Consider the following 114,510-nt stretch of genomic DNA (forward strand, 5'->3'; position numbering starts at 1 on the left):
TGTTTCTGCAACTCGCGCCCGACCAGAAGGTTGAATTTCTGATCAGTCCCTCCCAGTTCGACATCCGCCTCGAGGGCAACAGAATCCCACCCCTGCACCAGGGGATAGAGGAACTCATGGATAGCGATCGGCTGCTGCCCCTGAAACCGCTTGTGGAAATCATCCCGCTCCAGCATGCGCGCGACAGTATGCCGCGCGGCCAGCTGAATCAGATCCGCGGCGGTCATCTTGCCCATCCACTCACTGTTGAAAACAAGCCGGGTTTTTTCCGGGTCAAGAATCTTGAATACCTGCTCCTGATAGGTGCGAGCGTTGTCCAGAACCTGCTCGCGGGTCAGCGCCTTGCGGGTTTCATTCTTTCCCGTGGGGTCGCCGATCATGGCGGTGAAATCACCGATCAGAAAACAGATCTGATGCCCAAGATCCTGAAACTGCTTGAGCTTCTGGATCAAAACCGTATGGCCGATATGCAGATCAGGGGCGGTGGGATCAAAACCCGCTTTGATGCGCAAAGGGCGACCGACCTCGATCGCCTCCCGGAGCTTTTCCTCAAGTTCTGACTCCACCAGGATCTCTACCGCGCCACGGCGGATCACATCCATTTGCTGTTTGACTGATAACATGGCAATCACCTTCAATGTCATCGCCCCGGTGAAGGGGCTCAGGATACTTCTTGAAAAATGCGCTCAATGGAACGCGCACATCCGTTATCTGCATCGACATCAAGCAGAACGGCACAAAGGACGGGATGCTTCTTGGCAACCTCAAAGCGCATGGGCACCTGCTTGAGGAATTTTTCAACAGCAATCTCTTTCTGGATGCCGATCACCGAGTCGAGACTCCCCGTCATCCCCACGTCGGTAATAAAGGCCGTGCCGCCACCGAGAATCCGCTCATCAGCGGTCTGAACATGGGTATGCGTTCCGACCACAGCGGACACACGGCCGGCGAGATAATGCCCAAAGGCGATCTTCTCGCTGGAGGCCTCGGCATGAAAATCCACCAGAATGACCTTGGCCCGATCGCGCAAACCTTCCAACAGCCGGTCGGCCGCGCGAAAAGGACAATCCAGGTTGTTCATAAAGACCCGGCCCTCAAGATTGACCACAGCGACCGGCGTGCCATCGGGCACAAAAAACACACCGCTCCCATAGCCCGCAAGCCCCGGCGGATAATTGGCAGGGCGCAGCACCCGAGACTCGCGCTCCAGCAGATCGAAGGCCTCTTTTTTGTCCCAGATATGATTGCCTGAGGTCAGTACATGAACGCCAAGGGCAAACAGTTCACGGGCGATCTCAGCGGTCAGGCCGAAGCCGCCGGCGGAATTCTCACCATTGGCCACCACCAGATCCACCTGGTGACGGTCAACCAGGTGATCAAGCCGGCGCTTGAGAGCCTGGCGACCCGGACGCCCGACAATATCTCCGACAAACAGAATTTTCAAAAAGCCCCCCCTTCACGCCGGATTGTAAACAGGCATGGCCCCAAACCTGTGATTCAGACAGGGGCCATGCCAAGTATCAGCGACGCACTGATCCGTTTTGGATATGAATGCTCAACCCTTACAAAATCTTGGAGAGAGCGCTACTTGGCGAACTCCACCGCGCGGGTCTCGCGGATGACGTTGACCTTGATTTGTCCGGGATAAGTCATTTCATCTTCGATCTTCTTTGCGATATCCTTTGCCAGCACAAAAGACTGGGCATCGGACACATTGTCGCTCGACACCATGACACGAATCTCACGGCCGGCCTGGATGGCGAAGCAGCTGCTCACCCCTTCAAACGAGGTACCGATGCGCTCCAGGTCCCCCAACCGCTTGACATAGGTCTCAAGAGTTTCCCGACGCGCCCCGGGGCGTGCGCCGGACAGGGCATCGGCGGCCTGAACCAGGATCGCCAGGACAGATTCGGGCTTTTCATCTTCATGATGCGCGGCCAGCGCATGCACGATTTTGGGGGTCTCACCGTATTTGCGCGCCAGGTCCGCACCGATTACCGCATGGCTGCCTTCGATTTCATGATCGACGGCTTTACCGATATCATGCAGCAATCCGGCCCGTTTAGCTTGTTTGACATTGATATTGAGTTCGGAGGCCATAATGCCGCACAGGAAAGCGACCTCAAGGGAGTGCTGCAGAACGTTCTGTCCATATGAAGTGCGGTATCTGAGGCGACCGATCAGCTTGATGATCTCAGGGTGGATGCCGTGCACACCGACGTCGAAGGTCGCTTGCTCCCCGGCATCACGGATGGCTGTTTCCACGTCTTCCTCCGATTTCTGCACCACCTCTTCGATACGTGCAGGATGAATGCGTCCGTCGGATATGAGCCGCTCGAGAGAAAGACGCGCCACCTCACGTCGCACGGGATTGAAGCCGCTGATAATGACGGCCTCCGGGGTATCATCAATAATCAGGTCGATCCCGGTCGCGGCCTCGATCGCGCGGATATTGCGTCCTTCGCGACCAATGATGCGTCCCTTCATTTCGTCGCTGGGAAGAGGCACGACACTGACTGTCTTTTCCGCTACGAAGTCCCCTGCATACCTCTGGATAGCCAGAGCAAGGATTTCCTTGGCCTTTTTGTCGGCTCGCTCCCTGGCCTCCTCTTCAATCTGCTTGACCATGCGGGCCGCATCATGGCGAGCCTCACTCTCCATAGTGTGGATCAGGTGCTGCTTGGCTTCCTGCGCGGTCATGCCGGCAATCAATTCAAGCTTCTCCCCCTGCTGGCGTACAAGCTCATCCAGTTCCCGGTCACGCGCCGCCAGCCGCTCTTCCTGTTGCGCAACGCCTCGCTCACGCTTGAGCAGTTCCTCTTCCCGCGCATCAACCTGGCCGACCTTCCGGTCCAGATGTTCTTCTTTCTGTAAAAGGCGTTTCTCCTGGACCTGAATTTCCCGGCGCAATTCCCGCGCCTCGTTCTCTGATTCCGTTTTAGCCTGCAGGATAGTATCCTTGGCCTGCAAACTTGCTTCTTTGCGAATATTGTCGGCGTCCTTGCGTGCTTCCTCGATTAATTGAGCCGCAGCTTTTTCAGCATCAGCCAGACGCCCTTCCGACAATTTGCGCCGCACGACATTGCTGCCGAAGGCGCCAGCGGCCACGGCAACCACAATCAACAGGATGGTCAGTTCTATACTCAAAGTCTTGATCCTCCTTGCCCTTTATAGATTAGCCCGGTCATTGCCGGGATTGCTCGCAATAGCGACAGCCCGCTTCCGTCACCACGGCATGCATGCGCACATCGTGAGCGTCGTAAGGCAGAGCCGTCATCCACTGAAAATCAAAACACAGGCCGGCCAGGCGGCAGGATTGAGGCGCCGCCCGCAAAGCCCGGTCGTAAAAGCCCTTGCCATAACCGAGCCTGTGGCCAACCCGATCAAAGGCGACCCCGGGGACCACCAGCAGGTCGATCTCACCAACATCAACCCGAGGCCCTTCGCCCGGCTCAAGCACACCGAAATAGCCATGCACTAAATCGCTCCGCGAGACAACCTCAACAAACTCAAGGTCGTCACCACACACGCGCGGATAGACAATGCGCTTTTTCTGCTGGCGTGCCTCGGCAAAAAGCGCTTCAGTGTAAACCTCATTCTGAACAGGGCTGTAAAGAGCCAGGGTGTCTGCCTCACGAAACAGGTCCAGAGCCATCAGATAGCTTTGGATCTCCAGGCTCAGTGACATGCATTGGTCAGCCGGCAAGCGACGGCGCTGACGAAGCAAGGTTTCACGAATCGTGGTTTTGGGCATGACGGCCCCCGGACAAACCCGGTGATCGCCGCAGGACGGATCGGACGGTAAAAGGTGGAAGAAACGGCAGGATCAGCCGAAAGCGAAGAGATTATCGAGGCAAGCGAAAAAATGTCATGCCGGCAATCATGTTAATAAAGCAGGATGATGACCCTTTTTAAGCTTTTAGTGGAAAGCAAGCATTAACAGGGACAACCTGAACGCCCTTTGGCATCCTCCGGAGAGAAAGCCTTTGCCACAACAATAGTCCCAATTCGCCTTCGGATTTATTCACCGGAGCAAATAAGCTCCCGGGAAAAACGGACCTGATGTCCGCATTAAATCTGCCGTTGGACCACTTTTGCCCGTACAACCTTCAAACAGAGATTACCGGCTTCAAAAGCGATGGAAAAGTTATCAACTCACAATTGCCTATACAATAGCACCCGACTTCGGGCAGAAAGCGCGCGAAGAACGGTTCTTTGTATATGATATATCTATCCTAACATTTCGTCAGAATTTGCGCTACCACCCGGCTGCTCGTTTAGAACCCGATCAATACGGTCGATGAGCTGCTCAACTTCCTGTATCTGCGCCTCATCAGCTCTTTTCATCCGCAGAAAAGAACCCGCGACATTGAGGAGAGCAAGAACCGCAGCATCCAGAGAATCTACCGCACGGTGACGGCCCGTAACCTCATCCAGAGATTGCCGCACAAAATCAACCACTTCACGCACCTGATCGCTCGTCGCATCGGTGCGCAGGGTATACTGCTGCCCAAGAATGGTCACCTGATGAGAGGTTTTCAGTGGCCCGACTCCTCCCGCTCTTCAAGCTTCGCAAGAATTCTGTCAAGCTCTCGACCAAACGTCTCGCGCTCTTCGAGAAGTTTCTCCTTCTCAGCCTGCAGTCTCTGACATTGAGCATCGAGACCGCGGACGCGTTCCAAAAGCTGATCGACCCGTTGTTCGAGGCGGTGTAAAACATCTATTTCCATATCAAATCCTATCTAGAGGTCAACCATCGATATTAAAAAAACACCACGGACAAGTCAAGCATTCTATCCAGCTCTGGATATTCGATAAACTCGCCCGCCCCTGGACTGGCTCAACCAGAGCGGCACACAAAATCCAAACTGGTTATTTACACGGCTCCAGGAATTTAGGCCGGAATAAGCGAAGCGTTTCCGGCAACCCGACCCAGCAGCAAACCTCGTAGCATGCCTGGGGCGGCTGACGCCTTATCCCGGTCTGCCTAATCCACGTTTGAGTAAGCGGACAACCAGAATCCAAAAAAAAAATCCAACACCGGGCCGGGAAGGGGCCATTTTTCGAAAATTTGCCTTCTTCGCCGCGCCCTTCAGGATTGCCCTTCTCGACCCCCGGGCTCCCCTGTAGGCCCTCCTGGATGCCTCGCACGATCCCCCTCGCGCGTTTCGCCCAAAAACCGCTCAGATCATGAATTTCGAAGCAGTTTTATCTTTTAAAAACAACCACTTACGCATGTTGCCGATTTGCTTTTCGCGCCATTTTCTGCTAGCGTTCCAACCATGAACCTACACGACCGTGCTTCCAGAAATATCGCCCGTCGACTCTCCTTTCAGACCGCCGCCAAAGACCAGGCCGGCATTGCCCTGGATCTGGCGGCGGGTAAGGACGTGCCGGAGGTTTATCACCTCAGTGACGCCGGCTTCTTCGACGAGTTCTTCTATTTCCTCGAAGAGATCGGGGTCATGCCTCGCCTGCTGGAGCTTGACCCGAAAGTCTCCAGCCGCCCGACGACCGTCCGCTTTCCTGCGGTCATCCTCATCTATCTGATGCGCATCGTCGCGGGCCTGGCGTTCTATTGGCACATCGAACCGGTGGTTCTGCACTCGCAGGCATTGATGCGCCTGGTGGGGTTCAACGGCCGGGAGATTCTGGAGGGGACGAGCCTGCGGGGGCGTAAAAAGCCCACCGCCGAGACCTCCCCGGAGGCTGCCGATAGCCCGGACGGCTCCGGACAGAGCGAGCCGGGCAGCCCGATCCGTGGCCCGGTCTGCGCCGATTCGATTGCCACCTACATCCAAGCGATTGCGGCTTCCGCGCTGGAGAGGCTCTTCAACACGGTGGTGGCGGTGCTGGCCGCTCGTTCGTTCTTTCCCAAGACCGTGCATGCGACACTCGATGCTTCGGAAATCCAGTCGACTCAGCGCTGTGAGGGCTGCGGCATGGTCTCCAAGGAGAAGCCGCCGACGCTGCGCCTGCGCAAGGGGCGCATCAAGAAGGTGCTGGAACGGGTCTTCGGGTTCAAGATCTGGGTGATCTGGGAGCCGGTCAGCGGCTTGCCGCTGGCCCTGCGCTTTGCCACCATCGAGACCGCCGATGTGACCCTGGCCCGGGAGGTGGTCGCCCAGGCTCTGAGCAATCTCGGCGGGCAGGCCACCTTGTCGTCGCTGGCCTTTGACCGGGGGTTTACCGATGGCGCCTTCTGGTGGTGGCTGCACCAGCAGGGGATCCACTTCTATGTCCCGGCCAAGAAGAACATGGCGGTCTATGCCGATGCCCTGGCCTGCGCTGCAAACGGGGTCCGCCAGAGCCGGCAGAAGACCCGCTCGGTCGGGCACGGCAAGAACAAGACCAGCGTGGTCGATCGCTGGGAGGCGGTCGGGATCGACGGACTCACCTCGGCCGGCTTCTATGGCGAGCACGGCAGCGGCTCCCACGAACATGCCGCAAACTTCTCGGCCAATCCGATCAACGCGGTGGTGGTCGTGGATGATCCCTACTGCCGAAACAACCCCGGTTGCGACACCATGGTGATTCTCACCAACGCTGCGGTCGCCAAGCCGCTTTGTGCCTACGATCGCTACGACCGCAGAAGCGAGATGGAGAACGCCCTGTTCCGGGAGGCGAAGCAGGCATGGTTCATCGAGCGGCCGGCAAAGAATACCGCCAGGGCGTTTCGGGCTCATGTCTACCTCACCCTGCTCACCATGGCGCTCTCCACGGCGTTTCGCACCTGGCTGGAGCAGCAGGACAAAAAAGAGCGCGCCGGGGAGCAAACCGGCATCCGCAAGTACCGGCAGCAGGTCCGTCAAGACAACGGCAACAAGGTCATTGTCTTCGACGAGGGGCGCTATGCCATCTTCGAGGTCTATGAGCTCGTCATTCTCTGCGGCAGAACGGTGGTCAGACCGCGAGGAGTGCCGGAGAGCATAACCACAACGGATATCCTGCGCAAGTACGGGGCGATTAAGGAATAGTCCCAATCCGCCAGCCACCCCACTTCCATCGCCCCATCCCTGCATTCCCTTTTTGGCTCGATCGTCTCAGTGCCCCCACGCAGACAGCCGCAAGGCGCCGCCCGTTGCATTTCGCAAGCCAGGCCAGCCGGCGCCTCCAAGCTCCCTCCGATATTCCGGATCGATACAACCCTACTTTGTCCGGGGTGTGCCCTGCTCAAGCCCACACAACGCTGTCAAATGGTGTGATTCGGGCCGTGGCTGTTCCGGCTCACTCGGTTTGTCGAATATCCAGTCCAGCTCAATCCCTGTCAAAAAGTGCGGCGGCAAACATCGCCGGATCGAAGGGGCGCAGATCCTCCACCCCCTCGCCGATGCCGATATATCTCACGGGGAGCTTGAGTTCATTGCTGATGGCCACAACAATTCCACCTTTGGCCGTGCCGTCGAGTTTGGTCAGGGCAATGCCGCTGACAGCGACCGCCTCGCTGAACAGCTTGGCCTGGTTCAGGGCATTCTGCCCGGTGGTGGCATCGAGAACAAGCAGGGTTTCATGAGGAGCGCCGGGGATTTCGCGATCCAGAACCCGCCGGATCTTCTTGAGCTCTTCCATCAGATTCGCCTTGGTGTGAAGCCTTCCAGCGGTATCAAGGATCAGAACATCCGCCTTACGCGCCACTGCCGCCTTGGCCGCATCGAACGCAACCGCGGCAGGGTCGGCGCCTTCGGAGTGGCGAATCACTTCAACACCGCTGCGCTCGCCCCAAATAGCCAACTGCTCGGAAGCCGCAGCACGGAAAGTGTCGCCGGCCCCCAATACAACACTGCGCCCTTCGTTTTTAAACTGTCGGGCCAGTTTGCCGATTGTCGTCGTCTTGCCCACCCCGTTGACGCCCACTACCATAAGCACGAAGGGTTTTGCCGCATCAAGGTCGAGGGGACCGCAGGCTTGCTCTTCAAGGCGACGGGTCAACTCTTCCTGCATGGCACTGCGTACGGCTTCGCCGTCAGCCAGTTCATTGCGATCCAGACGGTCTTCGAGAACCGCCACCAGGTCCTGAGTGGTTTTCATACCCAGATCCGCAGTAATCAGGATCTCCTCCAGATCTTCGATCAGATCGGCGTCGATCTCCTTTCGCCCACGCAGCAGGGTATCAATGCGACCGACCAGCGAAGCCTGGGTTTTGGACAGTCCCTGGCGCATCCGTTCAAAAAGACTGACCCTGGGCTCTTCAGGAATTCCTTCAACTTCCGGCGCCGCTTCCCGCTCCTCGGGAAGAACAACAGGCGCCTCCTCAGGCACAAGTTCCTCCTCCGCAACCGGTTCAGGCGCGACCTCTTCAGGGCGGACCTCTTCAACTTCAGCCTCTGCCTCGGCGGGAGGTTCAGCAGCCGGGGCTTTTCCCTCTTCAGGCTCCGCCCTGAGTTCCTCTTTGGGCGCAGGCGTCTCCTCCTCTTCTTCTGGGACTGGCGGCCTGAGAGCTTCTTCCGGCTCGAGCCCGGGTGGCGCTTCGCGCTTGAGCGCCTCACGCCGTTTGCGCCGTCTGCGCCGGAAAACAAGGAGGATAAAAAGAAGAACAACCAGAACGACCAGGAGATACAGCAACCCCAGTGCCACCAGGAAACGATATTCTTCAGGCACCCCATAGTGCCCCAGCATCAATGCGATATTGTCCAGAAGCTGCGCAAGCCAGACCATGGCATGCTGCAGAGCCTTATCTGCCCATTGACCCGCCTGGGTCAGGGTTTCGCTCAATTTTTGTTTAATCTCTTCCAACACGGCTCAATCTCTCCCTTATTTTTATGATGCACTCGCAAAAATTTTAAGGATGGCTAAGCAAAAATTTCGTCCTACAAGGCCTGGTGGTTTTTCAGGGGCGAAGGCATACATCAGGTATGTCGAGGTCCTGAAAAAACGCCGTAACGCCGTAGGACGGACTTTTTGCGACGCCATCATTTTATGACCGGAACACATGACCGGCCTGCATATCTGAGCTGCGGGTTTTGGCGACCTGCTTACCGTCAGGCAACCTCTTCATGAAGTTGTGGAGCATAGGCTTGCAGGACATGCCGTGCACGCGCCAACAGCCCCTCGCTCTCCAGCGTCAGGACAATAAAATACTCCTCAGTAACCGGCATGACAAGAATGAGACGGTTGTCGGCATGAATGGCGACCTCTTCCACTCCCGGCTCTCCAAGACGGGCAGCCGCCTGACGCAAAGAGTCAAGGATAATGCCGTGATGCGCTCCAAAAACTTTCAATTCGAAATCATCCATGCGGGCCGCATGGGCGACTGCTTCACCTTCCCAATCGGCAAGAACGACGCCCAGAGCGTCAGGAAGTTCGCCCAAAAGGTTCCGAAGAAGAGCATTTAAGGACATAATTTTTCGCTCCTGTCAATCTGAGGCACCGGGGACGTCGACAAAAATCGATGGACGAGAGAACCCACAATGAAGCGAGTCTCGATCATCCGCTGCCCGCTAATGAGACGGCAAGATTCGTGAGGGGGATATTAGCAATGGCTAAACCCCATGTAAAGGACAGTTTCGCATGCATCAGAGCTTGCCTACTCGCCGCTTTAGTGGGTACTATTAAAAATGATCTTCAGCATAAAGAAACAAAAGAGAATATCCGGCTTCACCCACACAGGATCTTACATTTTCAGGTAACGACTTCAATGCTTCGACGCCATCCACTGCTCGTCGCAGTCGGCCTTCTGCTCGTTGCGGCTGCGACAGCACTGGCCTTCGCCGTTGCGACCTTTGATTTAAATAATTATCGCAGCATGCTCGCTGACCGCCTCAGTCAGCAGTTGGGCCTCCCTGTGTCTATCGGTGAAGCGCGCTTTGCCCTGCACAAGGGGATCAATCTCGACTTCAGCAGCATACGCATCGGCGATGAAACCAGCGAATACGACCTCCGCGCCGAGCATCTGTTTCTGCGACTCAAATTGCGCCCCCTGCTGCAGCGCCAGATTTCTTTCACCGCTATCGAGATCATCTCCCCAACGGTCAGGATTCATTCATCATCTGCGACAAGAGCCGGTGAGGAGGACCCTGCCCCTCTTTCCATCCTTTCCTTGCTGCATGAAACAAAAGTAAAATTTCTAACGATCCGCGACGGCCGATTCCACTGGCAGCGGCAGAGCGACACACAGAAATCATGGGCAGCCTCATCCCTGCGACTCGCCAGTATCGACCTGACACTTGATGATATCGGGCCTGATGCAACGACCCGTGCCCAGTTCAAGGCCGACCTCCACCCGCAGGATTCCGAGCCTGTCCGCCTCAAAGCAGAGGTTGAGGTCCTCCCGGCAGACAATTGGGCCGACTGGAAGGGATGGCACGGGGAACTCGATCTACAGGTTCGCCACCTCGACCCGACTCCCTTTCTGAAAAGACACCTTCCTGCTTCAACTCTGGATGGCAGGGGAAATCTGACTGTTTCGGCCCAGGGTTCGGTGCGCGAAGGGCTTGATCTGAATGCTGTACTGGAAGGTTTGCACCTGTCCGCAGACGATGAAGCCCAATCCCTCCCCCTCCTGTTTGAATCCTCCGGCCGCGCTGAAGTCCGGGACGGCATCTGGAATCTGAGTTCGAGCACAGTCCGTCTCAATGACCTTAACCTGCAAGGTTCCCTTGTTCTTGAAGTCGAGCCCGAGCATCCTGAAAAAGCGCATCTGCAAGGAGAGCTTTCCAGCAACACGTTCTCCGCGGTAACCCTTCATCACATGCTTGCGGCCCTAGGCGCAGGCAATGCTCTCGACGCTCTTCAGGATACGGGTTCGCTGACCGTTGAAGCGCTGCGTTTCGATGGCCCGATTCGTGAGGCTTCCAATGCAGGCCTCGAATCAACGGAACTATTGAGGTATGCAGCCGTTCACGGTGAAAACCTGGCATGGGAAACGGCAGCAGGACCCGTCGAGAAGAACCGGCTGCAGCTGGTCTATGAGAACAGGCAACTTCGGATCACGCAAGGAAATTTCGTCTGGCAGGAGATTCCATGGTCGCTGAGTGGCCATATCGAGGAGCTTGCACCCGGGGCAACGCCACACCTGAACCTTAAAGGCGAAGCCCGAGCCGACATCAAGAAGCTGACACAGCTGCTTCCGAAACCAATTCCATCGGAACTGAACCTAAGTGGGCCGGCCGCAATCTCCCTGGAGGTCACAGAGAGTCCTTCCAGACCTAAATTAAATCTCGATCTCAACCTCTCCGAGGTTGCCGCACGCTGGGGAAAGGCAGTCCGCAAACCACCGGGCATGCCGACCACCCTTGGGCTGCAGGGCACCCATGAAGGAGAGAAACTCCAGATTCGCGGCGGGCATGTGGCTCTGGGAGGGCTTAAGGCGAATTTCGAGGGGGAGGTTGTCCTCAAAGGCGCCACCCCGTTTCGCTTTATCGTCCAGCTCTCCCAGTCCGACCTCGCAAAACTCGAACAACTGCTGCCGGCGGTTGAAGATTTCAGGCTGCAGGGCACGTTGAGCGGCGACCTTCTTTTGAGCGGCACCAGGGACCGTCTCGATCCACCTCAGGGCGAATTCACGCTCAAGGGGGGCGGAGCTCACTTTTTCAATGTCGTTGCCGACCTCAACCGCACCCAGGGAGAGATCTTCCTTTCCGGTCGGACAGTCAATGCCCCCAAGCTGAAAACCTACCTGGGGGAATCAGCCTTCGATGTCGCGGCACAGATCCCCGATTTGGCCGATTTTCGTCTGCTTATTGACCTGGAGGGGCAGAACCTCCGCCCGCAGGACCTGATCTTCAGAGGAGGCAAAACCAACCTGACCTCGGTTTACGGGCAGATGGCAATCGATACCAGAGGGATTTATTTCACTCCTGTCTACGCCCGCACCGGCGGCGGCACCCGCGCCGCTGTCAGCGGCGGAGTCCACGGCTACAGCAAGCCCAAGGTCGAGTTGTCCATCAACGCCGAATATGGCAATGTGGACGAGATTCTTGAATTCTTTTCAGGGCCGCCGCGCCAGGTGGGAAGCGACAAGAAGGAGACAGAACAAACTACGGTTGACATCAAAGTTAAGACAGAGGCGGGCACTTTTCATAAAATCGAATTCGCACAGGCCGAGGCGGACATTCATTATCGGGCGGGAATATTGCAGATCTACCCGCTTCACGCGGACCTCGCCCCCGGTTACTACGTAGGTCGGGTTGTCTGGGCCGAACCACCCGGCGCCGCTGCCCTGCTCAAAGTTTCAGGGCATCTGGAAGATGTCAATGCCGAAGAAGCCCAGAACATTCAAAGTGACGCCCCAGGGTTGATCACCGGCACGCTCCGCGGTGATTTCTACCTCGAAGGAGACAGTCATAATTTCATTGAAACCAGCCGCGGAGGGTTTTCTCTGGAGTCGCACAACGGGATCTTGAGGCGGTTCAATGTTCTGTCCAAGGTTTTCTCGCTGCTCAACGTGGCACAGATTTTTTCTTTTCAATTGCCGGATATGGCGCGCGAAGGGATGCCGTACCAGAGAATATCCGCCAATTTCAGCCTGCGCAACGGCATATTGACCAGTGAGGATCTTCTGGTGGACAGCAATGCCATCAATATGTCGATGGTCGGAGAGATTGATCTGGTGGATAACGAGATAGATGCCGTCCTCGGTGTCAAACCACTGCAAACGGTGGATTCCGTTATTTCAAAAATTCCCATTGCAGGCTGGATTCTCACGGGGGAGGATGAGTCACTGATTATGACTCATTTTCGTGTAAAGGGGGACCGCAGAAACCCCGAGGTCAAAGCGATCCCCGTCACATCGATTTCAGAGAAAGTTCGCGGCGTTTTTAAGCGGGTGCTGGGGTTTCCGGCAAAGGTTTTCTCCGATCTGGAAAAGGCAACTCAGTAGGACGCAGGGGGCAAGCATCACCTTCGATGCGGGAAAAGCCCCCTCAGGAACCGCGCTTTTCCCCTACATACACGCTTGCAATCCCGCCGGTCTGGTCAACATGACGGATATTGGCAAAACCGGCATCCGCCATCATCGCCTTGAATTCTTCCCGCGAGGGAAATTCCAGCACGGAATCGGGCAGATACTGATAAGCGCTGCGTTTGGAGAAAAGGCCGCCGATAAAAGGCAACAGGCGTAGAAAGTAAAAATAGTAGAGTTTTTTGAAAAGGGCATTTGTCGGGGCTGAAAATTCGAGAATCACCACCCGACCGCCAGGCTTGAGCACCCGCCACATCTCACGCAGCCCGGCGGCGCGGTCCACCACGTTGCGGATACCGAATGCGATGGTCACACCATCGAACACCCCAGCAGGGTGGGGAATCGTTTCACAGGGCGCGTTGACCAGAAAAATCCGCTCGGAGAAAGGGGACTGAGCGACCTTCTCGCGGCCACGCACCAACATTCCCTGAGTGAAATCCTCGCCGACAATCTTTACCGAATCAGGGGTTTGGCGGGCAATCTCCAGGGCCACGTCCCCGGTTCCGGTGGCGAGGTCCAGCACGCACCCGTTGTCCGGAATCTCCAGACAGCCAACGGCAAAAGTCCGCCAGCGGCGGTCGATTCCCAAAGACAACAGACGATTGAGCAGATCGTAACGGGGAGCAATCGCATCGAACATCTCGCGGATGCGGCGCCCCTTATCAGAAAGCTGAAACATGAATATCATCTCCTGGCGGTATTCTCGGTGCCTGTTTTGTATCACAAGCCGCGAAAGCGCGCCAGCCAATTTGCCGAAGACCTCTCACTATGCACGATTATGGTCAACAAGGAGAACATGCCATGCCGCCACTTCTGGTCACCGCCGCCATCATCCGGTGCGAGGATCGCATCCTGCTTACCCGGCGCCCTCCTCATGTGCGCCTCGGCGGATGGTGGGAATTCCCCGGGGGCAAACTTGATGCAGAAGAGTCGCCGCAAGAAGGCTTGAAGCGCGAGATTATCGAAGAATTAGGGATCGAAATCGAAGTCGGCCCCATCTTCGAGGTGGTATACTACCGTTACGAGCGAGGGCCGGTGCTGATCATGGCCTATGAATGCAGACAGTGCGACGACCGCCCGATTCGCAATATCGAAGTCTGTGACCACCGCTGGATCCTGCCGACGCAACTCGACCAGTTCGAGATACTGCCGGCGGATCAGCCCATTGTCGAAAAACTGCAAACCATCGGCATGACAGCCTCTGGAATACAGATCCCATAGCAAGCTTTTAAATTTGACAAAAATAAAACAGCGTATTAGTTTCGTGGCAGCTCAACCTGATTGGATATAACAACGGATCAGGCCAATTTATCAAACCAAGGAAGGAGAATTCAATTCATGGATTCACCCCCCCGGTTGGAAGTCAATTTTTTCCGGCCCAGCACGCCGAACATGCAGAACGAAGTCGGAGTTGCCCGCATTGTTCTGCTGTTCTGGTTTATTCTGAGCTGCGGCGTTCCCATGGCAATCTGGCTGGCAGGGCTGGGAGACCCCAGCGGCCTGGGCCGCTCTGTGCTGACCGAGACGCGCTTTCTTGGTTTTCCTCTGCACTACTGGCTGGTAGCGCAGGGATGCACCATCGGCTACGTGCTGCTGTGTAAATTGTATTGCATGCTGTGGGACAAAAAAGTCCGCAGGAGATAGTTCCCCCGCATCGCTGGAAGGTTTGATGCAATGAAAAGATTTTTCTTTTGGATGGCCCTGGGATTGTTTCTTTTCGCCGCCGCACCGCTGTGGGGCGCGGGCGAAGAAATTTTTCAGATCGAGAGAGGGTTCAAGCTGGTTCCAGCCCTGATCATGGTCGCCACTCTCTGCGTTTATATCGGGGTGGGTTTTCTATCCAAAGTTTCGACCACTTCCGGTTACTGGGTCGCGGGGCAGGGAATCGGCAAATACGGCAACGGCGCCGCCATCGCTTCCGACTGGATGTCTGCTGCTTCATTCATGGGAGTGGCCGGGCTGCTCTACCTCAAAGGCTGGTTCGGCCTGGGTTACATCATCGGCTGGACCGGCGGCTACGTCCTACTATTGGTCCTGCTGGCAGCACAGATCCGTCGCTTCGGCAAATATACGATTCCGGAATTTCTTGGTGACCGCTATGACTGCCACTCGGTGCGGTTAATCGCGGCCACCGTGACCGTCATCATCGCCATTACCTACTCCACGGCCCAGTTCAAAGGGATTGGCCTGATCTGCGGCTGGATCTTCGGTATGAGCTACACCGCCAGCGTCTTTTTCGCCGCCGGCGTGGTGTTGGCTTACCTGCTGATCAGCGGCATGTCGGGCGTCACGCGCAACCAGCAGATTCAGTACGTGGTGCTGATCTCGGCGTTTCTGATTCCGCTGTGGATTCTGATCAAAAAGGCGGGCGGAGCCGGCATCCTGCCCCAGCTTGAATATGGTGCAGTGCTTTCAGGGCTGATGGAAGGCCAGGTTGCTTCATCGGCGGGCGGTCAGCTTGCCGGCAATGAATTCGCCGAAGCGTCCCGGGCGTTTCTTCCCTGGGGCACGGGGGGCAATATTTATCATTTCCTGGCACTGGTCTTTACCCTGATGGTGGGCACGGCTGGCCTGCCTCATATCATGATCCGTTTTTACACGGTCAAAAATGAAGATATAGCGCGCAAATCGGTGCTCTGGGGATTGTTCTTCATCGGGCTGCTCTACTGGTCCTCTCCGGTTTATGCGGTGATGGGAAAATTCTGGAATCCCCTGGGCGGGCAGGCGGTCGCGGATGTTATCATCCTGAGCGCACCGGAGCGGGCAGGACTGGGTCCTGCCTTCCTCGGCTATCTCGCATCGGGAGCCCTTGCGGCTGGCATCTCTACCGTCGCGGGTTTGCTGGTGGCCGGCGCTTCCGCAGTCGCACACGACTGGTATGCCACCATTTTTCGCCCTGAGAGCACCGACCGACAGCAGCTTTTCGTCGGCCGTGTGATTACCGCGGCTCTGTGCGCAATCGTGGTATTGACAGCCCTCAACCCGCCAGCGCTGATTGCCCAGATTGTGGCCATGGCTTTCGCCATAGCGGGAAACACCATTTTCCCCGCCTGCGTGCTGGCGGTGTGGTATTCGCGTTCCAACAAATACGGCGCCCTGGCAGGAATGATTTTCGGACTGGCCATGACCCTGATCGCCATGGTCGGCTGGGTGATGCGGGTGCCGCTTTTCTCTGCCGACGGCCTACTGCCGGCGACCTCCTCGGCCCTGATCGTCTGTCCCCTGGCGTTTCTCATCAATATTGTGGTTTCCAACATCACGCATGAGCGCATCAGTGACGAATCGGCACAACGCAGTGACCGGGTGCTGCGAAAACTGCACAATGTCCCAATACCTGTCGCCGGCCCTGATCCCGATGAACATTCGTCACGCCGGCGCATCCATTAAGGCATCGCACTTTGAAGTTTTTCACTCGCAAGCGATGCTCCCTGCTGTTCGCCGGGGCAGGATTGGCCCTGATGGGGATCGATCTGATACTGACCCGTGATTTTTTTACACACATCGGTGAATTGATGGCGGCCAGCCTGCTGTGCTTCGCCGCGGCCATCTATCTCGACCGCTCTCCACGCGCCAAAGATCCCTCGCGCAGCCAGGATGCGCCACAGGAATCCCAAGACCCGGATTAAACGAAAAAAACATTGCCCTTTCCGGGCATGCTGCTAGTATTAAGATTGTTTACTTTCACTGCCCTCCGAGCATTCCGGGGGGTTTTTTAACGACGCCATTTTCCACCGGGGATATCGGCTTGATCAGACATCTCAGAGACAGTGAACCCTTCAATATCCTGCCGGACCACCTGTTCGAGGAACTCCGCAAAGCGGCCGTCCTGAAGAAATTTCCGGCCAACACCCATATTTTCAAGCAGAATGATTACCCCACCGGCTATCTTTATATCATTAAAGACGGCCTGGTGGAGATCACCGTGATGAACCCCGGCGGGGTCGAGATGGTGGTGGACTATCGCAAGGAAGGGCAGTTTTTCGGCGCCACACCGATCTTTACCGGGGAGCCCTATACCGGCGGCGCACGCACAGTGCGCGCCACGGAGTGCTTCGTCATCAATGCGGATCTGGTGAAGAAGGTGGAGGAAGAATATCCTCGCATCGGCGAATATTTTACTCGCATCGTTCTCTCCCGGGTGCGCAACCTTTATTCAGAAATCGTCACAGACCAGACCCAGGACGCCATCACCCAGATGGAGGCCTACCCTTTCAAAAAGCGCCTGTCGGAAATCATGGCAACGCCACCGGTATGCTGCACGCCGCAGAATACTGCACGGGAGGTGGCCCGTAAAATTTCGGAGAAACGCGTCAGTTCGGTCCTCGTGTGCGAAAAGGATGGCTCGCTGATGGGGATCATTACCGAGCGCGACCTTGTTGGAAAGGTTCTCAGTCTGCCGAATGTCGATCCGGATGCCATTACCGCTGCAACCATCATGACGCCTCAGCCGCATTCCCTCTCCCCCGACACCTATATGTATGAAGCGATGGCCTACATGAGCGCCCATCGCATGCGGCATCTGCCGATTCTTGACGGCAAACAGGTGGTTGGCATCGTGACGTTGCGCGACCTGATGCGCTTTCGCAGCCAAAAAGCGATGCTGCTGGTCGGCAATGCGCGTCAGGCCAAGGATCTTGCAACCCTGGCGGCCATTCGCAGCGAGATCGCAACCGTTGGCCGCACTCTGCTGTCCGAAACCCGATCCACCCCCGAGGTGATGGAGATTCTGAGCTACATCCACCACACCATCATCCGCCGCACCTTCGACCTGTGCCTGGAAGAGATGAAGCAGCAGGGGAAGGAACCGCCGGCGATCCGCTACTGCTTTCTGATCATGGGAAGCGGCGGGCGTCGAGAGATGCTGCTGGACCCGGATCAGGACAACGGCTTTATTTTCGAAAACTATCCCGATGCCAGGCAGGAGGAAGTCGACGCCTTTTTCGTACCCTTCTCTGAGAAGATCGTCGACGCCCTCGCCGAAGTCGGCTATCCGCTCTGCCATGGCAAGGTCATGGTCAACAATCCCCTGTGGCGCGGGCGCTTGTGGGAGTGGGATGAACGCATCGAAGACTGGGTCAACGAGCCGGAGCCGCAGAAGGTGCGCTACTCATCAATCTTCTTCGATTTCGTCCCCATGGCCGGAGATGGCACCCTGGCCCAGGATCTGCGGGATATCGTGCATCGCCACATCCGCTCCTTCCAGGGCTTTCTCTATCACATGATGTCTCTGGACCTGCGCTACAAGGTGCCGATCGGCCTGCTGGGACGGTTTGTGCTGGAAAAAAGCGGTGAACATAAAGGGGAATTGTCTCTCAAGCACGGCGGGACGGTCTATATCGTCGACTGCATCCGCATGTTCGCGCTGGAGCAGGAACTCTCTGAAGTCACCACCTTCGCCCGGCTGGAGGCGTTGGTGAAAAGAAATGTGTTTGCACCGGAGACTGCGGAGCATATCCGCGCCGCCTTCGAGGCGCTAACTTTTCTGCGGCTGCGAAACGAAATCGCCCTGGTACAGGCCGGCCGCAAACCCAGCCACCACATCAACCCCCACAATCTGTCCAAGACCGAACAGGACCTGCTGCGGGAGTCCTTCCAGGCGGTCGGCAAGCTGCAGGACGCCACCAAGCGCCATTTCGCAAAAACCCCCTTTTAACCGGTAGAAGAAGTTCCCGCATTCTGAAGCAGATCTGCTCTGCTCATCTATTTTTTCATAAAGAAAGCCCCTCGCAGCGATTATCGCGAGGGGCCTTCTTTTAAGCTGTCAGCCGAGAATCTTCACGATTCTTTTCGGCTCAAGAGTCCTGCGGTTCAGGACGTCATGTACTCCTCATCAGGAGCGCTTTAAAATTATTTTCGTCTGTGGTTTCCGTTTTCGGGAATCCTCCTTTCTCCTTGCTTGTGGTTATATTTTTCCACAGAATTTCACAAATTCAAGAGTCACAAGTTATTTTTTATCCGCAATTCAACGATCTGTCTTTTCCGACCGCCAACGGCTGAAAGGCTTGCGGACCAGGCTGGAATTGTAATAGCGGGGATCACCGGTCACTTCAGCGCCAACCCAGGGCGGCAATTCGATCTGCTGACCCTCTTGCTCAAGTTCCACTTCCGCAACACACAACCCTTCATTTTCGCCAACGAAGACATCCACCTCCCAGAGGAGACCACCGAAAGGTACGCAATGACGGGTTTTCTCGATCAAAGGCCGTATGCACAGCTCATCGAGCATTTCGGCCGCATCCTCCACCGGGATCTCGTATTCGTATTCCAAACGCACAGCGCCGCGGGTCGGCCCCTTGATGGTCAACACGCCTTGATCGTCGATCAATCTTACCCGTACCACTCCTATCGAGCCGATGGAGACAAATCCCTGGCGCAAAAAAGAACACGAGGTAGCCGCATTCTTCCAATCCATGCCGTGAATCAGAAATTTTCGTTCAATTTCCAGCGCCAATCAAACATCTCCTGATTATTTTCTATTTAAAAGATCGAGGCGAGCCGATCATAGGATTTTTCGAGGCGGATCGTGGTCGCAAGCAGAATTCCTTTAAGCAGACCGACACCCACAGCGGGGTGCTCTTCAAGCAGACGGTCGAACTCTTCGCGCCCTAGCACAAGCAGATCCGTGTCTTCCAACGCCAAAACGGTGAAGGGCCTTGGATGATCTTCCAGAATGCCAAACTCCCCAAGCACCGTGCCCGGTCCGTAAACCCCGACCACCACCTGTTTTCCTTCAAACTCGGTATTCTTTTTTTCCTCAATGCGACCCGAGGCAACAAAAACAACGCTGTCGCCCGGATCACCTTCGCTCCAGAGGATTTCCCCGGCCGGAACCTGCAGACAGGTTAAGCGGAGTTTCAGGATTTCGATTGCATCTTTATCAAGATACCGGAAATAGCGCATCTCTTCCTTGATCTGGCGACAGACGGCATCGGGAGTCTTCATGAAAACTAGGCCTCCTTCGACCGACTTTTCAGGTCCTCAATTTTACTCCGCATCTGTTCGAAGAGACCGTCCATCCCCTCTTTGCGGGCGATTTCCGTAAAGGTGCCACGGTAATTGCGCACCAGGCTGACTTTCTCCACAATGACATCATAGACCAGCCACTCCCCCTGGCGATCCACCAGCTTGTAAGAGATGGGTATGTCGGCGCTGCGGGTCACGATGAGGGTTTCGACCTCAGCCCTGGGCCCGTTGATTTTCTCCGAGACAAAGCGCACCTCCTCATCGGTATAGCTCTCGATGCGCCCCAGGTAGCTTGCTTCCAGCAGTTCGGAAAAAAGCTCCATGAACGTCTCTTGTTCATCGACATTTGCTTTTTTCCAGTAGGGGCCCAGCACCCATTGCGACATGGCCTGAAAATCGAAACGCGCCTTGATCAACTCGGTCAGTCGCTGACGCTGCTGTTCGCCCCTGATCGCGTCGTCCTTGAGCGTATCGATCACCTGCTCGACCGTCTGCTCGATTTGCGCCAAAGGTCCTGCCTCGGCAGAAAATGCCGCGGCCGGGGCCAGGCAAAGCAGCAGGCATGCCGCTGTCATCCACTTGCTGAACATAGATTCACTCCTTGTTTCTATGAGCAATCATTCGATAATCATTGCTTCACGACGCTGCATATAGCCGTCGCGGATGAACAGGTAGGGATCGAGCTGCTCCGCCTTGATGCTCTCATAAGTATCATCGTCCAGGGAGAGGACATTGAGGCGGTCGGTCATTTTGACCGCCGTCTTGTGCCAGCTTTCGTCAAACACATAATTCCAGGGATCGAGGAAGAAATCGCCGACGCGCCCTACGGCGTCGCGGGGGGTGGAAGGCCCGAAAACCGGAAGCACCAGGTAAAATCCGGACGGCACCCCGAAGTAACCCAGCGTCTGGCCGGTATCTTCCTTTTTCATTTCCCATCCCAGCTGCGTGCGGGCTGGATCGAACAGCCCCGCCACCCCCCAGGTGGAATTGACGACGAAGCGCCCCAGCTCGCGGGTCGCATCCCCGAAGCGGAACTGCAGCAGAGAATTGGCAAACCGCACCGGCGTCGCCACGTTGTTGAAGAAATTATCGACGGATACCCGCGCGGGCTCCGGCACGAGCCTGAAGCCTCGGGCAATCGGCTTCAGCAGGTAGAAATACAGCTTGTCGTTGAACCAGAACATGGCGCGGTTGAAAGGCTCGATGGGGTCATAGACCATCAGGAGTTCTTCCTCGTATTCACCGGCAAAGGGATCAAAGGGTTCAGCATTCGCGCTCTCAACAGCCGGGCCCGCACCTCCGGTTTCCGCCGAAAACCCCGGTGCAGAAAAAAGTAATACTCCCGACAAAAACCCTGTTAAACAGATAAAACGCCACATTCATCTGATCCTTTCAACCCGCTTTTCCCGTCAGGAGTTACTGGCTCTCAAAGATATACTTGCTGATGAGTTCTTCCAGGTTGATGGCGGATTCGGTTTCTTCGATCTCGCCTCCCGGCTCGATATATTCAGGAAATCCGCCAGGAGAAATGCTGACATATCGGTCGCCGATGATCCCTGCTGTACGGATGGAGGCAATGCTGTCCACCGTCAGGCGGACAGCATTGTTTATAGCGAGTTCGACCACCGCTTCGTACATTTCCGAATCGAGGCGGATGCGGCTGACCTTGCCGACGGGAACGCCGGCCACCTGCACAACAGCCCCCTCTTTGAGACCGGCGATGGAGCCGAATCGCGCTTCGATCCGGTAGGTATCGCGCTGCAGAAGATCGATGTCGCCCAGACGGATGGAGAGCCAGGCAAAGCATAGAAATCCGGCGACCAGAAAAATGCCGACCGCCACTTCCAGATTAAACCGTTTCATAAAGCACGGACTCCTCTTGGTCACTCGAATAGATCGGTCCCATGGTGGTTTCGACGTACTCGCGGATCAGGGCATTATCGGAAAGCTGAAACTCCTCCGGCGACATGCACCCCTGCACCACCCCCTCGGCGAGCAATGCAACATAGTCTGCCAACTTGAAAATCTTCGGCACGTCATGGCTGACGATGACTGCGGTATATCCCAGCTTCTGCTGGGTCTTATGAAACAGACGATAGATTTCATTGCTCTTATGCACGTCGAGCCCGGTAGTCGGTTCATCGAAGAAGACGACCTGCGGATTGAGCACCAGTGCCCGGGCCAGCCCCACCCGCTTGCGCATGCCGCCCGAGATCTGCGCCGGGTATTTTTCCTCCGAACCTTCAAGATCCATCAGGGCCAGCTTGTCCATCACCTTCTCCCGCACCCAGAGTTCATCGCGGCGGGTGCGTTCCCGCAATGGCAGGGCGACGTTGTCAAAAACCGTCAAAGAATCAAACAGCGCGGCGTTCTGAAACAGAACACCGAAACGGGTGCGGATCTCTTTGAGTTCACGGGAACGGATACGGTTGATATCCCTCCCGAATACTCTGACCAGACCTTTATCCGGTTGCATCAGGCCCAGCATGTGCTTGAGGATCACACTTTTGCCCTCGCCGCTTGCGCCGACTATCACGGTCGTTGTGCCCTTGCGGACCACTAGGTCGATTCCTTTGAGCACGACCTGGCCACCGAAGGATTTATGCAGACCCGACAATTCTATGACAATGTCTTCCGATGTTTCTCCCATCACTTATCCCGTCGTAACTGTTCAGCATGGGGTCGCAACTCCCATGTCAAGGGACACTTTTCGCCGTCCCTGGCCGTTTGACTGGCGCCATCCCTGGCGCCAGACACCCTTGTCATGGGAGCCGCGACCCCACACAAGGTGAAGATGCATCCCGTCAAAACTTTTTCACCCGCGGCCAGACTACAGCATGATCGCTGAGATCAGATAATCCCATACCAGCACCGACACGGAGGACCACACCACCGCGTCGGTCGTTACACGACTGACGCCTTCGGCTCCAAAGCCTCCCCCGCGCTCGAAATGAAGAAAATAACCTTTGGCCGCACTGATCCATACCAACAGCAGGCCAAAGACGAAGGATTTGATCAACCCCATTTTGACATCAGCCCAAACGACGCTGTCATACATCCCTTGAAAATAGGCCCCCTGATTGATCCCGAGCAAAACCACCCCGATCAGCCACCCGCCGAAGATGCCGACAACATCAAAAATTGCGGTCAGAAGCGGCATGGAGAGCAGCGCAGCCACAAACTTGGGGACCATCAGGTATTTGTAGGGATCGATGGCCATGCATTCAAGGGCATCGATCTGCTCGGAATTGCGCATGATGCCGATCTCGGCGCAGATGGCAGAACCGGCGCGTCCGATGACCATCAGCGCCGCAACCACAGGCCCGAGCTCGCGAATCAGACTCAGCGCTACCGCCGAACCGAGCATCCCTTCAGAGCCGAACTTGCGCAGCGTGTAATAGCCCTGCAGCGCCAGGACCATGCCGGTAAAAGCCCCGGTAAAGACGATGACGAAAACGGAACGGGTGCCGATGAAATTAATCTGGCGGAGAATCGGACGAAGTTTATAAGGAGGCTTGAAAATGGAAAACAGGCAGACCGCCAGAAAAAGCCCCATGCGTCCAAGCTGCTCGAGCACAAATAAACATTGATCGCCCAGTTTTTCAAATAAACGCAGCATGCACAGCCATCCATATCAGAACTTTAAAATGCCCCGCGAAACCGGAGAAAAAGCAAGCCGAACCAGGACAAATCGGGCTTATCCGTTCTTCTCGTCCCCTTTGCCGAACTTGTGCAGCGTTTCGGCCATTTTCAGCAGGCGCTGATCGACCTTTTGATTGATGGTGCTCTCCGGCCACTTTCCGTCACTGTCCCGTTCGCCGGCAGGCATGCCGGTGAGAATTTCGATCCCCTCGTCCACGGTCTCCACCGCCCAGATGTAGAAATCGCCTTTTTCCACAGCCTCTCGCACGTCGCGATCGAGCATCAGGCTTTTGAGATTTGAACGGGGAATAATGACCCCCTGCTCGCCTGTCAAGCCCTTGACCTTGCACACAGCGTAATAGCCCTCGATCTTTTCGTTGACACCGCCGATGGGCTGCACCTTGCCATGCTGGTTGACGGATCCGGTGACCGCGATCCCCTGCTTGATGGGGACATCTGCCAGAGAGGAAAGCAAGGCGTAGAGTTCAGCGCAGGAAGCGCTGTCCCCTTCAACGCCGGTATAGGACTGCTCAAAGCAGATGGATGCAGAGAGGGCTAATGGCTTGTCCTGGGCGAAGCGCTCGCCGAAGAAACCGGTGAGGATCATCACGCCCTTGTCGTGAATCGGGCCGGATAGTTTGGCCTCGCGTTCGATATTGACCATCGAACCTTTGCCCAGATAGGTGCGCACCGTCAGGCGTGACGGCTTGCCGAAGGAATAGTCGCCGAGCTGATAAACAGATAGCCCGTTAATCTGCCCTGTCATTTCGCCTTCCGTGTCCACCAGCAGGGTGCCGTCTTCAATCAGTTCCTGAATTTTCTCTTCGATCTTGTTGCAGCGGTAGACGCGCGCTTCGATCGCCAGATCAACATGCTTTGAGCCAACCCGGTCGCACCCCTCCTTTTCCGCGTAGTGAGCTGCTTCCCGAATAAGATTGGCGATTTCGAGAAAACAGGAGGAGAACTTGCCCTGATCCTCGCTCAGGCGTGCGGAATGCTCGATAGTGCGCGCGACAGCCTGACGATCGAAATGCAGCAGGTCTTCATCGGTGCATTTCGCGCCAATGAAAAGGGCGTACTGCTGGGTGTTCTCCCAGGTATTTCTCATCATCCGGTCGAAGTCGGCCTTGACTTTGAAAAATTTGCGAAAATCCGGATCATACTGAAACAACAGATAGTACAGCAGTGGTGTGCCGATCAGGATGATCTTGCAGGATAGAGGAACCGGACGCGGCTTGAGAGTGACCGTGGCCAGAAACCGGAACTGCTCCGTCATATCCTCGATCTTGACTTCCTTGTTGCGGATGCAGCGCTTGAGCGCCTCGTAGGAGAACAGGTTGATCAGCACTTCACGGCAGTCCAGGATAAGGTAGCCGCCGTTGGCGCGATGCAAGGCGCCGGGCTTGATCATGGTGAAATTGGTTGAGGCGTTGCCCATCTGGATGACATGCTCGACACGGCCGAACAGGTTGAAGTAAGTCGGGTTGGCTTCATAGACGACAGGCGCGCCTTCGAGTTGGTGATTGTCGACAAACAGATTGACCAGGTAGCGCTCAAAAGATGGCCCCTGCTCCGGCATCTTCATACCCGGCAGCGCAATCTGCGGCCCCTTGTTGGGTCGTAATTCCTCGATACGCCCCAAGATGTCCTTCTTGCAGTTTTTAAAATGCTCCAGCACCCGCTCCTGATCAGCGTACTTTTTCTCCAGTTCCTCAAAAAGCGGCTCCATGCCGTAATTGACGACCTCTTTTTCCATCTCGGCCGTTTCCCGCCGTGCCTGCTCTTCGAGTTTTCGCACTTCACGCAGGGTGTCGTTGAGATTGTTCTGTAGAGCCGTGCCGCGCTCGTCAAGTTCAGCCTTTTCCTGGTCGGAGAGTTCTTCGTATTCCTCCTGCGAAAGGGGGTGCCCCTCCTTCACCGGGACCAGGACCAGGCCGCTGACGGTGCGCTGCAGCATGAATCCTTTTTCCTCGGCCTGATGCTCCAGCTCCTGAAACAGTGCCTTATGCTTTTCCTGATGTTCCGAGGAAATCTTGTTCTTCTGCTCTTCGTACTCCTTGCTTTCAAAGACTTTCGGGATCTCTTCCGTCAGACGCTCCACCAGGCGGTCGACATCCTTCTTGAGCTCCTGCCCTTTTCCGGCCGGAAGGCGGATATAATCGGGGCGGGTCCCATCCTCGAAATCATGCACATAGCACCAGTCGTCAGGAACGGGCTGCCCTTTGGAGCGACTGTTGAGTATTTTTTTGATAGAAGACGAGCGGCCGGTGCCCGGTTCTCCAAGGATAAAGATGTTGAACCCGCTGTCCTTGATGCCAAGACCGAAATCGATGGCCGTCAACGCCCGATCCTGGCCGATGGTCCCTTCAAGGGGGGGCAATTCTCGGGTGGTCTCAAATTCGAACTGATTCGGATCGCAATGCCAGGTCAACGCCTGGGGATCAAGTCGCAGATGCTCAATGGACATGGAGATATCCTTCCCGAAATAAACATTAAAACAGAGCGTTCACAAAGGGTTGTTTTCTTGGCCGCCTATTCGTCATCCCCTGTCGCCACGAGCGTGATAGGCGCCTCAAGATAGTCGCGCACGGTATTGAGAAAATCGGCGGCATCAGCGCCATCGAAGACACGGTGGTCGGCAGAGAGGGTCAGCCGCATGCGCGGGATAACCACAAGATCTCCCTGCCCGGCATCCGCCACCGGTTCATGCTGCACTGCGCCGACGGCCAGCGCGGCTGCCTGGGGCGGGGTGATGATCGCCGTAAAAGACTCTACACCCAGCATCCCCATGTTGGAAACGGTAAAAGTCCCATCACTCATCTCTTCAGCCTTCAGGCGCCCCTGACGCGCTTTTTCAGCCAGGTCCCGCGCCCGGTCACCAATACCACGCACCGACAGCTCCGCACAATCACGGATGACGGGGCTGTAAAGGCCTTTTTCAGTGGCGACGGCAATTGCAGCATTTAAGCACAAACATCCCATCGACCTTAGAACCGGGAGTTTCATAGGCACAGCTTTTTTTATAGAGTTGATCCACAGCACTGGCACGACCCACGGCGGTTCCGATTCCATACATGTTGTTTTCACACACGAAGACCACCGGCACGTTGTAAAGAGCCGCCATATTCATGGCTTCGTGAAAAACCCCTTGATTGGTGGCGCCATCACCGAAGAGGCACACCACCACCTCATCAGATTCGCGGTACAGGATCGAATACCCCATACCGACCGCCAGAGGCAGATGCCCGCCGACGATGCCGTACCCTCCCATAAAACGAAGGTCGGCATCGAACATATGCATGGACCCTCCCTTGCCCTGGCTGACACCGGTCTTTTTGCATGGCGTGGGCGACACCGACGCCGACAGCCTCCTGGCCGCTGTAAAGATGGAGAAATCCCCCCATCTTCCCTTGACTGTAGAGTTGCGGGCAGGCTTCCTCGAACTGCCGAATCCGCACCATGTCGCGATAAATCGCAAGAAGTTGATGACCCGACAGGGAAGCGGCCTCCTGCTTCTCTTTCATAATTCATCCTTTCGCCGGCTTGGCGAACCAACTCGAGACATTGTCGATCATCTCTATATCATTGGGACTTTCGGTTAATGGTACCAAGGAAGTCCTGCTTGGCAAGAGGCGACCTTCTTCCTGAAAAAGAGAGATGAAGATATGGCTGGGGAAGGAAGAGCGCGGAGTCTGAAAAAAACGGGCCAACGTATTCTACCGTAGGCCCGTTTCCGGTGAGCGTATAAAGTATGGCGAAGCTGCAAAACTGCCCTTAAACCAGATCACCCGATATAGACATTGTGGTTGCGGGCGCGGTTGGCCATGATGGTGGGGTCCAGCACTTCACCGCAGGAGCAGCACTTCCATGCTTCAAATGAACGAACGAAATCATAAAACTTCTCGGTGTACATCCTTCCTTTGCATTTGGGACATTTCATCGGATTTTCCCCCTTTTGAAGTTAATCACGAATTTTAAAGTGTGACTCAGGCAATATCAGCCATCGATAGTGAGTCACTCTTTCACCAGACGTGCCAACCGACTGGAATCAATAGTAAAAAAGGGGGGGGATTTAGCAATAAATGACAAACTTTGTTACTATTTTTCAAGGCGTTAGCTTATTTCAAAAAAAATTTCCGCCACTGGGATATTCGCCCTGCTCCAATGCCTTTAACACGTCTCAAGCGATCGATCCGTTCAAAATCGCCATTCAATTGACGGTCCTGTTCGATCCTCTCTGCCAAACGCGGCCCAATGCCTGGCAATGCCTGCCAATCATCCAGAGACATGCGGTCGGGGTGCAACGACACGCCAAGCGCCATCCGATGTGCGGCAGACATCCATGAGGTCTCAACTTCCAGTTTATTCAGGGAGTTGCAGGAAAACGCCAGGCGTTGTCCGTTGGCAACAGAGGCGTCGGGAAAGCTAGATTGCTGAGCGGATCTCACACAATCCAAATCCGTCAACGAAATGACGGCAGGCCACAGCAAACCGTCAGAGAATTGATAGATGCCCGGACGAGGGACACCGGCGGCAATTTCCACGATGATCTGTGAGGAGGGGGCGGGAGCCGGGGCCGGCAGCTCTTGCACAGAAAAGAGCAACCGGCCCTGGTTCAGAAGCAGAAAAGTCAGTATCGTGCCGATGAGTAACAGCACGCCCTGGCGAGCGTTCATCCTTCGGCGCGGTAGTCTCGGATCAGTTTATACAGAAAGGAATCGATGAGTGCCTGGTAGGAAGCATCGATGATGTTGTCGCTGACACCCACCGTGCCCCACCGCGTTTCCTTGTCGCCGGATTCAATGAGGACGCGAGTCACCGAAGACGTACCCTTACCCGCCGGCAGTACCCGGACTTTATAGTCGAACAGTTTGACCTCGCGCAGCTGCGGATAAAAATTTCCGAGGGCCTTGCGCAAAGCGTTGTCCAGCGCATTGACCGGCCCGTTGCCCTCGGCAGCCGTATGCTCTATCCGTCCTCCGACCTTGACCTGCACCGTCGCCTCTGACTGAGGCTTTTCATCTTCATGGCGCTTGCTGTCGATTACACGGAAACCGATGACGGAAAAGAAGTGGCGCATTGTTCCCAATGCACGGCGCATGAGGAGTTCAAAGGAAGCTTCGGCCCCCTCGAACTGGAACCCCTTGTTCTCAAGGTCCTTGATATTCTCAAGGATTTCCTGAGTGACCGGATCCTTGCTGTCGAGGTTGATATTGAACTGCTCCGCCTTGGCCAGAATGTTGGAACGGCCGGACAGGTCCGAGACCAGCACGCGCGTCACATTGCCGACAAGCTCCGGGCGGATGTGCTCATAGGTCTCGGGATGGCGCTGGATCGCGGAGACATGCACGCCTCCCTTGTGAGCGAAAGCCGAATTGCCCACATACGGCTGATGCTTGCGGGGGATCATGTTGGCCATTTCATAGATGGTTCGCGATACCGTGCGCAGATTGGCCAACTGCTCGTCAGTGACACAGTCATGCTGCAGCTTGAGCTTAAGCGCCGGGATAATGGAGCAGAGATTGGCATTGCCGCATCGCTCGCCAAACCCGTTGATGGTGCCTTGAACCTGAACTGCTCCACACTGTACCGCCATCAGGCTGTTGGCTACGGCGCACTCACTGTCGTTATGGGCATGAATCCCAAGAGCCGCTCCGATTTCGGCCTGCACTTTTTCCATAATCGGGGGGATTTCATGGGGCAGCGTACCGCCGTTGGTGTCGCACAGCACGATACAGTCGACGCCGGCGTCCTCGGCCGCCTTCAACGTCTTGAGGGCATACTCCGGATTCGCCTTGTAGCCGTCGAAAAAATGCTCAGCATCGTAAATGACCTCGCCGACATGCTGCTTGAGATAGGCCAGCGAGTCATTGATCAGCTCGAGGTTTTCTTCCAGGCTGATGCGCAACGCCTCATGGACATGGAAATCCCAGGTTTTGCCGAAGATGGTTACCGTATCGGGTTCAGCCTGAATCAGGGTGCGGATGTTGGCATCTTTTTCCGGAGTGCTGCGAGCCCGGCGGGTCGACCCGAAAGCCGCGATTTTCACCTGCTTGAGGCGCGCCTTCTTGATCTCTTTAAAGAAGCTGATGTCCTTGGGATTCGATCCAGGCCAACCGCCTTCAATATAATGAATGCCCAGCTCGTCAAGCTGTTGCGCGATGCGGATTTTGTCCGCCACCAGGAAGGAAACATCCTCCGCTTGCGTGCCGTCACGAAGGGTGGTGTCGTAGAGGTGAATCAGGCTCATTGCATCTCCATCCTTTGCACAAGGGGCGACTCGCAGGCCGCCCCCGTTCAATTCCGCGTTTTTTTACCAGGAGTGGCGTTTATTCGGCCTTGACGTCTTTCTTCGCCAGATCAAAGGCTTCATGCAGCACCCGCACTGCGAGTTCGGTGTATTTAGACTCGATCACACAGGATACCTTGATTTCACTGGTGGAAATCATCTGGATGTTGATCCCCTCCTGCGACAGGGTCTGGAACATTTTGCTGGCGATGCCGGAGTGAGAACGCATGCCGACACCGACAATGGAGACCTTGGCGATGTTTTCATCGCCCTTGACGCCGCTGGCGCCCACTTCCTTGGCCGTCTCCTCGACGATTTTAATCGCCTTTTTATAGTCAGTCTTGGGAACGGTAAAGGTCAGGTCCGTGTAGCCATCGCTGGAGACATTCTGAATGATCATGTCAACCGTGATATTGGCGTGGGACAACGGCGAGAAGATCCGTGATGCGATTCCGGGCTTGTCAGGTATGCGGAACACGGAGATCTTGGCTTCATCCTTATTGTATGTGACTCCCGAAACGAGCACGGTTTCCATATCGGCATCCTCCTTCGTAACCAGGGTTCCTGGATTGTCGTTGAAACTGGAACGGACGTGGATCACCACGTTGTATTTCTTAGCAAATTCCACCGAGCGGATCTGCAGCACCTTTGAGCCGAGAGAGGCCATCTCCAGCATTTCGTCGTAGGAGATTTTTTCCATCTTCGACGCTTCGGGCACAAGGCGCGGGTCAGTCGTATAGATGCCGTCGACATCGGTGTAGATTTCGCAGACATCGGCCTTGAGCGCTGCCGCCATGGCAACCGCCGAGGTGTCCGAACCGCCACGCCCCAACGTGGTGATGTTGCCTTCCTTGTCGATCCCCTGGAAGCCGGCAACAATGATGATCGATCCGTTTTTGAGGTCTTCCCGGACCTTTTTGTCCTCGATCTTCAGGATGCGCGCCTTGGAATAGGCGCTGTCGGTGATGATCGGAATCTGAAAGCCGAGATAACTTTTCGCCTTGTACCCCATGGACTGCAGGCACATCGAGAGCAGAGAGATCGAAACCTGCTCCCCCGTGGCAACCATCACATCGTATTCACGTTCGCTGGGGAACTCGCAGACTTCGTTGGCCAGAGCGACGAGCTTGTTCGTCTCGCCGGACATGGCAGAGACCACCACCACCACATCGTTGCCGTCATCATAGGTCTTAGCGACTCTGCGCGCTACATTGCGAATACGCTCGATGGTACCGACCGAGGTTCCTCCATACTTCTGAACCACCAGGGCCATAATCGTTTTCTCCTCCGTATGATGAGTCCCGGGCCTGGGCGCCCGACACTCAGGTATGACGTTATCCGCGGTCGCGGCGGCGCCCGGCTTTGTGAACCGCCAGCCCGGCGACATCTTCCGCCGCTTCCATGATCATTTCCGGCAGGGTGGGATGGGCATGAATCGTTTTCCCGCCGAGTTCATGCGCGCTCATTCCCGCGCCCATGGCAGCGGCCACTTCAGCGACCAGGCTTGAGGCCTCGGCGCCGACGATGGCAGCGCCGAGAATGGCGCCGTCTTTTTTATCGGCGACGATCTTGACCAGTCCCTGGGTTTCCCCCTCGCACTGTGCCTTGCTTGATGCCTGGTAGGAAAAGCGCCCGCTTTCCACCTCGATCCCCTGCTGTTTGGCCTGGTCTTCGGTCAAGCCGACCTGGCCAATCTCAGGCAGGGTGAAGATGGCGCTGGGAACGACCCGATAATCAGCTTTTTCATCGCCCCCCATGGCGTTGGCTACAGCGATTCCGGCCTGGTAGGAGGCTACATGTGCCAGTTGAATGATGTTGGTCGCATCGCCGATCGCGTAGACTCCAGGCACCGAAGTCCGCAACCCGTCATCGACAACAATGGCGCCGTCTTTTGTTTCAACTCCGGCATCTTCAAGGCCGAGATTATCGATATTGGGAACACGGCCGACCGCAACCAGAACCTTTTCAGCCTCAACCTGCTTCTCGCCTGAGAGATAAGCCGTGACGACGCCATCCTTGGCATCGAGGCGCTCTACCGAGGTTTCGGTATGAACTTGCACCCCCAGGGATTTAAAGGATTTTTCAACCTCCTTGACCACCTGGCGGTCGCTTTGTTCAAGCAGACCCGGGAGCTGTTCCACGACCGTGACTTTGGTCCCCAGGGCGGCGAAAATTCCGGCGAATTCGCAGCCGATATAACCGCCTCCGACAACCATCAGGCTGGCGGGAAGTTCTTTAATAGCAAGGATTTCCCGGCTGGTCAAAACATTTTTCCCGTCTATCGACAGGGCTTTAGGGCGCACTGAACGCGAGCCGGTAGCGATGATGATGTTTTTGGCCCGAATGCGCCCGGTGACTTCGGGTCGTTTGATGCAAATCCGCCCCGGCCCTTCAATCAGAGCGTGCCCACGGAACAATTCAACCTTGTGCGCCTTGAGCAGCTGTTCAATCCCGCCGACCAGGCGCTTTACGATATTATCCCGCCGTTCAGCTGCCACGGTGTAATCGAGGGAGGGCTCATCGATCCGGATGCCGTGGTCTTCAGCATGTTTAAGGCGCTGCCAGAAATGCGCCGTGCTGTAAAGAGCCTTGGTGGGGATGCAACCACGATTGAGGCAGGTGCCGCCAACCTTGTCTTTTTCGATCAGGCACACACAGGCGCCCTGCTGGGCGGCACGGATCGCAGCGACATATCCACCCGGGCCGGCACCGATCACGGCAATATCGAATTCCTTCATGATGCGGTCTCCTTTCGCCAGCGGGCATCGAGAGCCTCAAGCAGATGTCTTTCCGGTGCTGTATGCGCCTCTATAATCAGGCGCCGACGGAATTCATCCAAACGTATCAGGGTGATAAAAAGACCTGCGCTGCGGTTTTCTTCGAACCGATCCCCCCATTCCACCACGGTCACCCCATCAGCGTCGAGATAGTCGCTGAAACCGAGATCTTCAAGATCGTCGGCACTTGTCAGGCGGTAGAGGTCAAAATGGTAGAGCGGCAGACGGCCGCTATACTGGTTCATCAGGGTGTAGCTGGGGCTTGTGACCGGCTCGTCATCGGGGATATCGAGCCCGCGGGCCACTCCCTGGGTAAAACAGGTCTTGCCCGCCCCCAGATCTCCTGCCAGGCGAATCAGCAAAGGCTTCTCGATCAACCCGCCGAGCAGCATCCCGAGACGAACTGTTTCTTCAGCGCTTTGAGTTTCAATGGTGAGAACGTCCCGGGTCATCGTCCCATCGACCGGATAACATCGAGGCGTGCGACGACTCCGACCACTTTGTCGTCCTCAACCACCGGGATCAGATGCGCTTTATTCTCGGTCATCAGCGCGGCTACTTCCGAAACAGATGTCTCCGGAGAGCAGGTGACCACCTCGGTCGAACAGATCTCATCGACCTTGCGTGCCGTGATTTTCTCCACCTCTTTCTTGAAATCTTTCTCGCTTTCGAGATAGATCACCCAATCGAAGATAGAAACCACCGTCGGCAGGTGAAGGGGCCGATCCTGAGCCACCAGGTCTGTTTCGGTGACCACACCGAAAAGCTGCCCATCCTCCTTGACGACCGGCATGGCGCTGATCCCTTTTTCCATAAAAAGGCGGGCCAGCTCTTCAATACCGGTATCGGGCTGAACGGAAATGACGTTGCGGGTCATGATATCTTTAGCTTTGAGCATTGCATCGCATCCTTTATCAAGAAGTGAACGTTATCCTGCCAAATTTGTCCGAAGGGCCTCATCCAGAGCGCCGACCGAGTTCGTATCGCACAGCGGCAAGCTCGTGGGCAATCTCGCCGGCAGTCAGCCCCGCACACCCCTCCCGGCAGGCCAGTCGGTCAGCCGCAGCGCCATGAAGATAAGTGGCCAAAACAGCGGCTTCGGCCGCGGGCATCCCCTGCGCCAGCAGGGCTCCCACCACCCCGGTCAGGACATCGCCCATGCCTCCGGACGCCATGCCGGGGTTGCCGCTGGCGTTGATCCAGGCCGTACCGTCAGGTGAGGCGATCACCGTACGCGCTCCCTTGAGCACCACAATGACTCCATGACGAAGGGCAAAATCGCGCGCGACCGAAAGGCGGTCCTGCTGGACCTCCTCCACCGGGATCTGAGCCAAACGCGCCATTTCTCCGGGATGGGGAGTTATGACGGTCGTCCCCGGCCGGCAGGATGACAATCCCTCGAGATGGCCGGCAAGAGAATTGAGCCCATCTGCATCGATCACCAGCGGCAAATCGCAGTCGCGCACCAAACGCCTGACCAACTCCTGAGCCTGCTCATTCTGCCCCAGACCGGGGCCGACCGCCAATGCCTGTTTGCCCTGCCAGGCCTCGGTCAGTGCATCAAGTGCTCCCGCCCCCAATGCGCCATCGACCTCAGGCAGCGGCACCGTCATGGGCTCTGTTAATTTTACCTCAAGAATATCATGAATTCCCTTTGGCACTGCCGCAGTCACCAAGCCGACGCCGCTTCGCATGGCGCTGTCGGCAGCGAGAGCGACCGCGCCCGATTTTCCGGTAGAGCCACCGATGATCAGCAGATGTCCGAAGGTGCCTTTGTGGCCATCGGATGGCCGGGGTGGGAGCAGATGGCGGGCAAATTCACCATCAACCAGGATCTGCGCAGGCGTCTGGCCTTCCAGCAGAAACGCAGGGATGCCGATATCCACTATTTCAAGGGCTCCGACCTGGTCTACTCCGGGATAGACGACATGCCCGATTTTAGGCAGGGCAAAGGTCACGGTGAGGTCGGCCTGAACGCAGCATCCGAGAATACGGCCGGTTGTGGCATCGAGTCCGCTGGGGATATCCACGGCGGCAATCGGCGCCGACTCGTCGTTCATCCAGGCAATGGCTCGGGCATATCGACCGCGGACATTGGAGGAAAGCCCCGTGCCAAAAAGCGCATCCACCAGCAGGCGAGACCCACTGCACTGAGAGAGAGCGGCCGAAAGCCCATCGTCATCGGGCGCAAAAAGAATCTCGCCGCGCACCTTTCGCAGAATCTCGAGATTAAGGCGGGCGTCTCCCTCCACCGCCGCATCATCCGCCAAGACCAGAGTGCGGACCTGCCAACCACGCTGCAAAAGCGATCGCGCAATGACATAGCCGTCACCGCCGTTGTTGCCCTTGCCCGAAATAACGACCGCCGGTCCGGGGTAGAGATGGCGATACCGTTCATTAATCAACCGGGCGGCGCCCTGCCCGGCATTCTCCATCAGTACCGGACCGGGCAGACCGATCTCCTTGATCGTCTTCTGATCAAGCTCCTGCATCTGTGCGGCACTCAGAACTCTCATGGCTCCTCCAGAATGACAACGGCCTGTGCATAGTCCCCGTCATGGCTGTAAGAAAGATGCACGCGACCCACTCCACGGGTCCGGCAGATAAGAGCTGCGGCCCCGGTCAGAACCAGCGAGGGCTTACCGAGGTCATCGCGCGCAACACTCATATCGTGCCAGGTCATCCCCTCGCGCAAGCCCAGTCCCAGCGCCTTTAAAAACGCCTCCTTGGCGGCAAATCGCGCGGCAAGATGGGGCGCAGGGTCCTTGCGATCCAGAGCATAGGCCTTTTCTTCCGCGGTAAACAGGCGGTCGATCAGCGCCGTTTTGCCCTGATGGAGAAAATCCCTGAAGCGACCGATGCGCGCCAGATCGGTGCCGACGCCAAGGATCGCCATGGTCAGCTTCCTTTAATCAGAGCCGCCATGTCACGCACCGCCCGATCCATACCGACCAGAACGGCGCGCGCCACGATGCTGTGCCCGATATTGAACTCTTCGATGCCCCCAAGGGCTGCGACTTCACGCACATTGTCGTAATTGAGCCCGTGGCCGGCGTGAACCGCCAACCCCAGCTTCTGGCCGAGCCTGACCGACTGCTCGATCTTGGTCAATTCGGCGCGGCGTACATTGGCGTCGGCCGCATCGCAGTAACACCCGGTATGAATTTCAATGGCATCCACACCCAGACGATGAGCGGCCTTGATCTGCTCCGGGTCAGGATCGACAAAAAGACTGACAGAGATTCCGCCATCGCGCAACAGGGCGACGGGATTTTTCAACGTCTGCCGGTTCTGAACAACGTCGAGGCCGCCCTCGGTGGTCAGCTCCTGTCGTTTTTCCGGCACCAGGGTGACTTCATCCGGTCGAAACTTCAGCGCGATGCCCACCATCTCGTCAGTGGCGGCCATCTCAAGATTCAGGCGGGAGCGCACCGTCCTGCGCAAAACGGCCAGATCCCTGTCCTGAATATGGCGACGGTCTTCGCGTAGATGGATCGTGATGCCGTCGGCACCGGCCAATTCCGCCAGCGCCGCGGCGGTTACCGGATCGGGCTCATGGGTCTTGCGCGCCTGGCGTACCGTGGCGACATGGTCGACATTGACTCCCAGTCTGGCAGTTTTCATTGTTGTTTTTTCTCCCCCATGACGCGCTCAACAACTGCGGCAATCTGATGTGCGAGTTCGGTGATCTGGTATTTGTCCTGCCCTTCAAGCATGATGCGCACCAGCGGCTCGGTCCCGGAAAAGCGGATCAGAACCCGACCGTTTTCACCCAGAACCCGGCGGGCATGATCAATTTCTTTTTTAATTTCAGGGATGCTTTCAAGATCGGTCTTTTCTGCAACCCGCACATTGACCAGCACCTGAGGCAGGGACACCATCACCTCGGCAAGCTCGGAAAGCGGCTTGCCGCTGCGCTGAATCACCGAAAGCACCTGGAGCGCCGATAGCATACCGTCGCCAGTGGTGTTGTGTTCCAGAAAGATCAGGTGCCCGGACTGCTCTCCGCCGAGGGAATAGCCGCCCTCGCGCATGGCTTCAACGACATAGCGGTCGCCCACATCCGTCTTGACAACCTTGCCTCCGGCCTGCTTCAGCGCAATATCGAGCCCCATGTTGCTCATGACAGTCGCCACGAGAGTATTGTGCGCAAGCTTCTTGCGTTTGATCAGATCGACGGCGCACAGCGCCATGATATGGTCGCCATCCACCACGTTGCCGAATTCATCACAGAAAATCACCCGGTCCGCATCACCGTCCAGAGCAATCCCGAGATGCGCCCGGTGTTCCTTGACCGCTTCGGACATAACCTCCGGATGCAGCGAACCGCAGCCGGCATTGATGTTGGTGCCGTTGGGTGAAACCCCCAAGGGGATGACCTCGGCGCCAAGTTCCTCCAGCACCGCAGGAGCCACGCGATACGCCGCGCCGTTGGCGCAATCGAGCACAACGCGCAACCCTTTGAGGTCAAGATCCTTGGGGAACGAATTTTTCAGGAACACGACATAGCGCCCCACCGCGTCATCGATACGATAGGCTTTGCCGACTTCGGAGGCAATCGGGCGCAGGCTCTCGATCTTCTTGGAGAAAATCAGATCCTCCATTTTCAGCTCGAGAGCATCGGGCAGTTTGAAACCGTCGTTGGAGAAGAATTTTATGCCGTTATCCTGGTAGGGATTGTGCGAAGCACTGATCACGACCCCTGCATCGGCCCGCATGGAGGAGGTGATAAAAGCGATACCTGGAGTGGGCAGCGGCCCGACCAGCAACACGTCGACCCCCATGGAGCAGATGCCGGCAGCCAGGGCGTTCTCGATCATGTAGCAGGACAAGCGAGTGTCCTTGCCAATGACGATGCGATGACGGCGGTTGCCATCCTTGAACAGGTAGGCGGCAGCGCGTCCGAGCTGCATGGCCGTCTCAGTCGTCATGGGCGGGATATTGGCGACTCCCCGCACACCGTCTGTTCCAAAAAGCTTTTTTTTCATGACAGATTTCATTCACCTTTCTCAAGCGATGTATTCTCGCGTTTCTCTTCGGGTAATCCTGAAGTCTCATTCTCCGGAGCCTGCTCCGGCTCGGGGGCCAGCGCAACGACATGCACCTGAATTTCAACGGTGCGGTCTTCCTTGAGCTGTGTGTATCTGCCCTGGTAATCGAGGGGGACGATCAGGGTGAAACTTTCGCGTATTCCCTCAATATCAACCGGTTCCGTCAGCACCTGTGATACGTCCTTGATTTCGCTCTCGGCTCCTTCGATCACCACCTTTTGCGGTACAATATCATACCCGGCAAGAGTGTAGCCTTCTGCCGGTTCGCCGCGCAACACCACCTCCACCGGCACCTTCTTGCCCCTGATTCTTTCAAGCTTGACATCAACAAAGGAGGGAGACAAGCGGGTCACCTTGAGACCACTCGGGATGTTGAGCCGCTCTTCCAGGCGTTTGAAGGAAGTCAGGCCGGGTTTGAGGTCGGTCAGGTCGACAGAAATGCTGATATCAGCCGGCGACAGATTCATCAACAGTGTGCGCGGGCCATTGAGCCGTATATCGACGAGATTGGGAACCTCGTTGGCAACCATCAGGCCTTCGGGCACGTTGACCAGCTCAAGGGGAACGGTGTAGCCGACTTCGACCCTCCGCTCTCCGATGACAAAGAACCACAAGACCAGGGCGAAGACCAGCGAAACGATCTTAAGAATCCAATTTTCGGTCAGGAACTTCAGCATAACGACCTATTTCTTTTTTCGAGCGTTCTGACTTTCCAGAAGGCGCTTGAGGACACGCTTCAACGACGACGAGTCGAGGTCACGAGTAATGCGCCCACCCACCACGATGGAGATGCGCCCGGTCTCCTCCGAGACGACAATGGCCACGGCATCGACTAGCTCGGTCAGCCCGATGGCGGCACGGTGCCGGGTTCCCAGGGCTTTGCTGATGTCGGGATTCTGGGAAAGAGGCAGAAAGCAGCCGGCCTGCTTGAGCCGCCCCTGCTGAATGACCACCGCACCGTCATGGAGGGGTGAATAGGGGAGGAAAATGGAGGTCAGAAGATCGCTTGACACCCGCGCATCGAGTTCTGTGCCCACTTCGAGAAAATCCTTCAGCCCCGTATCACGCTCGATCACGATCAGAGCGCCGATTCGACGATTGGCCATCACGACACTGGCTTTGACCAATTCATCAATCAGTTCACCTTCCTCCCGGTAGGAGAGACCGGAAAAAAACGGATTGCGGCCGACATGCATCAGGGCGCGCCGGATATCGTTCTGGAAGATGACAATAATGACAAGGATAATCGAGGAGAGGAAATTATCGAGAAGCCAGTGCAGGGTATAAAGGCCGCCGACCTGCGAAGCTACATAAACGAACAGAATGACCGCGAGTCCGAGCAGCATCTGCACGGCCCGCGTGCCTTTGATCAGCAGGATGATCCGGTAGATGATGAAAGCGACCAGCCCGATATCCAGCAGGTCGAGCCAGCGCAAATTCTTGATAACATCGGAAAACCCGTCCATCTCAGCCTGGCCCCTGCAAAGGATCAAAGAGGTTAAACGGTAAACAGATCAATCATACATAAGGGTGGATCGCCCAGGCTGTCAAAGCGGCATCACGATTCGGGGCGACATCATGCACTCGGAAAATACGTGCCCCCTGAGCAACGCCGAGAGCCGTAGTAGCGACAGTTCCGAACAGACGCTCGCACGGCTGAGGGCGGTCGAGAATTTTACCGAGGAAAGCTTTACGTGAGGTGCCCAGCAGGATCGGCCGCCCCAGGCAATGAAGCTCTGCAAGGCGACGCAGGATTTCCAGGTTGCCGGCTGCGTCCTTGCCGAATCCGACACCCGGGTCTACGGCGATGCGATCCTCTTCAACCCCGGCGGCATATGCAAGTTCGATCCCCTCGGCCAGGTAGCGGCATACATCCCCGAGCAAATCAGCATAATCCGTCCGTTTCTGCATGATGTCCGAGCGCCCTCGGGTATGCATGAGGAACAATCCGGCGCCGGTCTGCGCGGCGACGCGCGCCATTTCAGAGTCAAAACGCAGCCCACTGACATCGTTGATAAATTCCGCGCCGGCAAGAATGGCCTCATGGGCAACGCGGCTTTTTGTGGTATCCACCGAAATCGGAACAGCACATTGTGCGGCGATCCGTTCAACGATGGGGACTACCCGCCGCACTTCCTCCTCTTCGTCAACCCCTGTAGATCCCGGGCGGGTGCTTTCCCCTCCGATATCGATGAGATCGACCCCCTGCTCGACCATGTTCCGAGCCTGTTTCAGGGCGCAATCCGGATCGAGGTAGCACCCCCCATCCGAGAAAGAATCGGGGGTGATATTGAGAATCCCCATGATACGGGGGCGACTCAAATCCAAGGTGCAGGTGCGCCCCCGCAAAGATGTTGCCGGGCGCTCGGAGCGATCAAGAAGAAGGCTGAGCGATTGCGCCAATCGGGCTTCCGGTACTCCTCCATTTTTCTGCAGAGCCTGGCAGAGAGCACGCAACCCGGGGCGATCTCCGCACAGCAGAAGATCACCGCCAGCGGCATTCCCGCCCAGCAACGACGCTGAAGGCACGATCTGCTTGAGAGAAGTGCCGACACTGGCTTGCAGGCAGCGAAACAGCGCCTGCGAAACATCATGCACCTTAATCAGGTCACCACCAGCCAACAGATGAGGCAGGTAAGACTCCCAGGGGCCTGCCCCAAGGCGGCGCAATTCCGCTAGTGCCTGCGGCTCACTGGCGATCTGAAGCAACCGCGGAGGCGAAGACGTCATTTACTCATCAGTCCGGGAATCCTGGTCCACACAACCGCCTTCAGAGGGAGCAATGGTTTTTCCTTCATCCTCTTTCCCGGCTGACGAAGCACCAAAGACCAGGTCATTAAGCTCGTGGCTGTCAAGGTTTTCACGGTCCAGCAGGGCTTCGGCCACACGGTCGAGAGCTTCGCGGTTATCTTTGAGGATAGTGCGAGTTCGCTCATAATTGCGCTGAACGATATCGCGAATCTCCCTGTCGATTTCGACGGCGGTTGCTTCGCTGTAGTTTTTACTGTGGCCCATGTCGCGGCCGAGGAATATTTCGCCTTCTTTTTCGCCGAAGGTCAGAGGGCCAAGGGTCTCACTCATCCCCCATTCACAGACCATCTTGCGGGCGATGGCAGTGGCACGCTCAAGGTCATTGGCCGCGCCGCTGGTGATGCTCGGGAAGACAAGTTCCTCGGCAATACGTCCGCCAAGCAAGGTGCAGATGCGAATATTAAGACCATCCTTGGTCTCGTTGTATTTCTCTTCCTGGGGCAGATACATGGTCACGCCCATGGCACGACCGCGAGGGATAATCGACACCTTATGCACCGGATCGGAGCCAGGGATGAACAGGGCCACCAGAGCGTGCCCCGCTTCGTGCCAGGCGGTGACCTTCTTCTCTTCCTCGGTGATCACCATGGAACGCCTCTCGGCGCCCATCATGACTTTATCCTTGGCCGCTTCCAGGTCAACCATGGCAACCTTGTCCTGGTTTTTGCGTGCGGCCAGAAGAGCCGCTTCGTTCACGAGATTGGCCAGGTCGGCACCTGAAAATCCCGGAGTTCCCTTGGCCAGAACCGCCATATCAACATCTTCCTGCATGGGAATATTGCGAGAGTGAACCTGCAGGATCTTCTCGCGGCCACGCACGTCAGGTGGCGGCACGACAACCTGGCGATCAAAACGTCCGGGACGCAGCAAGGCAGGATCAAGCACGTCGGGGCGGTTGGTGGCGGCAATCAGGATAACGCCCTCGTTGGACTCGAAACCGTCCATTTCAACCAGCAGCTGATTGAGGGTCTGCTCCCGTTCATCATGACCGCCGCCGAGTCCGGCGCCACGATGACGACCCACAGCATCGATCTCGTCGATGAAGATGATACAGGGTGCGTTTTTCTTGCCCTGAACGAACAGGTCACGCACACGGCTCGCACCAACCCCGACGAACATCTCAACGAAGTCAGAACCGGAGATTGAGAAAAACGGCACGCCGGCCTCACCGGCGATAGCACGGGCTAAAAGGGTTTTACCCGTCCCGGGCGGCCCCACCAGCAGAACGCCCTTCGGGATCTTGCCGCCGAGGCGGGAATATTTCTTGGGGTCTTTCAGAAAGGAGACGATCTCCTCAAGCTCGTCCTTGGCTTCCTCAACCCCGGCCACATCACTGAACATCACGCGGGCGGTGCTTTCGTTGAGGAGTTTGGCGCGGCTCTTGCCGAAGCTCATGGCCTTGCCGCCGCCGGACTGCATCTGTCGCATGAAGAAGATCCATACAGCAATCAGCAGCAGAATCGGCCCCCAGGAAACCAGCAGGGTGAACCAGAACCCCTGGTCTTCAACCGGCTTTGCTTCGATCACAACGCCTTTTTCCTTCAGTTCGGGGATCAGCTCCACATCACCCGGCGCATAGGTCTTGAACGCGGTTCCGTCGTCATAGAGACCCTCGATCTGTTGCCCCTGGATAGTGACTTTCTGCACCCGCCCTTCATCAACGGCACTGAGAAAATTGGTGTAGTTGACAGGCTTTAACTCCTGCTCTTTCTGCGTCATCATGTTGAAGAGCAGAATCATCAATAAGGAGATTACCAGCCACAACGCAAGATTTTTATAAAACTGATTCACTTTCCCCCCTAATACAGGAAATATATTCGCTTGGTTCGGTTGATATAAAGGTGCTAAACCCGGTTTAACTATCGGGAAAAAGTACCACAAAGGACGAGAGTCCACAAGTCGGGACTGACCTTTTTTACGGCAGTAGCGCGACCCGCAGAATTTTTTTGGTTTTTCCGCCGGGTCGGTAGTCGTTGCAGCGCCGCAACCCCGCCAGCCACAGGATCTGCCCCTCATGTTCGAGCACGGGGCAGGATCTTCTTATATCCAGTGGTACTTTTTCATCAATAAAAATATCTTTAAGCTTACGTCGCCCGCTCATTCCCGCAACCGTCATCCGGTCTCCGGCCTCGCGGGAGCGAAGAATCAGAGGGAACGTGACCCGGGCTTCGTCGAACTCCACCGCGGTGCGGCCATCACACAGGCCCGGTTTCGAGGCCAGAGTAAATTCAACCTGCCAGCCGCCCGGCAGTCTGTACACGCCCGGAGTCGTAACTTTTTGGCAATAAGGCTCTATAGCTGCAGATGGATGAGTTTCCAGGTGAAGCTCATCATAGCTGCGGAACGCAGTGACTCCGGGCAGGTGAAGTTCCTTGCGCCCCTGCGCCCCTGCTGCCAATTGAGCCAGGGCGGCAATGTGCTTTTCCTCCACCCCCCGCAGGTCCCCTCGCACGATTTCGACCAGATGACGCAGTACGCGGTCACGAAGCGCCGGGTGGAGACGATTGATTTCCTTCCGGGGGACACAGGCAGAACCTGTCGCCAGACACCAGCCGGAAACCGTCTCCATGACCTGCCGACGCCAGTAATCCTCCTCACAGCTCAAGCGGCGGGCCAACCGGGCGAGTGCATCTTCAACGCGCGGATTGATCAAGCGGCACAGGGGCAACAGGCGATGCCGGATCAGGTTGCGGGTATAGCGCAGGTCATCATTGCTCTCATCATGACAAAACGTCAAACCATGAAAATCGAGGTAACGTCTGATTCGGGATCGGGAAACAGACAGCAGGGGTCGCACATAGACTCCACTGACGGGGCGCATGGCGGCCAGTCCTGCCGGCCCGCTGCCCCGCAGCAGGCGGTGAAGAACTGTTTCAGCCTGGTCATCTTGGTGATGCCCCAGCGCGATCCGGCGACAATTAAACCGCCGGGCGGTTTCCTCCAGAAATGCTCGCCGCATTTTTCTTGCTGCCTGCTCAACACCCCCGCGCCGGGCGGCGCTGATTTCAGAACCTGCAGTGCGGTGCAAAACAAACGGGAGGTCCCACAGTCTGCACAGCCCTTCCACAAAGAGTGCGTCTTTGGCACTTTGCGCACGAAGGCCATGATCGAGGTGCGCGACCACAAGGGAAAGATTCAGGTCTGCGGCAATCTCTTTGAGCAGGTGCAACAGTGCCACTGAATCGCTCCCACCCGAGACTGCAACAAGGACCCTGTCACCCTTTTGCAAAAGTTTTTTGTCGACGATTTCGCCGAGCACCTCATTTTTCATGGATTATGTGCCGGAATGACAAAGACCCTCCCCGGAGTCCGAGAAGGGTCTTTGTGGTGATTGGTGGCGGTGCAGAGATTCGAACTCCGGACACTGCGGATATGAGCCGCATGCTCTAACCAACTGAGCTACACCGCCGAAAAGCGGGATATAAAACCTCCCGTTCAAGGGAAGCGGAAAAACTTGGTTGCGGGGGCAGGATTCGAACCTGCGACCTTCGGGTTATGAGCCCGACGAGCTACCGTACTGCTCCACCCCGCGACACGCGAAACAGGAAATTAAACAAATTCGCAGGGCAAGTCAAGTTATTTTTTACCGCGGCAGAAAACCGCCTCGACCAAACTTCAGCGGCGCGTAACAAACCCGTCTATCTTCTCCTGTGCCTTGAGCAGATCGGCCGCGCCGCGCGCTGTTTCCGCATCGGCAAACGGACCAACCCGCACCCGATACCAGGAGCCCTTGTCGCCAAGATCCGCCTGCTGGATATAGGCGGAAAAGTCTTTCTTCAAAAGTTTCTCCCGCAGAGCCCGTGCATCGCCTTCGGCGCGAAAGGAACCGACCTGTACCACGAAGCGGCCGTCAGCAACAGGAGGTACAGATTGAGCAGCGGGGGGCGCGCCGGCGTCGGCTTTCTCCGTAGAGGCACTTTCGGATTTGCGCTCCGCATCTTCCAGAACGGGCTTCAGGCTATCGCGCGCCGGGCCCTGCTCTTTCTGCGCCGGCGGTTGATTGATGCCGCTGCCCAGAGGAGGCTCATCACTCTTCGGGAGGGTATCGAAAAAAGTTAGAGACGTTTTCTCGTCCACGGAGTCTGCCGCGGGGTCTGCCGTTTTCGTCTCGGTATCTGATTCGCGAGACGCGGACTTTTCCACCACAACTTTTTCTGTTGCAGCAGGCGTGAGAGGTGCGGACGGTATCTGTGGGGAACCGCTCTTGCCGACCATAACGCCGAGGGAGAAGCTGACCAATGAGACCGCCAGCATGGTCACCAGCAGCAGAACAGCCTGTTTTCTTTCCATGCGACGCTGACTTCGAGTCTTCGTTTCACGCGTCATGATCGAGTACCTCCCGTATTTACATGCTCTCCGGCGCTGAAACGCCAAGAAGCCCCAACGCGTTGGCCAGAACCGTGCGTATGCAGTTGACTAGATAAAGACGTGCACGGGTGACATTCTCATCTTCGGAAACCACCCGGTGACGATTGTAATAGCTGTGAAACTGAGATGCGAGTTCCTGCAGATAGAATACCACCCGATGCGGTGCAAAATCCCGTGCGGCCCCTGCCACGGTTTCAGGAAAACGCGCCAGGTATTTAGCCAGCGCAAGCTCTTCCTCCAACTGCAGGCAGTTAAAATCGACCTTTCCCAGGTCAGGAGCGACAATTCCCTGCTCGGCAGCATTACGATTGATGCTGCACACCCGGGCATGAGCGTATTGCACATAATAGACCGGGTTATCATTGCTCTGCTGCTTGGCCAGATCCAGATCGAAATCAAGCTGACTGTCGGAGCGCCGCATCAGGAAGAAAAACCGGCAGGCATCACGACCGACCTCGTCAATGACTTCACGCAGGGTGACGAACTCTCCGCTGCGAGTACTCATCGCCACCGGGTTTCCACCGCGTAGCAGATTGACAAGTTGTACCAGGATAATCTGCAGATCCTCCGGATTGCGCCCCAAACCGGCAAGCACCGCTTTCATGCGCGGTACGTAACCGTGATGATCCGCCCCCCAGACATCGATGGCCAGATCATACCCTCGCTCGAATTTTTCCTTGTGGTAAGCCACATCCGAGGCAAAGTAGGTCGTTGCGCCGTTGGAACGAACCAGCACCCGATCCTTGTCGTCGCCGTAGTCGGTCGTTCGGAACCAGAGGGCGCCGTCTTTTTCATAGGTCAGTTTTCGTTCTTTGAGCAGATCGATTCCCCGCTGCACGTCACCGCGATCGTACAGACTCTGCTCGCTGTACCACTTGTTGAAATAAACTCCAAAAGATTGAAGATCCTCCTCTATCCCGGCGAGTATGCGCTCCCCGCCGAAACGTGCGAAAAACGCCACGGCCTGATCTTCGGGCACATCAAGGTAACGCCGTCCGTCACGCTGCGCCACCTCGCGGGCAATGTCGCGAATGTAGTCTCCTTGGTAGCAGTTGTCCGGGAAATCAACAGCTTCGCCAAAACTCTCGCGGTAGCGGAGGAATAGCGAACGCCCCAGGGTATCCATCTGGTTGCCCGCGTCATTAATGTAATACTCGCGATCGACCGAATATCCCGCCCACTCCAGAACCGCCGCCACCGCGTCACCGGTAGCGGCGCCGCGACCATGGCCAATATGAAGGGGGCCCGTGGGATTGGCGCTGACGAATTCCACCTGAACCCTTTTGCCGTTGCCCAACGTGCTGCGCCCATAATCCCTTCCCGCCCGAGCGACGTCGTCCAACACCCCGTACCAGCACCGCGGAGAGAGGAAAAAGTTGATGAAGCCTGGACCTGCTATTTCAACTTTATCCCACAGCCCGTCGCCATCTCCGAGCGCATCAATCAACGCCTGCGCGATTTGTCGCGGCGCTTTTTTTTCGGCGCGTGCCATGGCCATTGCGGCGTTGGTGGCAAAATCACCATGATCGCTGTGATTGGGGACTTCAAGCACGATCTCCGGCACAATTCCGCTATTGAGCGTTCCGCTCCCGAAGCAGGCGTCCATCGCCTGCTCTATCTTCTTTCTGAGTCGTTGTTTCATCTGAAAGTCATTCTTTCTCGCTTGTATTTTCCTCGGCGGCCGCCTCTTTTTCCGCCGCACGCCGCAGAGCAACGTCCTCGGAAAAATCAGGGCAGTGCAGAGAAGAGTCTCCGCTCATGGTGTGACGCTTGACGCATTGGGAACGCCAGGCGCAGACCGGGCAGGTCCGGGGTGCATCGTAGGGCATGGATTCTCCTTGAATTTCCTGGTTTTATCTAAAAGAAATCATGCTAGCTCCGCAGACGTACAGGTGTCAAGCAGGACGCTGGAGGGATCATGCACGGGAAAGGAGCGATCACAGGAGTGGTTAGTCGGCCGGATCCTTGTCGGAAGCCTTCGCGGAAGCGGGATCGGGAGTGCGCGGAAACTGATAAACCAGCTCATCCTCCTTGACCATGCCGAGATTTTTGCGTGCCAAACCCTCCAGATAGAAATAATCGTTGCGCAATCGCTCGACTTCCTGTCTCAACTCGCGGTTGTCCGCCTCCAGTTGATCAATGCGTTCCTGCAATTCAGCACGGTATTCCAACATGCGGAAGGTTCGCATAATGCCGCGTTCGCCAAAAAAAGCCAGCGCGAACAACAGCACAATCACGATTCCCATCCACAAAGGGGGGCGCAATTTCAAACGTCGTGGTGTTTCATCACCTGTGTTTTCAGAGGCCATGCCGCATCGGTTTTAAAGAAGGTGTGGATGTCCCGGAAGAGGCGCCGGGATCCCGGTGAAGATCGGGCCAGGAAAAGTCGGGAGAGGGCTGATGACCACGTTATCTTTAGTTAACCGTGATTTTTGAGCGAATACGCTCGAGCGTTGCCGAGCCGATTCCTTCAACGCGGGTCAGATCGTCGACCGACGAAAAAGGCTCTTTCTCCCGATGGGCCACGATACTGCGCGCCTTGACCGATCCGATGCCGGTCAGGGCCTGCAACTCCACGGCGGTCGCAGTATTGATATTGATTATTGCATTTTGCGCCTCGGCAGAGGGTGTTTCATTCTGCGCCAGCGCGGCAAAGCTTCCCCCCAAGGAAAGCGTGACGGTAAAAATCAGTGCAACCAGAAATTTCATAAAACCCTCCCTGATTCAAAATCAGCATTAAATGGCATCAGCCCCTCCCAAGGGTGTAATAAGTAGCACATTGCATAAAAGACGGTCAACTGGCAAAAAAGTTCGCCACTACCCACCACCGCCTAGCACGCCGCCAAAATTGGCAATGCGGCCGAGACCCGACAATGAGAGGGTCACCAAAAATTCCGTATCCTCAAGGCGATCGCGCAAAGTCAAAAACACGCTCCAGCATTGCGCACGATATTCCACGTCGAGAACCTTTTCCAGATCCCTGCCGACCACCAGATCGTAGCGATGGAGATACCGGAGATGAACGGGATCCAGGAAAGATGTGCGGAGTTCTCCTTGCACATACTCCTGGTCGTCCCGCAGGTAATGGTAGCTGGCGGATACGTCATTCCCCCTTCCATCATTCGCACCGAATTCGAGGCGCATATCCGCAACCTTCATAGAATCTCCCGCCGCGGTTTCAAAATCATAGCGGCTGTCGAGGTTCACATAGCTCCAGCGGGTGGGCCGTAACAGAAGCTCCGTCCGCAGGGCGGAAAATGGCCTGAAGTTATCCAGGGGATTAAGGGGGTCCTGCCGCGACTCGACAATGTCGTATTCCTGCGACAAACGGAAATAAAGGAATTCATGATAAAAGGCGGCACCGTCCTGCGGCTCGATGCGGGCGGTCAGGCGATTGGTCAGACCGTAGGAAATGCGATGGACATGGGCAAGGCGGTCGCTGCGATCGAAATAAGGGAGGTCATCCTCACCGTGACGAGGCACATAGGTATAGGCGATTTCCGGTGAAATGACATGCTGGATTTTGCTGACATTTCCAGGGCCACCATTAAATACACGGGCGAAGGAAGAGCTCATGCGCACGCCCAGGTCGAAAACGCCCTTCTGCTCCCAGCGGGAGCCGCTTTCGCCAGAAGAATCTTCATCGGCGTAATAAAACCGCTGGGTAAACCCTATTTCAGGCAAAACCTCCAGAAACCCCAACTGGAAGGGGGCCGACAGGGCGGGGCGTAAAAGCAGGCGCTGGCCGCTTTGGCCTTCGTCGCGGTAGAAGTGGTCATAAGTCGTATCCAGCCGGGCAAAAAGGAAGGATTCGCCAACGGGCTGGAGCAAGGATGAGAAATGGACCTGGGGGAGGCGCTGCAGAGTGCGATCGGTATCCCTGTCAAGGTTGTTGAGGTGTTTGAGCTGTGCCGTCAGGTTGCGATTTCCCCAGGCGCGGCTGAGAAAAATTTTCGACTCGGTCTTGTCCTTATTGTACTCACCGGCGACCTCTCCGAATCGAGAGAAATATTCTTCGTCATCGACATACTCTACGGCTGCCACACTGCGGATTTTCCCCGGCAACCACCCCTGGTTGCGCCAGTCGATGGCCAGTGCATTCTCCCCTTCATCAAAGCCGCTGACATGATAAATTTTCGCTTCTCCTTCCTGGCGACGAAATGCGTAGCGGTACTCCAGCCCTTTGCCGATGCCGAGGTCGCTGAAGTAATCCAGGTAGAAGGTCATGTCCTGATTCTGCGCCAGGACCTGATAGTAGGCACCCGAGAGCTGCCAGCCGCGGTTTCTGGAATAACCGTAACGAGGCATCAGCAGGCCGGATTCACGTTCGGTCTGGACGGGATAAAGCACATAAGGTGTGTAGAAAACGGGAATGTTTTTCAGATAGAACCTGGCATGACGACCGCGGGCAAATTTTCCGAGCGTGACTTCGAGATCACTGACGCGGAATTTCCATGCGGGGTTCTCACCGTCGCAGGTGGTAAACTCGCCCTGCTCGATGCGGTAATCCACGGGACTCAACCGCTCGATGGAATCCCCGGTCACGTGAAGGTTGCGATCCCGCAGAAAAATGGTCCCGTAGGAGAGGCGCCCCCGCCCGCTATCCAGTTCGAGAGAAAGTTCATCGCCGGTCATCTCACCGCTGGGGTCCAGCAGGCGCACATCACCGCGGGCCCGGGCTTCGCCGGTTTCGGGATGCCACCACACCTCATCGGCAAACAAGGTCATCTCTCCCTGTCGCAAAACAACTTCGCCTACGGCCTGATATTCTCCGCTCTGCTGATCATAATCGAGTTGGTCGGCATCAAGATGAACCGGCTGGTCTTCATCCAGGGAAGGTCCCGCCGCGACAGCAAAACCCGCCATCACGGAAAAAAGAAGGCACACCAGCATGAAAAGAAAAAAGCAGCGGAACAATCTCACGACAGGACGTCCCTTTCAGACAACAAAAGGTCACGAAGTTCAGCGACCAGGTACAGAGAACCGGCGACCACGGCCAGAGGCGCCTTTGCCCAACTGCGACACAGGTTCTCCAGTGCCTGCGACGGGGAACCGCACACGAGGGCTCGACACTTTCTGCTGTGGAGAAAATCGGCGATATCTGTTGCATCAACCGCTTTCTCTATGGACGGCTCAGCAATATAGGCTTCGGCAATATAGGGTAGCCACGGTGTCAGCACATCTTCAGGAGAGCGCGTCCCGCTCAGCCCGATCACCCAGGGCAGAGGCCCGTAACGGCGTTCCGCCAAAAAAGAGGCCAGGGCACGCGCGCCGGCCGGGTTGTGAGCGCCATCCAGCAGAACCGGGGGATTGCCTGGAACAAACTCGAGTCTTCCCGGCCATTGCACCTCCTCAACCGCTTTGCGCACCACTTCTTTATCAAAACCAGCCACTCGGGGCTGCAACACCTCAAGGGCCGCCAAAGCAAGTGACAGGTTATCATGCTGGTGACGGCCGGCCAGGCGCGGGCAAAGCCCCTTCAACGTCATCTTCAGGCCCTCATAATCAAAACCATCGTCCCTTGCAGCCACCTTGAAATCCCGGCCAGCCACGTAAAGAGGTGCGTGCAGTTGGGCAGCAACATTTTCGATTGCAGCGAGGGCATCAGGCTCCTGGTGCCCCACCACAACCGGGACACCGGGCTTAATAATCCCTGCCTTCTCACGAGCTATGCTCTCAAGTGTTTGCCCCAGATGCTCAGCGTGATCGACGGAGACGGGAGTAATAATGGAGAGAGCCGGGGTTACGGCATTTGTGGCATCGAGGCGTCCCCCCATGCCAACCTCCAGCACAGCCCAATCGACCTGTCGAAGCTGAAAGTAGCGTAGCGCGAGAGCCGTTGTGAATTCAAAAAAGGTGGCCGGCACTCCCCGGCTCAATCGGCGCAGTTGCTCAACAAGATCGACCACGTCCTGTTCGGCAACAGGTCGACCGTCTACCGTGATCCGCTCGGTGAAACTGTGCAGATGGGGGGAAGTATAAAGACCGGTGCGCGCGCCGGTTTCAGTTAAAATACGGGCCAGCGCCGCACAGACCGATCCCTTGCCGTTGGTTCCGGCAACGTGAATGATAGGATAAGATTGCTCGGGGTGATGAAGCCGCGCCAGCAGTTGGTGGATATTGTCCAGCCCGAGTTTGATGCCGAAACGCTGCAGGCCGTAAAGGTAATCGAGCGCCCCGTTATACGGCAAGGGTCAACTCTTGGTCAGAATGCGCAGGACCTGGGACAGCCTCGCTTTCATCTCCTGGCGGCGCACGATCATATCGACCATCCCGTGCTCGAGCAGATATTCGGAGCGCTGGAACCCTTCCGGAAGTTTCTGCCGGATCGTCTGCTCAATGACACGAGGACCGGCAAATCCGATCAAAGCGCGGGGTTCGGCAATGTTAAGATCACCGAGCATCGCGAAACTCGCAGTGACCCCTCCGGTCGTCGGATCGGTAAGAACGGAAATATAAGGCAGCCCCGCCGCCTTGAGCTTGGCCAGCGCGGCACTGGTTTTGGCCATCTGCATCAGCGAAAGAATGCTCTCCTGCATACGTGCTCCGCCGGAAGAGCTGAAAATCAGTACCGGCGTGCGATCCGCAAGACCGCGTTCGATGACCCGGGTGATCTTCTCCCCGACCACCGAGCCCATGCTACCGCCCATGAACCCGAAATCAAACACCGCCACAGCCACCGGCAACGCTTCAATCGTCCCGGTGCCGCAGACGACGGCATCGCTCATGCCGGTATTCTTCATAGTGGTTTTGATCCGGTCCTTGTATTTTTTCGAATCCTTGAAATCGAGAAAATCGGTGGAATGCATGCCTGCGTCCATTTCATCGAACGAATCCGCGTCCAGGATAAGGTCGATCCGCTCGCGGGCACTGATTCGAAAATGGTAATCGCATTTAGGGCAGACATTATGATTGCGCTCAATCTCCTTGGTATAGATGATCTCGCTGCAGTTCTTGCATTTGGTCCAGATCCCCTCCGGCATCTGCACCTGCTTCTGTTCCACCGGCGCAATGGGCGCCTTCTGCTTTTTGAACCAAGCCATGGATTTATCCTTATGAAAGGCCGGGAATCCGCAGCAAAACGGTTCCCCTGAAATTTATTTCCTTGTCACGGGGTCGCGGCCCCGGACTCTTTTCCGAGCAGTCCCCGTTTCAGCGACTGCACAAATTCAGCGGCGCGGGGCACAAGCTCTGAACTGCCACTGTGTTCGTCAACCACTTTTACCAGGGCGCTCCCCACAACCACAGCATCGGCAAAGGCCCCTATTTCGGCCGCCGCTTCAGGGGAATCAATACCGAACCCGACAGCAACGGGCACGGGGCTTTGCGCCCTCAAAGCACCAACCGCGGAACGGATCTCTTCGGGATCCGCACGGCGGCTGCCGGTCACACCGGTCATGGAAACATAATAAATAAAGCCCTCGGCATTGCGGGCCAGCGCCGCCATTCTTTCCGGAGGCGTGGTCGGTGCGATCAGCTGAATCAGATCGACCCCGGCCTGCTTGAGTGCGGGATGCAGTTCCTCTCGCTCCTCGGCAGGCAGATCAACCAGCAACACACCATCGACCCCGGCCCGGGCGGATTCAGCTGCAAACTCCCGGACTCCGAACACAAATACCGGATTGAAATATCCCATCAATACAATAGGAATATCGCTTTCGGCTCGAAAACGAGCCACGACATCAAGGATGCCCCGCAGACTCGCTCCCGCAGCCAAAGCTCGTTCACTGGCTTTCTGAATGGTGGGGCCATCTGCCATCGGATCGGAAAAAGGCACGCCGAGTTCGATGATATCAGCTCCCGCCTTCGCCAGCGCTCTGAGCAGTTCCTCAGTCGTCGCCAAATCGGGGTCACCGGCGGTGAGAAAGGGGATCAAGCCTGTCTCGCCACGCTCCTTCAATTTTTGGAAGGTACGGGAAATTCGTCCCATGTCACATCTCAACAGTAAATTTCAACCGTTATAAAAAAAATGCGCCTTGTTTGCAACCATCATCTTGCCCCATCAACGTCCACTGTCTCCAGGCGGTTCCGCATGGATTCAAGCACCTGACGATGATAGGATTCAAAATTCTCTCGCCCTGTCAGACGCGCAAGAAAGGCCTGCGGGCCGCGGATCACACTGTTCAAAGTCACCTCGGTGCCGCCTTGGTGCGCGGAAAGTCGCAAAGCGGTACGTGTGCTGCTGCCGAGGACACCGTCGCGAATCCAGCTCAGCTGCTTGTGCTTCACGAGCGATTCTATCGTGGCCGGCGGGGTGTCGGCGTCTCCTCGCAGAATCAATTCAAAACGCGCACCCGCCTGCAGCCTGGGAACCACGCGGGCGGCTTCAACGCCTGGCCACCATTGCGGCCACGCGGATACGGCCGCCAGAAGGTCCCAAGCCTGCTCAAGAGGCACTTCGATGATGATGGAATCCTCCACCGAAAAAACAGACTGGCTGGTCGTGGCCATCATGACACCGAAGGCAATCAACGTCAGGGTCAGAAGTACAACGACTTTTTTCAGCATTGCATTGCCCCACATCCCCCGAAGACCCTAAAAGGCCCTCGGATACAAGCCTTACCCGTCAAGATCCTGCCGGTTTTCCCCCTGCGGGTTTGCGCCGCGGCCGGCGACGGCGGGAAGACTTATTTTTTTCAGCACCGCTGGTTTTCTTTTCCGGTACCGGAGCCTTTTTGCGCGGATGGGGTCGTTTATAGTCCCAGATAAAATCGTTTTCCCCCGGGATGCAACTCGGCACTTTGCGGCCGATATACCCTTCAATGTCCGGCAGGTGCAGAACCAGGTTCTCATCCGCCAGAGAGAAAGCCTTCCCCTGAGCACCGGCACGCGCCGTCCGTCCGATCCGATGAACATAGTCTTCCGGGTCTTCCGGCAGATCATAGTTGATGACATGACTGACATCGTCGATATGAATCCCGCGTGATGCCACGTCGGTCGCCACCAGCGCACGCAGGCGCCCCTGCTTGAAATCATCAAGGATGCGAATCCGCTTCTTCTGCGGGATATCGCCCGAGAGAACGGCGGCCTTGAAATCATTCACCTTGAGGCGCTCGGTCAGATGCTCGGCTTCCTTTTTAGTGTTGACGAAGATCATGATTCGGTCGGCATTCTCTTCCTGTGCCAGCAGGCCGAGCAGCAGCGGGAATTTTTCCCGTCGCGACACGTGAAACAGGAGCTGTTCGACCAGCTCGGCAGTGACCTGTTCCGGCTCGACCTCAACCTGTTCTGCCACATTCATGAATTCGTAGGCCAGCTCCCGCACGCGATGGGACATCGTGGCCGAAAAAAGCATGGTCTGCCGCTGGTCGAAAGGGGGGAGCCGACGCAGGATAAAGCGCAGGTCGCGGATAAAGCCCATATCGAACATGCGGTCGGCCTCGTCGATCACCAGGAATTCGATATGGTTGAAACTGAAAACCTTCTGTTTGGCATAATCGATCAGTCGCCCCGGAGTGGCCACGATCACATCGACCCCGTCGCGCAGCGCGTCGCGTTGTTTCTGATAATCAACACCGCCGAATATCGGCTGAACCTTAAAAGGGCAGTGCGCTCCCAAGGCTTGGGCGTCGTCGTGAATCTGCGCGACAAGCTCGCGGGTCGGCGCAAGAATGAGCGCCCGTGGATTCGAGCCCGTCTTGCGAGGATTGCGCAACATGCGGGTGAAGAGTGAAATGAGAAAAGCCGCCGTTTTGCCGGTGCCTGTCTGGGCTTTGCCGGTCACGTCGTGCCCGGCCAGCGCCAACGGAATTGACTCCTCCTGGACGGGAGTCAGATCGGTGAATCCCACCGCCTCGATCCCTTGACGGACTTCAGCTGGCAGATCTAGTTCGGTAAATTTCATGGACTTCCTTTTTGTGCCTCTCGCTGTTCAGCGGAGGGCCTGATTAAAAGACTAGAGATCCACGCCCATCGCCTCGGCAACGGTGTGAATATCCTTGTCGCCCCGCCCCGAAAGGCAGAGAACGATGATTTTTTGTGGTGACAGCTTCGGCGCAATCTTCATCACATACGCCACGGCATGAGCACTCTCCAGAGCCGGAATGATGCCTTCAAGGCGGGTCAGTTGCTCAAATGCCTGCAAAGATTCCTCATCCGTGACCGAAACGTATTCGGCCCGGCCGATTTCATGCAAGTGGGCGTGCTCGGGCCCGACCCCGGGGTAGTCGAGTCCGGCGGAGATAGAATGGGCATTGGTAATCTGACCGTCATCATCCTGGAGCAGGAAGGTTTTATTGCCGTGCAGCACGCCGACCCGTCCAGCGCCGATGGAGGCAGCGTGCTTTCCGCTTTCAATCCCATACCCGGCGGCCTCGACTCCAATCAGGCGGACATCGCGGTCCTGCAGAAAGGGGTAGAACATCCCCATCGCATTGGAGCCGCCGCCGATGCAGGCCACCGCCACATCCGGAAGGCGCCCTTCGCGTTCCAGGATCTGGCTTTTTGTTTCTTCGCCGATGACGGCCTGAAAATCACGCACCATCTGAGGGTAGGGATGGGGGCCCGCTACGGTACCGATGACATAGAAGGTATCGCGCACATGGGTCACCCAGTAGCGAAGCGCCTCGTTCATGGCGTCCTTGAGAGTTGCGCTGCCGCCCGTCACTTCGTGCACCTTGGCGCCCAGAAGCTTCATGCGAAACACGTTCAGGGCCTGACGGCGGATATCCTCCTTGCCCATGAAGATCTCGCACTCCAGGCCGAACAGGGCCGCCACCGTCGCGGTCGCGACGCCATGCTGCCCGGCGCCGGTTTCAGCGATGACCCGTTTTTTCCCCATGCGGCGCGCCAGCAGAATCTGCCCCACCGTGTTGTTCACCTTGTGGGCACCGGTATGGTTGAGGTCTTCACGCTTGAGATAGACACGGGCGCCCCCCAGACTTTCGGAGAAGCGGCGGGCGTGATAAAGCGGCGTAGGCCGCCCCACGTAGTGGGTCAGATAATCGCGGAACTCCTGCTGAAAGGCAGGATCCTGACAGGCTTCGCCATAGGCCAGCTCGAGTTCAATCAGCGCGGGCATAAGTGTTTCGGCCACATAGCGACCACCGAACTGACCGAAATGACCTCGCTCATCAGGCATTTTGCTCATTGATCAGACCTCGTTTGATTGACATTGCGAATAAACGCTTCGACCTTGAGTGGATCCTTCCTGCCCGGTGCACTCTCGACCCCGCTGGAGACATCGACAGCAAAGGGGTGAACGACGGAGATGGCCTCGGCAACGTTGTCCGGATCAAGCCCCCCCGCCAGAATAACAGGACGGCACCGCGCAGCCTCTGCCGCCAGCCCCCAATTGCAGCATTGTCCGGTTCCGCCATAACTGTTGGAGACCCAGGCATCGAGCAGCACACCGCAGTCGGAGAAACGCTCCACCATCAGCAACGAAGTGCGATCTCGTAAACGCAGGGCCTTGATCACCCGCCGTCCGGCAATCCTGCACTGGTCGGGCTCTTCATCCCCGTGCACTTGAATCATATCCAGTGAACACATTTGTGCAATGCGCTCAATGCGTGAGGGCTCTTCGTTGACGAACAAACCCACCGTCGAGACAAAGGGGGGAAGACGCCGGACGATTTCACAGGCATCCTCAGGCGCAATGCAGCGCGGGCTGCGATCGTAGAAGACAAAGCCGAGGGCGTCCGCACCGCAGCGCGCGGCATGCAATCCGTCCTCAACGGAGGTGATACCGCAGATCTTGATACGTACCCTTGCTTCATTGCACCCGCTCACCCGCGCACCACCTTAACCGACTTCAGGGAGATTGGCCAGGGATGAGCGGATCAGCTCTTCGGGATAAGCGTAATCTACGAGCCGCCCGGCCAGATAATCTTCGTAAGCCGTCATATCGAAATTTCCGTGACCGGACAGGCAGAACAGGATGGTGCGCTCGCGCCCTTCCTCCCGGGCACGCACCGCTTCATCCACCGCCCCTTTGATGGCGTGGGACGATTCAGGTGCCGGCACGATCCCTTCGCTGCGCGTAAAAAGCAGCGCCGCCTCAAAGCAGGCATTCTGCGGATACGCGACGGCATCGACAATCCCTTCATGCCGCAGCTGGCTGACCAGGGCGCTGTCGCCGTGGTAGCGCAGCCCTCCAGCGTGAATGCCGGGCGGCACAAAATCATGTCCCAGTGTATACATTTTGGTGATGGGGGTCAGCTTGGCGATATCGCCGTAGTCATAAGCATAGACGCCCTTGGTCAAGGTGGGGCAGGAAGCCGGTTCCACCGCTACCAGGCGAATGTCCTGACCGTTGGCCTTGTCGCGCACAAAAGGAAAGGCGATACCGGCAAAGTTGCTGCCGCCGCCGCAGGCACCAAAAATCACATCGGGCTTTTCCCCGGCCATCCGCAACTGCTCTTTTGCCTCCAAACCGATAACAGTCTGGTGGAGGCACACATGGTTGAGAACGCTGCCGAGGGCATAATTGGTGTCGTCGTGGGTGGCCGCATCCTCAACCGCTTCACTGATCGCGATGCCGAGGGAACCGGGTGTATCGGGGCTCTCTTCGAGAATGCGCCGCCCAACCTCGGTGAGTTCACTGGGCGAAGGGATCACATCCGCGCCCCACACCTCCATCAGATTCTTCCGATAGGGTTTCTGTGTGAAGCTGACCCGTACCATGTAGACTGTCGTTTCAATTCCGAAGAAAGAGTTGGCCAGGGCCAGCGAGCAGCCCCACTGCCCTGCCCCGGTTTCGGTCGCCAGGCGCTTTATCCCTGCCTGCTTATTGTACCATGACTGAGGGATCGCGGTATTGGGTTTGTGAGAACCCGCCGGGGACACCCCTTCATACTTGTAATAAATGCGCGCCGGGGTCTTCAGGGCCGCTTCCAGGCGATGGGCGCGGTACAGGGGAGACGGGCGCCAGAGCTGGTAGACTTTACGCACCTCTTCCGGGATCTCTATCCAGCGCTGTTCGCTGACCTCCTGCTCGATCAGGGACATGGGGAAAATAGGCGTCAGATCTTCAGGGGCGGCTGGAGCCCCCGTGCGCGGGTTGATGACCGGCGCCAGTGATCCGGGCATATCAGGAATCACGTTGTACCAGGCCTTGGGAATCTGATCGTCCCTTAAAACAATTTTGGTCTGCATTTCAAACCTTCTCCTTCACAGCACCCAGCAGGCTTTGCAGTTTTGTCGCGATATCGTTGCACCGCATGAGGCTCTCGCCCACCAGAAACGCGTCGGCACCTGCCCTCTGCAACCGTTCGATGTCGGCACGACTGTTGATGCCGCTTTCGGAAACAATCAGTCGCCCCGGGGGCACTTGAGGCAAGAGGCGTTCGGTCACGGCAAGATCGGTCACGAAAGTGGACAGGTTGCGGTTGTTGATGCCGATCAACGGGGCAGATGTTGACAGCGCCCGCTCCAACTCAGACTCATCGTGAACTTCAAGGAGCACATCGAGGCCGAGTTCCACTGCCAGCTCACTGAATTCATTCAGGCGCGAATCAACGAGAGCTGCGGCGATCAGCAGGACCGCGTCCGCCCCCGCATTGCGCGCTTCGTAAAGCTGGTAGGCATCAATGATAAAATCCTTGCGTAAAAGCGGCAGCGGTACGGCGGTGCGAATCAGGGAGAGATAAGACAGATCGCCCATGAAGAAATCGCGGTCCGTCAGAACCGATAGACAGGCTGCGCCGGCGCGATAATAGACCCGGGCAATGGCAAGAGGATCAAAATCGACGCGGATCACCCCTTTGGACGGCGATCCTTTTTTTACCTCCGCTATGATGGCCGTTTGCTCGCGCGCCCTGTCGGCAAGGGCGGTCGCAAAAGAACGCACCGGCTCCTGATCCGCCACACGCTTTTTCTGCTCAATCAGCGGCACGCGGCTGCATGCTTCGGCAACCTCTTCGCGCTTGCGCTCCAGTATACGATCAAGTATCACGAAAAACCTTTCTTTCAGGTTATTTCATTGGTCAGGCGGACCAAGCCTTCGAGCCGCTCCAGAGCCCGGCCGCTATCCACCGCTTCCGCCGCCATTTTCAGCCCCTGCGGGATGTCATCGGCAATTTCAGCCGCGCACAGAGAGAAGGCGGCATTCAGGATAACGATATCGCGGCGTGGACCTTTGTCCCCCTTGAGGATGCCGCGTACGATTTCGGCATTGCAGGCCGCATCTCCGCCGCGCAGTTCGTCCAACTTGCAACGCTTGAGGCCGAAATCCTCCGGGGCAACATCATAAGCGTTAACCTTTCCCCCGTTGATTTCGGCAATATAGGTAGGCCCTGTCAGCGTCACCTCATCCATCCCGTCGCAGCCGTGCACCACAAAACCGCGGCGGCAACCCAGACGCGAGAGGACCTGAGCCATGGGAGTGACCAACGACGGGCGATAGACGCCAAGCACCTGGCGGTTGGCCCCGGCCGGGTTGGTCAAGGGGCCGAGAATATTGAAAATGGTGCGGATACCGATCTCTTTGCGTGGCCCGATGGCGTATTTCATGGCGCCGTGCAGCGCCGGGGCGTACAGAAAACCGATGCCGAGTTCGTCGATGCAGTTTTCGACCACCGACGGCGACACCTCGAGATTGACCCCCAGATGCTCCAGGACATCGGCACTGCCGCAGGCCGAAGACACGCTGCGGTTGCCGTGCTTGGCCACCTTGACTCCGCAGGCGGCGACAATGAACGCCACCGTGGTCGAGACATTGAAGGTCTTGGTACCGCTGCCGCCGGTCCCGCAGGTGTCGAGAATCGTCTCGCGATCGATATTGATTTCATCGCGGTCAAGATCGAGTACCCCGCCGACACGGATCGGGGTGGCATGGGCACGCATGACTTTGGCGGCGCCGGCAATCTCCTCCACCGTCTCCCCCTTCATGCGCATGGCGGTGATAAAGGAGCCGATCTGAGCCGGAGTGGCTTCACCTCCCATGATCTGGTCCATCACTTCTAACATTTGCGCCTCCGGCAGGTCGTTTCCTTCGACAACTTGCGCGATTGCCTGTTTTATCATGGCCGCTCCGTTTCTTATTCAGTGACCTTTTCAGGTCATCTCCAGAAAATTTTCCAACTGGCGCTTCCCTGTCAGGGTCAGAATCGATTCGGGATGGTATTGAATTCCCCACAGCGGCTGTTCACGATGGGTCACCGCCATGATTTCGTTTTCCTCCGTCCAGGCACTGATTTCCAAACAGGCCGGCAGCGTATCCCGCTCAACGATCAGAGAATGGTAGCGCGTGGCGGCAAAAGGGTTGTCGATCCCGGCAAACAATCCTTTCCCGTCATGAAAAACATCGCTGGTCTTGCCGTGCATCAAGCGCCCCGCACGAACCACGCGGCCACCCAGCGCCTGTCCAATACACTGGTGACCAAGGCAGACACCAAGCGTAGGAATGCGTCCGAGAAATCTGCGGATCGCTGAAACGGAGATGCCCGCCTGGTCCGGCGTACAGGGGCCCGGGGAAACGACGAGCCGCCGTGGTGCTTTACGCTCGATCTCCTCCAGAGAGATCTTGTCATTGCGGTAAATCTCGACCTCTTCCCCCAGTTCACGGAAATACTGCACCAGGTTATAGGTGAAGGAATCGTAGTTATCAATCATCAGCAGCATGTCAGTCGAGTCCTTGCCGGGCAATCTCAATGCTTTGAACGACGGCTCGCGCCTTGTTGACCGTTTCCTGAAACTCGGATTCAGGATTGGAGTCTGCAACGATCCCCGCACCCGCCTGAAGGTGGATCCGGCCATCCTGAACAACCAGGGTCCGGATTGCGATGGCCATATCCATATTCCCCGAAAAAGAGAAATAACCGACGGCACCGCCATAAATCTCACGGCGGCAGGGCTCAAGCTCATCGATAATCTGCATGGCACGGACCTTGGGTGCTCCGCTGAGCGTTCCAGCAGGGAAGGCGGCCCGGAACACATCGAAGGAATCAAGCTCGTCCTGCACCCGCCCTCGAACATTTGACACGATATGCATAACGTGGCTGTAGCGCTCGACCGTTTTGAACTCACTGACCTCAACTGAGCCTGTCGCGCAGACCCGCCCGAGATCGTTGCGGGCCAGGTCGACCAGCATTACATGTTCAGCACACTCCTTTGGGTCAGCCAGGAGTTCATCGGACAACCGTTCGTCATCTTCGGGGCTCTTCCCTCTAGGGCGGGTTCCGGCGATGGGGCGAACTTCGGCCCGATCACCCTCCTTACGTACGAGAACCTCGGGTGAGGCACCAATAACCAGAGTGTCGTTGAATCGCAGGTAAAACATGTAGGGGGAGGGATTGACGGTACGCAGAGCACGATAGATATCAAAAGGCGCCACATCCAGCGCAGCGGTGAACCGCTGGGAAAGGACCACTTGGATGATATCGCCGGCGAGCACATACTCTTTGCAGCGTTCTACGGCGTCAATAAATTGAACTTTAGAAAAGTTGGACTCAAGCTGCAGTGGGGATAGAGAAGGATCTCCACCTGAATGCAGGGAATAGGCGGAACTCGCGTTCCGCAATCGGGCTACCATCGCGTCCACCCGATCGAGACCTTCCTGGTACAACTTTTTCAGATCGCGGCCCGAATCAAGGTGGACGTTGGCAACAACGAGAATCTTTTGTTTTTTACTGTCAAAAATATAAAGATCATCCGCCAGGAGAAAGCAACTGTCATAGGCATCAATCTCGCGCGGTTTTGAGGATGGCAGGTTCTCGATAAAACGAACCATATCATAACCGAGGTATCCGACAGCGCCGCCGCTGAATCGTGGCAAACCATCGACCTCAACCGGCTGATAGATAGAGATCCACTCCTTCAGGCGCTGAAGGGGGTCATCGCAATGTCCCTGTTCAAGGATCTTGTCGCCGGATAAAATCTCGTAAAAAGTATCCTTGGAGCGGTAAAGACGCCCTTCTCCGGCTGCGAGAAAAGAGTAGCGACCCCACTTTTCACCCCCCTCGACGCTTTCAAGTAAAAAGGCGTTACTGCAGCCACGGTTGATCTTATAGAAGGCAGAGACCGGCGTTTCCATATCGGCGAAAATCTCCCGAAAAACCGGGATCAGGTTGCCTCGCTGGGCAAGTCGGGTGAATTCTTCGATGGTGGGGGAAATCATGTAAACTCCTGAGGATAATCGGAGCACAATAGCATCTTCAGGTCAAACCGGTCAACAACGTCCAGGAGTGCCGAACCGCCGTTTTAAGCCACAGACTAAAAAAGGCAAGGGAAAAACCCTTGCCTTTATTAGTGCATATACCTGATGTCTCTAAGCTTCTTTGGCTTGCTCGTCGGCGCCTTGAGGCGTGCCTTCGGATTTTTCTGCAGAAGAAGAACCCTCATCTCCGGTTCCGGTCGGCTGTGCGGAATATTCCTCTTCGACCAGCTCGATGATGGACAAGGAGGCGTTGTCGCCAGGGCGGGAGCCCAGCTTGATGATGCGGGTGTAGCCGCCGGGACGCTCCTGGTAACGGGGCGCAAGACGGTCGAAAAGCTTAGCAACGACTTTTCTGTCCTGCACGACCTGCAGCGCCTGCCGACGGGCATGCAGGTCACCGCGCTTGGCGAGTGTGATCATGCGGTCGGCAAGCTTGCGCAGTTCCTTGGCCCGAGCATCGGTTGTCGTGATCCGATCGTGCTCAAGCAGAGAAGTCACCATGTTGCGCATCATTGCGCGACGGTGGCTGGAGTTACGACCGAGCCTTTTTCCTGCCTTATTGTGACGCATTGCTATTTCCTCACTTTCTTACTGTCGGTTCGATCAATCTTCCTCGTCACCCTTCTGAATCATGCGAAGATATTCAGGGTCCGGGAAGTTCTCCAGCTTCATTCCAAGCGACAGGCCCATCTCGGCCAGGATGTCCTTAATTTCATTGAGTGACTTACGTCCAAAATTCTGGGTTTTGAGCATTTCAGCCTCAGACTTTTGAACGAGATCGCCGATCAGCTGGATATTGGCGTTTTTGAGACAATTAGCAGCGCGCACGGAAAGCTCAAGTTCATCCACACTGCGATACAGATTTTCGTTGATCTTCTTGCCTTCCTCTTCATTTTCCTCTTCCGGAGGCTCAATGCCTTCGTCAAAGTTGATGAAGAGCTGCAGGTGCTCCTTGAGAATCTTTGCGGCAAAGGCCACAGCGTCATCAGGGCGAACACTGCCGTCGGTCTGTACTTCCAGCACAAGCTTGTCGTAGTCGGTAATCTGACCGACACGAGCATTGCTGACCGTGAAGTTGACCTTCTTGATCGGAGAAAACAGGGCATCCGTCGCAATGGATCCAACCGGGGCTTTTTCGTCCCGGTTACGCTCGGCGGGCACGTATCCCTTACCAAGCTTGACCGTCATGTCCATCTCTACATCGGCATCATCCCCGCATGTGGCGATGTGGTGCTCGGGATTCATGATTTCGACATTGGAGTCGGTAATGATATCCCCTGCCTTAATGATTCCTGAGCCCTTTTTGACTATGCGGATGCTGCGATCCTCGTGTCCATGAAGACGCAGCCTGACCCCTTTAAGATTCAGAATGATATCGGATGCATCCTCAGTCACACCGGGAACAGAAGAAAATTCATGCAAAACGCCCTTGATACGCACTGACGTAATCGCAGCTCCCTGCAGCGAAGAAAGCAGGATGCGGCGAAGAGAGTTCCCCATGGTCGTGGCGAATCCACGCTCAAAGGGCTCAGCAGTGAATTTTCCGTAGGTGTCGCTGAGGGTATCCGTGTCAACCTGGAGACGCTTGGGCTTAATCAGGTCTCTCCAGTTTTTATACATACTTGATCCTCCCTTGCGATTTCGCTACCTGAAAAGGCAACGATTACTTGGAGTAGAGCTCGACGATCAGCTTCTCTTGGAAAGCAGGAGTCGTCAACTCTTCACGTACCGGCAAGGACTTCAGGCTGCCTTTGAAAGCAGGCCGGTCGAGTTCGAGCCAGGAAGGAACGCCGCGACGCATGACCCCGTCAAGAGCTTCATTGACACGGGCGACTTCGCGGCTCTTCTCTCGCAGTTCGATCACGTCACCGGGGCGAACCAGGAAAGAAGGAATATTGACCTTGCGGCCATTGACCTTGAAGTGGTTGTGTCGAACAAGCTGACGGGCCTCCTTGCGTGAGGTTGCAAAGCCCAGACGGTACACAATACTGTCAAGACGCCGCTCAAGGAGGATCAACAGGTTTTCACCGGTTACGCCCTTCATGCGGTCGGCACGCTTGAAATAGGCACGGAACTGCCCCTCAAGAAGACCGTAGGTCCGCTTCATCTTCTGTTTTTCGCGCAACTGGGTGCCGTAATCCGAGACCTTGATCCGCCCCTGCCCATGCTGTCCGGGTGCGTAGTTGCGGCGCTCAATGGCGCATTTGTCTGTATGACACCTGTCCCCTTTAAGAAACAGCTTAGTCGTTTCACGACGGCAAAAACGGCAAACTGAACCGGTATATCTAGCCAAGGTTCTTCCTCCTTCTCGGATTAAACTCTTCTACGTTTGGGCGGCCGGCAGCCGTTGTGAGGGATAGGCGTGACGTCCTTGATCATTGAGACGGAAAAACCTGCGGCCTGCAGGGCACGCACAGCGGACTCACGACCAGAACCGGGGCCCTTGACAAACACCTCAATCGAACGCATGCCATGCTCCTGGGCTTTCTTCGCAGCAGTTTCCGCGGCGATCTGAGCAGCAAAAGGAGTGCTTTTGCGAGACCCCTTAAACCCCATCCCCCCGGCAGTCGCCCATGAGACAACATTGCCGGCGATGTCGGTAATCGTAATAATGGTATTGTTAAAGGTGGCCTGGATGTGAGCGACACCTTTGGCAATATTCTTTTTTTCCTGCTTTTTTCTTCCCGTTTTTTTTCCAGGCTTAGCCATGGTTCCTCCAATTATTTCTTCTTACCGGCAACCGTTTTCCGCGGTCCCTTACGAGTGCGCGCGTTGGTTTTGGTTTTCTGACCCCGCACAGGCAACCCGCGCCGATGGCGAAGCCCACGATAGCAGCCGAGGTCCATCAGACGCTTGATGTTCATGGTTACCTCACGCCGCAAATCACCTTCAACCTTGAATTCACGGTCTATGATTTCACGGATCTTGGCCACTTCGGTTTCAGCCAGGTCATCCGAACGGGTGTCGGACGAGATCCCGGCCTGAGCCAGAATCTCTCTGGCCTTGGAGCGACCAATACCGTAAATATAGGTCAAAGCGACCTCAATGCGTTTGTTTCTGGGCAAATCGATACCAGCAATACGTGCCAATGTCCGACCCTCCTAATCCTGTTAACCTTGTCTTTGTTTATGCTTGGGGTTGTCACAGATAATGCGAATGACACCCTTGCGCCGGATCACCTTGCACTTGTCGCAGATGCACTTCACCGAAGCTCGAACTTTCATTTTCAGCGTCCTTACCAAATGAGGGTTTACCCTGAACAGCCCTTACGGACTGTTGAGCAAAAAAGCTACAGAGCAGTTAAAATTTCAGCGCCATGCCGCGTGATGGCCACTGTGTGTTCAAAGTGTGCAGAAGGCTCGCCATCCACGGTTATCGCGGTCCAGCCATCGGGTTCGAGACTCACGGCTGCCGTGCCCGCATTGATCATAGGCTCAATGGCAAGCACCATCCCTTCCTTAAGGCGCGGGCCATGACCAGGAGGACCAAAATTGGGCAACTGCGGCGCTTCGTGCAATTGGCGCCCGATTCCGTGGCCTACAAACTCTCGCACCACGCTGAAACCGGCAGGCTCAACATGCGACTGAACAGCATGTGAAAGATCCGACAAACGCGCACCGGCCGCTGCCGCCTCAATGGCGCACATAAGAGCAGACTCCGTCACAGTCAACAGCTTCTGCCTTTTTTCGTCGATCTGTCCAACTGCAAAAGTCACGGCGGAGTCACCGTAAAACCCGTCAGCGACCACCCCGAAATCGACACTCAAAATGTCGCCCTCCTGCAGAGGGACCGAATCAGGAAAACCGTGAACAACCTTATTGTTGGGCGAAGCGCAAATAGTAAAAGGAAAACCGCCATACCCCTTGAAGGCAGGGCGGACTTTCCTTTTTGCACATTCGGCCTCAGCTAAACGATCAAGCTCAAGGGTCGTAATCCCCGGCTCGACCATTTCCCTGATTTTATCCAGCACCTCAGCCACGATGCGACCGGCCTTGCGCATGCGGTCGATCTCTTCAGGTGACTTGAGGACGATCACCTTATCGTGCCTCGAGAATACTCAGAATCTGGCGGCCAACCTCGTCAATGCCGGCCATCCCATCAACCTCAACCAGCAAACCACCCTTGCGATAATAATCGACCAGCGGGGCAGTCTGTTCCCGGTAGACATCGAGGCGCTTACGGATAGTCTCCTCACGGTCGTCATCACGCTGCACCAAATTGCCGCCACAGGCATCGCAAACACCCCCCTTTGAAGGGGGATCGAAGTCGACATGGTAGCCCTTGCCGCAGGAAGGGCATGTACGGCGCCCTGTCAACCTGGAGACCAGCGCATCCGTGTCGACTTCAAGCGAAATGACCGCATCAAGCCCGAGAGACAATTCGTCCAACGTATCCGTCAAGGCATCAGCCTGAGGAACAGTGCGCGGAAAACCGTCTAAAATAAAACCGTTAGCACAATCAGCCTGCTGGAGGCGCTCACGAACAATCCCGACAACGACATCGTCGGGGACGAGCGCTCCCGCATCCATATACTCTTTCGCCTTAACCCCCATCGGGGTGGCATTTTTAACAGCGGAACGCAGAATATCCCCGGTTGAAATCTGGGGAATGGAAAACTTTTCCATCAACATCTGCGCCTGAGTCCCCTTGCCGGCCCCAGGAGGCCCAAGCAGAATCAATTTCATGGGACAATATCTCCTTCTAGCCGCGCCGACCCTTAAGGGTTACGCCACGCATAAACCCTTCATAAGAACGACTGACAAGATGAGCTTCAATTTGTGCAGCGGTGTCAAGCCCGACACCGACGACAATCAGCAAGGAAGTTCCACCGAAAAAGAAGGGAACATTGAATTGCCCGATAAGAATTGTCGGAAGAACGCAGACAGCGGAGACATAGAGGGCGCCCGCAAATGTTAAACGGGTCAGCACGGTATCGAGATACTCCGCCGTTTCCTTGCCCGGCCTGATACCAGGAATGTAGCCGCCCTGTTTTTTTACGTTATCGGCCACATCGACAGGGTTGAAGGTAACAGCCGTGTAGAAATAACAGAAGAAAATGATAAAAGCAACATAAAAAACATTGTAAATAATGTGGTCCGGCGTCATGTAGGATGCGACTTTCTGCACCCAGGGCACATCCACAAGATTAGCGACCGTCGCAGGAAACATGATGATCGAGCTGGCGAAAATCGGAGGGATTACACCGCTCATATTCACTTTGAGGGGGAGGTGGCTGCTCTGCCCCCCCTGGTTGCGCATGCCGACAACACGACGGGCATAGTGGATGGGAACTCTCCTCTGTCCCCGCTCCATAAAAATGATTGCCCAGACAACCGCAATCATCAAGGCGCCGATAGCAATAAGCCCGAAAGGCGAAAGAGCACCGGTGCTGGTCAAGCGCATGGTATTAACAATGGCAGAAGGAATCGTCGCCACAATTCCGGCGAAGATAATAAGAGAGATCCCGTTGCCGATTCCACGCTCGGTGATCTGCTCTCCCAGCCACATGATAAATGCGGTACCGGCAGTCAGGGTAATGATGGTGAGAAGAATAAATCCCATACCAGGGTTGGGAACCACCATCTCTCCGGCGGGCCCCCGCATTGTCTGAAGACCGACAGCGATACCGGCACCTTGAATGATCGACAGAACAATAGTCCCGTACCGCGTATACTGGGTAATCTTCTTCTTCCCGGCCTCACCCTCCTTGGAAAGCTTCTCGATTGGCTCAAAAACAACCGTGAGAAGCTGCAGAATAATGGAGGCACTGATGTAGGGCATGATCCCAAGAGCAAAAACCGTCATGCGCTCCAGGGCGCCACCGGTAAAAGCACTGACCAGCCCGAGAAGAGTCCCCTCGGTTCCTTGAAAAAAACCGGCCAGAACCTGGCTGTCGACACCGGGAGTCGGAATATGACAACCGATACGGTAAACCACCAGGACACCTAGCGTAAAAAGTATGCGCCGGCGAAGTTCGGGGATACTGAATATATTTCTCAGGCTCGAGATCAATTTAAATCACCTCGGCTTTACCGCCGGCCGCAACAATTTTTTCCTCGGCCGACTTGGTGAATTTATGTGCCTGGACGGTTAATGATTTGGTCAACTCACCGTCGCCAAGAATCTTGATTTCATCGGCCACCGCCTTAATCATGCCAGCAGCGATGAGAGCTTCGGCATCGACGGTGCTTCCGGATTCGAAGTTTTCCAGCTGACGCAGATTCACAAGCGAATACACCTTCTTGGTCAGGGGGGTGAATCCGCGCTTGGGGAGACGGCGCTGTAAAGGCATCTGACCACCTTCAAACCCAGCTTTCACACCGCCGCCGGAACGCGCATTCTGCCCCTTATGCCCCTTGCCGGAAGTTTTACCGAGTCCGGAACCGGCACCGCGCCCGATCCTCTTGCGATCTTTTCTAGAGCCCGCAGCGGGCCGCAATTCACTCAAGTTCATATCTGGTCCCTTATAGATACCTGCTATTCCTCGACCACAACCATGTGGGAGATTTTGTTGATCATGCCACGGATCTCCGGACAATCACGCCGCGTAACAGTCTGATTGAGACGCCGCAGACCAAGTCCGCAAAGAACCTTACTGAAATACTTATCGCGCCCGATAGCGCTTTTCTTCAATGTGATTCTCAGTTCGCCACCCATCACAAACACTCCTTTTGCTCTCAGGCGTTGTCCTGCGCACCGACTCCGCGGCGGGCCAGAATAGTTTCTGCGCTCTTGAGCTGAGTCAGCGCATTGATCGTGGCCTTTACAACGTTGTGCGGGTTATTAGAACCGAGGCACTTCGACAACACGTTCTCAACACCGGCAGCCTCAAGAATGGCACGGGCTGCACCCCCGGCAATCACACCGGTACCGGCTGAAGCAGGCTTGAGCAGTACCTTGCCTGCGCCGAATTTGCCAAGGACATCGAAAGGAATGGTACCTTCAACCAGCGGCACCTTGACCATGTCCTTTTTGGCCTTTTCAACGCCTTTGCGAATAGCCTCAGGGACTTCTTTTGCTTTCCCAAGACCGACACCAACACCGCCCTGTCCGTCTCCCACCACAACAAGGGCCGAGAAACTGAAACGGCGGCCGCCCTTAACGACCTTGGCGTTACGGTTAATATGGATCACGCGATCAGTAAGATTCGATTCATTCAGATCATTGCGCTGCAAGGGTGATCTCCTTTTTTAGAAAAGCAGACCGGCTTCACGAGCACCATCGGCCAACGCTTTGACGCGACCATGATACAAAAAACCGTTTCTGTCAAAAACAACTTCTTTGATATCCTTCTCGAGAGCTTTCTGCGCGATGGACTTACCAACGGCATTGGCAGCCTCCGCATTCCCGCAGGATTTCAAACCCTCGCCCACCTCCTGATTCAGCGTGGACACAGCTGCCAGGGTCGTCCCGGTGGTATCATCGATAATCTGAGCATAAATGTGCTTGGCGCTGCGAAAAACACAGAGTCGCGGACGAGCAGCGGCCCCCAGGACTTTGCGGCGAACCCTGGCTTTACGTTTGAGCCGCGCGTTTCTTCTTTGCTGTGCGAAACTCACAACCTGTCTCCTTATGCTGAAAAAGTCTTCTGAATTGCGTAAACGTTCATTTACTTACCGGTCTTGCCGGCCTTGCGGATAATCCGTTCACCAGCATACTTGATTCCTTTGCCCTTGTAAGGCTCAGGCTCACGAAAAGAACGGATTTTTGCAGCCGTCGCACCGACAAGTTCCTTATCGATACCGCGCACAATGATCTTGGTTTGCTTCTCAACCTCGGCACTGATCCCCTGAGGCAATTTATACTCGATGGGGTGCGAATAACCGAGAGCAAGGTTCAAAACGTCGCCCTTGAGGTCTGCACGGTAGCCAACGCCGCTGATTTCAAGAATCTTCTCAAAACCGTTAGTAACCCCTTCGACCATGTTGGCCACGAGAGTGCGCGTCAACCCCTGGACGGAACGATCTTTTGCGTCAGGGCTGAGGGGAGTAACAACAACGGTGTCGCTCTCCACGGCGATATTCACTTTTTCCGGCAGATCGCGCTGCAACTTACCCTTGGGACCTTCAACTTTAATGTTGATCCCCTGAAGAGCAATCTTGACGCCGCCAGGAATCTGGACAGGCAGTTTCCCAATCCGTGACATGACAATTAACTCCTTTTCCCTCTACCAGATGGTGCAGATGACTTCGCCGCCGATTTTTCCTTCACGGGCAGCGACATCATTAAGCACACCACGCGATGTTGAAAGAATCGCGGCGCCAAGACCGTTCTTCACCTGAGGGATTTCATCGCTCCCCACATAGACGCGGCGTCCAGGCGTGGAGACACGTTTAATTTCATGAATGACATGGGTGTTGTCATCGTCATAACGCAAATAAATGCGCAGAACACCCTGCTTGTCATCGCTAATAACTTTAAAGTTTTTGATATAGCCAAGCTCTTTCAGGGCAGTGGCAATAGCCACCTTGACGTTGGACGACGGCACGTCGACCCTGGCGTGCTTGGCGGTGCCCGCATTACGAATGCGGGTCAGAAGATCTGCAATGGGATCAGTCATAGACATGGGACAACTCCTAGAACCCTCTACCAGCTGGACTTGACAACGCCGGGGATTTTACCTTCGGATGCCAGCTTGCGCAGGCAGATACGACACATTTTGAATTTACGATAGTAGGCACGGGGCCGCCCGCAAAGAGGACAGCGATTGTATTCGCGCACCTTGAATTTTTTAGGCCTGGTGGCCTTGATCATCATCGATTTTTTTGCCACAACGTCCTCCGGTCGCTGAAAAACTATTTCCTGAAGGGCATTCCAAGCCCTGCGAGAAGCTGTCGGGCTTCTTCGTCTGATTTAGCCGTGGTCACAATGCTGATGTTCAACCCGCTGACCTTGGCGATTTTATCAATATCGATTTCGGGAAAGATAATCTGCTCACGAATCCCGAGAGTGTAATTACCGCGCCCGTCGAAAGCCTTGGGTGAAACACCCTTGAAGTCACGAACGCGGGGCAAAGCGACATTGATGAGACGATCGAGAAATTCGAAGGCTTTGGCGCGACGCAGAGTCACCATGCAGCCAATAGGCATCCCCTCGCGCAGCTTAAAGCCGGCAATCGACTTTTTGGCGCGGGTGATGACGGCCCGCTGACCGGTCATCTTGGTCAGTTCCTCCACCGCGGATTCCAGAAGTTTAGGATTCTGGATCGCCTCACCAAGCCCCATGTTGACCACAACCTTCTCAACACGAGGGACTTCCATGACGTTCTTGTACTGGAATTCCTTCATGAGCTTGGGTGCGATGTCAGTGGCAAAATGTTCCTTCAGCCTGGCCATGGATTTTCTCCCTTACTTATCCACAATTTCGTTACATTTTTTGCAGAAACGCACCTTGCTGCCGTCATCGAGAACGCGCTTGCCCGTGCGAACGGGCTTGCTGCACGACGGGCAGACAAGCATAACGTTTGAAGCGTCCAAAGGAGCTTCCTTCTCGACAATTCCACCCTCGGACTGACCTGGGCGGGGACGGGTGTGCCGCTTGATCATGTTGACATTTTCAACAATCAGACGGCCCTTGTCGGCAAAAATCTTCTGCACCTTACCGGTTTTCCCGCGGTCCTTTCCGGCGGTTATCATCACCATGTCATTGGTTTTGACATGCATTTTTTTTGTTGCCATGGTTTTGCTCTCCAATGTTCGATCGGCTCTGATCAAAGAACCTCAGGGGCCAGCGACACAATTTTCATAAACTGGCGCGCACGAAGCTCACGAGCCACGGGACCAAAAATCCTTGTCCCCACTGGCTCGCCCGCGGCATTAACAACCACGGCGGAATTGTTGTCAAAACGGATATAAGACCCGTCGGGACGCGGCACTTCCTTGGCAGTCCGAACAATCACCGCACGCACGATGTCGCCTTTTTTTACTTTTGAATTCGGCAGGGCTTCTTTGACCGAGCAGATAATAATATCGCCGAGACCGGCGTATTTACGCTTGGAGCCACCGAGTACCTTGACACAGCACAATTTCCGAGCTCCGGAATTGTCGGCCACGTCAAGCATTGACTGCATCTGAATCATGGCTCGTTTCTCCTAAACCATTGTAGTCTTTTCAAGAATTTCTCGAACCTGCCACCGCTTTTCCTTGGACAAGGGGCGGGACTCGACAATCAGAACCTTGTCTCCCGCCTGGCAGCTGTTGAGCTCATCGTGCGCCTTGCAAGTCACCTTGCGGCGAATGTACTTGCGGTATACGGGATGCTTGACCATCTGGTCGACACGGACCACGACGGTTTTGTCCATTTTATCACTGACCACAATCCCGATGCGGGTTTTCCGGTTTCCACGCTGTTTCGTCATAATAATCCTCGCAATCCCGCCTATACCTTCTTCTCAACCATGATGGTCTTGATGCGGGCGATGTCTTTTCTCACCTGAGACAGACGTGCGGTGTTCTCGAGGTGCCCCGTATGCATCTGAAACCTGAGGTTGAAAAGTTCCTTGTTCAGTTCCTGATTTTTCTGGTCCAATTCATCCAGACTCATTTCACGCATTTCAGTCGCCTTCATGGCCAAACGCCTCCCGGGTCACGAATTTGGTTTTCATGGGGAGCTTGTGAGCGGCAAGACGGAAGGCTTCACGTGCGATTCCCTCTTCCACACCTTGCATCTCATAGAGCATATGCCCGGGCTTGACTACGGCTACCCAGGACTCCGGAGACCCCTTGCCTTTACCCATACGGGTTTCGGCGGGCTTCTTGGTCAGAGGCTTGTGCGGAAACGCACGGATCCAGATCTTGCCGCCACGTTTAATGTAGCGGGTCATGGCACGACGTGCCGCCTCGATTTGACGCGACGACAGCCAACCGCACTCAATCGCCTGAAGACCAAAATCTCCGAAATTGAGTTCTGTGCCCCGCTGGGCCGCCCCCTTCATGCGGCCCTTTTGCTGCTTTCTATATTTAACCTTCTTGGGCATTAACATGACGGCTAACTCCTAAAACCCATTTATTGTTGCTCTTGCTTCAACACTTCGCCTTTGAAGATAAGAACCTTGACACCGATGATGCCGTAGGTTGTCTTCGCTTCGGCAAAGCCATAATCGATATCGGCCCGAAGGGTGTGCAGGGGCACGCGGCCCTCGCGATACCACTCGGTACGGCTCATCTCAGCACCACCCAAACGTCCGGCACAATTGATCTTGATCCCCTGAGCTCCGAATTTCAAGGCCTGGCTGACACTTTTTTTCATGGCGCGGCGAAAGGCCACGCGACGCTCGAGCTGCAGAGCGACGTTTTCGGCAACAAGCTGGGCATCAATTTCAGGCTTGCGGACTTCCTGGATATTGATAAAGATTTCCTTGTCGGTCAGTTTGGCCAGCTCTTTTTTGAGCGCCTCGACCTCGGACCCCTTTTTGCCGATGATGATGCCAGGACGCGCAGCATAAATGTTAATTTTTGCTTTGTTCGCGGCGCGCTCCATTTCTATCTTAGAAATCCCGGCATGGTAAAGGCGTTTCTTCAAATAGTCACGCAATTTTATATCTTCATGCACGAGATCGGCATAATTCTCCTCGGCATACCAACGGGAATCCCATGTCCGGATTACACCCAGACGAAACCCAACAGGATGAACTTTCTGTCCCAAGCTGTCACCTCCTCTAACGGACTATTTCAGACCGAGAACCACGGTAATGTGGCTGGTCGGCTTACGAATACGACTGGCGCGCCCCATGGCACGCGGGATAAAACGCTTCAGCGCCGGACCCTGATTGACGAAGATCTGCTTCACATAGAGCCGATCCACATCGGAGACGCCTTTTTGCTCGGCATTGGCTACTGCGGAGGCCACGAGCTTGGAGACAATCCCGGCAGCTTTCTGCGGACTGTATTTCAACACGGTCAACGCGTCCTGGACGTTGCGTCCACGCACCAGGTCCACAACAAGGCGGGCCTTTTGCGCCGAAAGTCGCGCGTATCTCAATTTTGCACTGGATTCCATGGATCTAGACTCCTATCGGAATGTCCTATTTTCTCTTGCCCTTGCCCTTTTTGTCGGCACCATGTCCATAATAGGTCCGAGTAGGGGCGAACTCGCCGAGCTTGTGCCCGACCATATTCTCGGTAATGAATACCGGAATGAACTTTTTGCCGTTATGCACCGCGAAGGTGTGCCCAACGAATTCAGGGATGATGGTGGACCGACGGGACCAGGTCTTAATGACCGCCTTACGGGTAGTACCACCTTCAATGTCGACCTTGCGCAGAAGGCTGTCCTGAATATAGGGCCCTTTTTTAATTGATCTAGCCACTTCCAACTCCTATTAAATCAGGTGGAATTACTTCCGTTTGCGAATGATGAATCGATCGGTACGCTTGTTCACGCGGGTTTTGTAGCCCTTGGTCGGAACGCCCCAGGGGGTAACGGGATGACGACCACCGGAACTTTTACCCTCACCACCACCGTGGGGGTGGTCTACCGGGTTCATGGCAACACCGCGGGACTGAGGCCGCTTACCAAGCCAGCGATTACGTCCAGCCTTACCGATTTTTACGTTTTCATGATCCGCATTCCCGACCTGGCCAATGGTAGCGCGGCAATCCTGCATCACCAGCCGCACTTCGCCGGAGGGCATGCGCAATTGAGCATACTTACCCTCTTTAGCGGCAATCATGGCATAGGTGCCGGCACTGCGAGCAAGCTGCCCACCTTTGCCGACCTTGAGCTCAACATTGTGAACCCAGGTTCCCAATGGAATGGAGCGGATGGTCATGGCATTGCCGGGCTTGATATCGGCGCTGTCACTGGCAATCACCTGGTCACCGACATTGAGCCCGACCGGCGCGAGGATGTAGCGCTTCTCGCCGTCCATATACTGCAAGAGCGCAATACGTGCTGAGCGATTGGGATCATATTCGATTGCAGCAACCTTGGCCGGCACTTCCATTTTATCGCGCTTGAAATCGACAATACGATATTTGCGCTTATGTCCGCCTCCAGTGTGGCGCTTGGTGATGCGACCATAGGAATTGCGGCCGCCGGACTTTTTTAAAGGTGCCAGAAGAGACTTCTCGGGAGTACCCTTGGTCACCTCCTCGAAAGAAGATGAACTCATGTGGCGCCGCCCGGGTGAGGTCGGCTTGAACTTCTTGATTCCCATTATTGCGACTCCGTAAGCTGAGCTGATATCCGATTAGACACCGAAAAAGTCGATATTGCTGCCCTCTTCAAGGGTCACATACGCCTTTTTCCAGTTGGGCCGTTTACCGATGACAAGACCGCGGCGCTTGACTTTGCCGGCCATCAAAGCGGTATTAACCTTTTTGACCTTGACGTCGAATGCCTGTTCCACGGCCTGCTTGATCTCGATCTTGTTGGCATTGCGCGCGACTTCGAATGCGACGACCTGCCCCATCTCTTTCTGAAGGCTGGTCTTTTCGGTAATCAGCGGCTTGCCGATAATCTGATGCAGAGGTTTCATTTTTCCAACGCTCCTTCCAATTGGGAAACCGCACCCTGAGTGAGAACCAGGCTGTGATATTTCATCAGGTCATAGACGTTCACACCCTCGGCGCGCAGAACCTTAACCGAGGGGATATTACGAGCGGACAGTTCGACCGCAGGGTTCGCCTCATCGATGAGAATCAGGGCGTTTTCCAACTCAAACCGCTTAAGGACCTCGGCAAAACCCTTGGTGCTGATCTTATCAAGGTTGATCTGGTCGAGAATCGTCATGCGGCTCTCTTTGAAACGTGCTGAAAGAGCGCTGCACACAGCGGCCTTCTTGACCTTGCGGTTAAGTTTGAAACGATAGTCGCGAGGCGTCGGACCGAAGGCTGTCCCGCCGCCCACATAATGAGGTGCACGGATACAGCCCTGACGCGCGTTGCCGGTTCCCTTCTGGCGATAAGGCTTCTTGCCCCCGCCCCGAACTTCGCTGCGGCCCTTGGTCTTCGCAGTACCCTGACGACGGGCGGCACGCTGGTAGCGAACCATCTCGTGAATCAGATACTCTTTGACTTCGGTATTAAAGATGTCGTCGGACAGTTCAATGTCCGAAACTTTATTTTTTTCAATATTATAAACAGGTACAGTTGCCATGACTTCTCTCCCAATCCCCTTTAACCGTTTTGTTTGGCTTTGACGCCCTTGCGGATCGCCACCACGCCGTTTTTAGGACCAGGAATGGCACCCTTGATCAGTAGCAGGTTCTGCTCAGGGCGAACTTCAACAATCTGAAGATTCTGGGTGGTCACCTGCTTGTTGCCCATCTGACCTGCCATCTTTTTCCCTTTAAAGACGCGGGAAGGCCAGGCACTGCAACCAATGGCACCAGGAGCACGGTGAAACATCGAACCATGCGAAGCCCGGCCGCCGGAGAAATTCCAGCGCTTGATGACACCCTGAAAGCCCTTGCCCTTGCTCACGCCGCGCACATCGACGATCTCACCAGGAGCAAAGATTTCACAGGTGATGGAGTCACCGGGATTGACCTGATCTCCATCAGAATCTCCAAGACGAAACTCCTTGAGATGGTAAAAGGCGCCCTGTCCAGCCCTTTTGAAGTGCCCCATCTCAGGCTTGTTCACCCTCTCGGCCCGCTTAGGAATAAAACCAACCTGAACGGCGTTATAACCATCGGTCTGGACGGTTTTTTTCTGGACCACCACACAGGGGCCGGCTTCCACCACCGTAACGGGGATGCGTCGTCCGTCGACCGAGAAAATCTGGGTCATCCCCAGTTTTTTTCCAAGAATTTCCTTACTCATATTCGTAACCCTATCCGGAGCAAGTTTTTTAGAGCTTGATTTCCACATCGACACCGGCCGACAAATCAAGCTTCATCAGCGCGTCAACCGTCTGCTGCGTGGGCTCAAGGATATCCAGCAACCGCTTGTGGGTGCGGATTTCGAACTGCTCACGACTTTTTTTGTCGACGTGCGGACCACGCAGAACGCAGTACTTGTTAATAACTGTCGGAAGAGGCACCGGTCCGGCAATGCGAGCACCGGTACGCTTGGCCGTATCGACAATTTCAGTAACGGACTGATCAAGCAGCTTATGATCGTAGGCCTTCAAACGAATCCTGATTTTCTGGCTGGGCATGAGAACTTCCTCTATTTACTCGATAATGTCGCTGACGACGCCGGCACCGACGGTGCGGCCGCCTTCACGAATCGCGAAACGCAGTTCCTTGTCCATGGCGATCGGGGTGATCAGATTCACCGTCATCGCGATGTTGTCGCCCGGCATGACCATCTCGGTCCCTTCAGGCAACTCAACCACACCCGTCACGTCCGTGGTGCGGAAATAGAACTGGGGACGATATCCCTTGAAGAACGGTGTATGACGTCCACCCTCTTCCTTGGTCAGAATGTAGGCTTCAGCCTTGAAGCGGGTGTGAGGCGTGATGCTGCCGGGCTTGGCCAGGACCTGACCGCGCTCCACATCTTCACGCTTGGTGCCGCGCAGCAGAACCCCGACGTTGTCGCCGGCCTGACCCTGATCAAGCAGCTTGCGGAACATCTCGACACCGGTCACAACCGTCTTGACCGTATCCTTCATCCCGACAATTTCAACTTCGTCGCCGACCTTGACGATGCCGCGCTCGATACGACCGGTTACAACGGTGCCGCGACCGGAGATGGAGAACACGTCCTCGACAGGCATCAGGTACGGACGATCGATATCGCGCTCGGGCTCAGGGATGTAGCTGTCGCAGGCATCCATCAGCTCAAAGATGGCTTTCTTCCCGATCTCCTCGTCGCGACCTTCCAGAGCGGCCAGAGCCGAGCCCTTGATGATCGGAATGTCATCCCCGGGGAAATCATACTGGGTCAGAAGCTCGCGGATCTCCAGCTCGACCAGCTCGAGCAGCTCCTCGTCGTCGACCATGTCGACTTTGTTGAGGAACACCACCATGGCGGGCACGCCGACCTGACGGGCCAGCAGGATGTGCTCGCGAGTCTGAGGCATGGGGCCGTCGGCGGCCGAGACCACCAAGATCGCACCGTCCATCTGCGCCGCACCGGTGATCATGTTCTTGACATAATCGGCATGGCCGGGGCAGTCAACATGAGCATAGTGACGTGCTGCGGTCTGGTACTCGACGTGAGCGGTGGCGATGGTGATGCCGCGCTCGCGCTCCTCGGGAGCATTGTCGATTGTGTCAAATGCTTTGAATTCCGCACCGCCGGCTTCGGACAGAACCTTGGTGATCGCCGCGGTCAGAGTCGTCTTCCCATGGTCGACGTGACCAATGGTCCCGATATTGACATGGGGTTTTGTTCTTTCGAATTTTGCTTTAGCCATGGGAAGAACCCTCCTTAAATCAGCCCTTTGTTTTAGCGATGACTTCGTCGGCAATCGCTTTGGGCACTTGCTCGTAATGATCGAAAACCATTGTGTAAGTCGCACGCCCCTGTGTGGCACTGCGCAGATCGGTTGCATAGCCAAACATGTTCGCCAGAGGGACCTGGGCCGAAATAACCTGCGCTCCGCCACGAGTATCCATACCCATGACACGACCGCGACGGCTGTTCAGATCACCCATTACGTCCCCCATATATTCCTCAGGGACAACAACCTCGACTGCCATGACAGGCTCGAGCAAAACAGGCGATGCCTTGGCAACACCTTCCTTAAAGCCCATCGAACCGGCAATCTTGAACGCCATCTCCGAAGAGTCGACATCGTGATAAGAACCGTCAAAAACAACCACTTTTACGTCGACCATGGGGAACCCGGCAATGACGCCATTCTGTGCGGCCTCTTCGGCACCCTTCCCAACTGCAGGGATGTATTCACGAGGAATAACACCACCCTTGATCTGATCGACAAACTCGAATCCTGACCCGGGCTCAAGCGGCTCGATCTTCAGCCAGCAATGGCCATATTGCCCGCGGCCGCCGGACTGGCGCACGAACTTACCTTCAACCTCGACAGGCTTGGTGATCGTTTCGCGATAGGCAACCTGGGGTGCGCCGACATTTGCCGCAACCTTGAACTCGCGCAACATGCGATCGATAACAATATCGAGATGCAACTCGCCCATGCCGGAGATGATGGTCTGTCCCGTCTCTTCGTCAGTATGCACCCGAAGCGAGGGGTCCTCCTGAGTCAGCTTGCCAAGCGCGACGCTCATCTTCTCCTGGTCGCTCTTAGTCTTCGGCTCAACCGCAATACTGATGACCGGCTCAGGAAACTCCATCGCCTCAAGAAGACATGGTGACTTATCATCACACAGGGTGTCGCCGGTCGAGGTAAACTTAAGACCGACAGCAGCAGCAATATCCCCGGAATAGACTTCCTTGATCTCTTCTCGCTTGTTGGCGTGCATTTTCAGCAGACGACCAAAGCGCTCTTTTTTAAGCTTGGTCGTATTCATAACACTGGCGCCGGATTCCGCGATCCCCGAATAAACACGGAAGAAGGTCAGTTGTCCGACAAAAGGGTCGGTCATAATCTTGAAAGCCAATGCCGCGAAAGGACCGCTGTCATCTGCCGGCCGCGTGATCTCCTCACCACTGTCGGGATCAATTCCCTTGATGGGGGGCACATCAACAGGCGAAGGCATATAGTCTACAACGGCGTCGAGAAGCGTCTGGACGCCCTTGTTTTTAAAAGCGCTCCCGCAGAGAACCGGAACAAATGCCAGATCAAGAGTGCCCTTACGGATACCGCGCTTGATCTCGTCAACAGCAAGCTCTTCGCCGCCAAGATACTTCTCCATCAACACATCATCGTGGGAAGAAATCTCTTCAAGCAGCTTTTCGCGGGCCTCCCGGGCCTCGTCTTCCATTTCAGCAGGAATGTCGATGACCTCAAACTTGGCTCCCAACGACTCGTCATCCCACACAATGGCACGCATCTCCACCAGGTCAACAAGACCCCGGAAGCCATCTTCTTTGCCGATAGGCAACTGCAGAGGCAGAGGATTGGCCCCAAGACGATCGATCATCATCTGCAGCCCTCGCCCGAAGTCGGCACCGACGCGGTCCATTTTGTTGACGAATGCCATACGAGGCACGCGGTACTTGTCAGCCTGACGCCAGACGGTTTCAGACTGGGGCTCAACACCGCCGACCGAGCAAAACACAGCCACAGCCCCATCAAGAACGCGCAGAGAACGCTCAACCTCAATGGTAAAATCTACGTGCCCAGGCGTATCGATGATATTGACGCGATGGTCTTTCCAGAAACAGGTTGTCGCAGCGGAGGTAATCGTAATACCGCGCTCCTGCTCCTGCGCCATCCAGTCCATGGTTGCAGCGCCGTCATGAACCTCACCAAGCTTATGAGACACACCCGTATAAAACAGGATACGCTCAGTGGTGGTTGTCTTGCCGGCATCAATATGCGCCATTATCCCGATATTTCGGGTTTTCTGAAGGGGTACCTTACGTGCCACAGTCGAACATCCTTCCCACAATTACTAAAAATACAGTGCGCGAAACTACCAGCGATAATGGGCAAAAGCCTTGTTGGCTTCGGCCATGCGATGCGTGTCCTCACGCTTCTTGACCGACGCCCCGCGGCCATTCATGGCATCGAGCAATTCGCCAGCCAGACGCTCGCGCATGGTCTTCTCACCACGAGCAGCCGCATAGGTCTTGACCCAGCGCAATGCAAGCGCATTGCGACGGTCGGATCGAACCTCGACCGGGACCTGGTAAGTCGCACCGCCGACACGACGGGATTTGACCTCGAGCACGGGACGCACGTTTTCTACCGCCTTGCGGAAGATCTCGATCGGCTCCTCACCGCTGCGCTCGGCAGCCAACTCCAACGCACCATAAACAATAGACTCAGCGACGCTCTTCTTTCCGTCGAGCATCACGGCATTGATAAACTTGGCAACCAGCAGATCCCCGAACTTGGGATCCGGGAGAATCTCCCGCTTTCCAACTTCTCTTCTTCTCGGCATAACGTTTCCTCAATCCAGAATTTACTTCGGACGCTTGGCGCCGTACTTGGAACGACCCTGCTTGCGATCCTTGACCCCGGCCAAATCCAGAGCGCCGCGCACAATGTGATAACGAACACCGGGAAGGTCCTTGACACGACCGCCACGAATCAGGACCACGGAGTGCTCCTGAAGGTTATGCCCTACGCCGGGAATATAGGAGGTCACAACAATGCCGTTTGTCAGACGCACACGCGCGACCTTGCGCAAGGCCGAGTTAGGCTTCTTCGGAGTCGTGGTATAGACGCGCGTACAGACCCCGCGCTTCTGCGGATTGTTTTTCAACGCAGGCGCCGTGGATTTCTTTTCCTTCTTCAGGCGGCCGTTGCGGATCAACTGATTAATCGTTGGCATCGAACAATCTCCAAAAAATCTTCTAAGCGTTTATTCCTAAAGGGATTCAGCGGGTTTTGCCGGGGAAAAACCCGCTAACATTATCAATCGCCCCCACCTTTGTCAAGGGCTTTTTCTTCGGGCCTAACTTTTATTTTCAGGGACAAAAACGGCCCTCCACCGAGGGCCGTTTTTGTCAACGTTATCCCGATGTTACATTATTCGCCGAGGGGTTCCTCCTCCCCGACATCGTCCAATTCGAAAACCTCTTCGACTTCTTCCGGTTCCTCTATCAGGAGCTTGACTGAACGGTACTTGGCGACCCCTGTTCCGGCAGGGATCAGGCGCCCCATAATGACGTTCTCCTTCAGGCCGCGCAGGAAGTCGATCTTACCCTCGATAGCCGCCTGGGTCAGAACCTTGGTGGTCTCCTGGAACGAAGCAGCGGAGATGAAAGATTCGGTCGACAGCGATGCCTTGGTAATGCCGAGCATGAGCGGTTCACCAACAGCCGGCGCCCTCCCTTCAGCCAAGGCCTTGTTGTTTTCGTCTTCAAACTCGTACCGGTCAACCTGGTCATCGAGCAGGAAGCGGGTGTCGCCGACTTCTTTGATGCGGACACGCCGCAACATCTGCCGTACGATGGTCTCGATATGCTTGTCGTTGATCTTGACCCCCTGCAGGCGGTAAACCTCCTGCACCTCGTCAACAAGATACTTGGCAAGCTCTTTCTCGCCCAACACCTTCAAGATGTCGTGGGGATTGCTCGAGCCGTCCATCAGCAATTCGCCGGCGCGAACATGATCGCCCTCATGCACGCTGATGTGTTTACCTTTGGGAATCAAGTACTCTTTCGGTTCACCGAACTCCGGCGTGACAATGACCTTGCGCTTGCCCTTGGAGTCCTTGCCGAATGAAACCTGGCCGTCGATCTCGGAAATAATCGCGTACTCTTTGGGCTTGCGGGCCTCGAAGAGTTCGGCAACCCGCGGCAGACCGCCGGTAATATCCTTGGTCTTGGTGGTTTCGCGGGGCATCTTGGCAAGAACAGCACCTGCCTTGACTAAGCAATCATCGGAAACAACAATATTCGCTCCGACCGGCAGCATGTAACGAGCCGCTGCGCCGTTGGGCATCTTGACGGTTTTACCGTCCTCGTCCTTGAGCGTAATGCGCGGCCGCTTGTCGGGATCCTTTGACTCGATAATCACCTTGCGCGAAAGGCCGGTGACCTCATCGAGCTGCTCCTCCATGGTAATCCCCTCGATCATGTCGCCGAAACGCACGCGACCTGCAACTTCGGTAAGGATCGGAATGGTGTAGGGGTCCCATTCTGCCAGCAGAGCACCAGGCTTGACTTCGCCTCCGTCTGCAATGGGGATCTTGGCGCCGTAAACGACGCCATAACGTTCACGTTCACGTCCAGACTCGTCCACAACCGCCAACTCGCCATTGCGGTTCATAACGACGTGGTGGCCGAATTCATCTTCGACCGTATTGAGACGGATGTACTTGAGACTTCCTTCAAAGCGTGCCTCAAGGGTGGTCTGCTCAGCACGCCGGGATGCCGTACCACCGACGTGGAAGGTCCGCATGGTCAGCTGGGTACCGGGCTCCCCGATGGACTGAGCGGCGATAACGCCGATCGCTTCGCCGAGGTTAACCATGTGGCCATGCGCCAGATCGCGCCCATAGCACAGGGCGCAAACCCCCCGCCTGCTCTGGCAGGTGAGAACGGAGCGGATCTTGATTCTCTCGATCCCCGCGTCGGCGATCTTGTCCACCAGCGCTTCGTCAATCTCGCTGTTGGCTTCCACCAGGACGTCGCCGGTCATCGGATCAAGAACGTCTTCAAGAGCAACGCGCCCAAGGATACGATCACCCAGAGGCTCGATCACCTCGCCACCTTCGGTCAGTGACGCTATAGTTATCCCGTCAAGAGTCCCGCAGTCGTCTTCAGTGATAATAGCATCCTGCGCCACATCGACAAGACGACGCGTCAGATAACCGGAGTTAGCGGTCTTGAGCGCCGTATCCGCAAGACCCTTACGAGCACCATGGGTAGAGATGAAGTACTGGAGCACCGTCAGGCCCTCACGGAAATTGGCCGTGATCGGAGTTTCGATGATCTCACCGGACGGCTTGGCCATCAGGCCGCGCATGCCGGCCAGCTGGCGAATCTGCTGGGCGCTGCCGCGGGCTCCCGAGTCGGCCATCATATGAATGGCATTGAAAGAGGGAGCTTTAACCGTTTCACCGGATTCAGACGTCAGAACATCAACCGACAGGTTGTCGAGCATGGTCTGCCCGATCTCCTCAGCACACTTGGCCCAGATGTCGATAACCTTGTTGTAGCGCTCGCCATCGGTAATCAGGCCTTCGGTGTACTGTTGCTGAATCTCCTTGACCTCCTCAACCGCTTTATTGATTCGTTCCTCTTTGGAGGAAGGGATATGCATGTCGTCGAGACAGATCGAGATGCCGGCCATGGTGGAAAACTTGTAACCGGTCTCCTTGAGGCGGTCGGCAAGAATAACCGTATCCTTGTTGCCGCAGGCACGGAAGCAGACATCTATCAGCTCACCGACCTGCTTTTTGCCGAGGACGCGATTGATATGCTCGAAGGCAATCCCCTCAGGAACAACTTCACGCAGCAGGATGCGCCCGACGGTGGTCTCGGTCAGTTGCGGGGCTTCACCGACAGCGGGCGAAATGCGAACCTTGATGCGCGCCTGAAGATCCACGGCGCCGGCGTCATAGGCCACGCGCACCTCTTCGGGATCAGCGAACAGCTTCCCCTCGCCCTGGGCGAAAACTCGCTCCCGGGTCATATAATACAGACCGAGCACCATATCCTGAGATGGTACAATAATCGGCTTACCGTTGGCAGGCGAGAGGATGTTATTGGTCGACATCATCAACACGCGGGCCTCAAGCTGACTTTCGATAGAGAGGGGCAGATGGACCGCCATCTGGTCGCCGTCGAAGTCGGCATTGAATGCGGTACAGACCAGCGGGTGGAGTTGGATCGCCTTGCCCTCGATCAGCACGGGCTCAAAGGCCTGGATACCAAGACGGTGCAGTGTGGGTGCGCGGTTAAGCATAACGGGGTGCTCTTTGATCACCTCGTCAAGCACGTCCCAGACCTCGGGTTTTTCCTTCTCGACCAGTTTCTTGGCGCTCTTGATGGTCGTGCAGAACCCTTTTTCTTCAAGCTTGTTGTAGATAAAAGGCTTGAACAGTTCGAGCGCCATCTTCTTGGGAAGACCGCACTGGTGCATCTTGAGTTCAGGGCCGACAACGATAACGGAACGGCCTGAATAATCGACGCGCTTGCCGAGCAGGTTCTGGCGAAAACGTCCACCCTTACCCTTGAGCATGTCGGACAGGGACTTCAACGGACGCTTGTTGGGTCCGGTGATCGCCCTGCCGCGGCGACCGTTGTCGAACAGGGCGTCAACCGACTCCTGCAGCATCCGCTTTTCATTGCGGATGATGACTTCGGGTGCGCGCAGTTCGATCAACCGCTTAAGACGGTTGTTACGATTGATGACTCTTCGATAGAGGTCGTTGAGGTCGGAAGTCGCAAAACGTCCTCCGTCAAGAGGAACGAGCGGGCGCAGCTCGGGAGGCAGCACCGGGATAGTCTCCAGAATCATCCACTCGGGGCGATTCCCGCTGGCACGAAAAGCCTCCACGACCTTGAGGCGCTTGGCGACTTTCTTGCGCTTGGCCTCGCTGGCCGCATCTTTCATCTCCTGACGCAGGGAAACGCCCAACTCTTCAAGTTCGAGCTGCATGAGCAGTTCGCGGATCGACTCGGCTCCCATGCCGGCAGAGAATTGACCGGCAAATTCCTCCATGGCCTCACGATACTTGTCCTCGGTTAACAACTGACCCTGCTGCAGATCGGTATCGCCACCGTCAAGAACGACATAGGCCTCGAAGTAGAGAACTTTCTCCAGTTCCTTCAATGTCATGTCCAGCAGCGTACCGATTCTGGAAGGCAGTGACTTGAGGAACCAGATATGGGCAACCGGGCAGGCCAGATCAATATGCCCGAGACGCTCACGCCGAACCTTGCTGGGGATCACCTCCACGCCGCACTTTTCGCAAACGATACCACGATGCTTCATGCGCTTGTATTTGCCGCAATTACATTCGTAGTCCTTGGTAGGTCCAAAAATTTTGGCGCAGAAAAGACCGTCACGTTCGGGCTTGAAAGTCCGGTAATTGATGGTCTCGGGTTTCTTAACTTCACCGAAAGAACGTTCGCGAATCTTCTCCGGGGAAGAAATACTGAGCCGGATAGCGTTGAAACTCAACGGATCCTTCGGACGTTCAGAGAGGCTGAAAATATCTTCCAAAGCGCATCCTCCTATCGGGATGGTGATGGTTGGTTGCGACCGCATTCGCGATGCCGGCCAGGGGAACCAAGTCGCCCTGGCCGGCAAAGCACGATACGATAACGCTACTCCTCGTCCTCTTCAAGCAGTTCAACATCAAGGCAGAGAGACTGCAGTTCCTTGATCAGAACGTTGAAGGACTCGGGCAGTCCGGCCTCCAGAGTGTGCTTGCCCTTCACAATGGATTCGTAAATCCGAGTGCGTCCGGCCACGTCATCGGATTTGACCGTGAGGAACTCCTGAAGGGCATGCGCCGCACCGTAAGCCTCCATCGCCCAGACTTCCATCTCGCCGAGTCGCTGTCCGCCGAACTGGGCCTTGCCCCCGAGTGGCTGCTGGGTTACGAGGCTGTACGGACCGATGGAACGAGCATGGATCTTGTCATCAACCAGGTGATGAAGCTTAAGCATATACATGATGCCGACGGTGACTTTCTCCTTGAAAGCTTCACCTGTCTTGCCGTCATGGAGAATCACCTGGCCGGACTTCGGCAGGTTGCATCGCTCAAGTTCGGACTTGATCTTGTCCTCGGGAACACCTTCAAAAACCGGCGAAGCCATCGGCACACCCTTGGACAGGCGCCGCGCGAGGGAGACGACTTCATCGTCGTTGAGGGAATCGATAAAAACGCTTGTGTCCTCATCATTGTAAGCGGCTTTAAGCTTTTCCTTCATCGGTGTGGTGGCGAGTCCATCAGCGATCGCCTTCTCGATCTGCACACCCAGGGTGCGTGCTGCAAGCCCCAGATGCGTCTCGAGAATCTGGCCGACGTTCATACGCGAGGGGACACCCAGCGGATTGAGCACGATTTCAACCGGCGTACCATCGGCCATGTAGGGCATGTCCTCCTCGGGAAGAACCCGGGAGAGAACACCCTTGTTACCATGGCGACCGGCCATTTTGTCGCCGACCTGCAATTTGCGCTTGATGGCGACGTAAACCTTTACCATCTTGATGACGCCGGGCGGAAGGTCATCTCCGCGCTTGATTTTTTCGATCTTATCGGCAAACACCCCACGGATGAGGTCTTCACGCTCACGCAGTCGCCGCAGGATCTCGGCCAGCTTCTCTTCGGCCTCATCGGCCTGTGCAAGAGAGATCTCGCTCCAGCGCGACACTGGGATGCGGGTCAGGGCATCTTCAGTGATTTTAACCCCTTTACCCAGCAGTACATTGCCCTTGTCGTCGGTGACCGTAACCGCCGATGTATGCCCGATCAGGAGTGACTTGAGTTTGCCGCGAGAAGAATTGCGGATGATCCGAATCTCATCTTCCTGATCCTTGAGCAGCTTTTCGATTTCACTGCGTTCGATAACTTCGGTGCGGCTGTCCTTGTCCGCCCCTTTGCGGGAGAAAACGCGGGCGCCGATCACCACACCCTCAACCCCCGGGGGAACCCGCAGCGAGGTGTCACGTACATCGCCGGCTTTTTCTCCGAAGATGGCACGCAGCAGCTTCTCTTCAGGAGACAACTGCGTTTCACCCTTGGGAGTGATTTTCCCGACCATGATATCGCCGGGACCAACTTCAGCCCCGATACGAATAATCCCGCTCTCGTCGAGATTGGCCAGGGCATCTTCGCCCAGGTTGGGGATATCGTTGGTAATCTCTTCCTTGCCGAGCTTGGTGTCACGGGCAACGCACTCGAACTCCTCGATATGCACCGAAGTGTAGCGGTCTTCCTTGACCAGTTTTTCGGAAATCAGGATCGAGTCCTCGAAATTATACCCTTCCCACGGCATGAAAGCGACAAGCACGTTCTGCCCCAGGGCCAGCTCACCCCACTCGGTGGACGGACCGTCACCGATAATATCCCCCCGCTTGACCCGGTCGCCGACTTTGACGATCGGCTTCTGGTTCAGGCAGGTATTCTGGTTGGAACGGACAAACTTGATCAGGTTGTAGATATCGACGCCGGTACCGCTTTCATCGACCTCGTCCTCGTCGATCTTGATAACGATGCGCGCGGCATCGACACTTTCCACCACACCGTTGTGGCGGGCGACAACGGCGGCGCCGGAGTCATGCGCCACGATGCGCTCCATCCCGGTGCCGACAAGCGGGGCATCGGCACGCAGCAGCGGCACCGCCTGGCGCTGCATGTTGGAGCCCATCAAAGCACGGTTGGCGTCGTCATTTTCCAGAAACGGAATAAGCGATGCGGCGACCGAAACCAGCTGCTTGGGCGAAACGTCCATCAGCTCGATCTCTTCGCGGTTAGTCATGACAAATTCGCCATTCTTCCGCGCAGTCACCAACTCGTTGACAAAACGGTCATTTTCATCGAGCGGCGCATTGGCCTGAGCGATGGCGTGACCTTCCTCCTCCAACGCACTGAAGTAGCGGATCTCGTGAGTGACCTGCCCATCCTTGACAATACGGTAGGGCGTTTCCACAAAACCATACTCATTGATACGCGCATAAGTCGAAAGAGAGGCAATCAGGCCGATGTTGGGACCCTCAGGGGTCTCAATCGGGCAAACACGACCGTAATGGGTCGGATGCACGTCTCGGACTTCAAAACCGGCGCGCTCACGCGTCAAGCCGCCGGGACCCAGCGCAGACAACCGTCGCTTATGAGTAATCTCGGACAGCGGGTTTGTCTGGTCCATGAACTGCGAGAGCTGCGAGGATCCGAAGAATTCCTTGACGACAGCCGAAACCGGCTTGGAATTCACAAGATCATGCGGCATGAGGCTGTCGACATCCTGCAGGCTCATGCGTTCCTTGATCGCGCGCTCCATGCGGACCAGCCCGATGCGATACTGGTTCTCGAGCAGTTCGCCCACTGTACGGACCCGGCGATTGCCGAGATGGTCGATATCATCGATCGCTCCCTTGCCGTTGCGCAGATCGATCAGATAGCGAACTACCTCGAGAATATCTTCTTTGGTCAGCGTCGTATGTTCAAGAGGCGTATCAAGGCCAAGCTTGTAATTGAGCTTCAAGCGGCCGACCACCGACAGATCGTAGCGCTCAGGGTTGAAAAACAGGCTGTCAAACAGCGCCGTCGCACTCTTGAGGGTCGGTGGGTCACCGGGGCGCAACCGCCGGAAGATTTCGATCATAGCATCTTCGGCCGTCGCGATCTTGTCGGCAAGCAGAGTCTCCCGCAGATAAGACCCGACATAAAGATTATCGATAAAGAGAACCTTAAATTGACTGATGCCGCGCTCATGCAGCTCTTCAAGCTTCGCGGACGTCAGTTCATCGTTGCATTCGACAACGACTTCACCGGTTGAGGTATCGACAATATCTGTCGAGGCGATCTTACCGATGACGCTCTCTTCGCTGAGAGGAATAAACTCAAGGCCGGCATCGGAAATTTTGCGAATGCCGGCGCGGGTGAATTTACGGTTCTCCCGAACCAGCACATTACCGTCCGCATCAACAACATCACGGTCTGCGCGCTGCCCTGCGAGAAGTTCAAGATTGACGCGTTTTTTATAGCCGTTCTCATCACGCACAATTTCTTCGACATCGTAGTAATAGTTGAGCAGCTCTTCAGCTGTGTGGCCAAGAGCCTTAAGCAGCACGGTGGCCGGCAGTTTGCGACGACGGTCGATGCGTACCCAGATAATGTCTTTATGGTCAAAGTCAAAATCAAGCCAGGAACCCCGGTACGGGATAACCCGCGCACTGTAGAGGATCTTGCCGCTGGCGTGAGTTTTACCCTTGTCATGGTCGAAAAACACGCCGGGGGAGCGATGCAGCTGGCTGACGATGACTCTTTCAGTCCCGTTAATAATGAACGTGCCGTTTTCGGTCATCAGGGGAATTTCCCCGAAATAGACCTCCTGCTCCTTGATGTCACGGATCGACTGAACGCCGGATTCCTTATCGACATCCCAGGACACAAGGCGGACCTTGACCTTCATGGGCGCAGCGAAGGTCATGCCTCGCTGATGGCATTCTTCAACATCATACTTGGGCGTTCCGAGCCCGTAGGAAACATACTCAAGCGAACAGGTCTCGCTGAAATCACGAATCGGAAAGACGGAGCGGAATACGGCTTCAAGCCCGATATTCTGGCGTGCCGAAGGAGGCAGTTCCGTCTGGAGGAAACGCTTGTAGGAATTTTTCTGAATCTCAATGAGGTTAGGAATGTCAATGATCCGCTGAACCTCTGTGAAATGTTTCCTCAGAAGCTGGTTATTCGCGATGGAATAAGCCATGTTTTCTCCTTTGAGTGGCGAAAGTAGAATAGCCAAGGCCGCTCGCGGCGACCTTGGCTTAGTCCTGCCTTATGCAAGGGAGGTGCTACTTGAGCTCGACGCCGGCACCGGCTTCTTCAAGCTGCTTCTTGAGATCTTCGGCTTCAGCCTTGGCCACTGCCTGCTTGACCGGCTGAGGTGCACCCTCTACCAGGTCCTTGGCCTCCTTGAGGCCGAGGCCGGTGATGGCACGAACCACCTTGATCACGTTGATCTTCTTGTCGCCGGCAGAGGTCAGGACGACGTCAAACTCGTCCTTCTCTTCAGCCGCTTCGGCGGCAGCGCCCGGTGCGGCGGCCACAGCTACAGGAGCAGCCGCGGAAACACCGAATTTGTCTTCCAGCTCTTTGACCAGTTCGGCCAGTTCAAGAACGCTCATGTTCTCGATAAACTCAACAACCTGCTCTTTCGTGATATCAGCCATTTTCTATCTTCCTCCGAATTTTTACGTACCGTAATCGATTTAGTAATTTTTTCAGGCCGCCTTCTTGTCCTGAATCGCCCCAAGCACCTGGACCAGCGAGCGCGGCACAGCGGCAAGCACTCCGACAAAGTTGCTGACCGGTGCATTGATGGAGCCAAGCATTTTAGCGAGAAGCTCTTCGCGACTGGGCAACTCGGCGAGTGCCTTGATGTCGTCAGCAGTCAGCTTCTTGCCGTCAAGAGCTCCGACCTTAAGTTCGAATTTTTCGTTTGCCTTGGCAAACTTACTCAGAACCTTGGCGGGCGCGACAGGGTCATCCAGGACGAACGCCAGCGCGGTCGGCCCAACCATGTCGTCCGCCAGACACTCGAGCGAGGTCCCTTTGGCAGCACGGCGCAGAAGGGTGTTTTTAACAACACGGTACTCTGCACCTGTCTGACGCAACTCTGCTCGCAGCTGATTAACCTTCTCAACATTGATCCCGCGGTAATCCGCGAGAAAAGCCGCCTTGGCATCAGCCAGTTTTGCGGCGAGCTCGACAACCAGATCTTGCTTATTGGTTCGGTTCAACGTCTCTCCTCCTTTCTTTAAAAATTTGAAAGGCACTATTGCCTTTCATTCCCGCAGGGTCGGGGAGAGACGAACCGTATTCGTCACACCCTCTCCAAGCCTCGGCAGGAGCCCTATCCAGGGATTAAACGCATAAATACGTCCCTGCTGTCTTTGACCCTGAGTGAGTGGGAAGCTGAAACACTCTGAACGGAAAAACCTTACTTGACCAGCGCCTGAATGGCCGGCACATCAATGTTGATGCCGGGCCCCATCGTACTGGATAGGCAGATCTTGCGCAAATAGGTTCCCTTGGAGGTTGAAGGCTTGGCTTTGATCAAAGCGTCAACCAGCGACACGATATTTTCTTGCAGCTTTTGCGCGTCAAAGGAGACTTTGCCGACCGGCGCGTGGATGATACCGGCCTTTTCAACCCGGTACTCGACCTTGCCGGACTTTGCCTCGTTTACGGCGCGACCGACATCCATGGTCACCGTGCCGACCTTGGGGTTAGGCATCAACCCACGAGGTCCGAGCAGGCGGCCGATCTTACCGACGGTTCCCATCATATCCGGAGTGGCGATGGCCGTGTCGAAATCAAACCAACCCTCCTGAATGCGGGCAACCAGGTCATCAGATCCAACAAAGTCTGCGCCGGCATCCTGGGCTTCCTGGGCCTTTTCCCCTTTAGCGAAGACAAGAACTCTTATGTCCTTGCCAAGGCCGTTCGGCAGAACCACGGCACCACGGACCATCTGGTCCGCCTTGCGAGGATCGACTCCGAGCTTTACCACGACATCGACCGTCTCATCGAATTTAGCCCAAGCCGAGTCCTTGACCAGACCGACGGCGTCTTCCAATGAATAGACCTGAGTCCGATCGACCTTGGCTTTAGCTTCCTTTTGCTTCTTTCCAATTGCCATTTTGTTCAACTCCCGCTTACGCCGTCGATCAGGCGACTTCGATACCCATGCTACGCGCGGTTCCTTCAACGGTGCGCACAGCGGCATCAAGATCAAAACAATTAAGGTCAGGCATTTTGATCTTGGCGATCTCAACCACCTGGTCTTTGGTCACCTTGCCCACCTTGTTCTTATTGGGAACTCCAGACCCCTTGGGCAGCTTGGCAGCCTTCATAAGAAGTACGGCCGCAGGAGGAGTCTTGGTGATAAAGGTAAACGAACGATCCGCGTACACGGTGATCACAACTGGTGTAATCATCCCGTCGAGATCCTGGGTTTTAGCATTGAACGCCTTACAGAATTCCATGATGTTGACCCCATGCTGCCCGAGGGCGGGGCCAACCGGCGGTGAGGGGTTAGCCTTACCGGCAGGAATCTGCAATTTAATCTGACCTACAACCTTTTTGGCCATCGGTTTCTCCTTAAACGCCTGAAATTGCGCAGCCAGCGTCAATCATCAGCTGGTTTTTTCAACCTGGATAAATTCAAGTTCGACCGGGGTCGTCCTGCCGAAAATACTCACCATCACCTTGAGCTTGCCTTTGTCCGGCTTAACATCCTCGACAACACCGGTGAAATTAAGGAAAGGACCGTCGACAACGCGAACAGTCTCGCCGACCTCGAACTCCACCTTGGGCTTGGGCCTCTCGACTCCCTCCTCCATCCGACTGGTGATCTTAGCTACCTCTTCATCGGGGATTGCAGGGGGATTGTTATTGCCGCCGACAAACCCTGTCACCTTGGGCGTGTCCTTGACGACATGCCAAGTCTCGTTGTCCAACTCCATCTGAACCAGAATGTAGCCGGGGAAAAATTTGCGCTGGGAGGTCTTACGCTCACCCTTGCGCAATTCCACCACCGTTTCAGACGGAATCAGCACCTCACCAAAAGACTCTTCGAACCCAAGGGCCCGAATGCGCTCTTCGAGATTGGCCTTAACCTTATTCTCATACCCTGAATAGGTATGAACTCCGTACCATTTCATGCCCATAGCGTCCCCTTGTTCTGCCTAACTGAGCAACATCTTGACGACATTGGACAGCATCCAGTCGACCGCACCCAGAAAAACGGCTATAAAAATCACCAAGAGGATGACTACTGAAGTCGAAGCGTAGGTCTCCTTGCGGGTCGGCCAGGTGACCTTTTTCAACTCGGACTTCACATGGGCCAGAAATTCAGATACATTTTTAAACACTATCGTGGAACCTCACAGAGGATTATTCTCAAAGTTGGCAGGCCAGGAGGGATTCGAACCCCCAACACCCGGTTTTGGAGACCGGTGCTCTAGCCATTAGAGCTACTGGCCTGCATACAAAAAGCCACAGCGAGCCTGTGGCTTTGAGCGACAAACGTTGGACCGCTGCTACTTGGTTTCGCGATGTGGAGTATGCTTGCGACAAAACCGGCAGTACTTACTGAATTCCAGCTTGTCCGGCGTATTCCTTTTGTTCTTAGTCGTCGTATAGTTGCGCTGCTTGCATTCAGTACAAGCCAAAGTCACAATGTCCCGCATTGTCTTATCCTTAGCGGCCTCTCCGCAAGGCGAAGAGGCCGCTCATAAAGGTTTCTCCGATTACTCGATGATATCGCTGACGACGCCGGCACCGACGGTGCGGCCGCCTTCACGAATCGCGAAACGCAGTTCCTTGTCCATGGCGATCGGGGTGATCAGATTTACCGTCATCGCGATGTTGTCGCCCGGCATGACCATCTCGGTCCCTTCAGGCAACTCAACCACACCCGTCACGTCCGTGGTGCGGAAATAGAACTGGGGACGATATCCCTTGAAGAACGGTGTATGACGTCCACCCTCTTCCTTGGTCAGAATGTAGGCTTCAGCCTTGAAGCGGGTGTGAGGCGTGATGCTGCCGGGCTTGGCCAGGACCTGACCGCGCTCCACATCTTCACGCTTGGTGCCGCGCAGCAGAACCCCGACGTTGTCGCCGGCCTGACCCTGATCAAGCAGCTTGCGGAACATCTCGACACCGGTCACAACCGTCTTGACCGTATCCTTCATCCCGACAATTTCAACTTCGTCGCCGACCTTGACGATGCCGCGCTCGATACGACCGGTTACAACGGTGCCGCGACCGGAGATGGAGAACACGTCCTCGACAGGCATCAGGTACGGACGATCGATATCGCGCTCGGGCTCAGGGATGTAGCTGTCGCAGGCATCCATCAGCTCAAAGATGGCTTTCTTCCCGATCTCCTCGTCGCGACCTTCCAGAGCGGCCAGAGCCGAGCCCTTGATGATCGGAATGTCATCCCCGGGGAAATCATACTGGGTCAGAAGCTCGCGGATCTCCAGCTCGACCAGCTCGAGCAGCTCCTCGTCGTCGACCATGTCGACTTTGTTGAGGAACACCACCATGGCGGGCACGCCGACCTGACGGGCCAGCAGGATGTGCTCGCGAGTCTGAGGCATGGGGCCGTCGGCGGCCGAGACCACCAAGATCGCACCGTCCATCTGCGCCGCACCGGTGATCATGTTCTTGACATAATCGGCATGGCCGGGGCAGTCAACATGAGCATAGTGACGTGCTGCGGTCTGGTACTCGACGTGAGCGGTGGCGATGGTGATGCCGCGCTCGCGCTCCTCGGGAGCATTGTCGATTGTGTCAAATGCTTTGAATTCCGCACCGCCGGCTTCGGACAGAACCTTGGTGATCGCCGCGGTCAGAGTCGTCTTCCCATGGTCGACGTGACCAATGGTCCCGATATTGACATGGGGTTTTGTTCTTTCGAATTTTGCTTTAGCCATTGCTTAAACCTCCCGTTGCGCTTGCGAACGTTTGTTGAAATTGACTCACGGTCCCGCGACAACGGGACCCAAAGGAAGTTCTGCGACCAAAAAAGACATGATCATGAAACGGCAAATTCTCCAGCGAGACAAAACTGGAGCCCACAACCGGACTTGAACCGGTGACCTCTTCCTTACCAAGGAAGTGCTCTACCGTCTGAGCTATGTGGGCTCATTTCAACTGCAACTGAAGAATTCAAAGATTCTGGAGCGGGAAACGGGACTCGAACCCGCGACCCTCAGCTTGGAAGGCTGATGCTCTAGCCAACTGAGCTACTCCCGCCAAAACCTCACACGATTCAAAGAAGCTTTTTGGAATCCGCACCGAAAGATGCTTTCAGTTTAAACGGCTGCAACAGCCTCCTGAAGCGACACCCTTCGGCCTTCCTCCGGAATGCGTTAAGTGGTGGAGGGGGGAGGATTCGAACCTCCGAAGGCTACGCCGGCAGATTTACAGTCTGCTCCCTTTGGCCACTCGGGAACCCCTCCAGAGAAAAATTCCGTATCTTGCAGTATTTATTTGTATGGGCTCGCACCCGACCGCTCGCTGGAGCTGGCGACAGGAATCGAACCCGCAACCTGCTGATTACAAGTCAGCTGCTCTACCAGTTGAGCTACGCCAGCATGGGCAGGGATATATACCCCAGAGCGAATCAAAAGGCAAGCATAAAATTGCCTTGCCTGCCCTCCACGCTCAGCCCTGACGGCATGAGTGTGGAGGTTTATTATATTTGGCGTGCGTTGTCAAGAGGCTCGAGGCTTTTTTTCGGCAGCAACGCATTTTTTAATCCCCCCGAGGGTGGCGCAGCAGGAAACACTGATGAATTTTCGGGCTGCGACGGAAGTCCCACGGCACCGTCTGTGCGGAGACATCCTGCACCTCCCATCGCTCGGAAAGAGTGGCATCCAGCCGGAATTTTCGGAAGTTGGTTGAGAAAACAAGCGTTCCGTCCGCCTCGAGGCGGCGCATGGTCCACTCGATCAATGCCGCATGATCTCGCTGAACGTCAAAATCACGGCCGCGGGTCTTTGAGTTGGAGAATGTCGGCGGATCAAGAAAGATGAGGTCGTACTTCTCGCGGCCGGCATCGATCCACCTCATCACATCGGCGCGTTCGAGTTTGTGGCGGCGCGGGTCAAGCCCGTTGAGCCTGAAGTTTTCCTTCGCCCAGTCAAGATAGGTCCGTGAAGCATCGACAGTGGTACTGGATTGCGCCCCGCCGCGAGCCGCAAAGACCGTGGCACTCCCGGTATAAGCGAACAGGTTGAGGAATCGCTTGCCTGCGGCCATCTCCATGATGCGCTGCCGAATCGGGCGATGGTCGAGAAATAAACCGCTGTCCAGATAATCGCCGAGATTGACCAGGAAGCGGCACGGCCCCTCGCTGACTTCGAAAAAATGGCCGCCTTCTCCCATCCGGCCGTACTGCGCCTCCCCCTTCTGCTGTTTGCGCTGCTTGAGGAAAACTCTGTCCGGCGGAACCTCGATAACTTCGGAGCTGATCCGCAACAGATCCTGAAGGCGCCTTCTTGCCTTGCCGGGATCAATGCTTGAAGGGGCCTTGTACTCCTGGATATGCAGCCGTCCATCGTAATAGTCGATCGCTGCCGCATATTCGGGAAGATCGGCATCATAGACCCGGTAGCAGCAAACCCCTTCCCGCTTGGCCCAGCGCTGCGCCGCCTTGAAATTCTTACGCAGCCGGTTGGCAAGCATCAAAGCGGTATCGTCGTGATCGCTTTTTGCTTCAGCGCCGCTTGCAGGAGGGGTTGTATCCGCAGCAGGTGCAGGGCCCAGGTGATAGTGATAAAGACGGGCCTGGATCGGACCATTTCGCAGAGAATGAGTTCTCGAGGCGCGCAATCCAAGAAAGGAGGCAAGCTCAGGATTGGAAGTAAACACACTGAGCTGCCAGCCCGGGAAAGATTGCCGGCATTGACCGCCCAGCACGCTGTAAAGCACCTGAAGCTGCGCCTTGTCGCCCAGCCGCTCTCCATAGGGAGGATTGGTGACGACAAGGCCTGCAGCACTCTCGTTCATGCTTCGTCCCATCTCCGGCAGCCAGGTAGAGAAATCTCCGATATCGATACGGACATGGTTTTCAAGACCACAGGCGCGCAGATTCTCCCTCGCCGACTCCACCACATGGGGATCGCGCTCGCAGCCCGCGATCACCGGCAGCCCGCCAAGCCCCTGGGCAAATCGTTCCCGGGCGTCTTCCTGCACAGCCCGCCACAGGTCCTCGCGATGCCCGCGCCAGCCGCAAAAACCGTAATAGTCGCGCCACAAACCGGGAGCTCCGTCCGCTGCAATCAGAGCGCCTTCGATCAGCAGCGTCCCGGCGCCGCACAACGGATCGAGCAAGGGGGCTGACCTGCGTGCCGCATCGGCCCATCCGGCACGCAGCAAAACGGCTGCAGCCAGATTTTCTTTCAGCGGGGCGGCTCCGCCCACCCTGCGGTAGCCGCGCCGGTGCAGAGACTCGCCCGCCAGGTCGATGCTGAGCATCGCCTGATCCTTGTCCACATCGAGAGAGACCTGCAGATCGGGGCGTTGCGGCTGCACGTCGGGACGCTGTCCCCAGCGCTCACACAGCCGATCGACAATGGCGTCCTTGACACGCAGGGCGGCAAAACGCGAATGATTTAAAGCAGAACGGCGCAGATGGGCATTGACCGCAAAGGTGCCGCCAGCGGGCAGGTGATCTTCCCACTCCACTTCCAGCGCCTGGGCGTAGAGCTGGTCTCCATCAAGCGCTTCGAAACGGGCCACCGGAAGATAAACCCGGGTTGCCACGCGTGACCAGAGGCACAGACGGTAGGCACTCTCCAGAGTGGCGTCGAACAGAATGCCATTAGGAGTTGCCTGCAGCTCGACGCCGCCGGCCTCCTCGATTTCCGCACCCAGAAGATCCTCGGTGCCAAGCGGTGATACAGCAAAGAAACGGGACTGATTCAAATTGTTTTACCCTGACGTATGCACGCGGCATGCGGATGATCCGCCGCGTGTCATTCTTTGATTGGTGGCCCTGTGAAACTCGGGCCTCTGATGGACTGGGGAATTCTAACTTGAATCAGACAGCGCGCCAAGAATAAAACATAGCGGGCACGCTCAGGCCGGGCACCCATATAAAAAGGGCCGCGATAAACACGGCCCCGGCAGGCAACAACAACGGTCATGGGCAATAATCGAGAGGGAGAATCAACCCACCCAGAACGAAAACTCCACCTCTTCGCCGTCAGAGATGTAAACCGGAAAGCGTATCGCGCGATAAGAGGGGGGAACTTCAACCTCGCTCCCGCCTTCGGCAATAACCACGGGGGGGGTGATTTCCATGGTATGGCCAAGCTGAGCCCCCTTGGCGGCGATGTTGCCGCAGACGATGTTGATAAACTCCATCACCGTATCATCCAGCACTTCCCTGGGCTCATCCGAGACATCATCTTCTTTCAGGATCGCCCTGGCGATAGCCTGCTGGGCACCTTCACTGACCGACAGGACGTAGCGGCATTTCACTGAACCGCTGAAGTCCATCGCCACCGCCAGGTGACGGGCGTTAACAGTTTCCGCTTCTACGCTGGGAGCGGGGCGGAAGGCAAACTGAGCGATGCGCGTCAGCATCTTGTAGGTCATATCAGCGGCCATCTCCCAGACCTGCGGATTGGACACGCCCTGCGGCAGATTGACGTGCTCGGCGGTATAGGGTGCCTGATCCTCCTTGAACTCCGCCAGGTAACGCAGGATCTCCCCTTCGTCCAGAGCCCCGACTTTCACCAGCGCCTCACCGATATAAAGATGGTTGTTTTTCTGGCGGGTAAGAACCTGCTGCATCTGGTTCGGAGAGATCAGCCCCAGCTTGACCGCCATGTCGCCGAAACGTAGGTCTTCGCTGCGCTGCGCATCATGCACGCGCTCGACATCCGCTTCGCAGATCACTCCCATGAGCAGGGCCATTTCACCGAATTTGAGGTTGTTCTTCTCCTGCAGCTCGATCGCCTCCAGCAACTTCTCCCGGCTGACAACGCCTTTTTCCACCAGGAACTGTCCAAAGAATTTCACTGCCATAGCATGATCCCTTTTCTGCTCGATATCATATTGTTCACAGGTTCCCGAATACCGCCGGCTACGCCTCGCGCAGAGTCTGCAGCACGGTCTCGGCCTCGAACGGCTTGGAGATCACGTTCTTGGCACCCAGCTTGATTGCTTCGGTAAATTTTTCACCGACACCGCCGAGAGAGGTCACCATGACAACCTTCACATTGCGGTCCATAGCCACAATGTTTCGCAGTGCCGTCAAACCGTCCATCACCGGCATGTTCATATCCATGCAAATCAGGTCCGGGTCTTCGGACTGATTGACTTTGATTGCTTCGGCGCCGTTCTTGGCATGGCCGATCACCTCGAACTCCCCGGTGCTTGAGACCATTTTTTCAAGCTGCCGGGCTACGGATATACTATCGTCCACGATCAAAACACGCTTCATACCACAGACCTCCAGCCCCTGTTCGGATCGGAGACCCTTCCCAAATCCGAATCATTTTTTATTAAGGGTTCAACAGAATTATTCATGACAATCCCTTAATAGCGCAATCACGGACAACTGTCAATCATAATGATTAAAAAAAATATATCTCGCTGACTATTCTGCAGAGGAAGCGAAAACGCAGGAGGTGAAAGGTCGTAGGTCGTGTCTTTCGCAGGGATGCTCCTGCAAAAGCATGTTATCTCAGACAGGGATCCTCAATGAAGGATAGCGGATGGCGTGTGCTTAACGGTTATACTCATTTATGAGGAGAGAATTAAGTTCGAGGCCTGCATTTAGCCTTTGCGCCGTTGTCGCACCACCTCAAACAGCGAAAGGGCACCGGCGACCGACACGTTGAGGGAGCCGACCCCACCCTGCATAGGGATGGAGACCAGTTGATCGCAGTGGCGGCGCACGTTGGGGCGCAGCCCCTTGCCTTCACTGCCGACTACCAGGACCAGATCAGAGGTAAAATCGATGCTGTACAGGGACTGGTCCGCCTCGCCGGCCAGGCCGTATATCCAAAGCCCTTCTTTTTTAAGCAGATCGAAGGTCCGGGCGAGGTTAACGACCCGACAGAGGGCGACATGCTCCAGGGCACCGGCAGCGGCGCGCTCGACGACTCCGGTCACCGGGGCGCTGTTGTCGCGCGGGCAGATCACGCCATGACAGCCGGCCCCCGCAGCGGAACGCAGCAGCGCTCCAAAATTGTGCGGATCGGTCACCCCGTCAAGAGCCACCAGGAAAGCGGGTTCCCCCCTGTCACGCCCGATCTTGAGAAGGTCATCAATTTCGACATAGGAACAGGGCTCAATGCGCAGAACCGCTCCCTGATGACGGCTGTTTCCGGCCAGACGCTCCAGTTCGCTCTTATCACTGTCGCGCACCGGCACTCCCCGCCTGCGGGCAGCGTCCGCCAACCCGCGCACCCTGGGGCCACTGTCACGGGCAACAAACAACTCGAGGGGTTTGCGGCGCCGCCCCTTAAGTGCTTCATCGACCGGGTTGATGCCGTAGATGATCTCTTCACTCATGCGCGCGGACTCAAAGCCTGGGCCATTTCCTCGACGATGGCCTCGGCGGCCGCCACCGGATCATCCGCTTTGGCGATGGGACGCCCCACCACCAGATAGTCCGCTCCTGAAGCGATGGCATCGGCGGGAGTCGTCACGCGCTTCTGGTCGTCGGCGGAAGCCGTTGCGGGACGCACGCCGGGGGTGACAATGACAAAGTCAGGACCGCAGGCCTCACGGATCAGCCCGATTTCACGGGGAGAGGCAACCACTCCGCCGAAACCGGCTTCCTGGGCCAGGCGGGCCAGACGCGGCACCATCTCTTCAACAGAATGCTCGATGCCGATTTCGCGCAGAGTCTCTTCGGCAGACGAGGTCAGGATCGTGACTGCCAGCATCAGGGGCATCTGTCGCTTCTCTGCGGCACAGCGGTTGCGCACGGCGTCGGCCGCGGTTTTCATCATTTCGCTGCCGCCGAGGGCATGCACGTTGAACATGCCGATCCCCAGACGGTCTGCTTCAAGGCAGGCCATAGCCACGGTATTGGGAATATCGTGATATTTGAGATCGAGAAAGACGTCACCGCCCTCCCCTTTGATCATGTGAATCACTTCGGGGCCGCAGCGGGTAAACAGCTGCTTGCCGACCTTGAACATGCCGACCTTGTCGTGCAGCAGCTTGACAAAGTGTTCGGCCTCTTCGAACTGATCCACATCAAGGGCAAAAATCAGCTTCTGCCGCGCGTTTTCAATCATTTTGTCCTCCCGAGAATCTCGCCGGCACGCGCCGTCGCTTTTTTAACGTCGGCCACCACTGCCGCCGCCTTCTCATCGCCAAGCACTTCTCGTGCGGCGTGACTTTCAAGATAAAGAAGCTCTCCCACCGCATCAACCAGCAGCTGCCGCTTGTCTCCTTCTTCCAGACCGGCCAGGTTGGCCAGAATACGGGACGAGGCCAGCACCCCGTCCTCTTCGATCTCCGCATCACGCAGAATATAGGAATAGGGCTGGGGCAGTTCGCGCAGCAGAGAAATGACCCGCTGATGGAATTGAGGATCAACCTTGCAGGCCGCTTGATGAATCAGGCGCAGGCCGTCATTGAGAACCGCCAGAATTTCACCGAGGGCACCCGTATCATCCGTCGAGTCCTCGGCTTCAACCCTGACAGCACCGCGCTCAACCAGATGATAGAGTACCCGCAAGCCTTCAAAATCGCCCAGGCCGCTGCGACGCACGATCTCTGCAACAGACTGCTTCCCGGAGCGGATCATGTCCAGCAGAGCCTGCTCACTGCCGCCGAGCCCCTCCGGAATCTTGTCGCCCACCCGGGCAATGCAATCCATTGAAGGGATCAGGCGCATGAAAAGCTGTCGCTCATCCTGCCGGCGCAACCCCTCCATAAGCAGATTCTGTGTGTTCATGCTGAGTTGGAAGGGATCTTTTTTCTCCAGGCTTTTGGCCTGAAAGGCGAAGCTGCCGCTTTGGAAAGGCAACAAATGGTAGACGATCGTTTCCGCCTGATGGCGAACGGCCTGCCACAGATCGCGCGGGCTGACAAGATTCTGATCAAGCAGAAATTTCACCAGAAAGTTCTGATTTTCCCGGCGTCCAGCAAGCCGGTCGAGAGAGTCTCGCTCAACCTTGCCGAGGGAGAACAGAATTTCGCCGAGATTTTCCTGCTCAAAGGAACTCAAAGCCGCCACGATCTCGCCATCCTGAAAATAGAGATCCTTGCGCCCCCCCTCCAGGTCAAAGCGCAGCACTCCCGTCTTGCGGAACATATTGAAAAAGGAGAGAAGATCCACCGGCGAGATTTCGCCGAGCGTCCCAGTCATAAGAATGGGGTGGGCATCCTCGGTGACGCGCAGAAAGAGGTGGCCGTTCGATTCGGAGGCGACATCGAAGGCGCGCGGCCCGAAGCGCCGCGCAAGGCGCGCCGGCAGAAACAGCCGTCCCTGTTGATCTAAAGTGACACTCGCCATGACAACCTGCGTTCCAGTTAGAGGCCGAGCCCCTTGCGAACCTGCTCAGCCACTTCGGCGGCGGCCTCACCGAGCGGCAGCATCCGCACCTCGCCGCCGGCGCGCTCCTTGAATTCCACCTGACCGTCCTTGAGACCACGCGCTCCGACGGTCACTCGCAGCGGGATGCCGACCAGGTCGGCGTCCTTGAACTTGAAGCCGGGACGTTCGTCGCGATCGTCGAGCAACACCTCGACGCCGGCCGCCAGCAGCCGCTGGTAAAGATCCTCCGCCGCCTCGCGCACCGCATCATCATTGGGGTTGAGCATCACCACCAGGACCTGGAACGGAGCCACCGCCAGCGGCCAGATGATACCGTTTTCGTCGTGGTTCTGTTCGATGGCCGCAGCCACCGTGCGCCCGACGCCGATGCCGTAGCATCCCATCACCAGCGTCCGCTCATGCCCCTGGTCGTCGAGGACTTTTGCACCAAGAGCCTCGGAATACTTGGTGCCGAGCTTGAACACATGCCCCACCTCGATGCCGCGCCACACTTCGAGCAGTCCGTCGCAGCGCGGACAGGGATCTCCGGCTTCCGCCTTACGCAGATCGGCAAACTGCTCGACCTCGATATCGCGGCCCAGGTTGGCCCCGGTGAAATGGGCATCCTTCTCGTTGGCCCCGACGATAAAATCACTCATGGTCTGGACTTCGAGATCGGCAACGATGCGCAGGTCCAGCCCGACCGGCCCGGCAAAACCGCTGGGAGCGCCTGTGGCTTTCAGAACCACATCCTCTGTCGCCATCTCCACCCAGGCGCAATCGAGCAGGCGGCAGAGCTTGATGTCGTTGAGTTCCCGGTCGCCACGCAGCAGAACCGCCAGGGTTTCGCCGGTATCAGTCTGCATGATCAGGGTCTTGATCAGCCGGCGCGGTTCAACCTTCAGGAAAGCACTGACTTCCTCGATGGTTTTGCGCGCCGGGGTCAGCACCTTCTCGAGGGGGGCGTCGGGCTCGGCAGCCGTCTGCCCTGCGTTGCGGATTTCTGCCTTCTCTACGTTGGCCGCATACTCGCAACTGTCGCAGGACACGATCTCGTCCTCCCCCGAAGCGGCCAGCACCATGAACTCATGAGAACTCGAACCGCCGATGTTGCCGGTATCGGCCTCCACCGCACGGAATTTGAGGCCGCAGCGTTCAAAGATCCGGCGATACGCCTGATACATCCTGTCATAGGATCGATCAGCGCCCGCATCATCCATGTCAAAGGAGTAGGCATCCTTCATGATGAATTCGCGCCCCCGCATCAAGCCGAAACGCGGGCGGATCTCATCGCGGAACTTGGTCTGAATCTGGTAGAGATTGAGCGGCAGCTGGCGGTAGGAGCGCACATCGTTGCGCACGATGTCGGTGATGACCTCCTCATGCGTGGGGCCGAGGCAGAACTCGCCCTGCTTGCGATCCTTTAAGCGCAGCAACTCCTTGCCGTACTGCTGCCAGCGCCCCGATTCCTGCCACAACTCCGCCGGCACCACCATGGGCATCAGCACCTCGTGCGCACCGGCGCGATCCATCTCCTCGCGCACGATCTGCTCCACCTTGCGTAGAGAGCGCAGCCCCAGCGGCAGGTAGTCGTAGATCCCCGCAGCGACCTTGCGGATCATGCCGGAGCGCAGCATCAGCTGATGGCTGACCACTTCGGCATCGGACGGGGTTTCCTTCAGAGTCGGCAACAGATACTGGCTGTAACGCATAAACCCACCTCACGGCAAAACCTCTTGAATGTGTCCTCAATGGAAAAAGCAAACTAGCCCATTTTTAACCCGAATGCAACAATCGTAGTTGTGCTGTGCCGGCACAAAACCTTGTCTTCCACAGGGACGTCCCTTATCATGGGTGCAATGCCGATCCCCACTCATTCACCATGAGGACCTCCCATGAAAGACAACCTCAATTTTCCCATGTTCTGCCAACTGGTGGCCGCCAAAACGCCGCTGATTTTCATCACCACCGACAACGAAAGCCGTACCGAGGCTTTAATCACACGCGCGGCTCTGCACGGCATCAAGGGGATGCCGGTTCCCCTTGAATGGGACTGCAACCAGGGGTTTGCCGGCCATCAGGAGACGATCGATCCGCTGGCCGGACTGCGCTGGGCGGTCGAACGCGAGGGGCATGGCATCTATCTGTTCAAGGACATGACCTGGTTCTGGGGAAACAGTCCGCACATTCAGCGCACCCTCAAGGATTTCGCCGCTGTGCGACGCCCGGAGGTCAAATCGCTGGTTTTCATCGGACCCAGGCCAGACATTCCTGAGAACCTGCGCGAAAGCTTTCTGATCCTCGACCACGCGCTGCCCGACCGCACCGAAATCCAGAACTACCTTGAAGAACAGCGGGGCAAAGACCCGTATCTCGCCCAAGTGCTGCGCAACGACAACGACCTGGAGGCGCTGACACTGGCGGCGCAGGGGCTCGACCTGGCCGACCTTGAACGCGCGCTGCGCCTGTCCCGCGTCACCAAAGGCGGCGATATCGACCGAGTTGTCGCCAACCTGTATCAGGCCAAAAAGCAGATCCTGAAAAAAAGCGGCATCATGGAATTCGTTGAAAACGACACCCTGCCGGAACAGGTGGGCGGCATGCAGGCCCTTAAATCCTGGATGGAGAAGCGGGAGAAGGCTTACGGGCTGGAGGGGCTGAAAAGCGGACGCAACCTCCCCAAAGGGGTTTTGATGATGGGGATCAGCGGCTGCGGCAAGAGCCTGTTCGTCAAAGCGATTGCGGCCCGCTGGCATCTGCCGCTGGTGCGCCTCGACATGGCCACCGTCTACTCCCAGGCCTTCGGCTCACCGGAAACCAGCCTGCGGCGCGCCTGCAAAACCGCCGAGGCGCTGGCGCCCTGCGTGCTGTGGATCGACGAAATCGAGGCGGGAATCACCACCCAGGGCTTCAAGGCGGAAGGCGGTGCCTCTTCCCGCGTCCTCGGTTATTTCCTGACATGGATGCAGGAGAAAAAACACCCGGTTTTCGTGGCCGCCACCGCCAATGCCATCGAGATGCTGCCGGCAGAGATCCTGCGCAAAGGGCGTTTTGATGAGATTTTTTATGTCACTCTGCCGGGGCTGCAGGAGCGCGAGGAGATTTTCCGCATTCATCTTGCCCAGCGTGGCTTCGACGAGGAAGAGTTTGACTGCCGCATGCTGGCCCACTCCAGCAAAGGCTTTTCCGGCGCAGAAATTGAGCAGGCGGTAGTCAGCGCGGGTTTTGAGGCTCTATCACTGAATCGACCGATGCACCAGCGCGACATCACCGAGGCCATCAGCCGCACGGTTCCCTTGTCAGTCACCATGGCGGAGCAGATCAAAAAGATCGAAGCCTGGGCCTTCAAGCGCGCGGTGCCCGCCAGCGGAACAGTTGAACGGGATTGAAACCTGCATCGAAGAAGCGCTTGACAGGTCCAAAACTCCCATTTTATAGTTGCGGCAACAGGGAGATAGAACAATGTTTCAGAAACTACCTTTTCTGCAGCGGTTTCCAGTTTCAGTCGTCGTAGTCGTCGTTTCCTGACGACTCGCCGCTGCTCAAAGGCCTGCTACAAACAGCATACCCTGGGGAACGCGGGTCAAAACCCGCCCCCTCTGACGCGCACACGCCGAAGGCCGCGGGGCACCTCCTCCCCGCGGCCTTTTTTATTTCGGATTCTGCCCACGCGGGTGATCAACATAAAGGAGAACTGACAGCCATGAAAACCGGAGCACAGATCCTGATCGAATGTCTCAAGCAGGAAGGGGTCGACACCATTTTCGGCTACCCGGGGGCGCGCACTCTGCTGCTGCACGACACCCTGATGGATGACAGGGAGATCGCCCACATCCTGGTACGCCACGAGCAGGGCGCAGCCCATGCCGCCGACGGCTACGCGCGCACCACCGGCAAGGTGGGCGTCTGCCTGACCACCTCGGGCCCCGGCGCCACCAACCTGGTCACCGGCATCGCCACCGCCTACATGGATTCGGTGCCCATGGTCGCCTTGACCTGTCAGGTCACCACCGCCGATATCGGCAACGACGCCTTCCAGGAGGCGGATATGACCGGCATCACGCGCCCGATCACCAAGCACAACTATGTCGTTACCGATGTCAAGGATCTCGGCCGCATCATCCGCGAAGCCTTTTATGTCGCCCGCACCCGGCGCCCCGGCCCGGTTCTGGTGGATCTGCCCAGCGACGTGCTGGCGGCGCGCTGGGGCGGCGAAATCCCGACCGAGATCCGCCGCCGCGGCTACCAGGAGATGCCGATCCTCAACATCAAGCAGCTTAAAAAAGCGGCTGACCTCATCAACAAGGCCAAGCGGCCGCTGATCTATGCCGGCGGCGGCATTACCCTCTCCAACAGCCATGAAGCGCTGCGCGCCCTGGCGCAAAAAGGCAGCCTGCCGGTCACCAACACGCTGATGGCCATTGGCGTCATGGACGCCGACTCCCCTCTGTCGGTGGGCATGCTCGGCATGTACGGCGCCTGGTACGCCAATATGGCGGTGCATGAATGCGACTGCCTGATTGCCATCGGCGCCCGCTTCGACGACCGGGTTACCGGTCGCATCGAAGGGTTTGCGCCCAACGCCAAGATCATCCAGGTCGACATTGATCCGGCCAGCATCCGCAAAACCGTGCAGGTGCATCTGCCCATCGTCAGCGATGCCGGCGAAGCCATGGAGCGCCTGGTAGAACTGGTGGAAAGCAAGGACCGCTCCCCCTGGCTCGACCAGATCGAGGAATGGAAGAAAGAAGCCCCCCTGCCCCGCCCGCACAGTGAGGCTCTTATGCCCCACGAGATCATGGATGCCATCTGCCGCGTCGCCGGTGAATCACCGGTGGTGGCCTCCGACGTCGGGCTCTCGCAGATGTGGACCGCCAACTTCTTCCGCTTCCATCAGCCGCGCCAGTACCTGACCAGCGGCGGCCTAGGCACCATGGGCTACGCCCTGCCGGCGGCGGTGGGCGCGGCGCTGGGGCGCAAAGGGCAGCCGGTGTTCGCCATCAACGGCGACGGCGCCTTCCAGATGAACATTCAGGAGCTGGCCACCTGCTCATATTACAATCTGCCGGTCAAAACCATCATCCTCAACAACGGCAAACTGGGGATGGTGCGCCAGTTCCAGCACGTTTTCCTGAAGAAGCGCTATGCCGCCACAGATCTGGGCAGTCATGTGGATTTCTGCACCGTGGCGCGCGGCTTCAAGGTCGAAGCCATCAAGGTCAGCCGCAAGGATGAACTCTCCCACGCACTGCAGAAAGCTATGGAGATCGACGGGCCGGTGGTGATCGATATCGACATCGATCCTGACTGCTACTGTTTCCCCATGGTACCGCCGGGGAAAAAGTCAGTGGAGGCGCTGTTTGCACCGGAGGATTGGGAAAGTTAGTCGCAAGGGGTGAGGGGTGTGGGATGCTCAGTCGACGCGGCCAAGGCGCAGAAAGAGTGGCCAGGTCACCAGGCGCTTCCGGCGGGGGTCGCCCCACAGGCGGACCAGCGCAGGCAGCAGCGGGGCCAGCGGGTCACTACCCTGGCTTGAGCGGTAGTTTTTCAAGGCCGACCAGGTTTCCAGATAGCCGCGCAACTGGGAAAGATCCCATTCGGCCCGCAACGTCAGGCGCGGCGCCGACAACTCCGGAAAAGGAAACGGCAGGGTGCGGTAGCCCTGGTCGAGAATGCGGCGTTCGGGCGGCCACCAGGGGCCAAGGATCCCGGCGTAAAAGTGATGCAGCAGGCGGTCGATGGGCGGATTGACGGACAGCCAGCCGTAGCCTACAACCGCCAGCAACCCTCCCGGAACCAGCACACGCCGGGCTTCACGGTAAAAGGCCTCGACATCGAACCAGTGCAGAGCCTGTGCGACCACGGCAAGATCAACTTCCGCATCGGCCAGTCCAGATGCTTCCGCCAGCGCGACGCGGTAGGTTACCTTGGACTGGCGACGGGCGCGGGCAATCTGCTCGGCGCTGGCGTCGGTAGCCATCACCCGCCCGAAGAATTCAGCTAACCCCAGCGCCGCCTGGCCGCTGCCGCAGCCGCAGTCCCATGCTATATTTCGCCCGGGTGCCCTTTGCGACAGTTCATACCACAACCGTCTTGGATAATCGGGGCGATACTGCCGGTAGCCCTCCGCCAGCGCAGAAAAATGATCGGCAAAGACGTTCACTTCGCCCATGATCTCTGCCTCAAGGGTTTTCCAGCTGATTGTAGCGCTGCGCGGCACTCTCGGCGTCAAGCAGGCTCAGGCGTGGAGGGCCGCCATCCTTGAGCGCGGCGTGGTCATGGGCCAGCTCCCACAGGCGCCCGTCCCGAGGATCGCGATACAGGGCGTTTTTCCCTTCGCCCCGCGCCACCAGTTCAAGCCGCTCGGCAATGAGCCATTCGATGCGCGCCCAGGCGCCATCCTTCTCCATGCGGCTGCCCAGATCGATCCAGAATCCCCGCAACTCCCGATCTTCGGGCTTGAGCTCCCATTCTTCAGCATCGACAACCATAATCTGCACAACCTCCTTCTCAGTGATCTTTATCCTGACTGTGACAGCCGGCGGAACGCTCTGCCAGCAGAGACTGAACCTCCTCCACCAGGGCCTCGACCATCTCGGCCTGCGGCACCTTGCGCACCACCTCGCCACGGCGGAACAGCAGCCCCTGCCCTTCGCCGCCGGCAATACCGATATCGGCCTCGCGCGCCTCGCCCGGTCCGTTGACGGCACAGCCCATGACAGCCACCGTCAGCGGTTCGGGCAGGTCGCGCAGGCGCCGCTCCACCTCTTCCGCCACCGCGATCAGATCCACCCGGCAGCGGCCGCAGGTCGGGCAACTGACGAAAACCGGACCGCGCTCGCGCAAACCAAGGGACTTGAGAATTTCCCAGCCGACCTTGACCTCTTCCACCGGGTCGCCGGTCAGGGAAACCCGCAGCGTATCGCCGATGCCATCATGCAGCAGAACTCCGAGCCCCACCGCACTTTTGATGGTTCCACCCCAGGTGGTGCCCGCCTCAGTGATACCGATGTGCAGCGGGTAGTCCACCTGCCGGGCGAGCAGGCGATAGGCGGCAACGGTGCGCCGAATGTCGGAGGCCTTGAGACTGATCTTGACCTGATCGAACCCCAGTTCCTCAAGGATATGCACGTGTCCGAGAGCGCTTTCCACCATCGCTTCGGGCGTCGCATGGCCATGCTTTTCCAGCAGCGCCTTCTCCAGCGAGCCGCCGTTGACGCCGATGCGGATCGGTACGCCATGATCGCGGCAGGCGGCAACCACTTCCGCCACCTTCCAGCGGTCCCCGATGTTGCCGGGGTTGATGCGCAAGCCGTCGACGCCCCCGGCAATCACCTGCAGCGCCAGACGATGGTCGAAATGGATGTCGGCGATCAGAGGGATCGGGCAGTGCGTTCTAATGAATGCCAGGGCGGAGGCGGCATCGGCGTCAGGTACCGCGCAACGCACGATTTCGCAGCCGGCGGCGACCAGGCGGTCGATCTGAGCGCAGGTGGCGGCGACATCACGGGTATCGGTGCTGGTCATGGACTGCACCGTCACCGGCGCGCCGCCCCCGACGGCGACGGATCCGACATGGATCTGGCGGGATTGATGGTTCATGGGACCGGTTTCAACCTTTCATCTGGAATCATTGGAGCACAGCACGCCGCAAAATGAGGCATAGCACCGTGGAAGCTCATTGACAGCGGGAGCGCAAAGTCTTAACTTGCCACAACTCATTCTGTTACCGCAAGAAAGGTTTGACATGACGGCACGGCGTAAAAAAGGTCAGCAGCAACGCAGAGAAGAATTCACCATCGAGCGGCTCGACGACGAAGGCATCGGCCTGGTTGAGCAGGGCGGCAAAACCGTGCGGGTGGTCGGCGCTCTGCCGGGCGAGAAGATTCTGGCGGAGATTGAATACGAGGGGCGCCACACCATCGGGGCCCGCATGGTCAAACGACTGACCAACGCCCGCGAACGCAGCCGTCGGCAGAACTGCTCAAAGGCCGAGCAGTGCCAGGGGTGTCCGCTGATCTCCATGGATTACGCGGCGCAGCTGCATTTCAAGCACGAAAAAGTGGCACGCGCTCTGGCCACCTATCCTCAATTGACCGAAATCAACGTCAATACCGTCCTGGAGGCGCCCAGGCAGCTGGGCTACCGCAGCAGCGCCAAGCTGGCCATCGGCAAGGAGCGCGGCAAGGTCATGATCGGCCTTTACCGCCGCAACACCCATCAGGTGATCGACATCGGCGACTGTCCGCTGCATCACCCGCTGATCAATGAGGTCGTGGCGGTGGTGCGGGAGGAGATCGAGCGGCAGGGGGTTTTTGTTTACCGCCCCGACAAGGATCACGGGCTGCTGCGCTACCTGGTGGTGCGGGTCAGCCCGCTGCGCAACGAAGCGATGGTGACTTTCGTCACCCGCGAGCGCTGCGACCGCGAAGTGATCCATCTGGCCAAATGGCTGGTGAAAAAGGTTCCCAACGTAGTATCGGTGCATCAGAACATCAACACCGGCAGCGGCAATGTCATCTGGGGCAACCAGACCCTGCGGATGATGGGACATCCCAGCCTGCTGGATCAGGTCGGCGAGCTTAAGCTGCGCATCGGGCCCAATGCCTTCTTTCAGGTCAACCACGATCAGGCCGAGCGCATCTATCAACTGGCGCGCGAATGGGCCGGGCTGAGCAAGGAGGAGGAAGCGGTCGATCTCTATTGCGGCATCGGCGGCATCGCGCTGAATCTGGCCCGCGACGCCCGGATGGTGACCGGCGTTGAGGTGGTGCAGGAAGCGGTGCGCAACGCCGCGGACAATGCACGACTCAACGACCTTGGCAACTGTCGCTTTTTGGCCGGCGATGCGGCTCAGATTCTCGAAGACCTGGCGCTGACCTCCCGGCCGGCTGTGGTCAGCGTCAACCCGCCACGCAAAGGGTGCGAGCCGGAGGTACTGCGCGCCGTCGCCTCACTCGCGCCGCGCACGCTCATCTATGTGAGCTGCAACCCCGAGACGCTGGCCCGCGACCTGGCACTTCTGGCCGAACAGGGTTATCGCTGTAACGAGATTCAGCCGGTCGACATGTTTCCGCAGACACCCCATGTTGAATCGGTGGCGCGACTGGAGCACAGCCCGAAGAAATAGAGATTTCCAGTCACCGTTCTCCGCAGGACCACTGAACAGTAACGATTTCTATTTGCCTTCCAAAGCCTCCAGACGCTCTCGCGCCAGCCTTGCTTCCGGAGCTTCGGGGTAGCGGGACAGAATCTCGCGATAAAGCTTGGAGGCGTGTTCGGTGTTGCGCTGCATCTCTTCAAACTGAGCTGTTTCATAGAGTTTGGCGGCCGAATCGCCGCAGGCAGCCAGAAGCAGAAACAAAGCCGCTGCCGCCAGAGTCCGTTTGAACATTATTTTCGCTCCTCAGATACCGATTCAGTCGGATTGCCGTCGCCATCTTCCAGTTCGCGGGTAATGGTGACCGCCCCGCGCAACTCTCCCAGTTCAAAACCGCGAGCCTGATCCTGGGGGTAGAGGCGATCAAGGTTTTCGGCCACCTCAGGGGCAATATTGGAGCCGTGGCACACCAGGCAGACTTCTCCCGTGGCGATGGCCTTCATGTAGCGAAACTGTCGCTTGCCTTCCGGCGACTCACAGATCTGCCAGAATTCCTGTTCCGCCACCGCACCGCCATTCTCGATCCGTTGTGAAAATTTTTCGAGAACGTCGCGCTCCCAATCATCGGGTTGGTTGTCAGGATTGCGCACTCGCAGCGCCGTGCGGCCGATCCGCCAGCCGCGCGATTCGGAAAGGCTTTGAGTGATGTGGGGCGCTCGTTCATGACAGAAAGGGATCGCCGCCACAGCCCCGTCTTCATTGATGGTCCTCATCAACTGGCCTTTCAGAGAAACAGCCAGATCAATGGCCGCAACACGCGCTGCGGCGATACGTGCATCCTCTTCCGGCAGTGAGCGACAGTTCCAGCTGTAGGAGACTGCCGCAATGGCCAGAGTGAAAACAAAAACTGCAACTGTGACCCCAATTGTTTTTTTCAATGTCATCAGATCCCCCATGCCGCTTGTCAATGCTGCCTGCGGTCAAAAGGCAGTGAGACTGTAAAGGTTGTGCCTTGCTCCGGCGCCGTGGAAACCGTGATGGTTCCACCATGGTGCTGCACAATACCGTAAGAAACCGACAGTCCGAGACCGGTGCCCTGTTTTTTGGTGGTGAAGAAGGGATCAAAGATCCTATCGGCGTGTTCCGGCTTCATTCCCGGCCCGTCGTCGGCGATTGCCACACTGATTGTATCACCTCTTACTGTGGTTGAAAGATGCAAGACTCCTTTGCCGGACATCGCCTCGACGGCGTTGAGCAGCAGGTTTACGAAAACCTGTCGCAATTGACCGGCATCACCGGAAAGCTGCGGCGCCTGCATATCGTAATCGCGCTCGATGGTGACATCTGTCATATCGACCTGGTGTGGCAGCTGTACAAGTATATCGTCGAGCAGATGGTTGATATCCACCGGATCGAGGGTGTGGGGCGGCCCGTCCTTAACATTGCGGCGCCGGGCATAGGTCAGGAGGTTGCCGGTGATGCGTGAAATTCGGTCGGTCTGCTTCTTGACCTCTTCCGCTTCCTCCCGACCGGCGGCCCCCTCGGACAATTCCATCAGCAGCAACTCGGTGTTGCCGCGGATGATCGCGGTGGGGTTGTTGATCTCGTGGGCCACCCCTGCGGCCAGTGCGCCGATGGCAGCCAGCTTTTCGTTGCGCGCCAGCTCCTGCTGGGCCCGCAGCAGCTGCTGATTCTTGTCTTCAAGGGCGCGGGTGCGCTCGGCGACCTTGAGTTCCAGGCTCTGGTTGAGTCGCCGCAGTTCCTCCTCACGCTCATGGAGGGAATGGGTCATCTGATTGAAGGCCGAGGTCAGGCGATCCAGCTCCTCGCAACCGCCTCCGCGCAGGTCAGCGCGGGACGCCCCGCGGGCAATCCCCTGGGCCATTTCGGCCAGTTCGCGTATCGGCCGCGCCAGCGTTCGCGCGCCGCGCGCCGCAAGCAGGTACCCCAGGGCCGCACCGGTCAGCATCACTGCCGCCAGCACCAGCGTTGCCCGGGTGCGCAGCGCACGGTAGGGGGCTTCCAGCAAACCGACGTACAATGCGCCAACCGTTTGCCCTGCCGGGTTCTGCAACGGCTCATAAGCGGTCAGGTACCAGTCGTCGACAACCCGTGCGCGGTCGATCCAGGTTTTTTGCTCCTCCAGCACGGCCTGGGCCACTTCGCGGGACATGCGGGTTCCGAGGGCGCGGCGCCCGTCGTCGAGACGAACGGTGGTCGCCACGCGCACATCCTCCAGAAACAGGGTCGCACTGCCCAGCGAACGCCCTTCGAACCGTTCATCCCCGTAGGCCAGATGCTTGATTCGGTCGACCAGTTCCAGGTTGTGATTGATCAGAACGCCCCCGTAGAGACTGCCTGTAACCTTGCCGTGGGCATCTTTGACCGGACAGGCCGCAAAGACGAGCATCACCCGCCCACCGGTGTCGGCAGAGTGGACCCCGGCACCGGCAGCCGCCTCGATGCGGGCACGCACCGACAGTTCGGGATTTTCCCTCTGCAGATCAGCCTCAGGCACCAGCAGCGTCGCAACGACACTCTGTCCGGCAAGAGCCGCATCAACATAGGTCCTGAATTCATTTCCGGGAGCTGAAGGTGGGCTTCCGCTTCCGCGCACCGTAACCCGCCCCTGCTCATCGGTCAGCGTCAGAAAATCAATGGGATCCTGATCGAGAAAGCTCTGCAGACGACCGGCACCGAAACCGGAAGAGATGAAAGAGGAGGAGGACCCGGCCAGGCGGGCGGCATCCCACAGGGTGTCGAGCACTTCTTCGCCCTGCCGGTCGTATTCGGCACGGGCGGCTTCCAGGTCGCGACGAACCTTTTTCTGTGCTTCTCCGATAATCCAGGCATCGATCAGGTAGGAGCCGAGAAAAAACACCACAATCATGGTGGCCAGCAGCGGTAGCAGGGCGACAAGAGTGATTCTTGACCGGATCGTACGGCCAAGAGCAGCCATTCGGATCATGGAACACCCTGGCCGTCATTTGAATCCAGTCCGTACTCCTTGATCTTGCGCGCAAGGGTCTTGCGGGTAATCTCAAGCAGGTCCGCGGCACGGCTTTTATTGCCGCCGGTACGCTCCAAGGCCAGCACAATCTGATGCTTTTCAGCCTCACGCAGGGAGACAGGATTGCCCCCGGCCCGGGGAACTGTCGGCGCGGGGCGTGGCAGCTGATTGATCTTGACCGGCAGCTCCGCCACAGTCAGGGTTTCCCCCTCGGCCAGAATCGTGCCGCGTTCAATGACGTTTTCGAGTTCACGCACATTACCGGGCCAGTCATGCGCCTGCAGAGCCGCAATGGCTTGCGGATCAATATGAC

At 56.6% G+C, this 114,510-nt stretch carries 120 protein-coding genes, 7 tRNA genes and 1 pseudogene (2 of these 128 cut by a window edge); 10 read left to right on the top strand and 118 right to left on the bottom strand.

What is annotated here, in order from left to right:
• The 6 genes from tyrS to GSUB_RS18700 all read right to left on the bottom strand — a co-directional run.
• Nucleotides 1–623, bottom strand: the 5' portion of a protein-coding gene (gene tyrS, locus GSUB_RS12215) for a tyrosine--tRNA ligase (RefSeq protein WP_040201008.1). The gene continues 598 nt to the left of window position 1, outside the view; 623 of the gene's 1,221 nt are visible here — the first part of the coding sequence; it begins with the start codon at nt 621–623; its stop codon lies beyond the left edge, outside the window.
• Nucleotides 624–661: 38 nt separating this feature from the next.
• Nucleotides 662–1,444, bottom strand: coding sequence for a TIGR00282 family metallophosphoesterase (locus tag GSUB_RS12220; RefSeq protein ID WP_040201009.1), 783 nt, complete (start codon nt 1,442–1,444; stop codon nt 662–664).
• Nucleotides 1,445–1,584: 140 nt separating this feature from the next.
• Nucleotides 1,585–3,147, bottom strand: a complete 1,563-nt coding sequence (rny, locus tag GSUB_RS12225) for a ribonuclease Y (protein ID WP_040201010.1) — start codon at nt 3,145–3,147, stop codon at nt 1,585–1,587.
• A 37-nt stretch (nt 3,148–3,184) separates the two neighbouring features.
• Complete coding sequence (locus tag GSUB_RS12230) at nt 3,185–3,754, bottom strand: 5-formyltetrahydrofolate cyclo-ligase (protein ID WP_040201011.1); 570 nt, start codon at nt 3,752–3,754, stop codon at nt 3,185–3,187.
• 476 nt (nt 3,755–4,230) lie between these two features.
• Nucleotides 4,231–4,524 (bottom strand): cell division protein ZapA, encoded by a 294-nt coding sequence (locus GSUB_RS12235; RefSeq protein ID WP_040201012.1) that lies wholly within the window; start codon nt 4,522–4,524, stop codon nt 4,231–4,233.
• Between the two features lie 14 nt (nt 4,525–4,538).
• A complete protein-coding gene (locus tag GSUB_RS18700) occupies nt 4,539–4,730 on the bottom strand; it encodes a cell division protein ZapB (protein WP_084212018.1) in 192 nt (63 codons plus the stop codon).
• Nucleotides 4,731–5,282: 552 nt separating this feature from the next.
• Between GSUB_RS18700 and GSUB_RS12240 the strand changes: the two genes are divergently transcribed.
• Entirely contained in the window at nt 5,283–6,977 is a 1,695-nt protein-coding gene (locus tag GSUB_RS12240; protein ID WP_040201013.1) for a transposase, read from the top strand.
• 280 nt (nt 6,978–7,257) lie between these two features.
• Here GSUB_RS12240 and ftsY read toward each other — a convergent pair whose 3' ends face one another.
• Together ftsY and GSUB_RS12250 are read right to left on the bottom strand one after the other, a co-directional pair.
• The gene (gene ftsY, locus GSUB_RS12245; protein WP_318025921.1) at nt 7,258–8,736 is read right to left on the bottom strand and encodes a signal recognition particle-docking protein FtsY; all 1,479 of its coding nucleotides are present in this window, start codon (nt 8,734–8,736) and stop codon (nt 7,258–7,260) included.
• Between the two features lie 242 nt (nt 8,737–8,978).
• Nucleotides 8,979–9,338, bottom strand: a complete 360-nt coding sequence (locus GSUB_RS12250) for a roadblock/LC7 domain-containing protein (RefSeq protein WP_040201014.1) — start codon at nt 9,336–9,338, stop codon at nt 8,979–8,981.
• Nucleotides 9,339–9,634: 296 nt separating this feature from the next.
• Between GSUB_RS12250 and GSUB_RS12255 the strand changes: the two genes are divergently transcribed.
• On the top strand, nt 9,635–12,817 hold the full coding sequence (locus tag GSUB_RS12255; RefSeq protein ID WP_040201015.1) for a YhdP family protein: 3,183 nt from the start codon (nt 9,635–9,637) through the stop codon (nt 12,815–12,817).
• A 43-nt stretch (nt 12,818–12,860) separates the two neighbouring features.
• On the opposite strand, the gene ubiE is transcribed toward GSUB_RS12255, so the two are convergent.
• Nucleotides 12,861–13,577 carry a bifunctional demethylmenaquinone methyltransferase/2-methoxy-6-polyprenyl-1,4-benzoquinol methylase UbiE gene (gene ubiE, locus GSUB_RS12260; protein WP_040201016.1) on the bottom strand — a complete coding sequence of 239 codons (717 nt, stop codon included), beginning with the start codon at nt 13,575–13,577 and terminating at the stop codon, nt 12,861–12,863.
• A 122-nt stretch (nt 13,578–13,699) separates the two neighbouring features.
• On the opposite strand from ubiE, the gene GSUB_RS12265 reads away from it, so the two are divergent.
• The 5 genes from GSUB_RS12265 to GSUB_RS12280 all read left to right on the top strand — a co-directional run bounded on the left by GSUB_RS12265 (nt 13,700) and on the right by GSUB_RS12280 (nt 18,551).
• On the top strand, nt 13,700–14,119 hold the full coding sequence (locus tag GSUB_RS12265; RefSeq protein WP_040201017.1) for a (deoxy)nucleoside triphosphate pyrophosphohydrolase: 420 nt from the start codon (nt 13,700–13,702) through the stop codon (nt 14,117–14,119).
• A gap of 117 nt (nt 14,120–14,236) precedes the next feature.
• Nucleotides 14,237–14,542, top strand: coding sequence for a DUF4212 domain-containing protein (locus tag GSUB_RS12270; RefSeq protein WP_040201018.1), 306 nt, complete (start codon nt 14,237–14,239; stop codon nt 14,540–14,542).
• A 30-nt stretch (nt 14,543–14,572) separates the two neighbouring features.
• Nucleotides 14,573–16,285 carry a VC_2705 family sodium/solute symporter gene (locus tag GSUB_RS12275; protein WP_084212022.1) on the top strand — a complete coding sequence of 571 codons (1,713 nt, stop codon included), beginning with the start codon at nt 14,573–14,575 and terminating at the stop codon, nt 16,283–16,285.
• 11 nt (nt 16,286–16,296) lie between these two features.
• Nucleotides 16,297–16,524 carry a hypothetical protein gene (locus tag GSUB_RS19115; RefSeq protein WP_144402010.1) on the top strand — a complete coding sequence of 76 codons (228 nt, stop codon included), beginning with the start codon at nt 16,297–16,299 and terminating at the stop codon, nt 16,522–16,524.
• 119 nt (nt 16,525–16,643) lie between these two features.
• Nucleotides 16,644–18,551: a putative nucleotidyltransferase substrate binding domain-containing protein gene (locus GSUB_RS12280; protein ID WP_235269823.1), complete on the top strand. Its 1,908-nt coding sequence runs from the start codon at nt 16,644–16,646 to the stop codon at nt 18,549–18,551.
• 309 nt (nt 18,552–18,860) lie between these two features.
• On the opposite strand, the gene GSUB_RS12285 is transcribed toward GSUB_RS12280, so the two are convergent.
• The 102 genes and pseudogenes from GSUB_RS12285 to GSUB_RS12780 all read right to left on the bottom strand — a co-directional run bounded on the left by GSUB_RS12285 (nt 18,861) and on the right by GSUB_RS12780 (nt 103,799).
• Nucleotides 18,861–19,349, bottom strand: coding sequence for a CYTH domain-containing protein (locus GSUB_RS12285; RefSeq protein ID WP_040201019.1), 489 nt, complete (start codon nt 19,347–19,349; stop codon nt 18,861–18,863).
• A gap of 26 nt (nt 19,350–19,375) precedes the next feature.
• Nucleotides 19,376–19,840: a cyclic nucleotide-binding domain-containing protein gene (locus tag GSUB_RS12290; protein WP_052464903.1), complete on the bottom strand. Its 465-nt coding sequence runs from the start codon at nt 19,838–19,840 to the stop codon at nt 19,376–19,378.
• Nucleotides 19,841–19,845: 5 nt separating this feature from the next.
• Nucleotides 19,846–20,451, bottom strand: coding sequence for an MlaC/ttg2D family ABC transporter substrate-binding protein (locus tag GSUB_RS12295; RefSeq protein ID WP_040201020.1), 606 nt, complete (start codon nt 20,449–20,451; stop codon nt 19,846–19,848).
• A 27-nt stretch (nt 20,452–20,478) separates the two neighbouring features.
• On the bottom strand, nt 20,479–21,210 hold the full coding sequence (locus GSUB_RS12300) for an MlaA family lipoprotein (protein ID WP_158414080.1): 732 nt from the start codon (nt 21,208–21,210) through the stop codon (nt 20,479–20,481).
• A 67-nt stretch (nt 21,211–21,277) separates the two neighbouring features.
• A complete protein-coding gene (gene mlaD / locus GSUB_RS12305) occupies nt 21,278–21,724 on the bottom strand; it encodes an outer membrane lipid asymmetry maintenance protein MlaD (RefSeq protein WP_040201021.1) in 447 nt (148 codons plus the stop codon).
• Entirely contained in the window at nt 21,711–22,511 is an 801-nt protein-coding gene (locus GSUB_RS12310; RefSeq protein ID WP_040201022.1) for an ABC transporter ATP-binding protein, read from the bottom strand. Before GSUB_RS12310 ends, mlaD begins: the two co-directional genes overlap by 14 nt.
• A gap of 180 nt (nt 22,512–22,691) precedes the next feature.
• Nucleotides 22,692–23,480, bottom strand: a complete 789-nt coding sequence (locus tag GSUB_RS12315; protein ID WP_040201023.1) for an MlaE family ABC transporter permease — start codon at nt 23,478–23,480, stop codon at nt 22,692–22,694.
• 78 nt (nt 23,481–23,558) lie between these two features.
• Nucleotides 23,559–25,970 carry a Lon protease family protein gene (locus GSUB_RS12320; protein ID WP_040201025.1) on the bottom strand — a complete coding sequence of 804 codons (2,412 nt, stop codon included), beginning with the start codon at nt 25,968–25,970 and terminating at the stop codon, nt 23,559–23,561.
• Between the two features lie 65 nt (nt 25,971–26,035).
• A complete protein-coding gene (locus GSUB_RS12325; protein ID WP_084212024.1) occupies nt 26,036–26,509 on the bottom strand; it encodes a 2-oxo acid dehydrogenase subunit E2 in 474 nt (157 codons plus the stop codon).
• Nucleotides 26,442–27,027 (bottom strand): annotated as a pseudogene (locus GSUB_RS19660) (thiamine pyrophosphate-dependent enzyme). The gene GSUB_RS12325 and the pseudogene GSUB_RS19660 overlap by 68 nt, the downstream one beginning before the upstream one ends.
• Before the next feature lie 260 nt (nt 27,028–27,287).
• The gene (locus tag GSUB_RS19670) at nt 27,288–27,443 is read right to left on the bottom strand and encodes a hypothetical protein (RefSeq protein WP_144402011.1); all 156 of its coding nucleotides are present in this window, start codon (nt 27,441–27,443) and stop codon (nt 27,288–27,290) included.
• Nucleotides 27,444–27,621: 178 nt separating this feature from the next.
• Nucleotides 27,622–28,179 (bottom strand): helix-hairpin-helix domain-containing protein, encoded by a 558-nt coding sequence (locus GSUB_RS12335; protein ID WP_040201027.1) that lies wholly within the window; start codon nt 28,177–28,179, stop codon nt 27,622–27,624.
• Nucleotides 28,176–29,753: a citramalate synthase gene (cimA, locus tag GSUB_RS12340; RefSeq protein WP_040201028.1), complete on the bottom strand. Its 1,578-nt coding sequence runs from the start codon at nt 29,751–29,753 to the stop codon at nt 28,176–28,178. Before cimA ends, GSUB_RS12335 begins: the two co-directional genes overlap by 4 nt.
• 79 nt (nt 29,754–29,832) lie before the next feature.
• Nucleotides 29,833–31,065 carry an aspartate kinase gene (locus GSUB_RS12345; protein ID WP_040201029.1) on the bottom strand — a complete coding sequence of 411 codons (1,233 nt, stop codon included), beginning with the start codon at nt 31,063–31,065 and terminating at the stop codon, nt 29,833–29,835.
• A 61-nt stretch (nt 31,066–31,126) separates the two neighbouring features.
• Complete coding sequence (gene lpdA, locus GSUB_RS12350) at nt 31,127–32,530, bottom strand: dihydrolipoyl dehydrogenase (RefSeq protein WP_040201030.1); 1,404 nt, start codon at nt 32,528–32,530, stop codon at nt 31,127–31,129.
• Complete coding sequence (gene tsaE, locus GSUB_RS12355) at nt 32,527–33,021, bottom strand: tRNA (adenosine(37)-N6)-threonylcarbamoyltransferase complex ATPase subunit type 1 TsaE (RefSeq protein WP_040201031.1); 495 nt, start codon at nt 33,019–33,021, stop codon at nt 32,527–32,529. Before tsaE ends, lpdA begins: the two co-directional genes overlap by 4 nt.
• Nucleotides 33,018–33,467 (bottom strand): CBS domain-containing protein, encoded by a 450-nt coding sequence (locus tag GSUB_RS12360; RefSeq protein WP_040201032.1) that lies wholly within the window; start codon nt 33,465–33,467, stop codon nt 33,018–33,020. Before GSUB_RS12360 ends, tsaE begins: the two co-directional genes overlap by 4 nt.
• Nucleotides 33,468–33,525: 58 nt before the next feature.
• Nucleotides 33,526–35,085 (bottom strand): bifunctional ADP-dependent NAD(P)H-hydrate dehydratase/NAD(P)H-hydrate epimerase, encoded by a 1,560-nt coding sequence (locus tag GSUB_RS12365; protein WP_040201033.1) that lies wholly within the window; start codon nt 35,083–35,085, stop codon nt 33,526–33,528.
• The gene (locus tag GSUB_RS12370; RefSeq protein ID WP_040201034.1) at nt 35,082–35,465 is read right to left on the bottom strand and encodes a holo-ACP synthase; all 384 of its coding nucleotides are present in this window, start codon (nt 35,463–35,465) and stop codon (nt 35,082–35,084) included. The genes GSUB_RS12365 and GSUB_RS12370 overlap by 4 nt, the downstream gene beginning before the upstream one ends.
• Nucleotides 35,466–35,467: 2 nt before the next feature.
• On the bottom strand, nt 35,468–36,193 hold the full coding sequence (locus tag GSUB_RS12375; RefSeq protein ID WP_040201035.1) for a pyridoxine 5'-phosphate synthase: 726 nt from the start codon (nt 36,191–36,193) through the stop codon (nt 35,468–35,470).
• Complete coding sequence (gene glmM / locus GSUB_RS12380) at nt 36,190–37,557, bottom strand: phosphoglucosamine mutase (RefSeq protein WP_040202488.1); 1,368 nt, start codon at nt 37,555–37,557, stop codon at nt 36,190–36,192. Before glmM ends, GSUB_RS12375 begins: the two co-directional genes overlap by 4 nt.
• 8 nt (nt 37,558–37,565) lie before the next feature.
• Nucleotides 37,566–38,297 (bottom strand): CdaR family protein, encoded by a 732-nt coding sequence (locus tag GSUB_RS12385; protein ID WP_052464907.1) that lies wholly within the window; start codon nt 38,295–38,297, stop codon nt 37,566–37,568.
• A gap of 6 nt (nt 38,298–38,303) precedes the next feature.
• Nucleotides 38,304–39,086, bottom strand: a complete 783-nt coding sequence (gene cdaA / locus GSUB_RS12390) for a diadenylate cyclase CdaA (RefSeq protein ID WP_040201036.1) — start codon at nt 39,084–39,086, stop codon at nt 38,304–38,306.
• 52 nt (nt 39,087–39,138) lie between these two features.
• Nucleotides 39,139–40,350 carry a dihydropteroate synthase gene (gene folP / locus GSUB_RS19780; RefSeq protein WP_235269830.1) on the bottom strand — a complete coding sequence of 404 codons (1,212 nt, stop codon included), beginning with the start codon at nt 40,348–40,350 and terminating at the stop codon, nt 39,139–39,141.
• Nucleotides 40,351–42,222 (bottom strand): ATP-dependent zinc metalloprotease FtsH, encoded by a 1,872-nt coding sequence (gene ftsH, locus GSUB_RS12400; protein WP_040201037.1) that lies wholly within the window; start codon nt 42,220–42,222, stop codon nt 40,351–40,353.
• 124 nt (nt 42,223–42,346) lie between these two features.
• Nucleotides 42,347–43,702: a tRNA lysidine(34) synthetase TilS gene (gene tilS, locus GSUB_RS12405; RefSeq protein WP_052464908.1), complete on the bottom strand. Its 1,356-nt coding sequence runs from the start codon at nt 43,700–43,702 to the stop codon at nt 42,347–42,349.
• A gap of 61 nt (nt 43,703–43,763) precedes the next feature.
• Nucleotides 43,764–43,840 (bottom strand) — tRNA-Met (locus GSUB_RS12410).
• A 46-nt stretch (nt 43,841–43,886) separates the two neighbouring features.
• A tRNA-Met gene (locus GSUB_RS12415) sits at nt 43,887–43,963 on the bottom strand.
• An 83-nt stretch (nt 43,964–44,046) separates the two neighbouring features.
• Complete coding sequence (locus GSUB_RS18130) at nt 44,047–44,757, bottom strand: SPOR domain-containing protein (protein WP_052464909.1); 711 nt, start codon at nt 44,755–44,757, stop codon at nt 44,047–44,049.
• 19 nt (nt 44,758–44,776) lie between these two features.
• On the bottom strand, nt 44,777–46,441 hold the full coding sequence (gene argS / locus GSUB_RS12425; protein ID WP_040201038.1) for an arginine--tRNA ligase: 1,665 nt from the start codon (nt 46,439–46,441) through the stop codon (nt 44,777–44,779).
• 7 nt (nt 46,442–46,448) lie between these two features.
• Nucleotides 46,449–46,628 carry a hypothetical protein gene (locus tag GSUB_RS12430; protein ID WP_040201039.1) on the bottom strand — a complete coding sequence of 60 codons (180 nt, stop codon included), beginning with the start codon at nt 46,626–46,628 and terminating at the stop codon, nt 46,449–46,451.
• 120 nt (nt 46,629–46,748) lie between these two features.
• Nucleotides 46,749–47,036, bottom strand: coding sequence for an FtsB family cell division protein (locus tag GSUB_RS12435; protein WP_040201040.1), 288 nt, complete (start codon nt 47,034–47,036; stop codon nt 46,749–46,751).
• 178 nt (nt 47,037–47,214) lie between these two features.
• Nucleotides 47,215–47,508, bottom strand: coding sequence for a ComEA family DNA-binding protein (locus GSUB_RS12440; protein ID WP_040201041.1), 294 nt, complete (start codon nt 47,506–47,508; stop codon nt 47,215–47,217).
• A 108-nt stretch (nt 47,509–47,616) separates the two neighbouring features.
• Nucleotides 47,617–49,722: an LPS-assembly protein LptD gene (locus GSUB_RS12445; protein WP_144402012.1), complete on the bottom strand. Its 2,106-nt coding sequence runs from the start codon at nt 49,720–49,722 to the stop codon at nt 47,617–47,619.
• Nucleotides 49,719–50,990, bottom strand: a complete 1,272-nt coding sequence (locus tag GSUB_RS12450; RefSeq protein WP_040201043.1) for a bifunctional folylpolyglutamate synthase/dihydrofolate synthase — start codon at nt 50,988–50,990, stop codon at nt 49,719–49,721. Before GSUB_RS12450 ends, GSUB_RS12445 begins: the two co-directional genes overlap by 4 nt.
• A 3-nt stretch (nt 50,991–50,993) precedes the next feature.
• Entirely contained in the window at nt 50,994–51,842 is an 849-nt protein-coding gene (accD, locus tag GSUB_RS12455; RefSeq protein WP_040201044.1) for an acetyl-CoA carboxylase, carboxyltransferase subunit beta, read from the bottom strand.
• A 65-nt stretch (nt 51,843–51,907) separates the two neighbouring features.
• Complete coding sequence (trpA, locus tag GSUB_RS12460; protein ID WP_040201045.1) at nt 51,908–52,729, bottom strand: tryptophan synthase subunit alpha; 822 nt, start codon at nt 52,727–52,729, stop codon at nt 51,908–51,910.
• A gap of 59 nt (nt 52,730–52,788) precedes the next feature.
• Complete coding sequence (locus GSUB_RS12465) at nt 52,789–53,307, bottom strand: SRPBCC family protein (protein WP_040201047.1); 519 nt, start codon at nt 53,305–53,307, stop codon at nt 52,789–52,791.
• Between the two features lie 58 nt (nt 53,308–53,365).
• Entirely contained in the window at nt 53,366–54,643 is a 1,278-nt protein-coding gene (locus GSUB_RS12470) for a DEAD/DEAH box helicase (RefSeq protein WP_040201048.1), read from the bottom strand.
• Nucleotides 54,644–54,694: 51 nt separating this feature from the next.
• A complete protein-coding gene (gene trpB, locus GSUB_RS12475) occupies nt 54,695–55,888 on the bottom strand; it encodes a tryptophan synthase subunit beta (protein ID WP_040201050.1) in 1,194 nt (397 codons plus the stop codon).
• Nucleotides 55,885–56,529 carry a phosphoribosylanthranilate isomerase gene (locus GSUB_RS12480; RefSeq protein WP_040201051.1) on the bottom strand — a complete coding sequence of 215 codons (645 nt, stop codon included), beginning with the start codon at nt 56,527–56,529 and terminating at the stop codon, nt 55,885–55,887. The genes trpB and GSUB_RS12480 overlap by 4 nt, the downstream gene beginning before the upstream one ends.
• Nucleotides 56,530–56,541: 12 nt before the next feature.
• Complete coding sequence (locus tag GSUB_RS12485) at nt 56,542–57,894, bottom strand: TrpB-like pyridoxal phosphate-dependent enzyme (RefSeq protein WP_040201052.1); 1,353 nt, start codon at nt 57,892–57,894, stop codon at nt 56,542–56,544.
• A gap of 1 nt (nt 57,895) precedes the next feature.
• On the bottom strand, nt 57,896–58,693 hold the full coding sequence (gene trpC / locus GSUB_RS12490) for an indole-3-glycerol phosphate synthase TrpC (RefSeq protein WP_040201053.1): 798 nt from the start codon (nt 58,691–58,693) through the stop codon (nt 57,896–57,898).
• Nucleotides 58,694–58,707: 14 nt separating this feature from the next.
• The gene (gene trpD / locus GSUB_RS12495; RefSeq protein WP_040201055.1) at nt 58,708–59,763 is read right to left on the bottom strand and encodes an anthranilate phosphoribosyltransferase; all 1,056 of its coding nucleotides are present in this window, start codon (nt 59,761–59,763) and stop codon (nt 58,708–58,710) included.
• A 30-nt stretch (nt 59,764–59,793) separates the two neighbouring features.
• Nucleotides 59,794–60,360, bottom strand: a complete 567-nt coding sequence (locus tag GSUB_RS12500) for an anthranilate synthase component II (RefSeq protein ID WP_040201057.1) — start codon at nt 60,358–60,360, stop codon at nt 59,794–59,796.
• 1 nt (nt 60,361) lies between these two features.
• Nucleotides 60,362–61,855: an anthranilate synthase component I gene (trpE, locus tag GSUB_RS12505; protein ID WP_040201058.1), complete on the bottom strand. Its 1,494-nt coding sequence runs from the start codon at nt 61,853–61,855 to the stop codon at nt 60,362–60,364.
• 150 nt (nt 61,856–62,005) lie between these two features.
• Nucleotides 62,006–62,464, bottom strand: coding sequence for a 50S ribosomal protein L17 (gene rplQ, locus GSUB_RS12510; RefSeq protein WP_084212030.1), 459 nt, complete (start codon nt 62,462–62,464; stop codon nt 62,006–62,008).
• 33 nt (nt 62,465–62,497) lie between these two features.
• On the bottom strand, nt 62,498–63,514 hold the full coding sequence (locus GSUB_RS12515) for a DNA-directed RNA polymerase subunit alpha (protein ID WP_040201059.1): 1,017 nt from the start codon (nt 63,512–63,514) through the stop codon (nt 62,498–62,500).
• Between the two features lie 43 nt (nt 63,515–63,557).
• The gene (gene rpsD / locus GSUB_RS12520; RefSeq protein WP_040201061.1) at nt 63,558–64,187 is read right to left on the bottom strand and encodes a 30S ribosomal protein S4; all 630 of its coding nucleotides are present in this window, start codon (nt 64,185–64,187) and stop codon (nt 63,558–63,560) included.
• Between the two features lie 20 nt (nt 64,188–64,207).
• Nucleotides 64,208–64,603, bottom strand: a complete 396-nt coding sequence (rpsK, locus tag GSUB_RS12525; RefSeq protein WP_040201062.1) for a 30S ribosomal protein S11 — start codon at nt 64,601–64,603, stop codon at nt 64,208–64,210.
• A gap of 11 nt (nt 64,604–64,614) precedes the next feature.
• The gene (rpsM, locus tag GSUB_RS12530) at nt 64,615–64,983 is read right to left on the bottom strand and encodes a 30S ribosomal protein S13 (protein ID WP_040201064.1); all 369 of its coding nucleotides are present in this window, start codon (nt 64,981–64,983) and stop codon (nt 64,615–64,617) included.
• Nucleotides 64,984–65,004: 21 nt separating this feature from the next.
• Nucleotides 65,005–65,118, bottom strand: a complete 114-nt coding sequence (gene rpmJ, locus GSUB_RS12535) for a 50S ribosomal protein L36 (protein ID WP_040201065.1) — start codon at nt 65,116–65,118, stop codon at nt 65,005–65,007.
• Nucleotides 65,119–65,183: 65 nt separating this feature from the next.
• Complete coding sequence (map, locus tag GSUB_RS12540) at nt 65,184–65,930, bottom strand: type I methionyl aminopeptidase (protein WP_040201066.1); 747 nt, start codon at nt 65,928–65,930, stop codon at nt 65,184–65,186.
• A gap of 1 nt (nt 65,931) precedes the next feature.
• Nucleotides 65,932–66,579, bottom strand: coding sequence for an adenylate kinase (locus GSUB_RS12545; RefSeq protein ID WP_040201067.1), 648 nt, complete (start codon nt 66,577–66,579; stop codon nt 65,932–65,934).
• A 16-nt stretch (nt 66,580–66,595) separates the two neighbouring features.
• A complete protein-coding gene (gene secY, locus GSUB_RS12550) occupies nt 66,596–67,906 on the bottom strand; it encodes a preprotein translocase subunit SecY (protein WP_040201068.1) in 1,311 nt (436 codons plus the stop codon).
• 1 nt (nt 67,907) lies between these two features.
• Nucleotides 67,908–68,348: a 50S ribosomal protein L15 gene (rplO, locus tag GSUB_RS12555; protein ID WP_040201070.1), complete on the bottom strand. Its 441-nt coding sequence runs from the start codon at nt 68,346–68,348 to the stop codon at nt 67,908–67,910.
• 23 nt (nt 68,349–68,371) lie between these two features.
• Nucleotides 68,372–68,551 (bottom strand): 50S ribosomal protein L30, encoded by a 180-nt coding sequence (rpmD, locus tag GSUB_RS12560; protein ID WP_040201072.1) that lies wholly within the window; start codon nt 68,549–68,551, stop codon nt 68,372–68,374.
• Between the two features lie 20 nt (nt 68,552–68,571).
• On the bottom strand, nt 68,572–69,069 hold the full coding sequence (gene rpsE / locus GSUB_RS12565; RefSeq protein ID WP_040201073.1) for a 30S ribosomal protein S5: 498 nt from the start codon (nt 69,067–69,069) through the stop codon (nt 68,572–68,574).
• Nucleotides 69,070–69,084: 15 nt separating this feature from the next.
• On the bottom strand, nt 69,085–69,453 hold the full coding sequence (gene rplR / locus GSUB_RS12570; RefSeq protein WP_040201074.1) for a 50S ribosomal protein L18: 369 nt from the start codon (nt 69,451–69,453) through the stop codon (nt 69,085–69,087).
• Between the two features lie 50 nt (nt 69,454–69,503).
• Nucleotides 69,504–70,040 (bottom strand): 50S ribosomal protein L6, encoded by a 537-nt coding sequence (rplF, locus tag GSUB_RS12575; protein ID WP_040201075.1) that lies wholly within the window; start codon nt 70,038–70,040, stop codon nt 69,504–69,506.
• A 21-nt stretch (nt 70,041–70,061) separates the two neighbouring features.
• A complete protein-coding gene (rpsH, locus tag GSUB_RS12580; protein ID WP_040201077.1) occupies nt 70,062–70,460 on the bottom strand; it encodes a 30S ribosomal protein S8 in 399 nt (132 codons plus the stop codon).
• A gap of 20 nt (nt 70,461–70,480) precedes the next feature.
• Entirely contained in the window at nt 70,481–70,666 is a 186-nt protein-coding gene (locus tag GSUB_RS12585; RefSeq protein ID WP_040201078.1) for a type Z 30S ribosomal protein S14, read from the bottom strand.
• 23 nt (nt 70,667–70,689) lie between these two features.
• Nucleotides 70,690–71,229 (bottom strand): 50S ribosomal protein L5, encoded by a 540-nt coding sequence (gene rplE / locus GSUB_RS12590; RefSeq protein WP_040201079.1) that lies wholly within the window; start codon nt 71,227–71,229, stop codon nt 70,690–70,692.
• A gap of 12 nt (nt 71,230–71,241) precedes the next feature.
• Complete coding sequence (rplX, locus tag GSUB_RS12595) at nt 71,242–71,571, bottom strand: 50S ribosomal protein L24 (RefSeq protein WP_144402013.1); 330 nt, start codon at nt 71,569–71,571, stop codon at nt 71,242–71,244.
• 32 nt (nt 71,572–71,603) lie between these two features.
• Nucleotides 71,604–71,972, bottom strand: coding sequence for a 50S ribosomal protein L14 (rplN, locus tag GSUB_RS12600; RefSeq protein WP_040201080.1), 369 nt, complete (start codon nt 71,970–71,972; stop codon nt 71,604–71,606).
• A gap of 12 nt (nt 71,973–71,984) precedes the next feature.
• Entirely contained in the window at nt 71,985–72,251 is a 267-nt protein-coding gene (gene rpsQ / locus GSUB_RS12605; protein WP_040201082.1) for a 30S ribosomal protein S17, read from the bottom strand.
• Between the two features lie 20 nt (nt 72,252–72,271).
• Nucleotides 72,272–72,460, bottom strand: coding sequence for a 50S ribosomal protein L29 (rpmC, locus tag GSUB_RS12610; protein ID WP_040201084.1), 189 nt, complete (start codon nt 72,458–72,460; stop codon nt 72,272–72,274).
• A complete protein-coding gene (gene rplP / locus GSUB_RS12615; RefSeq protein ID WP_040201085.1) occupies nt 72,447–72,875 on the bottom strand; it encodes a 50S ribosomal protein L16 in 429 nt (142 codons plus the stop codon). Before rplP ends, rpmC begins: the two co-directional genes overlap by 14 nt.
• 23 nt (nt 72,876–72,898) lie before the next feature.
• On the bottom strand, nt 72,899–73,537 hold the full coding sequence (gene rpsC / locus GSUB_RS12620; RefSeq protein WP_040201086.1) for a 30S ribosomal protein S3: 639 nt from the start codon (nt 73,535–73,537) through the stop codon (nt 72,899–72,901).
• 21 nt (nt 73,538–73,558) lie between these two features.
• Entirely contained in the window at nt 73,559–73,891 is a 333-nt protein-coding gene (gene rplV, locus GSUB_RS12625; RefSeq protein ID WP_040201087.1) for a 50S ribosomal protein L22, read from the bottom strand.
• 25 nt (nt 73,892–73,916) lie between these two features.
• Nucleotides 73,917–74,201, bottom strand: a complete 285-nt coding sequence (rpsS, locus tag GSUB_RS12630; protein WP_040201088.1) for a 30S ribosomal protein S19 — start codon at nt 74,199–74,201, stop codon at nt 73,917–73,919.
• A 27-nt stretch (nt 74,202–74,228) separates the two neighbouring features.
• Nucleotides 74,229–75,050 (bottom strand): 50S ribosomal protein L2, encoded by an 822-nt coding sequence (gene rplB, locus GSUB_RS12635; protein ID WP_040201090.1) that lies wholly within the window; start codon nt 75,048–75,050, stop codon nt 74,229–74,231.
• Between the two features lie 33 nt (nt 75,051–75,083).
• Complete coding sequence (gene rplW, locus GSUB_RS12640) at nt 75,084–75,371, bottom strand: 50S ribosomal protein L23 (protein WP_040201092.1); 288 nt, start codon at nt 75,369–75,371, stop codon at nt 75,084–75,086.
• A complete protein-coding gene (gene rplD, locus GSUB_RS12645; RefSeq protein WP_040201093.1) occupies nt 75,368–75,991 on the bottom strand; it encodes a 50S ribosomal protein L4 in 624 nt (207 codons plus the stop codon). Before rplD ends, rplW begins: the two co-directional genes overlap by 4 nt.
• A gap of 20 nt (nt 75,992–76,011) precedes the next feature.
• Complete coding sequence (gene rplC, locus GSUB_RS12650; protein WP_040201094.1) at nt 76,012–76,659, bottom strand: 50S ribosomal protein L3; 648 nt, start codon at nt 76,657–76,659, stop codon at nt 76,012–76,014.
• Between the two features lie 28 nt (nt 76,660–76,687).
• A complete protein-coding gene (gene rpsJ, locus GSUB_RS12655; protein WP_040201095.1) occupies nt 76,688–76,996 on the bottom strand; it encodes a 30S ribosomal protein S10 in 309 nt (102 codons plus the stop codon).
• 15 nt (nt 76,997–77,011) lie between these two features.
• Nucleotides 77,012–78,202, bottom strand: coding sequence for an elongation factor Tu (tuf, locus tag GSUB_RS12660; protein ID WP_040201096.1), 1,191 nt, complete (start codon nt 78,200–78,202; stop codon nt 77,012–77,014).
• A 19-nt stretch (nt 78,203–78,221) separates the two neighbouring features.
• A complete protein-coding gene (fusA, locus tag GSUB_RS12665) occupies nt 78,222–80,300 on the bottom strand; it encodes an elongation factor G (RefSeq protein WP_040201097.1) in 2,079 nt (692 codons plus the stop codon).
• Nucleotides 80,301–80,345: 45 nt separating this feature from the next.
• Nucleotides 80,346–80,816, bottom strand: a complete 471-nt coding sequence (gene rpsG, locus GSUB_RS12670) for a 30S ribosomal protein S7 (protein WP_040201098.1) — start codon at nt 80,814–80,816, stop codon at nt 80,346–80,348.
• A 21-nt stretch (nt 80,817–80,837) separates the two neighbouring features.
• Nucleotides 80,838–81,209, bottom strand: a complete 372-nt coding sequence (gene rpsL / locus GSUB_RS12675; protein WP_040201100.1) for a 30S ribosomal protein S12 — start codon at nt 81,207–81,209, stop codon at nt 80,838–80,840.
• A gap of 197 nt (nt 81,210–81,406) precedes the next feature.
• A complete protein-coding gene (gene rpoC / locus GSUB_RS12680) occupies nt 81,407–85,555 on the bottom strand; it encodes a DNA-directed RNA polymerase subunit beta' (protein WP_040201102.1) in 4,149 nt (1,382 codons plus the stop codon).
• A 104-nt stretch (nt 85,556–85,659) separates the two neighbouring features.
• On the bottom strand, nt 85,660–89,769 hold the full coding sequence (gene rpoB, locus GSUB_RS12685; protein WP_040201103.1) for a DNA-directed RNA polymerase subunit beta: 4,110 nt from the start codon (nt 89,767–89,769) through the stop codon (nt 85,660–85,662).
• Nucleotides 89,770–89,854: 85 nt separating this feature from the next.
• Nucleotides 89,855–90,232 (bottom strand): 50S ribosomal protein L7/L12, encoded by a 378-nt coding sequence (gene rplL / locus GSUB_RS12690; protein ID WP_040201104.1) that lies wholly within the window; start codon nt 90,230–90,232, stop codon nt 89,855–89,857.
• Nucleotides 90,233–90,283: 51 nt separating this feature from the next.
• Nucleotides 90,284–90,802: a 50S ribosomal protein L10 gene (gene rplJ / locus GSUB_RS12695; RefSeq protein ID WP_040201106.1), complete on the bottom strand. Its 519-nt coding sequence runs from the start codon at nt 90,800–90,802 to the stop codon at nt 90,284–90,286.
• A gap of 200 nt (nt 90,803–91,002) precedes the next feature.
• Entirely contained in the window at nt 91,003–91,704 is a 702-nt protein-coding gene (gene rplA / locus GSUB_RS12700) for a 50S ribosomal protein L1 (RefSeq protein ID WP_040201107.1), read from the bottom strand.
• Between the two features lie 28 nt (nt 91,705–91,732).
• Nucleotides 91,733–92,155, bottom strand: coding sequence for a 50S ribosomal protein L11 (rplK, locus tag GSUB_RS12705; RefSeq protein ID WP_040201108.1), 423 nt, complete (start codon nt 92,153–92,155; stop codon nt 91,733–91,735).
• Nucleotides 92,156–92,200: 45 nt separating this feature from the next.
• On the bottom strand, nt 92,201–92,734 hold the full coding sequence (gene nusG, locus GSUB_RS12710; RefSeq protein ID WP_040201110.1) for a transcription termination/antitermination protein NusG: 534 nt from the start codon (nt 92,732–92,734) through the stop codon (nt 92,201–92,203).
• An 18-nt stretch (nt 92,735–92,752) separates the two neighbouring features.
• Nucleotides 92,753–92,938, bottom strand: a complete 186-nt coding sequence (gene secE / locus GSUB_RS12715) for a preprotein translocase subunit SecE (RefSeq protein WP_040201111.1) — start codon at nt 92,936–92,938, stop codon at nt 92,753–92,755.
• A 35-nt stretch (nt 92,939–92,973) separates the two neighbouring features.
• Nucleotides 92,974–93,050 (bottom strand) — tRNA-Trp (locus tag GSUB_RS12720).
• Between the two features lie 56 nt (nt 93,051–93,106).
• Nucleotides 93,107–93,256 (bottom strand): 50S ribosomal protein L33, encoded by a 150-nt coding sequence (gene rpmG, locus GSUB_RS18710; RefSeq protein ID WP_083928855.1) that lies wholly within the window; start codon nt 93,254–93,256, stop codon nt 93,107–93,109.
• Between the two features lie 60 nt (nt 93,257–93,316).
• Nucleotides 93,317–94,507 (bottom strand): elongation factor Tu, encoded by a 1,191-nt coding sequence (gene tuf, locus GSUB_RS12725; protein ID WP_040201096.1) that lies wholly within the window; start codon nt 94,505–94,507, stop codon nt 93,317–93,319.
• Nucleotides 94,508–94,642: 135 nt separating this feature from the next.
• Nucleotides 94,643–94,718, bottom strand: a tRNA-Thr gene (locus GSUB_RS12730).
• 34 nt (nt 94,719–94,752) lie between these two features.
• A tRNA-Gly gene (locus tag GSUB_RS12735) sits at nt 94,753–94,829 on the bottom strand.
• Between the two features lie 121 nt (nt 94,830–94,950).
• A tRNA-Tyr gene (locus GSUB_RS12740) sits at nt 94,951–95,035 on the bottom strand.
• 59 nt (nt 95,036–95,094) lie between these two features.
• A tRNA-Thr gene (locus GSUB_RS12745) sits at nt 95,095–95,170 on the bottom strand.
• A gap of 160 nt (nt 95,171–95,330) precedes the next feature.
• Nucleotides 95,331–97,505, bottom strand: a complete 2,175-nt coding sequence (gene rlmKL / locus GSUB_RS12750) for a bifunctional 23S rRNA (guanine(2069)-N(7))-methyltransferase RlmK/23S rRNA (guanine(2445)-N(2))-methyltransferase RlmL (protein ID WP_040201112.1) — start codon at nt 97,503–97,505, stop codon at nt 95,331–95,333.
• A 243-nt stretch (nt 97,506–97,748) separates the two neighbouring features.
• Entirely contained in the window at nt 97,749–98,612 is an 864-nt protein-coding gene (locus GSUB_RS12755; RefSeq protein ID WP_040201113.1) for a chemotaxis protein CheX, read from the bottom strand.
• Nucleotides 98,613–98,670: 58 nt separating this feature from the next.
• A complete protein-coding gene (locus GSUB_RS12760) occupies nt 98,671–99,030 on the bottom strand; it encodes a response regulator (RefSeq protein WP_040201114.1) in 360 nt (119 codons plus the stop codon).
• Nucleotides 99,031–99,365: 335 nt separating this feature from the next.
• Nucleotides 99,366–100,106 carry a 23S rRNA (guanosine(2251)-2'-O)-methyltransferase RlmB gene (gene rlmB / locus GSUB_RS12765; protein WP_040201115.1) on the bottom strand — a complete coding sequence of 247 codons (741 nt, stop codon included), beginning with the start codon at nt 100,104–100,106 and terminating at the stop codon, nt 99,366–99,368.
• The gene (pyrF, locus tag GSUB_RS12770) at nt 100,103–100,840 is read right to left on the bottom strand and encodes an orotidine-5'-phosphate decarboxylase (RefSeq protein ID WP_040201116.1); all 738 of its coding nucleotides are present in this window, start codon (nt 100,838–100,840) and stop codon (nt 100,103–100,105) included. Before pyrF ends, rlmB begins: the two co-directional genes overlap by 4 nt.
• Nucleotides 100,837–102,066 (bottom strand): DUF4388 domain-containing protein, encoded by a 1,230-nt coding sequence (locus GSUB_RS12775; protein WP_040201117.1) that lies wholly within the window; start codon nt 102,064–102,066, stop codon nt 100,837–100,839. Before GSUB_RS12775 ends, pyrF begins: the two co-directional genes overlap by 4 nt.
• 17 nt (nt 102,067–102,083) lie before the next feature.
• Nucleotides 102,084–103,799, bottom strand: a complete 1,716-nt coding sequence (locus GSUB_RS12780) for a proline--tRNA ligase (protein WP_040201118.1) — start codon at nt 103,797–103,799, stop codon at nt 102,084–102,086.
• 183 nt (nt 103,800–103,982) lie between these two features.
• Between GSUB_RS12780 and GSUB_RS12785 the strand changes: the two genes are divergently transcribed.
• Nucleotides 103,983–105,476 (top strand): AAA family ATPase, encoded by a 1,494-nt coding sequence (locus tag GSUB_RS12785; protein WP_084212032.1) that lies wholly within the window; start codon nt 103,983–103,985, stop codon nt 105,474–105,476.
• Nucleotides 105,477–105,790: 314 nt separating this feature from the next.
• The gene (gene ilvB / locus GSUB_RS12790; RefSeq protein ID WP_040201119.1) at nt 105,791–107,473 is read left to right on the top strand and encodes a biosynthetic-type acetolactate synthase large subunit; all 1,683 of its coding nucleotides are present in this window, start codon (nt 105,791–105,793) and stop codon (nt 107,471–107,473) included.
• Nucleotides 107,474–107,500: 27 nt separating this feature from the next.
• Here ilvB and GSUB_RS12795 read toward each other — a convergent pair whose 3' ends face one another.
• Genes GSUB_RS12795 through ispG form a run of 3 tightly spaced genes read right to left on the bottom strand, consistent with a single transcriptional unit; the run spans nt 107,501 to nt 109,689 of the window.
• A complete protein-coding gene (locus GSUB_RS12795) occupies nt 107,501–108,259 on the bottom strand; it encodes a class I SAM-dependent methyltransferase (RefSeq protein WP_040201121.1) in 759 nt (252 codons plus the stop codon).
• 10 nt (nt 108,260–108,269) lie between these two features.
• A complete protein-coding gene (locus tag GSUB_RS12800; protein WP_040201123.1) occupies nt 108,270–108,578 on the bottom strand; it encodes an Imm27 family immunity protein in 309 nt (102 codons plus the stop codon).
• 19 nt (nt 108,579–108,597) lie between these two features.
• Nucleotides 108,598–109,689, bottom strand: coding sequence for a flavodoxin-dependent (E)-4-hydroxy-3-methylbut-2-enyl-diphosphate synthase (gene ispG, locus GSUB_RS12805; protein WP_040201124.1), 1,092 nt, complete (start codon nt 109,687–109,689; stop codon nt 108,598–108,600).
• A gap of 145 nt (nt 109,690–109,834) precedes the next feature.
• Here ispG and rlmD point away from each other — a divergent pair, with 145 nt between their 5' ends.
• Nucleotides 109,835–111,217 carry a 23S rRNA (uracil(1939)-C(5))-methyltransferase RlmD gene (gene rlmD, locus GSUB_RS12810; RefSeq protein ID WP_040201125.1) on the top strand — a complete coding sequence of 461 codons (1,383 nt, stop codon included), beginning with the start codon at nt 109,835–109,837 and terminating at the stop codon, nt 111,215–111,217.
• Between the two features lie 48 nt (nt 111,218–111,265).
• On the opposite strand, the gene GSUB_RS12815 is transcribed toward rlmD, so the two are convergent.
• The 4 genes in view from GSUB_RS12815 to GSUB_RS12830 are tightly spaced (at most 20 nt apart) and all read right to left on the bottom strand, a layout consistent with a single transcriptional unit that may run on beyond the window.
• Nucleotides 111,266–111,481 carry a tetratricopeptide repeat protein gene (locus GSUB_RS12815; protein WP_040201127.1) on the bottom strand — a complete coding sequence of 72 codons (216 nt, stop codon included), beginning with the start codon at nt 111,479–111,481 and terminating at the stop codon, nt 111,266–111,268.
• Complete coding sequence (locus tag GSUB_RS12820) at nt 111,481–112,131, bottom strand: Tll0287-like domain-containing protein (protein WP_052464911.1); 651 nt, start codon at nt 112,129–112,131, stop codon at nt 111,481–111,483. The genes GSUB_RS12815 and GSUB_RS12820 overlap by 1 nt, the downstream gene beginning before the upstream one ends.
• Nucleotides 112,132–112,151: 20 nt before the next feature.
• Nucleotides 112,152–114,155, bottom strand: coding sequence for a sensor histidine kinase (locus GSUB_RS12825; protein ID WP_052464912.1), 2,004 nt, complete (start codon nt 114,153–114,155; stop codon nt 112,152–112,154).
• Nucleotides 114,152–114,510 carry the 3' portion of a sigma-54-dependent transcriptional regulator gene (locus GSUB_RS12830; RefSeq protein ID WP_040201129.1) on the bottom strand. It continues 1,033 nt past the right edge of the window, so the window shows 359 of its 1,392 coding nt (coding positions 1,034–1,392); its start codon lies beyond the right edge, outside the window — the gene reads right to left on this strand; the stop codon is at nt 114,152–114,154. Before GSUB_RS12830 ends, GSUB_RS12825 begins: the two co-directional genes overlap by 4 nt.

This window comes from Geoalkalibacter subterraneus (assembly GCF_000827125.1).
GTDB classification, from domain to species: domain Bacteria; phylum Desulfobacterota; class Desulfuromonadia; order Desulfuromonadales; family Geoalkalibacteraceae; genus Geoalkalibacter_A; species Geoalkalibacter_A subterraneus.

Bases quoted from the DNA above. Each gene is read 5' to 3' on its own strand.
- GSUB_RS12275 (WP_084212022.1), top strand. From the start codon at position 14,573: ATGAAAAGATTTTTCTTTTGGATGGCCCTGGGATTGTTTCTTTTCGCC.
- GSUB_RS12545 (WP_040201067.1), bottom strand. From the start codon at position 66,579: ATGAAATTGATTCTGCTTGGGCCTCCTGGGGCCGGCAAGGGGACTCAG.
- argS (WP_040201038.1), bottom strand. From the start codon at position 46,441: ATGAAACAACGACTCAGAAAGAAGATAGAGCAGGCGATGGACGCCTGC.
- GSUB_RS12315 (WP_040201023.1), bottom strand. From the start codon at position 23,480: ATGCTGCGTTTATTTGAAAAACTGGGCGATCAATGTTTATTTGTGCTC.
- rpoB (WP_040201103.1), bottom strand. From the start codon at position 89,769: ATGGCTTATTCCATCGCGAATAACCAGCTTCTGAGGAAACATTTCACA.
- GSUB_RS12325 (WP_084212024.1), bottom strand. From the start codon at position 26,509: ATGAAACTCCCGGTTCTAAGGTCGATGGGATGTTTGTGCTTAAATGCT.
- glmM (WP_040202488.1), bottom strand. From the start codon at position 37,557: ATGAAAAAAAAGCTTTTTGGAACAGACGGTGTGCGGGGAGTCGCCAAT.
- rpmJ (WP_040201065.1), bottom strand. From the start codon at position 65,118: ATGAAAGTTCGAGCTTCGGTGAAGTGCATCTGCGACAAGTGCAAGGTG.
- rpsJ (WP_040201095.1), bottom strand. From the start codon at position 76,996: ATGCCCAGCCAGAAAATCAGGATTCGTTTGAAGGCCTACGATCATAAG.
- rlmD (WP_040201125.1), top strand. From the start codon at position 109,835: ATGACGGCACGGCGTAAAAAAGGTCAGCAGCAACGCAGAGAAGAATTC.
- rplP (WP_040201085.1), bottom strand. From the start codon at position 72,875: ATGTTAATGCCCAAGAAGGTTAAATATAGAAAGCAGCAAAAGGGCCGC.
- GSUB_RS12815 (WP_040201127.1), bottom strand. From the start codon at position 111,481: ATGTTCAAACGGACTCTGGCGGCAGCGGCTTTGTTTCTGCTTCTGGCT.
- cdaA (WP_040201036.1), bottom strand. From the start codon at position 39,086: ATGGACGGGTTTTCCGATGTTATCAAGAATTTGCGCTGGCTCGACCTG.
- GSUB_RS12775 (WP_040201117.1), bottom strand. From the start codon at position 102,066: ATGGCGAGTGTCACTTTAGATCAACAGGGACGGCTGTTTCTGCCGGCG.
- rplX (WP_144402013.1), bottom strand. From the start codon at position 71,571: ATGGCAACAAAAAAAATGCATGTCAAAACCAATGACATGGTGATGATA.
- GSUB_RS12240 (WP_040201013.1), top strand. From the start codon at position 5,283: ATGAACCTACACGACCGTGCTTCCAGAAATATCGCCCGTCGACTCTCC.
- GSUB_RS12385 (WP_052464907.1), bottom strand. From the start codon at position 38,297: ATGCTGAAGTTCCTGACCGAAAATTGGATTCTTAAGATCGTTTCGCTG.
- GSUB_RS12470 (WP_040201048.1), bottom strand. From the start codon at position 54,643: ATGAAATTTACCGAACTAGATCTGCCAGCTGAAGTCCGTCAAGGGATC.
- GSUB_RS12255 (WP_040201015.1), top strand. From the start codon at position 9,635: ATGCTTCGACGCCATCCACTGCTCGTCGCAGTCGGCCTTCTGCTCGTT.
- GSUB_RS12270 (WP_040201018.1), top strand. From the start codon at position 14,237: ATGGATTCACCCCCCCGGTTGGAAGTCAATTTTTTCCGGCCCAGCACG.
- tuf (WP_040201096.1), bottom strand. From the start codon at position 94,507: ATGGCTAAAGCAAAATTCGAAAGAACAAAACCCCATGTCAATATCGGG.
- GSUB_RS12785 (WP_084212032.1), top strand. From the start codon at position 103,983: ATGAAAGACAACCTCAATTTTCCCATGTTCTGCCAACTGGTGGCCGCC.
- GSUB_RS12755 (WP_040201113.1), bottom strand. From the start codon at position 98,612: ATGGCAGTGAAATTCTTTGGACAGTTCCTGGTGGAAAAAGGCGTTGTC.
- GSUB_RS12515 (WP_040201059.1), bottom strand. From the start codon at position 63,514: ATGTATAAAAACTGGAGAGACCTGATTAAGCCCAAGCGTCTCCAGGTT.
- ilvB (WP_040201119.1), top strand. From the start codon at position 105,791: ATGAAAACCGGAGCACAGATCCTGATCGAATGTCTCAAGCAGGAAGGG.
- tsaE (WP_040201031.1), bottom strand. From the start codon at position 33,021: ATGACCCGGGACGTTCTCACCATTGAAACTCAAAGCGCTGAAGAAACA.
- pyrF (WP_040201116.1), bottom strand. From the start codon at position 100,840: ATGATTGAAAACGCGCGGCAGAAGCTGATTTTTGCCCTTGATGTGGAT.
- mlaD (WP_040201021.1), bottom strand. From the start codon at position 21,724: ATGAAACGGTTTAATCTGGAAGTGGCGGTCGGCATTTTTCTGGTCGCC.
- GSUB_RS18700 (WP_084212018.1), bottom strand. From the start codon at position 4,730: ATGGAAATAGATGTTTTACACCGCCTCGAACAACGGGTCGATCAGCTT.
- GSUB_RS12430 (WP_040201039.1), bottom strand. From the start codon at position 46,628: ATGCCCTACGATGCACCCCGGACCTGCCCGGTCTGCGCCTGGCGTTCC.
- GSUB_RS12800 (WP_040201123.1), bottom strand. From the start codon at position 108,578: ATGGTTGTCGATGCTGAAGAATGGGAGCTCAAGCCCGAAGATCGGGAG.
- GSUB_RS12760 (WP_040201114.1), bottom strand. From the start codon at position 99,030: ATGAAGCGTGTTTTGATCGTGGACGATAGTATATCCGTAGCCCGGCAG.
- GSUB_RS12375 (WP_040201035.1), bottom strand. From the start codon at position 36,193: ATGAAAACTGCCAGACTGGGAGTCAATGTCGACCATGTCGCCACGGTA.
- rpmC (WP_040201084.1), bottom strand. From the start codon at position 72,460: ATGAAGGCGACTGAAATGCGTGAAATGAGTCTGGATGAATTGGACCAG.
- GSUB_RS12370 (WP_040201034.1), bottom strand. From the start codon at position 35,465: ATGGCGATCCTTGGCGTCGGCACCGATCTGGCGCGCATCGGTCGCTTC.
- GSUB_RS12230 (WP_040201011.1), bottom strand. From the start codon at position 3,754: ATGCCCAAAACCACGATTCGTGAAACCTTGCTTCGTCAGCGCCGTCGC.
- rplW (WP_040201092.1), bottom strand. From the start codon at position 75,371: ATGAAACCTCTGCATCAGATTATCGGCAAGCCGCTGATTACCGAAAAG.
- folP (WP_235269830.1), bottom strand. From the start codon at position 40,350: ATGACGTCTTCGCCTCCGCGGTTGCTTCAGATCGCCAGTGAGCCGCAG.
- ispG (WP_040201124.1), bottom strand. From the start codon at position 109,689: ATGAACCATCAATCCCGCCAGATCCATGTCGGATCCGTCGCCGTCGGG.
- rplO (WP_040201070.1), bottom strand. From the start codon at position 68,348: ATGAACTTGAGTGAATTGCGGCCCGCTGCGGGCTCTAGAAAAGATCGC.
- GSUB_RS12360 (WP_040201032.1), bottom strand. From the start codon at position 33,467: ATGCTCAAAGCTAAAGATATCATGACCCGCAACGTCATTTCCGTTCAG.
- tuf (WP_040201096.1), bottom strand. From the start codon at position 78,202: ATGGCTAAAGCAAAATTCGAAAGAACAAAACCCCATGTCAATATCGGG.
- trpE (WP_040201058.1), bottom strand. From the start codon at position 61,855: ATGATTTCCCCCACCATCGAAGAATTCACCCGACTTGCCCAGCGAGGC.
- GSUB_RS19670 (WP_144402011.1), bottom strand. From the start codon at position 27,443: ATGAAATGTCCCAAATGCAAAGGAAGGATGTACACCGAGAAGTTTTAT.
- GSUB_RS12825 (WP_052464912.1), bottom strand. From the start codon at position 114,155: ATGATCCGAATGGCTGCTCTTGGCCGTACGATCCGGTCAAGAATCACT.
- GSUB_RS12265 (WP_040201017.1), top strand. From the start codon at position 13,700: ATGCCGCCACTTCTGGTCACCGCCGCCATCATCCGGTGCGAGGATCGC.
- rplK (WP_040201108.1), bottom strand. From the start codon at position 92,155: ATGGCCAAAAAGGTTGTAGGTCAGATTAAATTGCAGATTCCTGCCGGT.
- cimA (WP_040201028.1), bottom strand. From the start codon at position 29,753: ATGAGCCTGATTCACCTCTACGACACCACCCTTCGTGACGGCACGCAA.
- rlmB (WP_040201115.1), bottom strand. From the start codon at position 100,106: ATGAGTGAAGAGATCATCTACGGCATCAACCCGGTCGATGAAGCACTT.
- lpdA (WP_040201030.1), bottom strand. From the start codon at position 32,530: ATGAAGGAATTCGATATTGCCGTGATCGGTGCCGGCCCGGGTGGATAT.
- rplF (WP_040201075.1), bottom strand. From the start codon at position 70,040: ATGTCACGGATTGGGAAACTGCCTGTCCAGATTCCTGGCGGCGTCAAG.
- GSUB_RS12290 (WP_052464903.1), bottom strand. From the start codon at position 19,840: ATGAAGACTCCCGATGCCGTCTGTCGCCAGATCAAGGAAGAGATGCGC.
- accD (WP_040201044.1), bottom strand. From the start codon at position 51,842: ATGGCTTGGTTCAAAAAGCAGAAGGCGCCCATTGCGCCGGTGGAACAG.
- GSUB_RS12820 (WP_052464911.1), bottom strand. From the start codon at position 112,131: ATGACATTGAAAAAAACAATTGGGGTCACAGTTGCAGTTTTTGTTTTC.
- GSUB_RS12780 (WP_040201118.1), bottom strand. From the start codon at position 103,799: ATGCGTTACAGCCAGTATCTGTTGCCGACTCTGAAGGAAACCCCGTCC.
- rpmG (WP_083928855.1), bottom strand. From the start codon at position 93,256: ATGCGGGACATTGTGACTTTGGCTTGTACTGAATGCAAGCAGCGCAAC.
- rpsL (WP_040201100.1), bottom strand. From the start codon at position 81,209: ATGCCAACGATTAATCAGTTGATCCGCAACGGCCGCCTGAAGAAGGAA.
- tilS (WP_052464908.1), bottom strand. From the start codon at position 43,702: ATGAAAAATGAGGTGCTCGGCGAAATCGTCGACAAAAAACTTTTGCAA.
- GSUB_RS12465 (WP_040201047.1), bottom strand. From the start codon at position 53,307: ATGCTGAAAAAAGTCGTTGTACTTCTGACCCTGACGTTGATTGCCTTC.
- GSUB_RS12320 (WP_040201025.1), bottom strand. From the start codon at position 25,970: ATGTCCATTGAGCATCTGCGACTTGATCCCCAGGCGTTGACCTGGCAT.
- rpsK (WP_040201062.1), bottom strand. From the start codon at position 64,603: ATGGCTAAGCCTGGAAAAAAAACGGGAAGAAAAAAGCAGGAAAAAAAG.
- rplD (WP_040201093.1), bottom strand. From the start codon at position 75,991: ATGGCAACTGTACCTGTTTATAATATTGAAAAAAATAAAGTTTCGGAC.
- rpmD (WP_040201072.1), bottom strand. From the start codon at position 68,551: ATGGGTGGCGAACTGAGAATCACATTGAAGAAAAGCGCTATCGGGCGC.
- rplB (WP_040201090.1), bottom strand. From the start codon at position 75,050: ATGGGAATCAAGAAGTTCAAGCCGACCTCACCCGGGCGGCGCCACATG.
- trpB (WP_040201050.1), bottom strand. From the start codon at position 55,888: ATGAGCAAAATGCCTGATGAGCGAGGTCATTTCGGTCAGTTCGGTGGT.
- rplE (WP_040201079.1), bottom strand. From the start codon at position 71,229: ATGGCCAGGCTGAAGGAACATTTTGCCACTGACATCGCACCCAAGCTC.
- rplQ (WP_084212030.1), bottom strand. From the start codon at position 62,464: ATGCGTCACAATAAGGCAGGAAAAAGGCTCGGTCGTAACTCCAGCCAC.
- GSUB_RS12365 (WP_040201033.1), bottom strand. From the start codon at position 35,085: ATGAGAGTTCTGAGTGCCGCACAGATGCAGGAGCTTGATCAGAAGACG.
- GSUB_RS12295 (WP_040201020.1), bottom strand. From the start codon at position 20,451: ATGTTCAGCAAGTGGATGACAGCGGCATGCCTGCTGCTTTGCCTGGCC.
- GSUB_RS12500 (WP_040201057.1), bottom strand. From the start codon at position 60,360: ATGCTGCTGATGATTGATAACTACGATTCCTTCACCTATAACCTGGTG.
- rplA (WP_040201107.1), bottom strand. From the start codon at position 91,704: ATGGCAATTGGAAAGAAGCAAAAGGAAGCTAAAGCCAAGGTCGATCGG.
- nusG (WP_040201110.1), bottom strand. From the start codon at position 92,734: ATGGGCATGAAATGGTACGGAGTTCATACCTATTCAGGGTATGAGAAT.
- rplC (WP_040201094.1), bottom strand. From the start codon at position 76,659: ATGAGTAAGGAAATTCTTGGAAAAAAACTGGGGATGACCCAGATTTTC.
- rpsQ (WP_040201082.1), bottom strand. From the start codon at position 72,251: ATGACGAAACAGCGTGGAAACCGGAAAACCCGCATCGGGATTGTGGTC.
- GSUB_RS12310 (WP_040201022.1), bottom strand. From the start codon at position 22,511: ATGGGAGAAACATCGGAAGACATTGTCATAGAATTGTCGGGTCTGCAT.
- GSUB_RS12440 (WP_040201041.1), bottom strand. From the start codon at position 47,508: ATGAAATTTCTGGTTGCACTGATTTTTACCGTCACGCTTTCCTTGGGG.
- GSUB_RS12250 (WP_040201014.1), bottom strand. From the start codon at position 9,338: ATGTCCTTAAATGCTCTTCTTCGGAACCTTTTGGGCGAACTTCCTGAC.
- trpA (WP_040201045.1), bottom strand. From the start codon at position 52,729: ATGGGACGAATTTCCCGTACCTTCCAAAAATTGAAGGAGCGTGGCGAG.
- rplL (WP_040201104.1), bottom strand. From the start codon at position 90,232: ATGGCTGATATCACGAAAGAGCAGGTTGTTGAGTTTATCGAGAACATG.
- rplN (WP_040201080.1), bottom strand. From the start codon at position 71,972: ATGATTCAGATGCAGTCAATGCTTGACGTGGCCGACAATTCCGGAGCT.
- GSUB_RS18130 (WP_052464909.1), bottom strand. From the start codon at position 44,757: ATGACGCGTGAAACGAAGACTCGAAGTCAGCGTCGCATGGAAAGAAAA.
- GSUB_RS12795 (WP_040201121.1), bottom strand. From the start codon at position 108,259: ATGGGCGAAGTGAACGTCTTTGCCGATCATTTTTCTGCGCTGGCGGAG.
- trpD (WP_040201055.1), bottom strand. From the start codon at position 59,763: ATGATAAAACAGGCAATCGCGCAAGTTGTCGAAGGAAACGACCTGCCG.
- GSUB_RS12345 (WP_040201029.1), bottom strand. From the start codon at position 31,065: ATGGCCCTGGTGGTTCAGAAGTATGGAGGAACCTCGGTCGGTACCATC.
- GSUB_RS12485 (WP_040201052.1), bottom strand. From the start codon at position 57,894: ATGCAGACCAAAATTGTTTTAAGGGACGATCAGATTCCCAAGGCCTGG.
- rpsG (WP_040201098.1), bottom strand. From the start codon at position 80,816: ATGCCGAGAAGAAGAGAAGTTGGAAAGCGGGAGATTCTCCCGGATCCC.
- GSUB_RS12335 (WP_040201027.1), bottom strand. From the start codon at position 28,179: ATGAACGCTCGCCAGGGCGTGCTGTTACTCATCGGCACGATACTGACT.
- rpsH (WP_040201077.1), bottom strand. From the start codon at position 70,460: ATGTCTATGACTGATCCCATTGCAGATCTTCTGACCCGCATTCGTAAT.
- rplV (WP_040201087.1), bottom strand. From the start codon at position 73,891: ATGGAATCCAGTGCAAAATTGAGATACGCGCGACTTTCGGCGCAAAAG.
- ubiE (WP_040201016.1), bottom strand. From the start codon at position 13,577: ATGTTTCAGCTTTCTGATAAGGGGCGCCGCATCCGCGAGATGTTCGAT.